Origin of the sequence: Pseudomonas muyukensis, assembly GCF_019139535.1 — a bacterium.
Taxonomy (GTDB): Bacteria; Pseudomonadota; Gammaproteobacteria; order Pseudomonadales; family Pseudomonadaceae; genus Aquipseudomonas; species Aquipseudomonas muyukensis.
On record NZ_CP077073.1, the window covers coordinates 4,287,017 to 4,400,851 of the forward strand.

Consider the following 113,835-nt stretch of genomic DNA (forward strand, 5'->3'; position numbering starts at 1 on the left):
GATGAACTGCGCATCGCCGTGGCCGAGACCTACGATGTGCTGGTCGCCGTCGGTGACCTGCCCGCCTACACCCTGTTCGCCCAGAGCATGGACCGCACCGGCTACGCCCGCGGTACCCTGGCCCGCGCGGCCGGCTTGCAGGCCCCGGTCCCCGCGCTCGACCCACGCCCGGTGCTGAGCATGGACGACATGGGCCACGGCGGCATGGCCCAGATGGACCCGGCCGGCATGGACCACAGCAAAATGGCCGGCATGGACCACTCGGCCATGGCTGGCATGCAGGCGCACCCCGCCAGCGAGACCGACAACCCGCTGGTAGACATGCAGACCATGGCCCCGCGCGCCAACCTGGCCGATCCAGGCCTGGGCCTGCGCGGCAATGGCCGCCGGGTGCTGACCTACGCCGACCTGCGCAGCCCCTACCCCGACCCGGACGGCCGCGAACCGTCGCGGGACATCGAGCTGCACCTGACCGGGCACATGGAGCGTTTCGCCTGGTCGTTCGATGGCATCCAGTTCAGCGACGCCGAGCCACTGCGCCTGAAGTACGGCGAGCGGGTGCGCATCACCCTGGTCAACGACACCATGATGACCCATCCCATCCACCTGCACGGCATGTGGAGCGACCTGGAAGACGAGCAAGGCCGCTTCCTGGTGCGCAAGCACACCCTCGACATACCACCCGGCAGCCGGCGCAGCTACCGCGTCAGTGCCGACGCCCTGGGCCGCTGGGCCTACCACTGCCACCTGCTCTACCACATGGAGACCGGCATGTTCCGCGAGGTACGGGTCGATGAATGAGATCATCAACCGGCGCATCGTCACCGGCGTCGCCCTGGTCGCCTTGCTGGCCAGCGAGCGCGCCCTGGCCGCCAGCATGACGGGCATGGACCACAGCCAGATGAACCATGGCGCCATGCCGATGATGGATCACCGCCAGATGAACCACGCCACGCCCACCAGCGCGCAACCGCGCACGCCCCTGGCGAACATCACCGATGCCGACCGGCGCGCCGCGTTCCCGCCGCTGCCAGGGCACCAGGTGCATGACCGCGCGATCAACTGGGCGGTGATCGTCGACCAGCTGGAATACCAGCACTTCGAAAGCAGCGGCGCGCTGAATTGGAACGCCACCGCGTGGGTCGGCGGCGATGTCGACCGGCTGTGGCTGCGCAGCGAGGGCGAGCGCGAGCAGGGCAAGACCCACAAGGCCGAGTTGCAGGCGCTGTGGGGCCATGCCATCAGCCCCTGGTGGGAACTGGTCGGTGGCGTGCGCCAGGACTTCAAGCCCGCCAGCGGGCAGACCTGGGCCGCCTTTGGCATCCAGGGCACGCCGCTGTACGGCCTGGAGCTGGAGGCCACCGCCTACGCCGGCGAGCGCCAGCAGACCGCGCTGCGCCTGGAGGCCGGTTACGCTATGCTGCTGACCAACCGCTGGATCCTCGAGCCCACTGTTGAAATGAACCTCTTCGGGCGCAACGACGCCGGCCGCGAACAGGGCTCGGGGCTGGCTGAAAGCGAAGTGGGGCTGCGCCTGCGCTACGAGATCAGCCGTGGTTTCGCGCCCTATGTCGGGGTCAGCTTCAACCGCCTGCACGGCAACCGCGCCGACCAGGCCCGGGAAGATGGCGAGGACATCGGCCAGACCCGGCTGGTGGCCGGGGTCCGCCTGCGTTTCTGACGCTTGCTGCCGGCCCTGCAGCAGCTGCCCTCCCACAGGGTCAAGCTAAATCAATAAGTTACGGTTTGTTCCATGAGAGCCGGCGCTGATCAACCCGATGTGTTTAGTTTCACAGGAGCTTCACCATGCTGCGCAAACACCTGCTCACCCTCGGCCTGCTGGCCATCACCGGCCTGGCCCAGGCGGCCGAGACCATCGACGTCTACCGCGATCCCAACTGCGGCTGCTGCAAGGCATGGATCAAGCACCTGAGCGACAACGGCTTCACCGTCAACGACCATGTCGAGCCGAACATGAGCGCAGTCAAGCAGCGCCTGGGCGTGGCGCCGCGCCTGGCCTCGTGCCACACCGCAGTGATCGCCGGCAAGTTCGTCGAAGGCCATGTGCCGGCCGAGCAGGTGCGCCTGCTGGCCAAGCGCGACGACCTCAAGGGCCTTGCCGTGCCCGGCATGCCCATGGGCTCGCCGGGCATGGAAATGGGTGACCACAAGGACGCCTACCAGGTCATCGGCGTAACCCGGGATGGCCAGGACACCGTGGTCGCCAACTACTGATGCTCAGCCTCGGGGCGCTGTTCTTAAGCGCCTTTGGCGCCGCCACCCTGCTCCCCCTGCAGTCCGAGGCCGTGCTGGTCGGCCTGCTGCTGCGCGAGCCCCAGGCCTGGGCGCTGCTGTTGCTGGTGGCGACCCTGGGCAATGTGCTGGGTTCGCTGGTCAACTGGCTGTTGGGCCGGGCCATCGAGCAACTGCGCGACAAGCGCTGGTTCCCGTTCAGCGCCAGCCAGCTGCAACGCGCCCAGCAGCGCTACCAGCGCTGGGGGCAATGGTCGCTGCTGCTGAGCTGGATGCCGCTGATCGGTGATCCACTGACGCTGATCGCCGGCATCATGCGCGAGCCCTTCTGGCGCTTCCTGCTGCTGGTCACCCTGGCCAAGGGCGGGCGCTACATCGTGGTGGCGCTGGTTACCCTGGGCTGGTTTCACAGCGGGTAACACCTTTGCTGCTCGGCCAGGGTCAGTGGCTGCTACAGTCGCCTTTCCCTACCTGGCCCTATTCGGAGTGCTCCCATGCTGCGCGCCACCGCCCTCGCCCTCGCCTGCCTCACCTCGGCTGGCGCCATCGCTGCCGCCCCCTCCACCTATGGCCAGCAGCTCGAAGGCTTCACCTACCCGTACCCGCTGCGCCACTTCGACTTCCAGTCCCAGGGCCAGGCGCTGCAAATGGGCTATATGGACGTACCCGCAAAGGGCAAGGCCAACGGCCACAGCGTGGTGCTGATGCATGGCAAGAACTTCTGCGCCGGCACCTGGGAAACCACCCTCGATGCCCTGAGCCAGGCCGGCTACCGGGTGATCGCGCCGGACCAGGTCGGTTTCTGCACCTCGAGCAAGCCGGCGCACTACCAGTACAGCTTCCAGCAGCTGGCCGACAACACCCACGCCCTGCTGGCGCAACTGGGCGTGGACCGGGCCATCATCCTCGGCCACTCCACCGGCGGCATGCTCGCCACCCGCTACGCGCTGATGTATCCCCAGCAGGTGGAGCGCCTGGCCATGGTCAACCCCATCGGCCTGGAAGACTGGAAAGCCCTGGGCGTGCCGTATCGCACCGTCGACCAGTGGTACGCCCGGGAACTCAAGCTCGATGCCGAAGGCGTGCGCAACTACGAACGCAACACCTACTACGCCGGGCGCTGGAAACCCGAGTACGAGCGCTGGGTGCAGATGCTGGTGGGGCTGAACCAGGGGCCCGGGCACAGGCTGGTGGCATGGAACTCGGCGCTGATCTACGACATGATCTTCACCCAGCCGGTGGTCCATGAGTTCAAGGACCTGAAAATGCCGACCCTGCTGCTGATCGGCGACCAGGACAGCACGGCGATCGGCAGCGATATCGCCCCGCCCGAGATCAAGGCCCGGCTAGGCCAGTACAAGGTGCTCGGGCCGCAGGTGGCGAAGCTGATTCCCCAAGGCGAGCTGGTCAGCTTCGAAGGCCTGGGGCATGCGCCGCAAATCGAGGAGCCGGGCAAGTTCCACCAGGCATTGCTTGGCTGGTTGCAGCGCTGAGGGTGCTTGGGCTGCCGGCGAACCGGCGGCTTGCACTCAGGTCCAGATCATCGCCTCGGTCCAGCCCAGCTCGGCGAAGTCCACCGCGCGCAAATGCGCTTCCTCCTCGCAGAAGAACTCATCCAGCTGCGGCGGCTGCACCTGGGTGTCACTGAGCATCGCATGCACCTGGCCACGGTGGTGGATCTGGTGTTCGAACAGGTGCGACAACAGGCGCAGGCGCTGTTCGCGCTGCACCCGGTCGGGCCGCACGATGCTCACGTAGCGCCGCAGTTGCTCATCGCGCAAGCCCCGGCAATAGGCGATCAGCCGCTGGTCGGCCTGGGCCTGCTGGGCCTGCAGGTCGGTGCAGGTGCAAAACGGTTGCTCGGGCTGGAAGAAGCGCTCGCCGTCCGGGTCGGGGGCAGCGCCGCGCTGCTCGCACTCCAGGGCGTCAAGGTAGAACCAGTCCACCGTCAGCAGGTGGTTGAGGGTGGCCTTGATCGACGGGAAGAAGCTGCAACGCGGGGCGACGAACTCGTCCTGGGTCAGTTGCAGGCAAGCCTTGTACAAGCGGTGGTTGGCCCAGCCATTGTTGTAGGCCTGGGTCAGCAGGTGATGCGACAGCGGCTCCATGGTCGGCTCCTTCAGGCGAAGCGTTGCAGTTGCATCTCCCGTAGCCGGCTGAGGGTGCGCTGGTACGGGAACGCCAGATACCCTTGAGTGTAGAGCGCTTCCAGGGGCACCTCGGCTTCCAGGTACAAGGCCACGCGCCGGTCGTAGCATTCATCGACCAGGGCGATGAAGCGGCGCACGCTGTCGTCCCTGGGCGCCAGGGTCGGCAGCTCGCGGTCGCCGGCCAGCACCCGCGCGGCGCCGTCCTCGGTGCCGCGGGCGATGCGACCGGCCCGTTGCTCGCCGCCCAGTTGCGGGATACCGCCCAGCAGGATCGCCGGGAAGCGGTCGCACAGGGCCATGAAGTCCATGGCCGCCAGCGGTTGCTCGCACAGGTCGCGGTACCGGCACCAGAGCGCCTGGCTACTGTGGCGCACCACGCGCACTTGCCGGGACCCGAGTTGCAGGGGTTGCTCGCTGCCTGGGTCAGTGGGGCTCAGTTGCTGGAACACACCGGCCAGTGCATCGGGCTGCGCGACCCAGTAACGCTGCTGCGCGGCCCCCGGGTGCAGCCGGTGATCCTGTTCGCCGGCCACCGCCTGCACGCCCATGTGCCGCTCGATGGCGGCGATGGCCGGCAGAAAACGCTCGCGGTTGAAGCCGTCGCGATACAGCTGGTTGGGGGGCTGGTTGGAGGTGGCAACCACCACCACCCCCTGGTCGAACAGTTCCTGGAACAGGCGCCCGAGGATGATCGCATCGCCAATGTCGCTGACGAACAACTCGTCGAAGCACAGCACGCGGATCTCGCCGGCAAGTGCTCGGGCCAGGGCCTGGAGCGGGTCGGCGGTGCCACCCAGCTGGAACAGGCGGCGGTGAACCCAGGCCATGAAATGGTGGAAGTGCTGGCGCCGGGACGGCACGGGCAGGCAACGGTGGAACAGGTCCATCAGCCAGGTCTTGCCACGCCCCACCGGGCCCCAAAGGTACAGGCCCTGGGTTGGCTTACCCTGGCACAGGGCATCGAAACAGGCTTGCAACGCAGCGACGGCCGCCGCCTGGGCGGGGTCGGTGACGAAGCCACGCTCGCCGAGGGCCTGATGGTAGAGAGATTCGGGAGTCATGCCGTGCATGGTACGCCATCCCGGCCTCAAGCCGCGCCCCCGCGCACTGCAGGCGCCAGCCTTGCTGGCGAACCCGGCAACCCCGGCGCCTCGGGTTACGCCCCCATCAACCCTGTTTCAAGCCGACCTTCAACAACATCCCATCCTTGTCATCGGTCAGCACATACAGGTAGCCGTCCGGCCCCACCCGCACATCGCGGATCCGCGCTTTCAGCTCACCCAGCAGGCGCTCTTCATGCACCACCTTGTCGCCTTCGAGCTGCAGGCGGATCAGCTCCTGGGTGGCCAGGGCGCCGATGAACAAGTTGTGGTCCCAGGCCTTGAAGGTCGGGCTGTCGTAGAACGCCATGCCACTGATGCCCGGCGATTTTTCCCACACATGGTGCGGGTCGACCATACCCGGGACATGCTTGCCCTTGGCCTCGGGGATCGGCAGCAACGAGTAGTTGATGCCATGGGTGGCGATCGGCCAACCGTAGTTCTTGCCCGGTGCCGGGATGTTGATCTCGTCGCCGCCACGCGGGCCGTGCTCATGGGTCCACAGCTTGCCGGTCCAGGGGTTGAGCGCCGCGCCCTGCTGGTTGCGATGACCGAACGACCAGATCTCGGGGCGCACCTGGTCGCGGCCGACGAAGGGATTGTCCTTGGGCACTTCGCCATCGGGCAGGATCCGCACGATCTTGCCCTGCAGCTTGTCCAGGTCCTGGGCGGTGGCGCGCTGATTGTTCTCGCCCAGGGCGATGAACAGGTAACCCTCGCGGTCGAACACCAGGCGCGAGCCGAAATGGTTACCCTCGGAAAGCTTGGGCAACTGGCGGAAGATCACCGTGAAGTTCTCCAGCCGTGCCTGGTCCTGGGACAGTTGCCCCCGGCCCACGGCAGTGCCGGCCTTGCCATCCTCGCCCGCCTCGGCGAACGACAGGTACACCGTGCGGTCCTGGGCGAACGCCGGCGACAGCACCACATCGAGCAGGCCGCCCTGCCCTTGGGCCCAGACCTTGGGCACGCCGGACAGCGGCGGGCCGACCTTGCCCTCGGCGCTGACGATGCGCAGGTTGCCTGGGCGCTCGGTCACCAGGATGGAATTGCCATCCGGCAGGAACGCCAGGGCCCAAGGGTTGCGCAGGCCATTGGCGAGGGTGCTGACACTCAGCTGGCCCTCCTCGCTGGGCAAGGTCTGCTCGGGGGCGGCCTGGGCCAGCAGTGGCAAGAGGCTGGCGGCGGCCAGGGTGATCAACCAAGTGCGTGGCGTCATGCTCGGGTCCTTCGCAGGGGCTCACGGCACGCGTTGCGAGTCGCGCGGTGGCCGGGTGGGTTCCAGGTTCGGGGGCTGTTGCTCGCGGCGCAGGTTATCGCCGTTGCCGATACCGCGGTTGTCCAGGGTCGGTGGCCGCGGGTTGGGCTGGGTGGACGGGCCGCGCACGGGCGGTGCAGCCGGCACGCTGCCCTGGCGGCTGTTGGGGTTGGCCCGCATGATCGGGCTGTTGTAGGGGTTGTTGCTGTCGTTGGCGGCCAATGGCGGCAACGGCAACGGCGCAGCCTGGAGCGGCAGGGCCAGCAACAGGCCGAGGGCCAGGGTTGCCAATGTGGGGTTCATGCTTCACCTCCGGTACGAAAAGGCGCGCTCCAAGGTTGGATAGCCTAAGGCGCGCAGGGTTCGACGCAAAAGTGGCAATCCGCGTGGAGATGATTCCTGATGTTTCAGTATGGCCCCTCGGAGTGCTTGTGGGCGCAGGTTTGCCCCGCGATGCCCCAGGCCCAACCGGGCCTTGTCGCGGGGCAAGCCTACGTCTCAGCCTTGCGCCAGGTGCTTGTCGACCTTGTGCCGGGCGGCATACAGGCACAGCATCTCCATCGCCAAGGTCGCCCCGGCCAGCGCGGTGATATCGGCATGGTCGTAGGCCGGCGCCACCTCCACCAGGTCCATGCCCACCAGGTTGATCCCACGCAGGCCGCCGAGGATCTCCAGCGCCTGCAGCGTGCTCAGCCCGCCGCACACCGGCGTGCCGGTGCCTGGAGCGAAGGCCGGGTCGAGGCAGTCGATATCGAAGGTCAGGTACACCGGCCTGTCCCCCACCCGCGCGCGGATCGCCGCGACGATCGCCTCGGTGCCCTGGCGGTGCACCTGGCGCGCATCGAGGATGGCGAAGCCCTGGCTGTCGTCGTTGGTGGTGCGCAGGCCGATCTGCACCGAGCGCGCCGGGTCCACCAAGCCTTCGCGCGCGGCATGCCAGAACATGGTGCCGTGGTCGATGCGCTGGCCCTCCTCGTCCGGCCAAGTATCGCTGTGGGCGTCGAAGTGGATCAGCGCCAGCGGGCCATGGCGCCGGGCGTGGGCCTTGAGCAGCGGGTAGCTGATGAAGTGGTCGCCACCGAGGGTGAGCATGGCGCAGCCGGCCTCGAGGATGCGCTCGGCATGGGCCTCGATGCTGGCCGGGACCGACGCCGGGGTGCCGCTGTCGAAGGCGCAGTCACCGTAATCGATCACCGCCAGCTGGTCGAATGGGTCGAATGCCCACGGCCAGTGGCGGGCCCAGGCCTGTTGCACCGAGGCGGCGCGGATCGCCCGAGGCCCGAAGCGCGCGCCCGGGCGGTTGCTGGTGGCGGTGTCGAACGGCACGCCGCTGACCACCACGTCGACAGCGCGCAGGTCGCGGCTGTAGCGGCGCCGGGAAAAACTGGTGATGCCGGCATAGGTACTCTCGGCGGCGGTGCCGTAGAGGCTGTCACGGGTGATGGCCTGGTCGTTGTTTTGGGCGAGGTCCACGGTTGCGCTCCTGGGGTGGTCATTGGCGGCTGCGGAAGGTGGTCCACAGGCGGTTGCGCTGGCGCAGGTCGGCCAGCGCCATGCTGCGGTCGGCGAACAGGCGCTGGCGCACCGTGGCCGGGGGGTAGATGTCCGGGTCGTTGCGGATGGCCTCGTCCACCAGCGGCGTGGCCGCCTGGTTGGCATTGGCGAAGAACAGCGTGTTGGTCAGTGCCGCCACCGATTCGGGGCGCAGCATGAAGGCGATGAAGGCCCGGGCAGCCTCGGGGTGCGGGGCGTCCTTGGGGATCACCAGGTTGTCCTGCCAGACCAGGGTGCCTTCGCGGGGAATGCGGTAGATCAGCGCGAACGGCTTGCCGGCGCGCCGCGCCTGGTCGGCGGCCATGGCGGCGTCGCCGTTGTAGGTCAACGCCAGGCACACGCTGCCATTGGCCAGGTCGTTGATCTGCCGGCCGTTGGCCACGTAGCTGATCGACGGTTGCAGTTGCAGCAGCAGTTGCTGCGCCGCATCCAGGTCGGCCTTGCTCTGGCTGTACGGGTCCTTGCCCAGGTAGTTCAGGGCCACGCCGATCACCTCCTGGGGCGAGTCGGGCATGGCGATGCCGCAGTCCTTCAGACGCCCGGCGTATTCGGGCTTGAACAACAGGTCGAGGCTGTCCAGCGGCACCTCGCCCAGGCGCTGGCGCACCGCCTCGACGTTCACCCCCAGGCCCAGGGTGCCCCAGGTGTAGGGCACGGCATGGCGATTGCCCGGGTCGGCCTCGGCCAGCTTGGCCAGCAGGTCGGGGTCGAGGTTGGCATAGCCTGCCATCGCCTGCGCCTGCAGCGGCTGCAAGGCGCCGGCCTTGAGCGCGCGGGCCAGCACCGTGGCCGAGGGCACCACCACGTCGTAGCCGCTGCCGCCGGTCAGCAGCTTGGTTTCCAGCACCTCGGTGGTGTCGAAGGTGTCGTAGCGGACCTTGTAGCCGGTTTCCTGCTCGAAGCGCTCGAGGGTCTGCGGGGCGACATAGTCGGCCCAGCTGTACAGGTTGACGACTTTGTCCTCGGCCTGCAGCGGCAGGGCGATCAGCAGTGACAGCAGGCACAACGTTCGACGCATGGCGGGCACCTCGGCTTGGGGGGTGGATGCCGCCAGCATGCCGGCCGGGTTACATTGCAAAAATGGCAACTTTGCAAAGCTGACATTCATCGGGAGCAATGTGATGCTGGGACAACTGCACGACCTCGACCTGCACCTGCTGCGGCTGTTCGTCACTGTAGTCGAGGCCGGCGGCTTCAGCGCCGCCCAAGGCGTGCTGGGGCTCAGCCAGCCGAGCATCAGCCAGCAGATGGCCAAGCTGGAGACGCGCCTGGGCTATCGCCTGTGCAGCCGCGGCAAAGGTGGCTTTCGCCTGACCGAAAAGGGCGCGCAGTTATTGCAGGCGAGCCGTGGCCTGCTGCTGCAGATCGAGCAGTTCCGTCAGCTGGCCAACGGCGTGGCCGGGCGCCTGCTGGGCACGCTGCGCATCGGCCTGGCGGAGAACCAGGACGGGCCTGTGACCCTGTGCATTGCCCAGGCCATCGCTCGGTTTCGCCAGCGCGAGGAGTCGGTGCAGCTGGAGCTGACCTGCGCCCCGCCCGCCGAGCTGGAGCGGCTGTTGCTGGAGCAGCGCCTGGATTGCGCCATCAGCTACTTTTCCGGCAACCAGGCGGCGTTCGACTACCGGCCGTTGTTCGAGGAGCGCCAGCGCCTGTACTGCGGCAAGGGCCACACGCTGTTCCAGGCCGCCGAGGTGAGCCGCGCGCAGTTGCTCGATGCCGACCAGGTGCGCCATCCCTACCGTTTTCTCAAACACGGCGAGCCCTTCCAGAGCCGGCGCAGCATGGCCTTGGCCGAGCAGATCGACAGCGCCTTGACCTTCATCCTCTCAGGCCGGCACATCGGTTACCTGCCTTGCCATTGCGCCGCGCCATGGGAGGCCCAGGGCTGGTTGCGGGCGCTGGACCCCGCGCTGGATTTCAGCGTGCCGTTCACCCTGGCCCGCCACCGCGGCCAGGCGCCCGGGGAAGCCCTGCTGGCGTTCATCGAGGACCTGGGCGCAGCATTTGCCGAGCGTGGGCGTTAGCTTGGGGCAAGCCCGCCGATCAACCCGCGGCCATGCTCAATAGACGAGGTTCCAGGTCAAGGTGTAGGTCCGCCCACGGCCCTGGTAGTCGTACAGGTAGGCCGGCCCATAGGTCGGCGCGTAGAACAGCGTCGCCCGCTGGCCCCACACCGTGCTGTACTGCTTGTCGAACAGGTTCTGCACACCGGCGCTGAAGGTGCCCACGCCGGTCTCCTGGCTGCCCAGCAAGTCGAAGGTGGTGTAGCCGTCGATCTGGTGATCGGCATCGTCGCGCAGGGTGAAGGCGTGGTTGGCCTGCAACCGCGCCGTGCGGCCATCGCCCTTCCAGCCGACGAAGGCGGTGGCCTTGGACAGCGAGGCATAGCGCGCGTCGCGCTTGATCCAGTCGCCGTCGGCGTCCTGCTCCTGCGAGCGCACCAGGTGCAAGGTGCCGCCGGTCTCCCAGCCGTTGTACAAATAGCGGCTCAACGCCCCTTCGAAACCGAAGTCACGGCGTTTCTGCTCCTCGACATCGATGGTCAGGGTGGCGGAATCGACATTGATGACCTTGTCCGACCAGATGTAGTACAGCGCCGCCTGGGCGTTCCAGTCCAGGTCGGCATAGCGCCAGCCCACCTCCACCTGGCGGCTCTTGATCCCGGCCAGCGGGTTGTCGCCCACCGACAGGCCCGGCTTGCCGTAGTACTTGGCCGGGTCGGGCAATTCGAAGCCCTCGCCGTAGTTGCTCCATACCTGGTGACCGTTCTTGAAGTCGTAGATGGCGCCGAGGTTGTACAGGTTCACCTGGTAGTCGTTGCTGCCGCCGGGCACGCTCTTGAAGTCGCTGACCTGGACATCCATCTGCTGGCGGCGGGCGCCGCCGGACAGGGTCAGGTGGTCGGTGGCGTGCCAGTCGAGCTGGCTGTAGAACGACACGCCATCGACCCGGTAGCTGGGGTAGCGCGGCGCCTTGCTGGCCTTGTCCAGGTCCAGGCCGCCGCTCTGGGACGAGACCCGTGCATCGAAGGTGGTCTGCTCGGCGTTGAAGCGCTCGCGGTCGAGGTCGACGCCGTAGGTCAGCTTGAGGGTGTCCCACTGCTTGGCGAACAGTGCCTTGAGGTTGGAAACCTCGAAGTTCTGCTGCGACGCGGCGAAGTACACGCCGCGCGAACCGGTGGGCTTGCCGGTGTTGTAGTAGGGAAACGGGTAGAAGTTGTCGTTTTCCTTGCGGTACGAGGCCTGCAGGTAGAAGTCCTGGCCGAGCAGGTCGCGGTGGTGGTAATTGGCGTTGAGCAGCAAGCGCCGGGTACGCGGCTGCAAGTCGGATGAATAACCACCGCGCAGCTCGGCGTCTTCAAGGTCGGAGGGCGCGTTGTGACGCAGGTTGGGGAAATAGATGCCGGTGCTGCCATGGTTGCCGGAGTCGTAGTACTGGGCCAGCAGGTCCAGGCGCTGTTCATCGCTCAGGGTCAGGCCCAGGGTCCCGAGCAGGTCGAGGCTGCGGTTGTACTGCAGGTCGGTCTGGGTGTTGTCGATGAAGACCTGCTCGCCGGCACCGTCGTAGAACGCCTCGTTCTGCTCGCCGGAAATCCCCAGGCGGGCATTGACCCGCTCGTTGCCGCCGCTGATCGACTGGGCGATACGGGTCGACAGGTCGTCGCTGTTGTTGAAACCGCTGCTGGCGCCCAGCTGGGTTTCGAAGCGCAGCGGGCCCGGCTCGCCCTTCTTGGTGACGATGTTGATGATCCCGCCGGTGGCGCCACCCCCGTAGATGGCGCTGGCGCCGGACAGCACCTCGACCCGCTCGACGTTGAACGGGGAAATGCTGTCGAACTGCCGCGACAGGCCGCGGGAGCTGTTCTGGCTGACGCCGTCGATCATCACCAGCACGTCGCGACCGCGCATGTTCTGGCCGTAGTTGGTCCGCCCCTCCGGCGCCAGGTCCAGGCCTGGCACCAGCTTGCCGATGGCCTCCTTGAGGCTGACGCCGCTGTCGATCTGCTCGCGCAGCTGCTGCTGGTCGACCACCCAGACCGTACCGGGGATCTCGCTGATCGCGGTGCTGGTGCGCGATGCCACGCTGACCTCGATGGGCTTGAGGTTGACACTCTGCGGCGGCGCGGCGCGGCGCAGGGTGACCGTGCGCGCGTCGTTGAACTGGTAGCTGACGCCGCTGCCAGCCAGCAAGGATTGCAACGCCTGCTCCAGGCTGTAGCTGCCGCTGAGCGGCGGCGCCTGCAGGTCGGCCACGTCCGAGGTGGTGTACAGCAGGTGCAGCCCGGCCTGGTCGGCGAATGCGGTGAGGGCCTGGTCCAGCGGCTGAACCGCCAGCTCGAGCCTGACCTGGCGGGCCTGGGCGCTGCCAGCGGGGGCGTCGGTGCCAGCCTCGACCAGCAGCGGCCCGGCCAGGGAGGCCAGGGCAGTGCAGGACAGCAAGGCATGTTTGAAGCGGTGCGGGAGCGTAGCCTTCACGAAAGAGCTTCCAGACAGTCGGAGAAAAAGGGGGTTGGCTGATCAGTGCCCCTACGACGATCTGGCTGCGATGAACTTGCAGTGGTAAATGAAAAAAATTTCGATTGCCGATTCGCTGGGCTCAGTACACCACCGCCAGGAACGGCAGGTAGGTGACTTTCAGCCCATAGCGTTGCTCGAGGGTGCGCAACAGCGCATGGGGGTCGTCGAGGTCGAACACGCCGCTGACTTCCAGGGCCGCGAGCTGATGGTCGGGAATGACGATACGGCCATGCTGGTAACGCTCAAGCTCCGCCAGCACCTGGCCCAGCGGCTTGCCGTTGAAGATCAGCTTGCCGCGTTGCCAGGCCGTGCGGGTAGCGGCATCCGGCGCGGGTTGCAAGGCTTGGCCGGCCACTTGCGCCTGGCCTTCGGCCAACAGTACCTGGTCGCCGCCGGGCTGGCGGCGCACGCTGAACACTGCCGCGTTGCCGGTCACCGGCGCGCCTGCGGCCTGCACCACGAACGGGCGTGGGTCGGCGACCGTCTCGAACAGCGCCTCGCCCGCCTCCAGCGTGACCTTGCGCTCATGCTCGCTGAAGACCACCGACAAGGCACTGGCACTGTTGAGCGTGACCCGCGAGCCGTCGGCCAGGGTCAGGCTCTGGCGCTGGCCGACAGCCGTATGGTAATCCGCCTGCCAGAACGGCACCTGCTGCCAGCCCGCATAGCCGGCCATGCACAGCACCAGCGACGCGGCGATCGCCGACAGCCGCCGCCGCAGGCGCGGTGGTGCCGGGCGAGCCTGGGCGCTCGGCGTGTGGCCCAGGTCTCGCCACAGCGCCTCGGCCTCAGCCGCCGCCTCGGCATGCGCCGGGCTCAACTGGCACCAGCGCTGGTAGCGCGCGCGATCGGCGGCCGTGGCATTGCCCGCGTGCAGCAACACCTGCCAGTCGAGGGCATCGTCGGACAGCACACTGGGGGGTTGGCAGCTGGGCATGGCGTGGGCTTCAGTCATGGTTGTGCTTGAGCCAGTCACGGCAATGGCGCAGGGCCTGGCCGATGTATTTTGCCACCATGCTCTCGGAAACGCCCAGCCGTCGTGCGATCTGCGCCTGGGTCAGGCCTTCGACACGGTTGAGCAACAGCGCCTGGCGCGCATTGCTGGACAGCTGCAACAACGCCTCGTCGAGGATCTGCAGGCGCTCGCGGGCCAGCAAGGCGGCCTCTGGCGGTGGCGCCGGGCAGGCCAGCGCGGTGGCGCCATCGCTGTCCTCGTGGCTGGCCGCCAGGCGCTTTTCGCGGCGCAGGGCATCGATGGCCAGGTTGCCGGCCACGCGGAAGATGAAGCTGCGCGCATGCAGCACCTGCACCGCCTGGCCGTCGACCTTGACCAGCTTGAGGTAGGTTTCCTGGGCGACATCGGCGGCGCGCTGACGGTCGCTCATGCGCCGGGTCAGGAACTGCAACAGGTCGTCGTAGTGCTCCTGGAAACTGGCCAGCAGCCCGGACACGGGAGAGGTCGCCATGGATAGAGGTCGGGAAGCGTTATCGGACGTTAATGAGAAACAGTATCTTTCATATCGACCCACACTTTCAACGCCGCCGGGTATTTGCCACACTGCCGGCTCGCCCGTGAGCCGAGAGCGTCATCGCCATGTTCGTCCGCTGCTGCCTGATCCTGCTGTTGTGCCTGGGCTTGAACGCCTGTGCGCTGTTTCACAACCGCGATCCGCTGACGATCAGCGTGATCGGCATCGACCCCCTGCCCGGCCAGGACCTGGAACTGCGCATGGCGGTGAAGATCCGCGTGCAGAACCCCAACGAGGCGCCCGTGGAGTTCAACGGCATCGCCTTGAACCTGGAGGTCAACGACCAGCCCCTGGCCGCCGGCGTGAGTGACCAGCGCGGGCACATCGGCCGTTACGACGAGGCGGTGATCGTGGTGCCGGTGAGCATCACCGCCTTCGCCTTCCTGCGCCAGGCCTATGGCCTGAGCCGGGTCGAGTCGCTGCAGGGCCTGCCCTATGTGCTGCGCGGCAAGCTGGCCGGTGGCCCGCTGGGCACCGTGCGCTTCACCGACAAGGGCAAGCTCGACCTGCCCAGCCCGGCACAGGCCGGCTGGTAGCGGTCAGTCGGCGACGAAACGCACCCCCGGGCGGGCGCGCTCGTCCACGCACAGCTCGAACACATCGGGCCGCGCATAGTGGCCGACCACGTCGAAATCGTAGCGGGCCTGCACCAGTTGCGCGGTATCGACCTCGGCGGTCAACAGCCCGCGCGTGGCCACCAGGGGCCCGGCCAAGACCTCGCCCAGCGGGCCGACGATCACGCTGCCACCATTGATCAGCGGCCGCTCGGCGGGCCAATTGGGCACCTCCAGGCCCAGGGCCGCCGGCGAGTCCTGCACCTGGCAGGCACTGATGACGAAACAGCGCCCTTCGGCGGCGATGTGGCGCATGCTCACCTGCCACAGCTCCCGCTCGTCCACGGTCGGCGCACACCACACCTGCACACCCTTGGCGTACATCGCGGTACGCAGCAGCGGCATGTAGTTCTCCCAGCACACCGCGGCGCCGAGACGCCCGGCGCGGCTGTCCACCACCGCCAGCGTCGAGCCGTCGCCCTTGCCCCAGATCAGCCGTTCGGTGCCGGTGGGCATCAGCTTGCGGTGCTTGGCCAGCAGGCCTGCCTCCGGCTCGAAGAACAGCACGGTGCAATACAGGGTGTTGCCACTGCGCTCGATGACCCCGACTACCAGGCTGGCGCCGGTGCGTGCCGACAGCTGCGCCAGTGCCTCGGTTTCGGCGCCTGGTACGTCGATGGCGTTGGCGAAGTAGCGGGCAAAGGCCTCCCGACCCTCGGGCAGGCGATAGCCCAGTTGCGTGCCGAAGCCCTCGCCTTTCGGGTAGCCCCCCAGCAACGCTTCGGGCATTACCACCAGGCTGGCGCCGCTGTCGCGAATGGCCTGCTCATAACCGATGATCTGTTCCAGGGTGGCGGCCTTGCCTTCAGGCAACGAGCCGATCTGCAGCGCGGCGACAATGGACTTGGGCATTTTTCGAGACTCCGGTCAGGGTAAAGGTCTGGTAGATTCTCCGGCGCGCTGCACTCATGAATAAAGCCCACTTCACTACTGAATGATATTGACCTGATGAATATCATCGACATCGACCTGAACCTGCTGAAAGTCTTCGAAGCGCTGCACGACGAAGGGGGCGCAAGCCGCGCCGCCTTGCGCCTGGGCCTGACCCAGTCGGCGGTCAGTGCCGCCCTGCGCCGCCTGCGCCAGGTGTATGACGACCCGCTGTTCGTGCGCACCGGCCGCGGCCTGAGCCCGACCCTGCGCGCCAACCAGCTCAAGCCGCTGATCAGCGAGGCCTTGGGCAAGTGCAGGCAAAGCCTGGCGTTGCTCGACCCCGAGGCCAACCACTTCGAGGGCCGGTCGCTGAGCCTGGGGTTATCGGACGACTTCGAGATCGCCTACGGCCAGGCCCTGATCGCCGCGGTACGCCGGCAGGCCCCAGGGCTGCGCCTGATCTTTCGCCAGACCCACAGCCAGATCGTCGCCCAGGGCTTGCTGGAGCGCAGCCTGGACCTGGCGCTGACCTCGGGCGGCTTTGCCCAGCGCCTGCTCAGCCGGGTGGTGCTCGGCGACGGTGACTACCAGTGCCTGGTCGATCCGGCGAGCCTGGCGCCCGGTCAGGCACAGCTGAGCCTCGACGCCTTCGTCGAGCGGGAACAGATCCTGGTGTCGTCAGGTGGTTTCGTGGGGATTGTCGACGAGGCCCTGGCCGCCATGGGCAAGCATCGCACGATCTGCGCGGCCACCAGCCATTTTGCCGCGCTGGGGCATTTGCTCAAGGGCACCCGCTACCTGGCCACCCTGCCCGGCCATGCGGCCAGGGCGATTGCCAGCAATACCGGGCTGCAGGTACTGCCCTGCCCACTGGCGCTGCCACGCTACCCGATCGAGCTGGGCTGGCGCAGCAGCGGGCCGCTGGACCCGCTGGTGGAGCGGGTGCGTGCGGCGGTGCTGGAGGTGTTCGCCTGAATCAGCGGTTGTTGCTGGCGGCGGCCATCATCTTGTTGACCTCGCTGCGCACCAGGTTGGTGAACTCAGGTGGCGACATGCCCTCGAGTTCGGCGCGCACCCACTCCGCCCACTTGCCCTTGCGCCGCGGCTTCTCGGCAATCAAGCGCGCCGCCTCGCCCTTGGCCTTGCCCAGGTTGCTCTGCCAGAACTCGAACAAACGGGATTTCTCGGCCTCGATCTGCGCCCGTTCCTGGAAGCTCAAATTGGCCAGATTGAAACTCATGGGGGTAATACCTGCCGCTGAAAATGGCCGCTATCTTACACTGTAGGGCCAGGCCACCGGAACGCCGCTGCAACTTTCCCGGCGCCGTGGCATCCACTGATCAACTCCCTACCCTTCACGAGGATGTGTACATGGCCAGGAAAACCGCCGCGCAAGCCGACAGCGACCAGATCAAGGACCAGGTGTTCAGCGAACTGCAGGCATTGATCGAGGAATCCGAACGGCTGCTCAGCGACAGCGCTTCATTGGTTGGCGAGGATGCCGATACCCTGCGCGCGCAACTGGGCCTGAAGCTGCGCCAGGCCCGCGACGCCACCAGTCGCCTGGGGCAGAAGGCCCAGCCTGTGGTCGAGGCGACCCAGCAATACATCGGCGGACACCCCTGGCAGACCGTGGCAGTATCCGCCGGTTTCGGCCTGGTGGTGGGCCTGCTGCTGGGGCGTCGCCAGTAACCGGCTAGGCGGCCAGGGCCTGCGGGATACCGCTGTGGAAACGCAGTTCCTGGTCGGGCGAGCTGATCAGCTCGGCCTCCGCTTCACGTACCCACTCGACGACCCGGGCGATATCCGCGGCATCACCGTACTGGTGGGCCAGCTTCAGGTAGCCCTGGTAATGCCGCGCCTCGCTCTTGAGCAGGCCGTGGTAGAAGGTGCCGAGCTCTTCGTCCAAATGCGGTACCAGCGCGGCGAAGCGCTCGCAGCTGCGCGCCTCGATGAAGGCGCCGACCACCAGGGTGTCCACCAGCTTGACCGGCTCATGGGCCCGCACCAGGCGCCGCAGGCCTGAGGCATAGCGCCCGGCCGACACCGGCCGCAGCGGCACGCCACGGCGCTTCATCAGGCGCAGCACCTGCTCATGGTGCACCAGCTCTTCACGGGCCAGGCGCGACATCATGTTGATCAGGTCGAGGTGGGTGTTGTACTTGGCGATCAGGCTCAGCGCCGTGCTGGCGGCCTTGAACTCGCAATTCTTGTGATCGATCAGCAGGGTTTCCTGGTCGGCCAGTGCGGCCTCGATCCAGGCATCGGGGGTACGGCAACCCAGGAAGGCGTCGATTTCAGGAATCAGGGACATGACACTCGCAACCACACAGGACATCGGCAGGGTTGGCGATTATACCGGCGACGGCGCCCTGTGCCAGTGGCTATGCTTGATACATATCAAGCGGCGGGCGGAGCAGCGCCGTCTATAGTCAGGCATTGGCCGCCATCCTGAAGGGAGTTCATGCCCATGCAAGCCGTTCGCAGCATTCTTGTCGTACTCGACCCCGAGCACGCCCACAGCCGCGCCCTGACCCGGGCCAAGCTGATTGCCGGGGTGACCGGCGCGCGCCTGCACCTGCTGATGTGCGACAAGAAGCAGGACCATGATGCGCTGCTCAGCTTGCTCAGCAGCCAGTTGCACGACGATGGCTACGACAACGTCACCCACGAGCAGCATTGGAAGGACAACCTGCACAAGTCGATCATCCATGTGCAGCAGGCCGAGGGTTGTGAGCTGGTGATCAAGGAGCATCGCCCCGACAACCCGCTGCGCAAGGCATTGTTGACGCCCAGTGACTGGAAACTGTTGCGCGAATGCCCCTGCGCAGTGCTGATGGTCAAGAGCGAACGGCCCTGGACGGGAGGCAAGATCCTCGCGGCCGTGGATGTGGGCAACCAGGATGAAGCCCATCGCCGCCTGCATGCCAGCATCATCGATCATGGTTATGACATCGCCGCCCTGGCCAAGGGTGAGCTGCATGTGATCAGTGCCCACCCCTCGCCCATGTTGTCAGCGGCCGATCCTGTGTACCAGCTCACCGAAACCATCGAGAAACGCTACCGGGAAGCCTGCCTGGCGTTCCAGGCCGAGTTCGATATCAGTGACGAGCGCCTGCATATCGCGGAAGGCCCGGCTGATGTACTCATTCCGTATACCGAGAAACAGTGCGATGCCGTGGTGACGATTATCGGCACCGTGGCCCGCACCGGGATTTCCGGGGCGTTGATCGGCAATACCGCCGAGGTGGTGCTGGATGCGCTCGAGGGTGATGTGCTGGTGCTCAAGAGCGAAGAAGCGACGGCACATCTGGCGGAACTGGCGCGGGGTTGAGCACTTCGCTTTAACGTGCGCTGCGCAAACCCTGCCACGCACCCTGTAGGCGCGGCCTTGTGTCGCGAAAGGGCTGCGCAGCGGCCGTAATTCAGGCGACGCGATTGTCCTGGAGGACCGAGGCTGCAGGATGGCACCGGCTGCGCCGGTGTTCGCCGGCAAGGCCGGCTCCTACAGCGATCGCCGCCCGCCTGCGGCCTGTAGGAGCCAGCCTTGCTGGCGAACCAAGCGGCGCGGTCTGCCTGCAATGGCGCTTGTAGGAGCGGCCTTGTGTCGCGATCGGGCGCGCAGCGGCCGTAATCCAGGCGACGCGATTGTCCTGGAGGACCGAGGCTGCAGGTTTTGCGGCCGCTGCGCGCCCGATCGCGACACAAGGCCGCTCCTACAAGGGCCGCACCTGCCGGGGTTTTCTGCACCACAAAGACAAAACCCCTACCTGCTCGCGCAGATAGGGGTTTTGCGAAATGAATCTTGACGATGACCTACTCTCACATGGGGAAGCCCCACACTACCATCGGCGATGCATCGTTTCACTACTGAGTTCGGGATGGGATCAGGTGGTTCCAATGCTCTATGGTCGTCAAGAAATTCGGTTGCCGTGAATGCCTTGCAGCACTCTCAGCCAATTCGGATATGTGAATTTGTGGCCCTACGAATCTTCGGGTCTTTCGTCTTCACCACCACAATCTGCGTAAGCAAATTGCTTGGGTGTTATATGGTCAAGCCTCACGGGCAATTAGTATTGGTTAGCTCAACGCCTCACAGCGCTTACACACCCAACCTATCAACGTCGTAGTCTTCGACGGCCCTTTAGGGGATTCAAGATCCCAGTGAGATCTCATCTTGAGGCAAGTTTCCCGCTTAGATGCTTTCAGCGGTTATCTCTTCCGAACATAGCTACCCGGCAATGCCACTGGCGTGACAACCGGAACACCAGAGGTTCGTCCACTCCGGTCCTCTCGTACTAGGAGCAGCCCCTCTCAAATCTCAAACGTCCACGGCAGATAGGGACCGAACTGTCTCACGACGTTCTAAACCCAGCTCGCGTACCACTTTAAATGGCGAACAGCCATACCCTTGGGACCGGCTTCAGCCCCAGGATGTGATGAGCCGACATCGAGGTGCCAAACACCGCCGTCGATATGAACTCTTGGGCGGTATCAGCCTGTTATCCCCGGAGTACCTTTTATCCGTTGAGCGATGGCCCTTCCATACAGAACCACCGGATCACTAAGACCTACTTTCGTACCTGCTCGACGTGTTTGTCTCGCAGTCAAGCGCGCTTTTGCCTTTATACTCTACGACCGATTTCCGACCGGTCTGAGCGCACCTTCGTACTCCTCCGTTACTCTTTGGGAGGAGACCGCCCCAGTCAAACTACCCACCATACACTGTCCTCGATCCGGATAACGGACCTGAGTTAGAACCTCAAGGTTGCCAGGGTGGTATTTCAAGGATGGCTCCATGAGAACTGGCGTCCCCACTTCAAAGCCTCCCACCTATCCTACACAAGCAAGCTCAAAGTCCAGTGCAAAGCTATAGTAAAGGTTCACGGGGTCTTTCCGTCTAGCCGCGGATACACTGCATCTTCACAGCGATTTCAATTTCACTGAGTCTCGGGTGGAGACAGCGCCGCCATCGTTACGCCATTCGTGCAGGTCGGAACTTACCCGACAAGGAATTTCGCTACCTTAGGACCGTTATAGTTACGGCCGCCGTTTACCGGGGCTTCGATCAAGAGCTTCGCTTGCGCTAACCCCATCAATTAACCTTCCGGCACCGGGCAGGCGTCACACCCTATACGTCCACTTTCGTGTTTGCAGAGTGCTGTGTTTTTAATAAACAGTCGCAGCGGCCTGGTATCTTCGACCGGCGTGGGCTTACGCAGCAAGTGCTTCACCCTCACCGGCGCACCTTCTCCCGAAGTTACGGTGCCATTTTGCCTAGTTCCTTCACCCGAGTTCTCTCAAGCGCCTTGGTATTCTCTACCTAACCACCTGTGTCGGTTTGGGGTACGGTTCCCAGTTATCTGAAGCTTAGGAGCTTTTCTTGGAAGCATGGCATCAACCACTTCGCGCTCTAATGAGCACTCGTCATCAGCTCTCGGCCTTAAGATCCCGGATTTGCCTAAGATCTCAGCCTACCACCTTAAACTTGGACAACCAACGCCAAGCTGGCCTAGCCTTCTCCGTCCCTCCATCGCAATAACTGGAAGTACAGGAATATTAACCTGTTTTCCATCGACTACGCTTTTCAGCCTCGCCTTAGGGACCGACTAACCCTGCGTCGATTAACGTTGCGCAGGAAACCTTGGTCTTTCGGCGTGCGAGTTTTTCACTCGCATTGTCGTTACTCATGTCAGCATTCGCACTTCTGATACCTCCAGCAAGCTTCTCAACTCACCTTCACAGGCTTACAGAACGCTCCTCTACCGCGTCATCAAAGATGACACCCGTAGCTTCGGTGCATGGTTTGAGCCCCGTTACATCTTCCGCGCAGGCCGACTCGACTAGTGAGCTATTACGCTTTCTTTAAAGGATGGCTGCTTCTAAGCCAACCTCCTAGCTGTCTAAGCCTTCCCACATCGTTTCCCACTTAACCATGACTTTGGGACCTTAGCTGACGGTCTGGGTTGTTTCCCTTTTCACGACGGACGTTAGCACCCGCCGTGTGTCTCCCATGCTCGGCACTTGTAGGTATTCGGAGTTTGCATCGGTTTGGTAAGTCGGGATGACCCCCTAGCCGAAACAGTGCTCTACCCCCTACAGTGATACATGAGGCGCTACCTAAATAGCTTTCGAGGAGAACCAGCTATCTCCGAGCTTGATTAGCCTTTCACTCCGATCCACAGGTCATCCGCTAACTTTTCAACGGTAGTCGGTTCGGTCCTCCAGTCAGTGTTACCTAACCTTCAACCTGCCCATGGATAGATCGCCCGGTTTCGGGTCTATACCCAGCGACTAAAGCGCCCTATTAAGACTCGCTTTCGCTACGCCTCCCCTATTCGGTTAAGCTCGCCACTGAATATAAGTCGCTGACCCATTATACAAAAGGTACGCAGTCACCTAACAAAGTAGGCTCCCACTGCTTGTACGCATACGGTTTCAGGTTCTATTTCACTCCCCTCTCCGGGGTTCTTTTCGCCTTTCCCTCACGGTACTGGTTCACTATCGGTCAGTCAGTAGTATTTAGCCTTGGAGGATGGTCCCCCCATGTTCAGACAAAGTTTCTCGTGCTCCGTCCTACTCGATTTCACTGGCAAGAGATTTTCGTGTACGGGGCTATCACCCACTATGGCCGCACTTTCCAGAGCGTTCCACTAATCTCAAACCAGCTTAAGGGCTGGTCCCCGTTCGCTCGCCACTACTAAGGGAATCTCGGTTGATTTCTTTTCCTCAGGGTACTTAGATGTTTCAGTTCCCCTGGTTCGCCTCTTGCACCTATGTATTCAGTACAAGATACTCAGCTTATGCTGAGTGGGTTCCCCCATTCAGAGATCTCTGGATCACAGTCTGTTTGCCGACTCCCCAAAGCTTATCGCAGGCTACCACGTCTTTCATCGCCTCTGACTGCCAAGGCATCCACCGTATGCGCTTCTTCACTTGACCATATAACCCCAAGCAATCTGGTTATACTGTGAAGACGACATTCGCCGAAAATTCGTACGTTGCTCTTTCGAGCAGAACTCACAAATTTTACCTTAGCCTGAATAACCAGCAGTGAAACTGGCATTCAGTCTATTTCTATCACATATCCGAATTTTTAAAGAACGATCTGACAAAAGTCAGAAATCAACATTCATCAACGAATGTTCATTTCTAAGTTCTGATCAAGTAGACACAACAGAAAGTGGTGGAGCCAAGCGGGATCGAACCGCTGACCTCCTGCGTGCAAGGCAGGCGCTCTCCCAGCTGAGCTATGGCCCCGCATATTGGTAGGTCTGGGCAGATTTGAACTGCCGACCTCACCCTTATCAGGGGTGCGCTCTAACCAACTGAGCTACAGACCTATATAGGGTCTTGATCGTCTTCACATATGAATCAAGCAATTCGTGTGGGAGCTCATCAGCAGGCTGATGTCTTCGATTAAGGAGGTGATCCAGCCGCAGGTTCCCCTACGGCTACCTTGTTACGACTTCACCCCAGTCATGAATCACACCGTGGTAACCGTCCTCCCGAAGGTTAGACTAGCTACTTCTGGTGCAACCCACTCCCATGGTGTGACGGGCGGTGTGTACAAGGCCCGGGAACGTATTCACCGCGACATTCTGATTCGCGATTACTAGCGATTCCGACTTCACGCAGTCGAGTTGCAGACTGCGATCCGGACTACGATCGGTTTTGTGAGATTAGCTCCACCTCGCGGCTTGGCAACCCTCTGTACCGACCATTGTAGCACGTGTGTAGCCCAGGCCGTAAGGGCCATGATGACTTGACGTCATCCCCACCTTCCTCCGGTTTGTCACCGGCAGTCTCCTTAGAGTGCCCACCATAACGTGCTGGTAACTAAGGACAAGGGTTGCGCTCGTTACGGGACTTAACCCAACATCTCACGACACGAGCTGACGACAGCCATGCAGCACCTGTGTCAGAGTTCCCGAAGGCACCAATCCATCTCTGGAAAGTTCTCTGCATGTCAAGGCCTGGTAAGGTTCTTCGCGTTGCTTCGAATTAAACCACATGCTCCACCGCTTGTGCGGGCCCCCGTCAATTCATTTGAGTTTTAACCTTGCGGCCGTACTCCCCAGGCGGTCAACTTAATGCGTTAGCTGCGCCACTAAAATCTCAAGGATTCCAACGGCTAGTTGACATCGTTTACGGCGTGGACTACCAGGGTATCTAATCCTGTTTGCTCCCCACGCTTTCGCACCTCAGTGTCAGTATCAGTCCAGGTGGTCGCCTTCGCCACTGGTGTTCCTTCCTATATCTACGCATTTCACCGCTACACAGGAAATTCCACCACCCTCTACCATACTCTAGCTCGCCAGTTTTGGATGCAGTTCCCAGGTTGAGCCCGGGGCTTTCACATCCAACTTAACGAACCACCTACGCGCGCTTTACGCCCAGTAATTCCGATTAACGCTTGCACCCTCTGTATTACCGCGGCTGCTGGCACAGAGTTAGCCGGTGCTTATTCTGTCGGTAACGTCAAAACAGCAAGGTATTAACTTACTGCCCTTCCTCCCAACTTAAAGTGCTTTACAATCCGAAGACCTTCTTCACACACGCGGCATGGCTGGATCAGGCTTTCGCCCATTGTCCAATATTCCCCACTGCTGCCTCCCGTAGGAGTCTGGACCGTGTCTCAGTTCCAGTGTGACTGATCATCCTCTCAGACCAGTTACGGATCGTCGCCTTGGTGAGCCATTACCTCACCAACTAGCTAATCCGACCTAGGCTCATCTGATAGCGCAAGGCCCGAAGGTCCCCTGCTTTCTCCCGTAGGACGTATGCGGTATTAGCGTTCCTTTCGAAACGTTGTCCCCCACTACCAGGCAGATTCCTAGGCATTACTCACCCGTCCGCCGCTGAATCAAGGAGCAAGCTCCCGTCATCCGCTCGACTTGCATGTGTTAGGCCTGCCGCCAGCGTTCAATCTGAGCCATGATCAAACTCTTCAGTTCAATACTGCTTGGGTTTTTAAGAAACCCTAAACTTGGCTCAGCAATCTCAAATGACTATGTGATTTCTCGCATGGCCACTTGTGATGCTGATAATCTTGGCGACTATCAGTCCGTACTCACAAGCACCCACACGAATTGCTTGATTCAATTTGTTAAAGAGCGGTTGGCTTTCAGCGTTTCGCTTCAGCCGAGGCGCGCATTCTACGCTAACCTCATTTCGTGTCAAGCGTTTATTTTGAAGTTTTTCGTTTCACTTCAAACACTTGACTCGCTGCGATCTCTCGTAGCGGGAGGCGAATCATACAGCGTTACAACCTGCTGTCAACCACCTTTTTCACCGCTTTCGATGTGAAACCGAAGCCCTTGCACCGCCTTCGAACTCGCTTAACTCGTTGAATCTCAAGGAGTTTCGCGTTCCGTTGTCGCTGGAAGTGGGGCGCATTATAAGGGGATCTGGAACTGCGTCAACCTTTAATTTCAAGAAATTGAAATATTTAAGGGAAGACCGCATCAGGGGCGCCAGGGGCCCGCCATAAGCCTTGCAGCGCCTAGCAGATCGAGCGCCGCGCGGGCGGCGCTCGATCACCCAGGCGCTGAATGCCCAACGGCGGACACCTCTCAACGCAAACACAAACTCCAGCCAGAAATCTCTCAACACCCCCTCTCCAGACAGACACCTCCAAACACCACCCCCCTCACCACTATCTATATAGCCACAGCCATTGCATCCCCCACCCGCAATTGCGCACTATATTGCGCACCTTGCCCGCACAACCACGGACTTCCCCAAGCATGAACACCCCCCAACGCAGCCTGGCCGCCACGCTATTCCCCATCGGCCTGCTGCTGATCGCCATGGCCTCCATCCAATCCGGCGCATCGCTGGCCAAAAGCATGTTCCCCATCGTCGGCGCACAAGGCACCACCACCCTGCGCCTGATCTTCGCCAGCATCATCATGGTGCTGTTGCTGCGCCCCTGGCGCGCACGGCTGGATGCCAACACCCTGCGCAGCGTAATCATCTACGGCATGGCCCTGGGCGGGATGAACTTCCTCTTCTATATGTCCTTGCGCAGCGTCCCACTCGGCATCGCCGTCGCCTTGGAATTCACCGGCCCACTCACCGTGGCGCTGCTGGCCTCGCGGCGAGCATTGGACTTCGTCTGGATCGCCCTGGCCGTCATCGGCCTGCTGCTGCTGATACCCGTCGGCCAGACCGGCGGCGGCATCGACCCACTTGGCGCCGGCTACGCGCTGGGGGCCGGCGTATGCTGGGCGCTGTACATTCTATATGGGCAACGCGCCGGAGCCGAAAACGGTATCCAGACCGCCGCCCTGGGTGTGGTGATCGCCGCGCTGTTCGTCGCCCCCATCGGCATCGTCCATGCCGGCAGCGCCCTGCTGACACCCGCCCTGCTCCCGGTGGCCCTGGCCGTGGCGGTACTCTCCACTGCCCTGCCCTACAGCCTGGAAATGGTCGCCCTGACCCGCATGCCTGCCCGCACCTTCGGCACCCTGATGAGCATCGAGCCGGCCTTCGGCGCGCTGTCCGGGCTGCTGTTCCTCGGCGAACAGCTCACCCTCTGGCAGTGGCTGGCCATTCTTGCGATTATCACCGCGTCGGTAGGGGCGACGCTGTCGATGAAGCGCGAGAGCAACCCGCCGGTGGCCGCCGACTGAATTGAGAAATATTTTCATTTGAATGGTTATTCATCCTTGTACCGCTCAGCTTCGCTGATTAAGCTGTCATAAAATCATAATCATGACGCTATCTACTGGGCGGCAAAGGGAAGCCAGGGAACATCAGGGAAGACACGAAGCGCTGACGACAGGCCCGTAAAGTAGTCGGGCCGCATAAGGACAGGAATGAAACGTATTTTGCTCATCCTGGCCATTCTGGCCATGGCCGGATGCGCCGCAACCGCCAACACCGAGGTGAAGCGGGGGAAAAAAGGCCTGCATATCAACTGCTCGGGGCTCTCCTCGTCGTGGGAGAAGTGCTACAACAAGGCCGCTAGCTCCTGCAGCAGCAAAGGCTACAAGGTTATCGCCCGCTCAGGCGACACAGACGAAGAGCCTGGCGACTATGTCTTTGGCATCAACCCCGCAGGCTATACCAGCCGCAGCATGATCGTGATCTGCAAATAACGAAAAGGGCAGCCAAGGGCTGCCCTTTCAATTTCAGCTGGGCCGGTTTCAGATCGGCGCGGTACGTCGCTCCAACCATGCCAACGCGTCCCCGCTCAGCAATGGGGCCAGGCGTTCGCGCACCGTCTGGTGATAGCGATTCAACCAGGCGATGTCCTCGCTGCCGAGCGCCTCGACCAACAGGCAGCGCGTATCGATCGGGCACAGGGTCAGCGTTTCGAACTCGAGGAAATCACCAAACTCGCTGCTACCGGCCTCGCGATTGACCACCAGGTTCTCGATGCGCACGCCCCACTCCCCCGGCCGGTAGGTACCCGGCTCGATCGAGCTGATCATCCCCGGCTGCATCGCCGTCTGCGGCGCCGGGGCGGCCTGGTAGGCAATCACCTGCGGCCCTTCGTGCACATTCATGAAGTAGCCGACACCATGGCCGGTGCCGTGTCCATAGTCGACCCGGTCGGCCCAGATCGGCGCCCGGGCAATGGCATCGAGCAGTGGCGAAAGGATGCCCCGGGGGAAACGCGCCCGCGACAAGGCGATCATGCCCTTGAGTACCCTCGAGCAGTCGGCCTTTTGCGCCTGGCTCGGCTCGCCGATCGGCACCATGCGGGTAATGTCGGTCGTACCACCGAGATATTGGCCACCTGAATCGATCAGCAACAGGCCATCGCCCTCGATCACGGCGTGGGATGCTTCGGTGGCGCGGTAATGCGGCATCGCGCCATTAGCGTTGTAGGCGGCAATCGTCGAGAAGCTCAGCGACACGTAGCCAGGGCGGCGCGCCCGCGCCGCGCTCAGTTGCTCGTCGATGGTCAGCTCGGTGATCCGCGCCTGCCCTTGATGCGCTTCGAACCAGGCGAAGAACTCGCACAGCGCCGCACCGTCCTGCTCCATGGCCTGGCGGATATGGGCGAGATCCCCTTCACCCTTGCGCGACTTGCTCAAGGTCGTCGGATTGATGCTCTCGACCAGCCGCACCTGCTCATGCAGGTGATCCAGCAGCCCACGGGTGACCCGCGCCGGATCCACCAGCAGGCTGGCCGTGGCCGGAATCGCCGACAGCGCGTCGCCGACCGCTACGTAGTCACGGACCTCGATACCATCGGCCGCCAATACCTGACGCAAGTGCCCATCGACCTTTTCGCGCCCGACGAACAGATACGCCTTGTCCTGGCTGACCAACGCGAAAGAGACGAACACGGGGTTGTAGGAAACGTCGCTGCCACGCAAATTGAACAGCCAGGCGATATCGTCGAGCGTGGCAATGAAATGCCAGTCGGCGCCTTTTTCCTGCAGGGTGCCCCGCAGATCGGCAAGCTTTTGCGCACGATTGACGGTCGCATGCGGTGGCAGGTGCTGGTACACCGGATTGCCCGGCAACGATGGCCGGCCGCTCCAGGCCTCGGTCAGCAGATCGATATCCGTACGCAGCTTTGCGCCCCGCGCCTGCAGACGCTCGCTTAACTGGCGGGCAGCGGCCACTGCCATGACCGCACCATCCACCGCCACGGTACCGTCGACCTTTGCACCCAACCACTCCAACGCGCCTGGCTGACCGGGCCGCAGCTTCATGAGCTCGATGCCACTGCCGGCCAGCTCCTTGTTCGCTTGTTCCCAATAGCGACTGTCAGCCCAGAGTCCAGCGAAATCCGCCGTGACCACCAGCGTGCCCACCGACCCCTCGAAACCGGACAACCATTGCCGCCCCTGCCAATAGCCAGGCAGGTACTCGGACAGATGCGGGTCGGCCGAGGGCACCAGCAGGGCAGCAACGCCCTCCCGGGCCATGGCCTCGCGCACGCGGGCAAGCCGCGCCGGTACGGATTCGTGAAGCGGGGACTGACTGTTCATGCGCACTCCTGCGGATAGGTATCGACGGGTCCAGGCCGTCGATAATGAAACAGCTGGCGGGCGCCCGCAATCACCACGACCGTAACAAGGCATGCATTGCCCCAAGTGCCCTGCCGACCGTCGATCCCTCTTCCTGAACTAAACAGCCCGCGAGACTTCACACCCCTTACACACCCTGCGAACGCGAGGCTGGCCATGCCCCACTCCCGCGAACCGAAAAGCGCCGTCGTACTGCTCGACACCCTCGAATACACACCCGAACACGAGCGGGCGACCCAACTGAGGATCGCCGAGTACCTGGCACGTCTGTTGGGCATCGAGTGCGTCGCGCCAACGCTTCTGCCCGACGCCGAAGCATGCTGTTACTACGTACCGAGCGAAACCCTGGTCGATCCGGCGCGTCAGGCGATGCTCGGCATCCAGGACGAGAACGACCTTTTTGGCGGAGCCGTCAGTCATCCGCACCTCGCTACCAAGGCCATCTCCCACCCAGTGCCTGCCGACGCCAGCTTCCCGCCCGGCTGGACCGATGCGTTTGCACAGCAAGCCTGCGATGCCCTGCTCCGTGGCTATACGGTGTTTTCCAAAGGTGACGCCCGCCGGGCGACCGAGCTGCTGCTGCGCGAGGGACCGGTACGCATCAAGCCGGTGCTGGCCTGCGCCGGTCGGGGCCAGCAGGTCATCACCGACGCCCAGGCCCTGGAGCCGTTGCTGGAGGGCATGGACGAACAGACGCTGGCACTGTGGGGCCTGGTCCTGGAGGAAGACCTCGCCGACGTCGAGACCTTCAGCGTCGGTCAGGTCCGCGTCGCAGGGCTGACCCTCAGCTACCACGGCATCCAGCACCTGACCCGCGACCACGCGGGCACCGAAGTGTACGGCGGCTCCGATCTGGTGCTCGTGCGCGGCGACTACCAGAAATTGCTGCAATTACCGCTTGCGGATCACCTACGCCTGGCCATCACCCAGGCGACGGCCTACGAACAGGCCGCCGAACGTTACTTCCCCGGATTTATCGCTTCACGTCGTAACTATGACATCGCCCGCGGTCGTGACAGCCACGGCCATCTGCGCAGTGGCGTGCTCGAACAATCCTGGCGCCTGGGTGGCGCCAGTCCGGCCGAGGTCCTGGCATTGACGGCCTTTGCCGAGGATCCGGCGCTGCAGCGGCTATGCGCATCGACCCACGAGGTGTTCGGCCGGGCGCGACTGCCCGCCGACGCCACGCTGTTCTACCAGGGGCATGACAGTGAACTCGGACAACTCAGCAAATATGCACGGATACGCGACCATGACCATCGAGAGTGAAAACATCGAACTGCAGGTCGAAGGCGAAACCATCGCCGGCACCCTGGTCAGCCCCGGCAGCCGCATGCCGGGCATCCTTTTCGTGCATGGCTGGGGCGGCAGCCAGCAACGCGACCTTGCCCGCGCCCGGCAGATCACCGGGCTGGGCTGTGTGTGCATGACCTTCGACCTGCGCGGTCACGAAAAAACCGAAAGCCAGCGCCTGACCGTCACCCGCGAACAGAACCTCGACGACTTGCTGGCCGCCTACGACCGCCTGGCCGGCCACCCCTCGGTAGACCCCAGCGCCATCGCCGTGATCGGCAGCAGCTACGGCGGTTACCTGGCGACACTGCTGAGCACCCGTCGGGCCGTGAAGTGGCTGGCGCTGCGGGTGCCGGCGCTGTACTGGGACGATGAGTGGAACACGCCCAAGCAGGGCCTCGACCGCCAACGCCTGAGCGCCTATCGCCTGCGCAGCCTGGGCCCGGCCGACAACCGCGCCCTGGCGGCCTGCGCCGAATTCGGCGGCGACGTGCTGCTGGTGGAGTCGGAGCAGGACGACTACGTGCCGCACAGTACACTGATGAGCTACCGCTCGGCCTTCGTCAGCGCCCATTCGATGACCCATCGCCTGGTCGATGGCGCCGACCATGCGCTGTCCAGCGAACAGAGCCAGAAGGCCTACAGCGCGATCCTCGCTGCCTGGATCGGCGAGATGGTCATCGGTGCCCGCCTCGACCGCTACCCGCACTACGCGCCCTGGTACGCCTGAGCCGCGCCAACCTGGCAATGCAAGCCGCCATCGGCGCCGCGCACCAGGCTGCGCAGTGTCTGGTAGGCGGCGAAGTTCACCCCGCGGGCCTGGTGCTGGCACAACAGGTCGAGGAACGGCTCCTCGACGAAATAGCCCGCCGCCGCCGCCCAGGCCTGGCGTGACTGCCACTGCAGGTGCTGCAGCACCCGCTGGCCGTCGTCACTGACCTGGATACTGACATTCAGCAGCCCGGCGCAGCGCTGCGCCAACTGCTCGCTACGGCTGACCAGGGCCTCGGCCAGCGCCTCCTGGCGCAGCGCGGGCACGTTGTACTCGATCATCTGGGTGAACCACAGGGAATGGGTGTTGGCCGCCATCGCGGATCTCCTCGTTTCGGACACTTGCAGCAGATGGTCGAGGAGGGTAAAACCTCCAGTTAACTCAAGGTCAAGGATTTTCTTGCCGATGAAATCGCCCTCCTCCCAGGACCGCCTGCTCAGCGTCGGTCAACTGGCGGCCCGCAGCGGCGTGGCGGTGACCGCCCTGCATTTTTATGAAACCAAGGGGCTGATCCACAGTACCCGCAATGCCGGCAACCAGCGCCGCTACCCGCGGGCGGTGTTGCGCCGGGTGGCGGTGATCAAGATGGCCCAGCGCCTGGGTATTCCCCTGGGCGACATCGCCAGGGCCTTGGATACCCTGCCCTGCGACCACACCCCCACCGCCGGGGACTGGCAGCGCCTGTCGGCGCAATGGCGCGAGGACCTGACCCGGCGCATCGACGAAATGCTCATGCTGCGTGACCAGCTCGACGGCTGTATTGGCTGTGGCTGCATGTCGCTCAAAGAGTGCCCGCTGCGCAATCATCATGACCGGCTGGCCGACGAAGGCCCAGGGCCGCATCCGCCCAGCCAGGCCTGAGGCTCAGCCGCAGACCACCGCGAACCGTCGCCGGTAGTCGCTGGGGGTCATCCCGGTCAGGCGCTGGAACACCTTGCGAAAGGCGCCAGGGTCCTGGTAGCCGACGCCCCAGGCGATCTGCTCGACGTTGCGCCGGGTGAACTCCAGCAAGCGACAAGCGCGACCCACCCGGACCTGCTGGGCATATTCGGTGGGACGCAGGCCGGTGGCGGCGCGAAAACGGCGCAGGAAGGTGCGTGGCTCCAGGCCCGCGCAACGCGCCATGTCCGCCAGGCTGGCTGCGCGAGCTTCTTCGCCTTGCAGCCAATGCTGAACCTTCAGCACCGCCTCATCGCCATGCTCCAGCCGGGGCTGGAACAGCGCCCCCGGCAACGGCGCGGGCGCGGGTTCGACCGACAGGTAGCGCGCGGTTTCGCGGGCCAGGCCATGGCCGACGAAACGCTCGATAAGGTGCAGCCCCAGATCGGTCCAGGCCATCAGCCCCGCCGAGGTGACGATATCGCCATCATCGAGCAGTGGCTGACTCCCCTGCACCCGCACCTGGGGAAAGCGCTCGCTCAAGGCCTGGGCGTAGTTCCAGTGGGTGCATGCCGGGCGTCCATCGAGCAGGCCGCTGCCGGCGATGAGGAACACGCCGATGCACACCGAAGCCAGCACCACGCCCTGGGCATGCAGCGCACACAGCGCCACGCGATGGGCCTGCAGCAACTCGGCCGATGGCGTGGCCGCCAGGCTCGGCGGGATCATCAGCGCGCGCAGGGCATGCCCGGGGCCAGGGTGCGTATCCGCGATCACCTGCAACTGCCCACTGGCCTCGAGCTGCCAATGGCTGACCCGAAGCGCCGGCAGGTCGTGATCGCCCAGCTGCCCGGCCACCCGATTGGCCACCGCGAACAGGTCGGTCATGCCGTGCACGGCCGCACTTTGCGCGCCGGGGTAGCACAGCACGCCGATTTCCAGGCTGTCAGTTTTTGCCGTCATTGTGTCGCTCGCGCCAATCCTCAAACAGGTCGGCCCAGCCTATAACTATCGGCAGTTCATCACTACTGCCGCAGGAGGCACCATGAGCAAGCAGGCCCTGATCATCATCGATATCCAGAACGACTACTTCCCCGGCGGCAAATGGACCCTGGACGGTGCCGACGCCGCCGCCGACAACGCAGCGCGCCTGCTGGCCAAAGCGCGTGAACGGGGTGATCTGGTGGTGCATGTGCGCCATGAGTTCGCCAACAGCGATGCGCCGTTCTTCGCCCCGGGCTCGACGGGGGCGCAGATCCACCCCAAGGTGGCACCGGCGGCGGGTGAGCCGGTGGTGCTCAAGCAGCAGGTGAACGCCTTTCGCGACACCGAGCTCAAGGCGCTGCTCGATCAGTACGGCATTACCACCCTGAGCATCGTTGGCAGCATGAGCCATATGTGTATCGATGCGGCCGTACGCGCCGCGGCGGACTTCGGTTACGCCGTCAAGGTGGCCCACGATGCCTGCGCCACCCTGGCCCTGGACTTCGCTGGCAAGCAGGTGCCGGCGGCGCAGATACAGGCCACGTCGATGGCGGCGCTGGCCTTTGCCTATGCCGAAGTGGTGAGCACCGACGAGCTGCTGCACGCCTGAAAGCCGACCCTGACACCGCTGCCATCCAGCTCGGCCCCAGGTTCGCCAGCAAGGCTGGCGCCCACAGATGGCAGTTGGCGATGCGCTCAGATCACCACGTTGCGGACAAAACGCACGCTTACCTCGCCGTCATTGCGGTAGGCGTAGCGGCAATCGCTGGGGAAGACAAAGAACTCGCCCTGCGCCAACTGCCGCTCGCCGCCTTCTATGATCAGGGTCAGGCAGCCTTCGGCCACGTAGATCTGCTCGCTCCAGCCGGCCGCGTCGGCTTCGCTGGCGTAGCATTCGCCAGGCGCCAGGGTCCACTCCCACAGCTCCACCTCACGCCGTGCCGGGCTGCTGCCCAGCAATACCGCTCGGCTGGCGGGGTGCTCGCCAGCCCAGGCCAGCTCGTCGATACGGCTGGGGTCTCGGCGCTCCGGCGCCTGGATCAACGTACTGAAGGCCACCCCCAGCGCTTCGGCGATCAGGTCGAGGGTGGTCAGGCTGACATTCTTCTCGCCCGCCTCGATGGCCACCAGCATTCGCCGGCTGACCCCGGAACGCTCGGCCAGGGCGCTCTGGCTCAGGCCAGCATCGCCACGCAGGCGGCGAACGTTCTGGCTGACATGCTGCAACACCGAAGCCCGGTGCTCGGAATCTTTGTGCACTATATTGCTCACTGGGAGGGGCTGCGCAGTATACTGCCCACTTTGCGGCGAATTGTGCGCCGCCCCTTCCGAGCACGCAAGACCATGAGCCAGAGCGCCCCCCACACCGCCGCCGTCACCTTCCGCCTGAGCAAGGCCGAACTGGTGCTGGTGTTCATCACCATGCTCTGGGGCGGCACCTTCCTCATCGTGCACAACGTCATGACCGTCAGCGGGCCGATGTTCTTCGTCGGCCTGCGCTTCGCCGCCGCCGCCCTGTTCGTCGGGCTGGTTTCGGCACGCTCGTTGGCGGGGTTGACCTTCACCGAGCTCAAGGCCGGTTTGCTCATCGGCGTGTCGATCATGCTCGGCTACGGCCTGCAGACCATGGGTCTGCAAACCATCAGCAGCAGCCAGTCGGCCTTCATCACCGCGCTGTACGTGCCATTCGTGCCGCTGCTGCAATGGCTGGTGCTGGGGCGTCGCCCGGGGCTGATGCCAAGCATCGGCATCGGCCTGGCGTTCGTCGGCCTGATGCTGCTGGCCGGCCCCGAGGGCGGCTCGCTGCATTTCAGCGAGGGCGAACTGGTGACCCTGGTCAGCGCCGTGGCGATCGCCGGCGAGATCATCCTGATCAGCCGCTACGCCGGCAAGGTGGACGTGCGTCGGGTCACCGTGGTGCAACTGGCCACCGCCTCGGCGCTGGCGTTCCTGATGATCGTGCCGACCCAGGAGCGCATTGCCGATTTCTCCTGGCTGCTGGTAGCCAGCGCCGTGGGCCTGGGGGCGATGAGCGCGGTGATCCAGGTGGCGATGAACTGGGCGCAGAAGTCGGTTTCGCCGACCCGCGCCACGCTGATCTATGCCGGCGAGCCGGTATGGGCCGGGATTGTCGGGCGTATTGCCGGCGAGCGCCTGCCAGGCGTGGCCCTGATCGGCGGCCTGCTGATCGTGCTGGCCGTGGTGGTGAGTGAGTTGAAGATTCGCCGTCAGGATCCAGCCGACGCCTTGCAGGACGATGAGCCGCGTCAGCGCGAGGCGGGACTGTAGACCCACGAGCACCCCAGCAGCCTCATGCCTTGAACCAGACCTGTGGCAGCCGGCTTGCCGGCGATGGGCTGCAAAGCAGCCCCACGGGCGCGCGCTCAGCCGCTATGCTTTGTAAAAAACTGTTATAAAAAAACAGCGTGTCACAGCACATTTGTAGGATCCTGCAACCGCTTGCGTGTTGGTGATCAACCAACCGGCACGTATGATCCTTGGCAAACTTCTCCAGAACAGAACGCTATGTCATTGATTGTGCTATTGCTTCTGCCCTTCGTGGGCAGTTGCCTGGCGGCTGTCCTGCCGCACAACGCACGTAACGCCGAGTCCATTCTCGCCGGGCTCGTGGCCCTGGTCGGCACCGTCCAGGTAGCGTTGCTGTACCCGCAAGTCGCCCACGGCGGGGTCATTCGCGAGGAGCTGCTATGGCTGCCCAGCCTGGGCATGAACCTGGTGCTGCGCATGGATGGCTTCGCCTGGCTGTTCAGCCTGCTGGTGCTGGGCATCGGCACCCTGGTGTCGTTGTACGCCCGCTACTACATGTCGCCACAAGACCCGGTGCCGCGGTTCTTCGCGTTCTTCCTGGCGTTCATGGGCGCCATGCTCGGCCTGGTGATCTCCGGCAACCTGATCCAGCTGGTGTTCTTCTGGGAGTTGACCAGCCTGTTCTCGTTCCTGCTGATCGGCTACTGGCACCACCGCGCCGACGCCCGCCGCGGTGCCTACATGGCCTTGATGGTCACGGGGGCCGGCGGCTTGTGCCTGCTGGTCGGGGCCCTGCTGCTCGGCCATGTGGTCGGCAGCTATGACCTGGACAAGGTCCTGGCTGCCGGCGACACCATCCGCCAGCATGCGCTGTACCCGGTGCTGCTGCCCCTGATCCTGCTCGGCGCGTTGAGTAAAAGCGCGCAATTTCCCTTCCAGTTCTGGCTGCCCCATGCCATGGCGGCGCCCACCCCCGTCTCGGCTTACCTGCACTCGGCGACCATGGTCAAGGCCGGGGTGTTCCTGCTCGCGCGCCTGTGGCCGGTGCTCTCGGGCAGCGAGGAATGGTTCTGGATCGTCGGCGGCGCCGGCGCCGCCACCTTGCTGCTCGGCGCCTTCGCCGCGATGTTCCAGAACGACCTCAAGGGCCTGCTGGCCTACTCGACCATCAGCCACCTGGGCCTGATCACCCTGCTGCTGGGCCTGAACAGTCCGCTGGCCGCCGTGGCCGCGGTGTTCCACATCCTCAACCACGCCACCTTCAAGGCCTCGCTGTTCATGGCCGCGGGGATCATCGACCACGAAAGCGGCACCCGCGACATCCGCCGCCTCAGCGGCCTGTTCCGACTGGTGCCGTTCACCGCCACCCTGGCCATGGTCGCCAGTGCCTCGATGGCCGGCGTGCCATTGATGAACGGCTTCCTGTCCAAGGAGATGTTCTTCGCCGAGACCGTGTTCATCAGCTCCACCGCCTGGGTCGAGGCCGCGCTGCCGGTGATCGCCACCCTGGCCGGGACCTTCAGCGTGGCCTACGCGCTGCGCTTCACGGTCGATGTGTTCTTCGGCCCGCCGGCCCAGGACTTGCCGCACACCCCCCACGAACCGCCGCGCTGGATGCGCGCACCGGTCGAGCTGCTGGTGCTCACCTGCCTGGTGGTCGGCATCTTCCCGGCACAATCGGTCGGCCCGCTACTGGCCGCCGCCGCCCTGCCGGTGGTGGGCGGCACCCTGCCCGAGTACAGCCTGGCCATCTGGCACGGCTGGAACGCCCCGCTGATCATGAGCCTGATCGCCATGTGCGGCGGCATCGTCCTCTACCTGCTGCTGCGCAAGCAGCTGCAACGCGGCCGCTTCCCCTACCCGCCGCTGATCGAGCGGTTCAACGGCAAGCGCCTGTTCGAACACGGCCTGGTCCGCCTGATGCTGCTGGCCCGTCACCTCGAACGGCTGCTGACCACCCGCCGCCTGCAGACCCAGCTGTTCATGCTGGTGCTGGCGGCCTTCATCGCCGGCCTGGTGCCGCTGCTGTACAGCGGCCTGAGCTGGGGCGACCGGCCGAAGATTCCTGGATCCGGCGTGTTCGTCGCGCTGTGGCTGATCGCCATTGCCTGCGCCATTGGCGCCGCCTACCAGGCCAAGTACCACCGCCTGGCGGCGCTGATCATGGTCGGCGTCTGCGGCCTGATGACCTGCATCACCTTCGTCTGGTTCTCCGCCCCCGACCTGGCCCTGACCCAGCTGGCGGTCGAGGTAGTGACCACCGTGCTGATCCTGCTCGGCCTGCGCTGGCTGCCACGGCGTATCGAAGGCGTCTCGCCGCTGCCCGGCAGCCAGGACCGCGCGCGCCTGCGGCGCCTGCGCGACCTGGTGCTGGCGGTGCTGGTGGGAGGCGGCATGGCGCTGTTGTCGTACGCCATGCTCACCCGCCCAACGCCGAACGACATCTCCTCGTTCTATCTCAGCCGCGCCCTGCCGCAAGGTGGCGGCACCAATGTGGTCAACGTGATGCTGGTGGACTTCCGCGGCTTCGACACCCTCGGCGAGATCACCGTGCTGGTGGCCGTGGCCCTGACCGTGTTCGCCCTGCTGCGCCGCTTCCGCCCACCCAAGGAGAGCATGCAGTTGCCAGCCCAGCAGCGGCAGCTGGCACCGGACGTGGTCACCGACCTGGTCAACCCGCGCCACGCAACCGACACCGCGCTGGGCTTCATGATGGTGCCGGCCGCGTTGGTGCGCCTGCTGCTGCCGATCGCCCTGCTGGTATCGATGTACCTGTTCATGCGCGGCCACAACCAGCCGGGCGGCGGCTTCGTCGCCGGCCTGGTGATGTCGGTGGCGTTCATCCTCCAGTACATGGTCGCCGGCACCCAGTGGGTCGAGGCACAGATGAGCCTGCGCCCACTGCGCTGGATGGGTACGGGCCTGCTCTGCGCCACCCTCACCGGCGCCGGGGCGATGCTGCTCGGCTACCCGTTCCTGACCACCCACACCGCCCACCTGCACCTGCCGCTGCTAGGTGACGTGCACGTGGCCAGCGCGCTGTTCTTCGACATCGGCGTGTACACCGTGGTGGTCGGCTCGACCCTGCTGATCCTCACCGCCCTGGCGCACCAGTCGGTACGCGCCTACCGCCCGGGCAATCCCGGCAAATCCAGCCAAGCAGGAGCCGCCTGATGGAAGAAGTCATTGCAGTCGCCATCGGCGTGCTGGCCGCCTCCGGGGTCTGGCTGGTGCTGCGCCCACGAACCTACCAGGTGATCATGGGCCTGTGCCTGCTGTCCTATGGCGTCAACCTGTTCATCTTCAGCATGGGCAGCCTGTTCATCGGCCGCGAGCCGATCATCAAGGACGGCGTGCCGCAGGATTTGCTGCACTACACCGACCCGCTGCCCCAGGCGCTGGTGCTTACCGCCATCGTCATCAGCTTTGCCATGACCGCACTGTTCCTGGTGGTGCTGCTGGCGTCACGCGGGCTGACCGGCACCGACCACGTCGACGGTCGGGAGCGTGAAGAATGAGCGGGATGAGTCAACTGATCATTGCCCCGATCCTGCTGCCGCTGATCACCGCGGCGCTGATGCTGCTGATCGGCGAGAAGCACCGCTGGCTCAAGGCGCGGCTGAACCTGCTGTCCACCTTCGCCGGGCTCGGCATCGCCATCACCCTGCTGACCTGGGTGCGTACCCAGGGCCAGGCCGAGTCCATCGGTGTCTACCTGCCGGGCAACTGGCCGGCGCCGTTCGGCATCGTGCTGGTGGTCGACCACCTTTCAGCGCTGCTGCTGGTGCTGACCGGCATCGTCGGCAGCAGCGCGCTGCTGTTCGCCCGCGCCCGCTGGGATGGTGCCGGGGCCAGCTTCCACGCGCTGTTCCAGATCCAGCTCATGGGCCTGTATGGTGCGTTCCTCACCGCCGACCTGTTCAACCTGTTCGTGTTCTTCGAAGTGCTGCTGGCAGCCTCCTACGGCTTGCTGCTGCACGGATCGGGGCGCGCGCGGGTCAAGGCCGGCCTGCACTACATCGCCATCAACCTGTTCGCCTCGTCGCTGTTCCTGGTGGGCGCGGCCATGCTCTATGGCGTGACCGGCACCCTGAACATGGCCGACCTGGCACTGAAGGTGCCACTGGTCCCCGAGGCCGACCGCGGCCTGCTGCACGCCGGCGCGGCGATCCTGGCCATCGCCTTCCTGGCCAAGGCCGGGATCTGGCCGCTGAACTTCTGGCTGGTGCCGGCCTACTCCTCGGCCAGCGCACCAGTGGCCGCGCTGTTCGCGATCATGACCAAGGTCGGCCTGTACGCCGTGCTGCGCCTGTGGAGCTTGCTGTTCTCCGGCCAAGCCGGGGCCTCGGCGCAGTTCGGCGGCGAATGGCTGGTGTACGGCGGCCTGGCGACCCTTGCCGTGGCCGCGGCCTCGATCCTCGCCGCCCAGCGCCTGGAGCGCCTGGCGGCCCTGAGCATCCTGGTCTCGGCCGGCACCCTGATGGCCGCCATCGGCTTCGGCCAAGCGGTGCTGACCGGCGCCGCGCTGTTCTACCTGGCCAGCTCGACCCTGGCACTGTGCGCGCTGTTCCTGCTGGCCGAGCTGGTCGAACGTTCGCGCTCGGCCAACGAGGCGCCGCTGGATGACGAAGAAGATGTCATGCCCTCACCGCTCGAGTCGCTGCACCCACCCAAGGGCATCAACCTCGACGACGAGCAGAAGGCGGTGATCGGCCAGATCATTCCCTGGACCATGGCCTTCCTCGGCCTGAGCTTCATTGCCTGCGCCCTGTTGATCATCGGCATGCCGCCGTTGTCGGGCTTCATCGGCAAGCTCAACCTGATCAGCGCGCTGTTCAATCCCAACGGCCTGGGCATCGCCCCCGAGCAACCGTTGGGCGCGGCGGGCTGGGCCTTGGTCGGCCTGCTGATTCTCTCGGGCATGGCTTCGCTGATCGCCTTCGGCCGCGTCGGCATCCAACGCTTCTGGAAGCCCGAAGAGCGGCCTTCGCCGGTGCTGCGCCGCTATGAGTGCCTGCCCATCGTCATGCTCCTGGGCCTGTGCATCTTCTTCAGCCTCAAGGCCGAGCCGCTGCTGCGCTATACCCAGGACACCGCCGCCAACCTGCAGGCACCTGACCGCTACATCGAAGCGGTGATGGCGACCCGGCCGCAGCCCGGCCCGACCACCGCCAGCGTCGAGGTGACGCCATGAACCGCCTGTTCCCCGCGCCGCTGCTGTCGCTGGCGCTATTCGCCCTGTGGCTGCTGCTGAACCTGTCGATGAGCCCGGGCAACCTGCTGCTGGCTGCCGCGCTAGGGGTGCTGGCGCCAATCCTGATGGCGCCGCTGCGCCCGCAGCATGCCCACGTCCGCCGCCCCCTGACGATCGCCCGGCTGATCTGCCGGGTCGGTGCCGATGTGATCCTCTCCAACCTGCAGGTGGCCCGTGGCGTGCTGCGCGCCGGCAGTACGCCGCCGCGCTCGGCGTTCGTGCACATCCCGCTGGCGCTGCGCGATGCCCACGGGCTGGCAGCCTTGTCGATGATCACCACAGTGGTGCCAGGCACGGTCTGGTCGGAGCTGGCACTGGACCGCAGCGTACTGCTCCTGCATGTATTCGACCTGGAAGACGAGGCGGCTTTCATCGCGCACTTCAAGCACACCTACGAACGCCCGCTGATGGAGATCTTCGAATGAGCGGCCTGCTTGCCAATGCCGTCCTCGCCAGCCTGTTCATCTTCGCCCTGGCCATGGGCCTGGCGCTGATCCGGCTGTTCCGCGGGCCATCCGCCCAGGACCGGGTGCTGGCGCTGGACTACCTGTACATCCTGGGCATGTTGATGATGCTGGTGCTGGGCATTCGCTACGCCAGTGATACCTACTTCGAGGGCGCGCTGCTGATCGCCCTGTTCGGCTTTGTCGGCTCGTTCGCCCTGGCCAAGTTCCTGCTGCGTGGCGAGGTGATCGAATGACTGAAACCGTCGAACTGCCGTTCTGGCTGGAATTGCTGGTCTCTGCCCTGTTGTTGCTGGGCAGCCTGTTCGCCCTGGTCGGTGCCATCGGCATGCTGCGCCTGAAGGACTTCTTCCAGCGCATGCACCCGCCCGCGCTGGCCTCGACCATCGGCGCCTGGTGCGTGGCCCTGGCCTCGATCCTGTACTTTTCGCTGCTCAAGCAAAGCCCGGTGCTGCACGCCTGGCTGATTCCGATCCTGCTGTCGATCACCGTGCCGGTCACCACGCTGTTGCTGGCGCGGGCGGCGCTGTTTCGCAAGCGCACCTCGGGCGAAGCGGTACCCGAAGAAGTCAGCAGCGGACGCGACCGCGGCAACTGAAGTGATAACCCTGAATGGTAGCCATGAGCGGTACGCGCAAACTGGAATTTCAGGGCTGATCAGGCCTGGCTCAAACGCTGCAGCTCACGCCGCACCATCGCCGCATAGGGCGCGGGCTTGAGCCGATACAGCTCACCCGCCACCCAGTCGAGCCAGGCGCCCTGCAATGCATCACGCCGCGCCAGCAGCCGCTCGGCCTCCTGGATCGCCTGGGCCTGATACTGCCGGTGAAAGTCCGCTCGGGACTCGCTCACTCGCTGGCCTTGAAGGTGGTCAGCTCGCCTTTGCGCCACTTGGCGACCTTGCCGGTCACCGCCTTGAGCAACTTGCCCAAGCCTTCCTGCACCTGTTGCTGCGCGGCGAATACCAGCATCACGCCGTGGCCATCGCGAAACACGATCCCGTCGCCCTCGGGCACCGAGACAAAGGCGTAATCGCCCTGGCCGTAGACGTTCAACTTGATCTCGCGAAAACGCAGTTCCAGCTTGCCGCCTTCGCGGCTGGGCAGCACGGCGGCGCGAAAGTGGTCACCCACCTTCAGCTCCAGGCGTTGCTTGTCATCGACCACCATCGCCTCATCGGTGTCGATCTCGGCCATGTAGAGGCCTTCCGGGTTCTGCTCGGTGACATAGATGAAACGCCCATGGAACAGCTTGACCAACTTGGCGCGCAAGTCGCCCAAGGCGAACAGGGCATGGGTATCCAGAGTACTGACTGCCAATGAAAGGCTCCTCACATCGATTGCAACCGGCCACGCCACATACGCCTGTCGCGTCAGGTGGCTGCCACTTATAAGTCAGGCCCGCAGGGCCGTGAAACCAGGCAACGAAGCATCCGCGCGGCAAACCTTGCGCGCAACCGGGAAAGGGTTCACCCAGCCACTGCAAGGCGGCGCGAAGTAAGCTTCGGCATGATTCCGTAATAGGAAACGTAATGTCTGACAGTAAAAAGGCCAGAAAGGATGCGACAAACAGTGTCACCGCTTTCGCCAGAAAGGGCCGCTGAGCTTCAGTCGCGCATTACAGGGGAACGAATATGCACGAAAACACTGAAATCCGTCGAGAGGCACGCAACAATTCGTGTCTGGGAACACCCCGTTACATCGTCATTCCCGCCGGTATTGCCTTCTATCATATCGCCGAACGCGACACCGGTCGGGTGCGAGGGTTTCGCCAGCGCCACGAGGATGCCTGCGAGCTGGCTCGCCACTTCGAACGCTGAATCTCAGGCCGCGTGGCACCTGGCCAGTTGCGCCTGCCAGGCCGCCTGGCACTCCAGCGCCTCGTCGCGGCTGGCGAATGCCGTGCCGCGGCGTTCGCCATCGACCAGCACCACCCAGCACAGCCGTCTGCCCAGCGCCTGGAACGACTGCGGTACACCACTACCGATCATCACCGCCACATCGACTCGGCTATTCATCATCCCCTCCGGAATTTAATTAGCAACCTAACGATGTGCGCATGATACGGCCTGCCGGGAGCAAATAAAAGCGCCTGCCAGTACAGCTGTATTGCAGCCAGGGCAACAAAGGGAGGTCAATCCAGCCCCGGTTCCGGACGATAACCCAGGCGCAGCCCACCCCAGTGCCGCCCCAGGACAAAGATCGGCACCGACAGGTCATGCATCAGTTCACCCGTATCGCGGGTATAGGTTTGCAACAACACCCGTTGCTGGTGGTTGCCGCAGCGGCTGCCGGTACGATCGTCGAACGTGCGCTTGCTGCGGTTGTGCGCGGTGTCGTGCTGCGCATCACCGGTCAACGGCTGGTTGAAGGCGTTATTGTGGGTGGGCACATAGCCCTGCTGGGTACAGGCGATGGCATAGACCAACCCGTCATGCTGCAACAGCGGCTCCTGGATCTGCGGCAGCACCGTGTCGGTGTACTGATCGAAACGCGTGCTGAAGCGCGGCGGCTGCATGCCGGGGATCGGCCGATAGTGCCGATCGAACAGGTCGTCAAGGCAGATCCGCCCCTGCTCGATATCGGCCTCGAAGCGCTCGCCGATTTGCCGCGCGCCCTCCTGGGCCAGCTCGAAGACCCGCTGGTGATAGGCATCCAGCCCGACTTCGGCGAGGCGCTCGCTGAGGTTCTCGACCTGCCCCTCCATTTGCACCGCAGCCTTGGCCAGGCGCCGGGTCTGCTGGTCGCTGACTTCAAGGTCGCTGCGCACCTGGGCCACGGCCTGGAACAAGGTATCGAGCTGCACCTGGTTGGTCTGCGTACCTTCGGCGATCTCACCCACCTGCCCTTCGACGCTGGCAGCCAGCTCGGCGATATGCGCCAATTGCCCGCCAGTGTGCTCGACTTGCTCGACGCCCTGGCCAAGGTCATCGGCCAGCCCGCGAATCTGCGCCACGACCTGGGCGGTGCGCGCCTGGATGTCCGCCACCATCTGCCCCACCTCCTCGGTGGCACTGGCGGTGCGCCCAGCCAGGCCACGGACTTCGTCGGCGACCACCGCGAAGCCACGGCCGTGCTCACCGGCCCGCGCGGCCTCGATGGCAGCGTTGAGGGCCAGCAGGTTGGTCTGGCTGGCGATGGCCTGGATCACCAGGGTGACCCGGGCGATGTCTTCGCTGCGCTGGTGCAGCGCCTCGATCAGTTCGCGGCTGGCACTGGCCCGTGCACTCAGGTCACGCATGCGCTGGATCGACTCGGCAAGCACCACGCTGCCCGCCACACTGCTGCCATGGGCCGAGCGGGCGGCCTCCAGGGCTTGCTGGCTGAGCTGGGCGGTGACCTGTTCGGTACTGATCATGATCTCGGCGCTGCCGACGATCTCCTGGGCGGCGCCCAGTTGCGACTGCACCCGAGCCGCCAATTGCTGCACCGAGTGGGCCACCGCCGCCGCCGACAGGGCGTTGTGGCTGGTACCGCGCGCCAGCTCCTGCAGCAGCTCGCCGCTCTGCCCTTGCGCCGGTGCCGCCTGTACCGGCCGCGGGCGTCGCCCATGGGGTAGCCACAGCACCAGCAACGCCAAGGGTATGGCCAGGTACAAGGCCAGCCCAGCGTAGGCCATGGCTGTCAGCAGCGCGCACACCGCCAGCCCCTGCACCAGGGCGATACCGCTCAGGGCTCGCGCAGGCACGGGTTCTACCGTCGACAGAGATCCTTCTCGCATCATCTTCGTGGTCCATCCGCATGTCGTTATTGTGACGTCATTAAACGCCACTATAACGCCATTATCCAAGCGCCCTCAGGCACAAGGCGACCACGCTTGATGCAAGACAAGAAAACACGAAGGCCCCAGGGATCGCTCCGTGGGGCCTTGGGCAAGGCGTTGGATCAGATCTGCCGCTGGTGGCGGTCGAGCTGTTCGTGACGCTCCTGGGCTTCGATGCAGTACTTGGTGGTCGGGCTGATCAGCAGGCGCTTCAAGCCAATCGGCTCGCCGCTGTCGTCACACCAGCCAAAGCTTTCATCGCTGATGCGGTCCAGGGCCATCTCCAGCTGCGGCAGCAGACGCTGGTCGCGGTCGATGGCGTTAACCAGCCAGGTGCGCTCCTCTTCCACCGACGCCACGTCGGCAGGGTCCGACGGGCTGTCCAGGCTTTCGATGGAAGTGCGGCTCAGTTCGATGCGCTCGTGGGTTTCGACTTTCATCGCCTGCAGCAGCGCGGTGAAGAACGCGAGCTGTTCGGCGTTCATGTAGTCATCGGCCGACATGGCCAGCAACTGTTCCTTGGTCATCGATTTCTCTATGAAAAAATGTGCATATGGGCGATTCGGGTGCCACCGACGCGGCGGCGTCAGCGGCGGAATTCTTCAAGCGCCAAGTGGCACTCTTTTACAGGGGGCGGAAGTCTAAGGCGCCAAGCGGCAGTGGGCAACAGAAATGACGGCCGATTTGACCGAAATCAGCAGGAATCCGCCCGCTGGTGTCGTATTTGCCCAGTGCTGCGCGCCTGGTAGGCGCGGCCAGGCAATATGCCGCAACAAATGTCGCCTTGTCTGGCCAGCGGTGGGCGCCGTGGCGAGAGGGTGGTAGTTGGCTAGCGCACGCCAGCCGGCACAACCGGGTGTGATGGGGCTCCGTCCCCCACAGGCCACTGCCATGAACGACAACCTGCAACAACGCCTGGCCCAGTTCAGCCGCCTCGACTGCAAGGTCGCCAAACGTTTCAACGATCGCCCGACCTTGCTGGACACCGCCGCATACCTGCTCTTCGACCAGTGGCAACGACACCACCTGAGCCGTCAGTACGACCCGCTGAACCTGTTCCTGAAAACGCGCCACGCGCAAACCGACCACATCTATACCCGGCCGCTGGCGCAAGTACTGGTCGAGCGTTACTGCCGGCGCAGCACCCTGAACCTGACAGTGGGCGCCGACGTCCTGATTGCCCGCCCGGACGACGATACCCCCGTGGCCATCGACCTGCATGAGGTCGAGTTGCTCATCAACCAGGCAGGACCTTTGCTGCTCACCGTTTACCAAGAGCAACTGACCGGATACTGGAGCCTGTTCGACAGCAGCGGCGAAACCCCATGGCAGTGGTACGCCAACCATCTGCGCGCCCAACTGCAAAACGCCATCGACACGCACCACGCAGCCGGCAGCTTGCCTGGACTCGCCCTGGCGACCGCGAAGTTGCTGCATGCCTATCCCGAAGCGGCCCAACGCAATGCCTGGCCAAATGCCAAGGGCCTCGTTGTTTCTGGCCTGCGGGTCGATTATGCGAACAACAGCAACCTCGACGTGGACCTGGCCAGCGCTGTGCTCATCGAGCACGCCGATGGCGAGCCGGCGCGTGACCTGACGCTGCTCTACACCCTCAGCGGCAAGCTGTTGCGCTTCGCTTCACGCCAGGACTTGCTGCAGACCATCGCCCGCTACCACGCCAGCACTACCCCGCAGACCCCACTGCGCATTGACCTCACACCCGTCGCATCCTCGGTGTTCGAGGACCAGGCGCTGGGCTTGCTGAACCAGCAGTTATGCGTCATCGAAACCCTCGCCGGGCGCTATCACAGCGCACTCGATGCGATCACCCTGAGCCTGGACATAGACCGTTTCACCTCCATGGTCGACTTGTGCAGCGATATCGAGGAGGCCCAGCGCCGCTCCCTCTCGGCGCACCTGCCCGACTGGTTGCGCAATGCGCCCAGCCGCCCCCTGATGCACTACAGCACCCTGCTGATCGATGTCGCGCAACGCTATCAGGAGGCCAAGGGACGCTTCTGGCTGGACGGTGTGCCTACCGCCGAGGCATACGCCAACCAGCAACTGGCCCGGCGCCTGGCGGCCGACCATCCCGATGCTGCCTGCAACCCCGAGCAGGTCCGTGTCACCAACTACCAGGTCACCGCGGCCGCCGCACCGGTGCAAGGCTCGCTGGTGACCAGTGGCGAGGTAACGCCAGTGGCGTTCAGCCTGGCGCAGCTGGCCATTGGCAACCTTGGGCTGCTCAAGCCAGGACGGGTAACGCTCACCTCCACCACTGCCGATCCCTTGCCCGCGTGGATGACCGAGGGCTACCTGCGCACGCTCATCAGCGAACTGGACATCGCCACCACTTACCCAGCCTTGCTGCGGCACGAGCTGCTCGATGACATGGCCCAACGGCAGCAGCGCCAGCAACTGCTCAAGGCACAGCTTGGGGCACAACTACCGGCGCTGGCCATGGCGCTGCACCTGCAAGGCAAGATCCCCGACAGGCAAATCGTCGACCATGTCAGCCAGGTGTTCTCGTCCACGCCTTCGATGACGGATTCCAATTGGGTCATGCGCCCGCTGGGCTTGGTCAAATACCCGGGGGCGGCGGCGGATTATCCTCGCAATACCTGGCTCATCGAGGCCCAGGCACCCAACGGCGAGGCTTGCCTGCTGTATCGGCCCCTGCATGAGGCGTCGCTGCTGTATTTCAGCGACCGCCTGGCGCTGTTCGTCGCCCTCAGCACAGAGGGGGAGTTGCAGGACGACCTGCTGCAGCGTCTGCCGGCCGAGGATCGGCGCTTCTATGCCCACGGCGGGTTCCTCGAACCGCACCTGTTCGCGCCGCTGGACGACACCAGCGCCGTGCCGTTTGGCACACCCGCGCCAGTGAGCCTTGCGCTGGCGCCTGCCGAGGAGGATGTGGGCCAGGCGCTCTACCTGGCCTGCGTGAACGAGTCCATCGAGCGCTTCGAGGCGCAGGCCGTCAGTACCTCGCAAACCCGCTGGAACAGCTGGAAGGCGCTCGGCTGGTTGTTGTTCAACACCTTGTTGCCGCTGGCCGGCAGCACCCTGGGCAAGGTTGCCTGGCTGGCACAGATGGAAATTGCCCTGGCCCGCTTCATCACATCCGACAGCCAGCGTGCCCCCAGCGAACACCGGCTGGCCATGGTCGACCTGCTGGTGAACATCGCCATGCTGCTGTTTTCCCATTCGCTCTTCCGGCTACGCCTGGAGCAGGCGCGCGCAGGTTCACCCCTTGCGCCGCCTCAGCTGCCCAGGGTGTCCGAAGTTGCCAGCCCCGAGGTGACCACTGCTCACGCGACGCTCATCGATTTCAGCTGGTCGCGCCCCAACCGCACGCTCAGCCCGGCACAGCGCCAAGCGCTAGAGCAGCTACAAGCTAAGATCCGCGCCGCAGACCTCGGTTCGCCAATACCGGCTGGCGAGCTCCAGGGGCTCTACCTGCACGGCGCCGCGCTATACACGGTGTTCGAGGGCAAGGTCTATGAAGTCGAGCAGAACCAAGCGCGCCAGAGCCTGCGCATTGTCGGCGCGGACCAGACCCCCGGCCCTTGGTTGCACGTCAATGAAGTAGGGGCCTGGCAGCTCGACCTCAGGCTTGGTTTGAAGGGTGGCATGCCACTGTCGGAGCAGCTTCGCAGGCTCCAACTGGAGAAGCAGGACGCCCTGCGTGCCGCCAACGACGTGATCAGGGCCGACAAAGCGCTCATCCCGGCCAAGCTCCGGGAAATGACCACCCTCGAGGGGCTCACCAGCGCCACGACCGATGACAGCGTGCTGGGCACATGCCAGGAGCGCATCAGCGCGGTTTCCAGCTTCTGGGAACATCACCTCGAACACCTCAAGACCCGTAATGCGCTGCAGGTGGTCAAGGACTTCAGAAAAGTCCATGCCTATGCCGTGTATAACGTCAGTTTCTGCCAACGCGTGCTGCACAAGATCCTGTACCAGCGCTATCAGCCCAACCGTGCCCAGTTGCTGCAGATTGCCCGGCAGCAACAGCAAGGCCAGCCACTTGGCACGGCCGACGTGCGCAGCGTCACCCAGCGCCTGGACAACCTGGCCCCCCTGCTCGAGCGCATGACCGACAACAACAGGCTCCTGCGCCAATGCCAGGACGAACTGGGCAAGCTGGCGGGCCCACGCTTTCCTGAGATAAGCCAATGGCGAGACCTGGCCGCGACGGTGACAGCCAATGCCGAGCGGGCGCTGGTCCTGCGTTTTCTGCGCCTGGAGGGGCTGCTCAATCGCATGACCCTGGTCCACCGCCTGCAAGGCGATGCACCCTACTGGCGCGACCGGTTCTGGGACAACATAGAGCTGGGGATCGCCCAGCGCGCCAAACTGTTCAAGTTGGCGCAACCGGACCCCGAAGTCAGCACGCGCCTGCTGCACAGTATCAAGGGGCACTTCGAGGTCGCCAACCGCCAACTGGGCAACCTGATCGAGCTGACCGAAGGCGATGCCGCGCGGCAAACCGCCCAGCAGTTGCAAAGCGAGCTGGATGAAATCCTCGCCGACGTCACACGAGACCTGAAGGAGCTGCCGGACTACCCACCCGTGCGTACCTTGGCGCAACTGCGCAGCAAGGTGCCTGGGTTGATCGAAACTGCCGAACACGGGGTGCTGCTGGCAGAACCTCGCGCGGAAGATGCCAATACCGTCGACCTGCCAGGCCCGGACAGCAAGACCCCGACGCGAACCTATCACCTCAAGCAGGGCAATTGGGTGGAGCTCAAGCCCGCCAAGGTCACGCAACCCTACAGCGAGCGCAGCCTCAAACGCCTGTTGAAAGACAGCTCAGGGTTGATGAGCACGGCGCGCAAGGAGCTGGCGAACGTCCAGCAAGCGGGCAACCGCTACCTGCCGGTGGAGATCGAAGAGTCCATCCTCCATCAACAGGCGCGTTTGCTCGAACAGGTCGACGCCATCGAAGCACGCCTGACCCAGGACAATGCCACCGACGAAGGCGTCAAGGGGCTGGACGCCGAGGGCACCGCCAAAGCCTTGCGTGCCTTGGCCGAGGAACTGCAAGGCAAGGCCGGCCAGCTACGGATGCAAGCAGCCCTGACACAGCGGCCGCGCATGAGCGAGGTGCAATTGTTGATCGAGCAAGGCCAGGTGCAACTGGCGCAGGTCGGGCCCCGGGTACGCCTGGCCAGGGTCAAGGGGCGCCCTGCCGACTTCCTTGACGAATACAGCATCAGCCATGATGGCAAGGCGCTGTGGTATGCCCACTTCCACTACCCGACCCTGGAGGCTGCCAAGCTCGACTTCACTGCCGGGCACCTGAAGACCCTGGCTCAACGCCATGTCGCCGGCCAGCAGGTGACCGAGGCCAACGGCACGACCACCGAGGTCTACCGCGCGCCGATTACCGCGGCAGCCGCCAGCGCTTACTTCTTCAACCTGTGATACCCAAGGGGCGCTGGCCTGCCAGCGCCCCGCCGGGCTCAACGGTCCTTGAACTGCGCCTCGCGCTTGGCGATGAACGCCGCCATGCCTTCCTTCTGGTCTTCGGTGGCGAACGCGGCGTGGAACACCCGCCGCTCGAAGCGCACGCCTTCGCTCAAGGTCACTTCGAAGGCGCGGTTGACGCTTTCCTTGACCATCATGCTCACCGGAATCGACTTGCCGGCGATGGTCGCGGCCACCTTCAACGCCTCTTCCAGCAGCTCGGCCTGCGGCACGATACGCGCCACCAAACCTGCCCGCTCGGCCTCCTCGGCGCCCATCAGGCGACCGCTCAGGCACAGTTCCATGGCCTTGGCCTTGCCCACCGCGCGGGTCAGGCGCTGGGTGCCGCCCATGCCCGGCAGCACGCCCAGGTTGATTTCCGGCTGGCCGAACTTGGCATTGTCGGCGGCGAGGATGAAATCGCACATCATCGCCAGCTCGCAACCACCGCCCAGGGCGAAGCCGGACACCGCGGCGATGATTGGCTTGCGCCGGTTGGCGATGCGGTCGGCGTCGCTGAACAGGTCGTCGACGTAGATCTGCGGGTACTGCAGCTCGGCCATTTCCTTGATGTCGGCACCGGCGGCGAAGGCCTTGGCGGAACCGGTCAGCACCACGCAGCCAATGTTCGGATCACGCTCGAGCTGGTCCAGGGCCTGGTTGATCTCGCCGACGATCTGCGCGTTCAGGGCGTTCAGCGCCTGGGGACGGTTGAGGGTGATCAGCCCGACCTTGCCGTGGATGTCCAACAGGATGGTTTCGAATGCCATGCAGACTGCTCCTTCAAAGATTGCGCGCAATGACCATGCGCTGAATGTCGCTGGTGCCTTCGTAGATCTGGCAGACCCGCACATCGCGGTAGATCCGCTCCAGCGGGAAGTCGCTCAGATAGCCATAACCGCCCAGGGTCTGCAAGGCATCCGAGCAGACCTTTTCGGCCATTTCCGAGGCAAAAAGCTTGGCCATCGAGGCTTCCACCAGCGCTGGGCGCCCGGCATCGCGCAATGCCGCTGCGTGCAGCACCATCTGCCGGGCCACGGCAATCTTGGTTGCCATGTCGGCCAGGCGGAAGGCCACGGCCTGGTGCTCGATCAAGGGTTTGCCAAAGGTCTGCCGCTCGTTGGCGTAGTCGCGGGCCACCTCGAACGCGGCGCGGGCCATGCCCACCGACTGCGAGGCAATGCCGATGCGCCCGCCTTCGAGGTTGGCCAAGGCAATCTTGTAGCCCTGCCCTTCCTCGCCCAGGCGATTGGCCAGCGGCACCCGTACATTGTCGAAGACGATCTGGCAGGTATCGGAGGCGTGCTGGCCGAGCTTGTCCTCGACCCGTGCCACTTGGTAGCCCGGTGAGTCGGTGGGCACGATGAACGCACTGATACCACGCTTGCCGGCGTCGGGGTCGGTGACGGCGAAGACGATCACCACCCCGGCATTCTGCCCCGAGGTGATGAACTGCTTGCTGCCGTTGAGCACGTAGTGCTCGCCGTCACGCCGGGCGCGGGTCTTCAGGCTGCTGGCATCGGAGCCGGCCTGGGGTTCGGTGAGGGCAAAGGCGCCGAGCATCGCGCCGCTGGCCAGCGGCGCGAGAAACTGCTGTTTCTGCGCCTCTGTGCCGAACTTGAGGATCGGCACGCAGCCCACCGAGTTGTGCACGCTCATGATCGTCGAACAAGCGCCGTCACCGGCGGCGATCTCCTCCAGGGCCATGGCATAGGCTATGTAACCCGTGTCGCTGCCGCCGTACTGCTCCGGCACCAGCATGCCGAACAGACCGAGGGCGGCCATCTCTTCGATGGCCTCCTTCGGAAAGCGGTGCGCCTTGTCCCATTGCTCGGCGAACGGCTTCAGCCGCTCCTGGGCAAAGTCGCGCACGGCATCGGCGATCTGTTGTTGCTCTTCAGTTACCAGCATGGTTCACCTCAGTACAGGCACTCGACGGCCATGGCAGTCGCTTCGCCACCGCCGATACAGATAGCCGCCACGCCACGGCGCAGGTTGTTCTGGCGCAGGGCCGACAGCAGGGTCACCAGAATGCGTGCGCCCGAGGCGCCGATCGGGTGGCCCAGGGCGCAGGCGCCACCGTGGATGTTGACCTTGTCATGGGGCAGGTCGAGGTGCTTCATGGCCGCCAGGGTGACCACGGCGAAGGCCTCGTTGATCTCGAACAGGTCCACCTCGGCCAGGCTCCAGCCGGTGCGCTTGAGCAGCTTGTCGATGGCGCCGATCGGCGCGGTGGGGAACAGCGCCGGGGTATCGGCGAAAGCCGCGTGGCCATGGATCAGCGCCAACGGCTTGAGGCCGCGTTTCTCGGCCTCGGAGCGACGCATCAGCACCAGCGCAGCCGCACCGTCGGAGATGGAACTGGAGTTGGCCGCGGTGACGGTGCCACCTTCGCGGAAGGCCGGCTTGAGCTGCGGGATCTTGTCCAGGCGCGCCTTGGGCGGCTGCTCGTCATCCTTGATGACGCGCGTCACCTTGCCCTCGGTGACTTCCACCGGGACGATCTCGGCGGCGAAACGGCCGCTTTTGATCGCCGCCTGGGCGCGGGTCAGCGAAGCGATGGCGAAGTTGTCCTGGGCTTGGCGACTGAAAGCGCCGCTCTGCGCGCAGTCCTCGGCGAAGGTGCCCATCAGCCGGCCCTTGTCGTAGGCATCTTCCAGGCCATCCATGAACATGTGGTCGATGATCTTGCCATGGCCCATGCGGTAGCCACCGCGGGCCTTGTCCAGCAGGTAGGGCGCGTTGGTCATGCTCTCCATGCCGCCGGCGACGATGACGGCGGCGCTGCCGGCCAGCAGCTGGTCATGGGCCAGGATCGCCGCCTGCATGCCCGAGCCGCACATCTTGTTCAGCGTGGTGCAGGTGGTGTGCTTGCCCAGCCCGGCCCCCAGGGCCGCCTGGCGCGCCGGTGCCTGGCCCTGCCCGGCGGGCAGCACGCAGCCGAACAGCACTTCTTCGACGCTGGCGGCATCGATGCCGGCGCGCTCGACGGCGGCGCGGATCGCCGCGCTGCCCAGCTGCGCCGCGGTCAGGCTCTTGAGGTCGCCCTGCAGGCCGCCCATGGGCGTGCGCACGGCACTGACGATGACGATCGGATCATTGGCGAGGGTCATGTGCATCTCTCCTTATTTGGCAGCCATGCGCAGCGCGCCGTCGAGGCGGATCACCTCGCCGTTGAGCATGCTGTTCTCGATGATATGGCAGGCCAGCGCCGCGTATTCCTGCGGCCGGCCCAGGCGTGGCGGGAACGGCACCCCGGCGGCCAGCGAAGCGCGTACCTCGTCGGTCATGCCAGCCATCATCGGGGTTTCGAAAATCCCCGGGGCGATGGTCATCACGCGGATGCCGAAGCGCGCCAGCTCGCGGGCAGCCGGCAGGGTCAGGCTGGCGATGGCGCCCTTGGATGCCGCGTAGGCGGCCTGGCCGATCTGGCCGTCATAGGCGGCGATGGACGCGGTATTGATGATTACCCCGCGCTCGCCCTGCGCGTCCGCCGGCCCTTCGGCCATGGCCGCGGCAGCCAGGCGCAGCAGGTTGAAGCTGCCGATCAGGTTGACGTTGATCACCTTGGCGAAGCTGCCCAGGGCGTGCGGGCCGTGCTTGCCCAACACCTTTTCGGCACCGACGATACCGGCGCAGTTGACCAGCCCGTGCAGGCTGCCGAAGGCGCCGACGGCAGCCTCGACCGCCGCCTTGGCGGCCTGTTCGTCGCTGATGTCGGCTACCGTGAAGCGGGCATGGGCGCCCAGTTCGGCGGCCTTGGCCTCGACGGCGGCGGCGTTGAGGTCGACCAGCATGACCTTGGCGCCGGCCTCGATCAGCATGTGCGCGGTGGCGGCGCCCAGGCCCGAGGCCGCGCCGCTGACGATGAAGTGTTTGTTTTGGATATGCATGGTGTGCTTCCTTCAGGCGCCCGCAGCGATCGGCTGCGCGGCTTGTTGTCGGGCGATTTCCTGGTTGCGCAGGATGAAGCGTTGCAGCTTGCCGCTCGGGGTCTTGGGCAGCTCGCCGACGAATTCGAATTCACGCGGGTAGGCGTGGGCATAGAGGCGCTGGCGTACGTGCTGGCGCAGGGTTTCTGCCAACTCGGCGCTGGCCGGGAAGCCCCCGGCCAGCACCACGAAGGCCTTGATCAGTTCGGTGCGCTCCGGGTCGGGCTTGCCTATCACTGCCGCCTCGACCACTGCCGGATGCTCGATCAAGGCACTCTCGACGTCGAACGGCCCGACCCGGTAGCCGGAGGTGGTGATCACATCGTCGCTGCGGCCGACGAAACTGATGCTGCCATCCGGGTTCAGCTCGACGGTGTCGCCGCTTAAGTAGTACTTGCCGGCGAAAGCCTTGGTCGCCAGGCCGTGGTAGCCGCCGAACCAGCACAGCGGCGACTGCTCGCGGTCGACCGCGAGGATGCCCGGCTGGCCCGCGGGCAGCTCGACGCCCTGCTCGTCCACCACCACGATGCGATGGCCAGGGATGGCGAAGCCGGCCGAACCGAGCTGCACCGGATGTTCCAGGGCATGGTGGTTGCACAGCACCATGCCCAGTTCGGTCTGGCCATAGTGGTCGTGGATGGTCACCCCCAGTTCATCGGCGAACCAGCGGATCACCTCGGGATTGAGCGGTTCACCGGCGCTGCTGACCACCCGCAGGCAACCCTTGATCGGGGCCGAGAAGGCTTCGCCAGCGGCGATCAGCAGGCGGAAGGCCGTGGGCGAACCGGCCAGGTTGGTGATACCCAGCTTGGCGATGACCCGCGCGCAGCTTTCGGCACTGAACGGCCCATCGTAGAACGTGGTGGCGTGGCCCAGGGACAGCGGCCCGGTGACGGCGTAGTACAGTCCATAGGCCCAGCCTGGGTCAGCCAGGTTCCAGAAGTTGTCCTGCGCACGCAGGCCAACTGCATCGCGCATGTAGCCCTGGAAGGCGACGATGGCGCGCAGCGGCACTTCCAGCGGTTTGGCAGGGCCGGTGGTGCCGGAGGTGAACATCAGCAGGAAGGGGTCGTCGCCACGGCGCATGACCGGCGCGCAGACGCTGTCCGCCTTCTCCAGCGCCTGGTGGAAGTCCAGCTCACCAGCAGCCGCGCCGACCGTAACCAGGATCGGGCAGCCCTGCACCTCGTCCAGCTTGGGGCGATTGTGCCGGTCGCTGACCACCACCTTGGCCTGGGACTGCGCCAGGCGATGCTCGATCGCCTTGGGCCCGAAGGCGGTGAACAGCGGCTGGTACACCGCGCCCAGGCGCCAGGTGGCCAGGATGGTGACCAACAGTTCGGGGGTACGTGGCATCAGCCCGGCAACCCGATCACCTGCCCGCACCCCGTGGTTTTTGAGAACATTGGCAAAGCGCGCGGCCAGGGCCTGCAGTTGTTCGAAGGTATAGTGCCCGCCGTTGCCATCACGGTCTTCCCAGACCAGGGCAGGCTGGTCGCGGCCCATGTGTCGGTCGCAGCACTCGACACAGGCGTTGAGGGCTTCAAGGTTGCCGTGCAGCGCCGCGCGGGCGGCCTGGGCAGGGTCGAACGCACGAGCGGCCTCGGCGTAATCACGCATCGTCGGACTCCTGATTTGTTGTTTTTGGAGTGGAACCATCGGTGCGACGATGTTCGCGCCGCGTCTGCGCCGCGGCAATGGCCAAAGCTGTCAATCTGGATGACCGGTTTGGCCGCTAGTGTGGTGTTCTGCAAATACGCCCCATAATTCGCACGTGTTTTTGTGCTCAAGCGAGGAGCGACAACGCCGCATGAGTGCAAAAAGCACCGCGAATCAGGGTCGTTATTTGCGAAGCACCACACTAGCGCCCCACAGCACGCTCCTCATCGCTCTGGATCCGCGCCATGCGTTGCATGAACTCCAAGGTCAGGCGCTCGCGCAACGGCTGTTGATCGGCTGTCGGCGCGAGCGCGGCGAACGCCGCCGCGTCGTAGCGCTCGAGGAACCGTTGCCAGAACAGCTGCCGGCACAGGCTTGCCGCCACCACTTCCGGCACGGCCGCCGCCTGCACTGCATCACGGGCGGCGCTCACCTGTGCCTCGCTCACGCTGGGCACCCCGATGCTGTAGAAACGGTTAGGCTGGAATGGCAAGTTCAACGCCCGTCGCAGCTTGACCCGATAGCACAGGGCAAGTGCCCTGCGACTGCTTTCGCCGAGCCCCGCGCGCGCCTGGATATCAGCCTGAACATGCGCGTGCAGGCGCTCCAGGCGAAACAGCCCCTTGCCCAAGCCCAGCAATTGCGCACCCGACATGCCCCCAGCCGAATCTGCGGCCCGGGCTTGGGCATGCAGTTGCAGCAACTGGCTGAAACAGCCGAGCAGCCGATTGCCATCGCCCAGCCCAAGGTCCGCCTCGCGCCTGGCGGCCGTCGCGAATTCAGGGTCGGCGCGCATCCGCGCAAGGATGGCCCACACCTGCCGCTCGAGCATCGCGCGCGGCCAGCTGTATTCGGCGACCTGCTCCAGCCCCTCCAGTAACGTGAACACCCCGGCATTGTGCTTCTCGGCCGATAATTCGTCCCACAGCGATCCGCGCTCGGCCTGCGAGCTGGCCTCGCCCACCCACCAGGCGCGCCCACTCTCATACTCAGGCTGCTCCAGGATCGGGTCCAGCGCCAGCAAGTTGGCAAGCTCGGTCATGCTCAGACGGTTGCCATCCACCAGGAACACCTCACGAAACACCTGCGGCATGCGCAGTATCGCTTCAGGCACGCCGCGCAAGGCGTTGTTGCGCAGGTCAACCAGCTTGAGCCCGCTGCATACCTCGATACCCGCAGGCCACGCGCGCAGCCCGCACCGACGCAGGCGCAGTTCGATCAACTGTGGCAAGTGATGGAAAGGCAGGTCGCCAGCAGCGGCCAAGGGATTGTCGCTCAGGTCGAGATGGCTCAGCAGCGGCAGGCGGCTCAACGATTCCAACGCTTGTGCGTCCAGGCGGATCTGGTTGTTCGCCAGCTGCAGGCGCCGCAGGTTGATCAAGTAGCCCAGGCCATCCGGGCATCGCAACAGATGATTGTCGCGCAGGTCCAGGCGCTGCAGATCGGTGAAGGCACGCAGGAACCCCGCATGCACATGGCTGATGGGCGTATCGGTGATCTGCAACGCTTTCACATGGAAGAAATCCACCTGCAACGGCAGCTCCGGCAAGGTCGCCACTGGCAGGTCGGTGAACGCCAGGTGCAGCCCCAGGCGTTGCCCCGCCACGTCGTTCATGTGCGACTCACCCAAGCCCCGCCAGGCTCGCAACAAACGCTCGGCGAACAGCTGGCGAGTTCGCCGCGAGGCATCGTCCAGGGCATAGCCAACCCATTGGTTGACTGATCGCGTCAATTGCTCGAGATCATCCTCGAGCGCCCACAACACCGCTTGTACGCGTACCCCCTGGCGCCATCTGATCTGCAATTCCAGTTCCAGCTGGGCATCGTTGAGCCCAGGAAAGTACTGGCGCAGCCCGTCACGCAGGATCGCGCGCTGCGAGACCCGCCCGGGGCCTCGCCCGCTGAGCAGGTAGCCCACCCGCCCATCGGCCAGCCGTTGGCCAGGGTTGAACCAGACGTGCTGGCCAGGCCAGCCCAGCAAGCGGGCGATACCCTGCTGGGTACCGGGCAATTGCGCCAGCAGTTTGTCGCGAAGCTGAGCGCCTGCCTGCTCGCCCTCCAGTTGCAGGCTGGCCGACAGGTTGCGCGCGGCCAGTACGTTGGCGAGGGCAGCGAAGAGGTCATCAGTCGCTGGCAGCTCGACGGCGTTGCCGGCATCGTCATACACCTTGAACTCGCCTTGGTCGCGCACCAGCACCCAATGGGCAATGTTTTCGTCCTCGGCGCCTGCCGTGGCCAGCACGTCTGCCTGGGCGATATCCCGGCTCAGGCTCAAGCGCAGGCCGTTGGGCTGCAACTTGTCGAGCAAGGTCAGCGCCAATACGCCCGTGTCATCGGCGTAGGCACTGCGCAGGTACAGGCCCGCCAGCATGCGATTGAGCCGGGCCATGCGCGACAGCGCCACCGCCCGGGCGTGCAATTCGCCAGGCAGGCGATCCTGCGCCAGCGCCTGCTCAGCTTGCGCCACGCCCACCTCCTCGGCCAGTGCCCGGGCATAGGCCTCAGGCAGCGAGGGGACGGCCTTGCACAACAGGGCGGCGAGTTCATTGTCGGTGGCCGGCAAGGCCAGCAGGTGGTCGAACAGCGCGCTACGCAACTCGGCCTGAAGGCCAGGGATATCGGCCGCTGTCGTGACCTGGGGCTGTGCCAGGCACCAGTGGAGCAACGGCTGCTCGGCAACTTCGCCGGACGCCGGATCCAGCGCGTGAAAGAATGCCTCGACCCGGGCATCCGCCGCGAAGCGCTCGAAGGTGTCGCGCAGGTTGATCGGTGTACGCCGGTTTTCGACCAGCAAGCCGCGCAACGCCTCTTCGTCGACCAGCGCCGCCTGCATGATCTGCCGCGCCTGGCTCGCCGTGCGGGGCTGCGCCGCTGGCCACAGGGTATCGAGCATGCGCGCGGCATCCGCCTCGCGCTGCACGCGCTGATACAACAATTGCCAACAGCGCTCGCCATTGTGCAACACGACCGGGGCATAGGCGTCCGCCCGCGAGGGGTGACGCAGCCGATAGGACCCGCCGGGCTCTGGTTGGTGCACCTCATAAAAGCGTTCACCTTGACGCAGCCAATGACGTTGGCCATCGCTGAACCGTCCGTCAGCCTGCAAGCTCAGGCCGGTCGGCGAGCTGGCATAGGGTTCCAGGTCGCTCGACCACAGGCGCAGCGTTTGGCCATCGCTGCTGCTCCACTCCAGTGCCTGCAGGTAGGCGCTACGCACGAACGACACCGCCGCCACGGTGGCTGCGGTTGCCGCCAAGGTGGCGGCCACGCCGAGCATATGCTCCAGCGCCTCGTGTTGATGCCCCTGGGACCATTGCGACACGCCTTCGAACACCTCGCCGACCGTCTGCGCCACCACGCCGGCCAGCAACAACGCGCCGACCACCGGGATGAACAAACCGGCAAGGTTGACCAGGCTCAGGCCCGCTGACTTCCAGGCAGCGTGGCGAGCCTGGACAGCCGCCGCATCGGCATCGGCGGTGGGCACCAGCAGCAGCCGCGCATCGTCCTTGAGCCGTTGCACCTGCTGGCGCGCCAGGGCCAGAAAGACATTGCCCGCCTGCACACGACCTTCCACGGCAAGATCGGGAAGCGAGTCTTGCAAGCGTGCCGCCAAGGTGCCGACAAACGCCGCCCGGTGTTCCAGGCTGACCAGCTGGGTGAAATGGTCGTGGTAGTCCGTATCCTTGAGCTCAGCGGCCAACGCCTGGTTCATCGCGGCGCTGGAGGCGTAACGGCGCAAGGCCTGGCGTGGATCGCAGGGCAGGTAGGCGATCACGCCGCGCTCCACCCCGGCGTGATCGCGCAGGTGGATCAACAGGCCATCGGCGACCGGTTGCCCCAGCACCTGCAACAGGCCTGGATAGCCTTTGAGTTCGGCCCGGGCATGCACCTGGCCGACATCGAGCACCTCGCGCAAAGCCAGCTGCTCTGCGCCACTGATCAGGCCCTTGAGCGCAGCCATCTCTGTTGCCAGGCGCAGGCCGGACAGCTTGTCATCGGCCAGCAACTGTTCGGTGGCCGGGTTGTAGATGCGCGCAAGTTCATCCTGGTACAGGCGACCGACATCCAGCGCTCGACAAACCTTGACCACCTCCTGCGCAGGCTTGGACAGCAGCTTGTCAGTACCGGCCATCACCAGCCCGGAACCCTCATAGAAACGGGTCCCCTGGGCAAAATTACCCATCAGCCGCAGCAGGCCGCTGGTTCGCGTTTCACGCTCGCCATAACTGGGCAGCGGCTGAGCGGTAATTTCAGGCGACACCGTCAACCACTGCAACTGCTCGAATGACACGCCATCGGGCAGCGGCGATACCAGCAGGCTGGCGAAATGGCGCTCGGCGAAACGCTGCAACGGTTGCAACTCGAGGGTGCGGGCGCGCAGCCGGGCCTGGCTTGCCTGATGCGCGTTCAACGCCTCGCGCAAGCGTTTGAGCTGGCCGCTTGAGGCCTGTTTCAGCCAGTGCGGCAGTTTCGCGCCGATGAACGCATCGAGGGCGTTGTCCTGCTCGGTGTCTACGGATTGAAGTTCATGGGGGGCCAGAGTTGGCATGGCGAGATCCTTTGCCGGTTGCGAAACCGCCATGCTCGACCACCCGGGCAGCGTTTATCAGCGGGAAACAGGGCGACTGCAAAGCTTCGCGGTGTTCAGCGCTCGCCGTCGCGGGTCAGGCTGAAGGCCCGGTAATGCCCTGGGTTGCAACCGAACCATTTGCGAAACGCCTTGTAGAACGAACTGCTGTCGGCAAACCCCAGCCGTTCGGCGATCTCCCCCATGGCCAGTTCATCCTGGCTCAGCCAGGCAATCGCCAGCTCCCGGCGCACGCTGTCCTTGAGGCCCTGGTACGTCTGCCCTTCCTCGGCCAGGCGGCGGCGCAAGGTCGAGGGCGACAGGCACAGTTGCCGCGCCAGGCCATCGCCGTCGGGCCATCGGCCCGGGTCCAGGCGCAGCAGGTCGGTGCGAATACGCCGCCCCAGGCTGGCCGGATCACGGTACTTGACCAGGATGTTGCCCGGCGCCTCGGCGAGAAAGCGCTGCAGCTCTTCGTCGCTGCGCCGTAGCGGCACGTCCAGGGCGTCGGTGGCGATGATCATCCGCGTGCGCGGGCGCTCGAACTGCAGGTTTTCCGAGAACATCACCCGATAATCGTCGCAAAACGGCGGCTCGGCGCAGCGCAGGTCGATGGCCAGGATCGGGATGCGCCGCCCCGCCAGCCAGCAGGCCACGCCATGCACGATCATCCAGAAGGTGAAATAGGTGAAGGCGCGACGCGGTTCATCACGTGGCTCATTGATGACGATCTCGGCCAGGCCTTCCTGGCGCACCAGGCCCGGTTGCAGGTCGTCGAGCATCAGCGACAGGAACGCCAACGCCGTTTCCAGCCCCGCGCCCAAGGTTGGCTGGGCCATGCTCGCCCGACACAGGAACGCCAGGCTGCCACTGCGCAGGCCGCGCGGATCCATGGCGAAGAACTCGTCGTTGCAGCGCCGCGCCAGCAAGCGCCAGAGCCGGGCATAGGACTCGGCGCTGACCCGCGCCGCGGGCAGGTGCAACTGCTCGACGGCAATGCCGGCGCGGGCCAGCAGGCCGGCATCGGGCTCGCCGTGCGGGCAGGTCTGCAGCAGGGCTTCACGCACCAGTTGCATGGAAATGGTGTCTTTCTCGCTCATCGACGGTCCTGTCGTTGCAGTGCCGGCCATCTTAGGCCGGGCCGTTGTAAACAGCCATCACAGGCCTGCGGCCAAACCCAGGAAGGCCTGGATCAGGCGCAGTTCCCGACGCCGCTCCAGGCAACCGACCAGGTGCTGGTTGACCAGCCCGGCCCCGCCCAGGGCGCGCGCTACCACCCGCGGGTCATGGGCCACCTCGGTGGACGACACCACGCCGATGCCCAACTGCGCCGCCACCGCCTCGGTGACCGCCTCGCGGCTGTCCAGCTCCAGCAGCACCCGCGGCTGCACGCGGGCATCGGCGCAGGCCTTGTCGAAGGTGCGGCGGGTGGTGGAACTGGGCTCGCGCAACACCATGATCTGCTTGTCCAGGCTGATCAGCGGCAAGTCGCCAGTGGCGCTGGCCCAGGGGTGCCCCACCGGCAGCAAGGCACACAGGCGTGACTCGCAGAGGTTTTGCAAATGCAGGCCCTTGCGCGGCTCGATCTCGGTCAGCACCGCCACGTCAGCATGTTCCGACAGCAAGGCGGCCAGGGTTTCCTGGGCGTTGCCCAAACGCAGGTTGACGGTGATACCGGGGTAACGCTCGCGCAGCTGCGCCAGCATCGGCATGACCCGGTGCGGCCCGTCGGCGGCGACTTCCAGGCGCCCGGTGAGCAACTGCCGGTTGGCCTCGAGCATCGCCTGGGCTTCCTCGGCCAGGCTGAACATGGCCCGGGTGATGGCCGCCAGGCGCGTGCCCTCCTCGGTCAGCTCGACCCGCCGGGCGGTGCGGCGCAGCAGGGTGATCTGGTAGTGCTCCTCCAGTGCCTTGACGTGCCCGGTGACCGCCGGCTGGCTGATGAACAGGCGCTCGGCGGCGCGGGTGAAGCTGCCCTCGCGGGCAACGGCGTCGAAGGCACGGAGCTGGAACAGGTTCATATCTATCGGCCTGACTTATGGCTGGCATATCTACAAACAATTTGATTGATGAGTCGGCGAATTGCAACCTAGCCCCCATAGTTTTCCAGCCCACCGCCTGTGAGGAACCACGGAATGAGCAACGCCCCGATCCTGCTGACCCCCGGCCCCCTGACCACTTCGCTGCGCACCCGCCAGGCCATGCTCGTGGACTGGGGCTCCTGGGACCGCGACTTCAACCAGCTGACCGCCAGCCTGTGCGAGCAGTTGCTGACGATCATCGACGGCGCCACCAGCCACCACTGCGTGCCCCTGCAAGGCAGCGGCACCTTCGCCGTGGAAGCGGCCATCGGCACCCTGGTACCCCGCAACGGCAAGGTGCTGGTGCTGATCAACGGTGCCTACGGCCAGCGCCTGGCGAAGATCTGCAAGGTACTGGGCCGCGCCTACAGCACTTTCGAGACCGCCGAGGACCAGCCGACCACCGCCGCCGACGTCGACCGCCTGCTGGCCGCCGACCCATCCGTGAGCCACGTGGCATTGATTCACTGCGAGACCAGCACCGGCATCCTCAACCCGCTGCCCGAAATTGCCCAGGTGATCCAGCGCCACGGCAAGCGCCTGATCATCGACGCCATGAGCTCGTTCGGGGCACTGCCCATCGATGCCCGGCAGATCCCCTTCGAAGCGCTGATCGCCGCGTCCGGCAAATGCCTGGAAGGCGTGCCGGGCATGGGCTTCGTCTTCGCCGAGAAAACCGCCCTGGCCGCTGCCGAGGGCAACGCCCACTCGCTGGCCATGGACCTGCACGACCAGCACGCCTACCTGGCCAAGACCGGCCAATGGCGCTTCACCCCGCCCACCCACGTGGTCGCCGCCCTGCACGAAGCGCTGCAGCAATACGCTGAAGAAGGCGGCCTGCCGGCCCGCCACCAACGTTACGCCGACAACTGCAAGACTCTGCTCGAGGGCATGGCCAAGCTCGGCCTGCGCAGCTTCCTGCCCGCCGAGATCCAGGCGCCGATCATCGTCACCTTCCACGCGCCGAACGATCCGCGCTACCAGTTCAAGGACTTCTACGAACGGGTCAAGGCCAAGGGCTTCATCCTCTACCCAGGCAAGCTGACCCAGGTCGAGACCTTCCGCGTCGGCTGCATCGGCGTGGTCGGCGCGGCCGGCATGCAAGCCGCCGTGGATGCCGTGGCCGACGTACTGCGGGAAATGGAAGTGCTGGATATCTGACCCCTGCCTACCCAATTCAAGGAAATTGCGCACATGAACTACAGCAACCCCACCCAGCTGCAAGCCGCCATCCTCGACTGGGCCGGCACCGTGGTCGACTTCGGCTCATTCGCCCCCACGCAGATCTTCGTCGAGGCCTTCGCCGAGTTCGACGTCCAGGTGTCCATCGAGGAAGCCCGCGGCCCCATGGGCATGGGCAAGTGGGACCACATCCGCACCCTGTGCGACGTGCCGGCAATCGCCGAGCGTTACCGCCAGGTGTTCGGTCGCACGCCGACCGACGACGACGTCACCGCCATCTACGAGCGCTTCATGCCGTTGCAGATCGAGAAGATCGCCCTGCACTCGGCGCTGATCCCCGGCGCCCTGGACACCCTGACCGGGCTGCGCCAGGACGGCCTGAAGATCGGTTCCTGCTCGGGCTACCCCAAGGTGGTGATGGACAAGGTGGTCGAGTTGGCCGCGCAGAACGGCTACGTGGCCGACCACGTGGTGGCCACCGACGAGACGCCGAACGGCCGCCCGTGGCCGGCCCAGGCGCTGGCCAACGTGATTGCCCTGGGCATCGATGACGTCGCCGCCTGCGTGAAGGTCGACGACACCGTGCCGGGGATTCTCGAAGGCCGCCGCGCCGGGATGTGGACCGTGGCGCTGGTGTGCTCGGGCAATGCCCTGGGGCTGACCTGGGAAGGCTACCGCGCCTTGAGTGCGGAAAAACTGGAGAGCGAGCGCAAGCGTATTCACGCGATGTTTGCAGGGTCGCGCCCGCACTACCTGATCGACACCATCAACGAGCTGCCCGAGGTGATCGCCGATATCAACCGGCGGTTGGCCAAGGGGGAGATGCCGCAGGGCGCCTGATCTTGATGTCGAGCATCATCGCGGGGCAAGCCCGCTCCCACGCCAGCCTGTCTGTGCTGGCGTGGGAGCGGGCTTGCCCCGCGATGCCTTGCGGCTCAGACCGCCCGGTTCAACTTCACCCACGAGGCAAACCTGTCGATAAAGCCCTGCAGGAACGGCCGGGTCTTGTCATTGAGCTTGCCGCTGTCATCGAACAAGCTCGCCGCGCCGCCGATATAGGCCTCGGGCATCTGCATGCAGGGCATGTCGAGAAAAACCAGCGACTGGCGCAGCGCATGGTTGGCGCCAAAACCGCCGATCGCCCCCGGCGACACGCTGGCCACCGCCGCTGGCTTGCCGCCCCACACACTCTGCCCATAGGGCCGCGATCCCACGTCGATGGCATTCTTCAACCCGCCCGGCACCGAACGGTTGTATTCCGGGGTGACGAACAGCACCGCGTCGCTGCGGCGGATCTCGTCGCGAAAACGCTTCCACGCCTCGGGCGCGCCTTCGGCCTCGACGTCTTCGTTGTACAGCGGCAGGTCGCCGATCTCGACGATCCTCAGGGCGAGGCTGGACGGCGCCAGCTCGGCCAGCGCGCGGGCCACCTTGCGGTTATAGGAATCCTTGCGCAGGCTGCCGACGACAACCGCTACCGAATAGACCTGGCTCATGGCGTTTTGCAACCTCTACTTGGGGATTGGGACCTAGTAGTTATAGATGACCGCTCCTCGGCCCCCGGTTTTTTTTCCACCTTGCAGAAAACTTCCCAGGCGTTTCGCTGGTCTATGGGTACAGACATTTCCTACACGTTTCAGAGGTTTCCACCTAAATGGCAGCAGTAATGGTCGGCCAGTTCCACGCCCGCGACGCCGAAGGCCGTATCTACCCCGTCCATGAATTCCAGGAGTCGACCCTGCAGGCCGACGGCAGCACCCTGGGCGCGCCGATCACCAGCTACCGGCTGGCCATCGGCGACCGCGTCAACCACCTGGGTGAAGATCGCTTCGAACTGGCCCAGACCGGCGTCGAGATCATCCGCATTCCTTGACGCAGTCCACCGTGTACAACTGCCCCTCGCGCTGCAGGCCGTGCACGTCGGCGAGAAAGCCCGGAAAGCCTTGATCGAAGGCGCGGGCGCAGGCCAGGTAGTCGAGGATCGCCCGGGTCGTCTCGGTAAAGCGTTCGCCCGGCATGATCAATGCGATGCCCGGCGGATACGGCACCAGCATCACCGCCGACACGCGGCCAAGCAGGTTCTCGATCGGCACTGCCTCAACTTCCCCGCGAACCATCTGGTCATAGGCGCTTGCCGGGGTCATCGCTACCTCGGGCAACACCGTGAACACCCGCTTGAGTTGTCGCGCGCTGGCATTGCCCTGGTAAAAGCCATGCAACTGCGCGCACAACTCGCGCAAACCCAGGCCCTGGTAACGTGACGGCTGCTCCGCCAGCACACTGGGAAGGCATTCGCCCAGCGGCGTGTTGCCGTCGTAGTGGCGCTTGAACTCCAGCAACTCGGTCAGCAAGGTGCTCCACTTACCCTTGGTGATGCCCATCGAAAACAGCACCAGAAAGCTGTAGAAGCCCGTTTTTTCCACCACCAGCCCACGCTCCCAGAGAAACTTGCTGACCACCGTCGCCGGAATGCCGTGCTCATCACTCGCCGGCATCACCAACGTGACCTTGAGCGGATCGAGCAGCACATAGTCGTCCCCAACCTCGGAGAAGCCGTGCCAGGGCGCGGCGCTGCGCAGTAGCCAGTCCGACGCTTGCAGGCCCTGACTGCCCTCCAGCACCGGCGGCTGCCAGATGCTGAACCACCAGTCATCGGCGGCGATATGCTCGCGCAGATTGGCCAGGGCGCGGCGAAAGCTCAGGGCCTCGTCGAACATCTCCTGCAACAGCGAACGCCCTGCCGGGCCCTCCATCATCGCCGAGGCCACGTCCAGCGAGGCGAGGATGCTGTACTGCGGCGAAGTGGAGATATGCATCATGAAGGCTTCGTTGAAACGGTCCCGGTCCAACTGGCGTTGCGCGCCGTCCTGCACGTGGATCATCGAGGCCTGGCTGAAGGCAGCCAGCAGCTTGTGGGTCGAATGGGTGCTGAACAGCAGCGGGTCGGTGGCAGCGCGCGGCGTGCCCATGGCATAGCGACCGGCGAAGAACTCATGAAACGCCGCGTAGGCGAACCAGGCCTCGTCGAAATGCAGTACCTCGACACTGGCACCAAGCAGTTGCTTGATCAGCCCGGCGTGATAGCACAACCCGTCGTAGGTAGAGTTGGTGACCACCGCCAGGCGGATCTTCGCCGGGCGGCCTTTGGCCAGCGGATGAGCCTGGACCTTGGCCTGGATCGACGCCGGGCTGAACTCGCTGAGCGGGATCGGCCCGATGATGCCCAGCTCGTTGCGCTCCGGGCGCAGGTAGATGGGGATGGCGCCGGTCATGATGATCGCGTGGACCACCGACTTGTGGCAGTTGCGGTCCACCAGCACCAGGTCGTCACGGCCCACCATGGCATGCCAGACGATCTTGTTGGCGGTAGAGGTGCCATTGATGACGAAGAAGCTATGGTCGGCGCCGAAGTTGCGCGCCGCCCGGGCTTCAGCGGCGGCCAAGGGGCCGGTGTGGTCGAGCAGCGAGCCCAGCTCGGGCACCGAGACCGACAGGTCCGAGCGCAGGGTGTTCTCGCCGAAGAACTGATGGAAGGCCTGCCCCACCGGGCTCTTGCGATAGGCCACGCCACCGCCGTGGCCCGGGGTGTGCCAGGAGTAGTTGGACTGCGCGGTGTGCTGCACCAGGGCCTTGAAGAACGGCGGCAGCAGGCCGTCGAGGTAGTTGTGCGCGGCCCGCGCCACCTGGCGGGCGAGAAACGGCACGGTGTCTTCGAACAGGTAGAGGATGCCGCGCAGCTGGTTGAGCTCGCCCATGGCCTCGGCCGGGGCGTTCTCCAGGGTCACCTGTTCGCCCAGGGCGAAGATCGGCAGGTTGGGCGCGCGCAGGCGGGCCAGGCCAATCAGCTCGGCCATGTTCTGCAGCAGCCGGCTGTTGTCGCCGGCCCCCTCGGCGGCGATCAGCATGCAGGCCAGGCCGTGGTGGGTGGCGGCCACCAGGCGCGCCTCGGCCTGGTCGGTGGCGGCGAGGATGGCGAAGCCGTCCTGGGCCAGCTCATCGGCGATGCCACGCACCCGCTCGCCGGCGACGCTGTCGGCCTTGATCGCCCGGTGGACGATGAGGATCGGGAACTTGAGGTCCTTGTACATCGGGCGACTACCTCTGCGGGTACTTTCCCTCAGGGTAGTTGATGCAATCGCTGCGACTTGTGCCCTGCGCTAGGCCGGAACTGTCAGTGGGTCAGCTAGCGGCGGGCTCGGTCAGCGCCTGCCACATCGCCGGCCCGCCGGCCGACTTGGCGATGGCGGCCAAGCGCTCGGCATGGGCTGCGAGCTCTTCCTCGCTGGCCATGATCACCCGCCCCGGCGCACGCCCGCTGATGCGACGGATCTCGCTGCCGGCACTGCCCTGGCCATCCTCGCCGCCGGCCCCCTCGCCGGCCAGCGACAGGCTGGTCTGGCCGCCGGTCATCGCCAGGTAGACGTCGGCCAGCAGCTCGGAGTCGAGCAGTGCGCCGTGCAGTTCACGGCCGGAGTTGTCGATGCCGTAGCGTTTGCACAACGCGTCAAGGCTGTTGCGCTGCCCCGGGTGGCGCGAGCGCGCCATCATCAGGGTGTCGAGAATGGTGCAGTGCTGGGTGATGTCGGCCCGGTCGTGCTGGCCCTGCAGGGCGAACTCGTTGTTGATGAAGCCGACGTCGAACGCCGCGTTATGGATGACCAGGGTGGCGCCCTGGATGAATTCGAAGAACTCGTCGGCCACGTCGCCGAAACGCGGCTTGCCGACCAGGAAGGCGTCGGTGATACCGTGAACGCCGATGGCGCCCTCGTCACTCTCGCGGTCCGGTTGCAGGTAGACGTGGAAATGCCGCCCGGTCAGGCGCCGGCCCATGACCTCGACGCAGCCGATCTCGACGATGCGGTGGCCTTCGCCCACCGGCATGCCGGTGGTTTCGGTATCGAGGATGACCAGGCGCTGGTCTTGCTGCTGTTCCACGCGGGGGACTCCAACTGGCGGTGCTTGAATTCGAAGCGGGAGTATACCGGAATCGGGGCCGCTTTGCGGCCCATCGCGGCTGAAGCCGCGCCTACAGAAAGCGCGCGGATCGGGGTAGGAGCGGCTTCAGCCGCGATGGGCTGCACAGCAGCCCCAATCGGATCAACGCTGAGCCCGAACCTCATCAACCCCACGATTGGCCAGCTGGTCGGCGCGCTCGTTGCCCGGATGGCCGATATGCCCACGCACCCACTTCCAGGTCACCTTGTGCCGGTTGACCTGCTCATCGAGCTGCACCCACAGGTCGGCGTTTTTCACCGGCTCCTTGGCCGCGGTCTTCCAACCGCGCTTCTTCCAGTTGGCCATCCATTCGTTGATGCCCTTCATGACGTACTGCGAGTCGGTGGTCAAGATCACCTCGCACTCGCGCTTGAGCGCCTTCAGGCCCTCGATCGCCGCCATCAGTTCCATGCGGTTGTTGGTGGTCTCGCGCTCGCCGCCCCACAGCTCCTTCTCGACGCCCTTGAAAACCATCAGCACGCCCCAGCCGCCCGGGCCAGGGTTGCCCTTGCAGGCACCATCGGTGTAGATCTCGACGCTATCGCTCATGTACCACTCGTGTTCAGTGCTTTTCGGAATCGGGATGGGCGGCGCTGCGGTTGACCTTGGCCAGCGGCAGCGGCAACAGCTTGCCCATTGGCTCGCGGCGCTCCAGGCGCAGCGGGCGCAGGCCCACCACCATCTTGCGTGCCACCAGCAGGTAGACCCCGCCGCCGGCACTTTGCCAGCCCCCGGCCACCCGCTCCCAGCCCGCCAGGCGTTGCTGCCAGGCCGGCGAGGCAAGCGGCGGACGATAGCACCCGAAGCGGCGTTTCTCCAGCGCAAAGCCCAGCAGGTTGAGCCAGTCGCCGACCCGCGACGGCGAGATGCAGCGGGCCTTGCGCAACGCGCCATGGCTGAAGAAATGGCGCAGGCCCCAGCTGCTCCAGGGGTTGATGCCGACGATCAGCAGGTGCCCGCCGGGGCGCACCGCGCTGGCTGCTTCGCGCAGCAAGCCATGGGGCGACAGGCTGAAATCCAGGCCGTGCTGCAGCACCACCACGTCGGCGGCATGCTCCGACAGCGGCCAGGCCTGTTCCTCGCAGACGATTTCCACCCCCGGCAACGGCGCGCCCAGGCGCACGTTGCGCTGCACCTGCGGGGCGCTGGGCGGAGGTTCGGCGCAGGGCCCGTAGTGCACCAGGTAACCGCCGAAGAAGCGTCGCAGCTCTTCTTCGAGCAACTGTTCCTCTTCCTTGAGCATCAACTGCCCAAGAGGCCCCTCGAACCAGTCGCGGGCCAGGCGGATCAGTTCGACCCAGTCGGGGTCGGCCTGGGCGAAGGCTTGGTCGGTCATTGCGTTCTCCCTCGAAGGTTCTCCGCGCGCGCCATCGCGGCTAAGATGCCGTCAATGTCCAGGCTTGGCGATACGGATCCGCACATGATACAGATCGATGCCCTACCCGCTTTCTCCGACAACTACATCTGGTTGTTACAGGATACTGCCAATCGCCGCTGCGCGGTGGTCGATCCCGGCGATGCCGGGCCGGTGCTGGCCTGGCTCGGCCAGCGTCGCGACTGGGTGCTGGAGGCGATCCTGGTCACCCATCACCACCATGACCACGTCGGCGGCGTCGAAGCCTTGAAGCAGGCCACCGGGGCCACCGTCTACGGCCCGGCCAGCGAGCGCATCCCGGCCCGCGACGTGGCCCTTGAGGACGGCGCGCAGGCCACGGCCCTGGGCCTGACCTTCGAGGTCATGGCCATGCCCGGCCACACCCTGGGACACATCGCCTATTACACTGCGCAATCGTCCACGCCGCTACTGTTCAGTGGCGACACCCTGTTCGCCGCCGGCTGCGGCCGCCTGTTCGAAGGCACGCCCGAGCAGATGCACCAGTCGCTGCAACGCCTGGCCGCGCTGCCCGCCGCCACCGAAGTGTACTGCGCCCACGAATACACCCTGAGCAACCTGCGTTTCGCCCGCGCCGTGGAACCCGACAGCGCGCACGTTCGCCAACGGTTCGAGGACGTTACCCGGTTGCGCGCCGACAATCGCATCAGCTTGCCCTCAACCATCGGCCTGGAACGCCTGACCAACCCCTTCCTGCGCACTGCTGAAACATCCGTTAAACAAAAAGCAGACGAATGGAAGGGACATTCCAACCCAAGCCAAGCCACTGTTTTTGCTGCCTTGAGGTCTTGGAAGGACGTGTTCTGATAACCCCACGATATATCGCAATGTGAGCCAAAAGGTTGACCCAGCCGGGGCCGGTTTCTAGAATCGCCGAACTTTTTTGCCCGGATAACCGTCCCCGCCGATGTCTTCCCGTAGCCGCAGAACCGCTCATTCGGTCGCCTTGACGCGACTGGCACAGATCAGTGCACTGGCGCTGGCCGCCACCCTGGTCGGCTGCCAGAGCACCCGTCAGCTCGACGAATCCGACAGCGTTCGCGCGCACAGTTACCAGGCGCGGATCAAGCACAAGCCCGCCCCGCTGGTGGTCAAGGCCAAAGAGCAGGCACCGCCGCAGGACGTCTGGGAGCGCATGCGCCAGGGCTTCGCCCTGCAGGACGGCATGGACGTCAACCCGCGTATCGAGCAACAGCGCCTGTGGTTCGCCAGCAACCCGTCGTTCCTCGAGAACGCCGGCGAGCGCGGCAGCCTCTACCTGCACTACATCGTCGAGCGCCTCGAAGAGCGCGACATGCCGCTGGAGCTGGCCCTGCTGCCGGCCATCGAAAGCGCCTACAACCCGATGGCCTATTCCCGCGCGCATGCCGCTGGCATGTGGCAGTTCATCCCGTCCACCGGGCGCCACTTCAACCTGCGCCAGACCAACTTCTACGACGGGCGCCGCGACGTCACCGCCTCGACCAACGCCGCGCTGGACTACCTGAACCGCCTGCACGACATGTTCAACGGCGACTGGCTGCTGGCCCTGGCGGCCTACAACGCCGGCGAAGGCACCGTCAGCCGCGCCATCGAGCGCAACGAGCGCCTGGGCCTGCCGACCGACTACTGGAACCTGCCGCTGCCGCAGGAAACCCGCGACTACGTGCCCAAGCTGCTGGCCCTGTCGCAGGTGGTCAACACCCCCGAGGCCTATGGCGTCAACCTCAACCCGATCGCCAACGAGCCGTACTTCGAAGCCGTGGCCATCAACGACCGCCTCGACCTGTCCCGCGTGGCAGCCTTCGCCGACATCGACGAAGACGAGCTGATCCAGCTCAACCCGGCCTTCAAGAAGCGCATGACCGTGGATGGCCCGCAGCAACTGCTGGTGCCCACCGCCAAGGCGCAACTGCTGAGCGACCGCATGTCCAACCTCAAGCCCGAGGAACTGGTCAGCCTGCAACCGAACAAGGCAGTGTTCCAGGCCGCACTGGCCGAGGCCAAGGCGCCGGCGGCGCGCAGCTACCGGGTCAAGCGCGGCGACAACCTGGGCAGCATCGCCAAGGCCAACCGGGTGTCGGTCAAGCAGTTGCAAAGCTGGAACCGCATCCGCGGCAACAACCTCAAGGTCGGCCAGGTGCTGGCCCTGCGTGGCGGCAGCGCGCCCAGCGCGGCGGCCAACCGCGTGGCTGCTGCCAAGCAGCGCTCTACCCAGTACAAGGTGCGCAAGGGCGACTCGTACTACCTGGTGGCCAAGCGCTTCAACGTCGAGATGAAACACCTCAAGCGCTGGAACCCACGCACCGGGCATGCGCTCAAGCCAGGCCAGACGCTGACCGTCTACCTGTCGCGTTGATGTGAATTTCGGGGGGCGCTTCGCGCCCCCATTGCAGCCACCCCCACCCGCCCTGCCCCAGCCCTTTTTCCATTCCAGACAAGCTGTTACTGTACCCCGAACCCAGCCCAACGCCTTCTGGATCGGATGCCGACTTGATACGTCCCCTCCTGCTGTCAACCAGCCTGGCCTTGAGCTTCCCCGCCGTCGCGATGGTGAGCGAAAGCCACGGATACGCGCAGTTCGGCACGCTCAAGTACCCGGCCAGCTTCACCCACTTCGACTGGGTCAACCCGCAAGCCCCTAAAGGCGGCACCTTGCGGGCCATGGCCTTCGGCACCTTCGACACGCTCAACCCCTACACCTTCAAGGGCTCGAGCCCGGTCACCACGCCCAACTTCCTACAGTACGGCATCAACGAGCTCAACGAGCCGCTGATGGTCGGCACCGGCATGTACGACCCCTCCGGTGACGAGCCCACCTCCAGCTACGGCCTGATCGCCCGTTCGGTCGAGTACAGCGAGGACCGCAGCTGGGTGGTGTTCAACCTGCGCCCCGAGGCGCGCTTCCACGACGGCGTGCCGATCACCGCCGCCGACGTCGCCTTCAGCTACCGCACCCTGCTCAAGGACGGCCACCCGATCTACCGCACCAACCTGCAGGAAGTGGCCCGGGTCGACATCCTCGGCCCCCTGCGCATTCGCTTCGTATTCAAGCGCGCCGGTAACCCGCTGCTGATTCTGCGTTTGGGCGAGATGCCGGTGCTGCCCAAGCACTACTGGACCAAGCGCGATTTCAAGGCCACCACCTTCGAGCCGCCGCTGGGCAGCGGCCCCTACCGCATCGCCGAGGTGCAGCCGGGTCGGCGCCTGGTGTTCGAGCGGGTGAAGCACTACTGGGGCAAGGACCTGGCCGTGAACCGCGGCAAGTACAACTTCAAGCGCGTCGAGTACGAGTTCTACCGCGACGCCACCGTGGCCTTCGAAGCGTTCAAGGCCGGTGAGTTCGACATCTACATCGAGCACCAGGCAAAGAACTGGGCCAACGGCTACAACTTCCCCGCCGTGCGCCGCGGCGAGGTGATCAAGGCGCAGATCCCGCACCAGATCCCCACGCAGACCCAGGGCCTGTTCATGAACAGCCGCCGCGCCGCGTTCAGCGACCCCCGTGTGCGCCAGGCCCTGGGCCTGATGCTCGACTTCGAGTGGACCAACCGCGCCCTGTTCAACGGCGCCTATCGGCGCGCCACCAGCTACTACCCCAACAGCGAGTTCACCGCCAGCGGCCTGCCAACCGGCAAGGAGTGGCTGCTGCTCAAGCCGTTCCGCGACCAGTTGCCGGACAAACTGTTCACCCAGCCCTACCAGGTCAGCCACACCGACGGCAGCGGCATCAGCCGCCCGGCCCTGCGCCAGGCCCTGGCGTTGTTCGCCCAGGCCGGCTGGAAGCTCAGCGGCCAGCGCCTGGTGGACAGCAAGGGCCAGCCGTTCCAGATGGAACTGCTGCTGGTGAACCCCAACCTCGAACGCATCCTGCAACCTTATGTCGAAAATCTGGCTAGCATCGGCATCGATGCACGCTTGCGCACCGTGGACCGGGCCCAGTACAAACAACGGCTCGACCAGTTCGATTTCGACATGATCCTGATGACCCTCAACCAGACCCTGAGCCCGGGCCTCGAGCAGTGGCTGTATTTCCACTCCAGCCAAGCCGCCACCAAGGGCAGCAAGAACTATGCTGGCGTGAAGGACCCGGTGGTCGACCACCTGCTCGACACCCTGCTCGCCGCCCGCAGCCGCGATGACCAGGTGGCCGCCGCCCGCGCCCTGGACCGCGTGCTCTCATGGCAGTACTACATGATCCCCAACTGGTACCTCGACAATCACCGCCTGGCCTACCGCAACCGGTTCGCCTTCGTCGCCACCCCGCCCTACACGCTGGGGCTGAACAGCTGGTGGATCAAGCCGACCTCGGAGAAAGCCAAATGACGCCCACTCTGCGCCACCTGGCCGCCAGCCTGCTGCTGGCCTGCCTCACGCTCCCGGCCGTGGCCGCCCCGCAGCACGCCCTGACCCTGTACGACGAGCCACCGAAGTACCCGGCCAACTTCAAGCACTTCGAATATGTGAACCCCGACGCGCCCAAGGGCGGCACGTTCCGCCAGTCCAGCTTCGGCGGCTTCGACAGCCTCAACCCGTTCATCAACAAGGGCGTGCCCGCGGAAAACATCGGCAGCATCTACGACACCCTGATGCGCCAGAGCCTGGACGAGCCGTTCACCGAGTACGGCCTGGTCGCCGGCAAGATCGAAAAGGCCCCGGACAACAGCTGGGTGCGCTTCTACCTGCGCCCCGAGGCCCGCTTCCACGATGGCCACCCCATGCGCGCCGAAGACGTGGTGTTCACCTTCAACGCCCTGATCAAGGACGGCGCGCCGCTGTACCGCCAGTACTACGGCGATGTCGCCGAAGTGGTCGCCGAAGACCCGCTCAGGGTGCTGTTCAAGTTCAAGCACGGCAACAACCGCGAACTGCCGCTGATCCTCGGCCAACTGCCGGTGCTGCCCAAGCACTGGTACGAGGGCCGCGACTTCAACCGCGGCAACCTGGAAATCCCCCTGGGCAGCGGCCCCTACCAGGTCAGCGAAGTGAAGGCCGGTCGCTCGATCCGCTATGAGCGGGTCAAGGACTACTGGGCCAAGGACCTGCCGATCAACCGCGGCCTGTTCAACTTCGACGTGATGACCTTCGATTCGTACCGCGACAACACCGTCGCCCTCGAAGCGCTCAAGGCCGGGCAGTTCGACTACGCCCTGGAGGTGAGCGCGAAGAACTGGGCCACCGCCTACGACGTGCCTGCCGTGCGCGACGGCCGCCTGATCAAGGAAGAGATCCCCAATGGCAACCCGGTGGGCATGCAGGGTTTCATCTTCAACCTGCGCAAGCCGCTGTTCCAGGACGTGCGTGTGCGCCACGCCATCAGCCTGCTGATGGACTTCGAATGGACCAACAAGCAGCTGTTCAACGGCGCCTACACCCGCACCGACAGCTACTTCGAGAACTCCGAGATGGCCGCCAGCGGCCTGCCCACCCCGGCCGAGCTGAAGATCCTCGAGCCCCTGCGCGGCAAGGTGCCCGACGAGGTGTTCAACGGCGCCTTCCATAACCCGGTCACCGACGGCAGCGGCATGATCCGCGAGCAGCAGCGCCAGGCCTACAAGCTGCTGCAGGAGGCCGGCTGGAAGATCGTCGACGACAAGATGGTCGACCAGAACGGCAAGCCGGTCACCATCGAGTTCCTGCTTGCCCAGACCCAGTTCGAGCGCGTGCTGCTGCCGTTCAAGCGCAACCTCGCCGACCTGGGGATCAACTTCGAGCTGCGCCGGGTGGACGTGTCGCAGTACATCACCCGCCTGCGCTCGCGCGACTACGACATGATCGTCGGCGGCTTCGCCCAGTCCAACTCCCCCGGCAACGAGCAACGCGAGTTCTGGTCCAGCGCCGCCGCCGACAACCCCGGCAGCCGCAACTTCATCGGCCTGCGCGATCCGGCCATCGACCAGCTGGTGGAGCAGTTGATCAACGCCGACTCGCGCCAGAGCCTGATCGACCACTGCCGCGCCCTGGACCGCGTACTGCTGTGGGGCTACTACGTGATCCCCAACTGGCACATCAAGACCTCCCGCGTGGCCTACTGGAACCACATCGGCCATCCGGCCAAGTCGCCCAAGTACGACGTTGGTATCGACACCTGGTGGATCAAGCCCGACGTCTCCCCCGCGGTAAGCGAAGCGCCTGTCGCAGAAGAGGCCAACTGACATGCTGGCCTATATCCTGCGGCGCCTGCTGCTGATCATCCCCACCCTGTTCGGCATCCTGATCATCAACTTCATCATCGTCCAGGCCGCCCCAGGCGGCCCGGTGGAGCAGATGATCGCCAAGCTCGAAGGCTTCGACGGCGCCACCAGCCGCATCGCCGGCGGCGGCGCCGAGGTGTCGGTGGCCGGCTCCAACTACCGTGGCGCGCAAGGGCTGGACCCGGCGCTGATCGCCGAGATCGAGCGCATGTACGGCTTCGACAAGTCGGCGCCCGAGCGGCTGTGGATCATGGTCAAGAACTACGCCCAGCTGGACTTTGGCAACAGCTTCTTCCGCGACGCCAAGGTCATCGACCTGATCGCCGAGAAGATGCCCGTGTCCATCTCGCTGGGGCTGTGGAGCACGCTGATCATGTACCTGGTGTCGATCCCCCTGGGGATCGCCAAGGCCGTGCGCCACGGCAGCCATTTCGACGTGTGGACCAGCTCGGCGATCATCGTCGGCTACGCCATCCCCGCGTTCCTGTTCGCCATCCTGCTGATCGTGCTGTTCGCCGGTGGCAGCTACTTCGACTGGTTCCCGTTGCGCGGGCTGACCTCCAACAACTTCGACGAGCTCAGCACCACCGGCAAGGTGCTCGACTACTTCTGGCACCTGGTGCTGCCGATCACCGCGCTGGTGATTGGCAACTTCGCCACCATGACCCTGCTGACCAAGAACAGCTTCCTCGACGAGATCAACAAGCAGTACGTGGTCACCGCCAAGGCCAAGGGCCTGAGCCGCACCCGCGTGCTCTATGGCCACGTGTTCCGCAACGCCATGCTGCTGGTGATCGCCGGCTTCCCCTCGGCGTTCATTGGCATCTTCTTCACAGGCTCCCTGCTGATCGAGGTGATCTTCAGCCTCGACGGCCTGGGCCTGATGAGTTTCGAAGCGGCGATCAACCGCGACTACCCGGTGGTGTTCGGCACCTTGTTCATCTTCACCCTGCTGGGGTTGGTGGTGAAGCTGATCGGCGACCTCACCTACACCCTGGTCGATCCGCGCATCGACTTCGCCAGCCGGGAGCACTGACATGGCCCTGTCCCCTCTCAATCGCCGGCGCTTCGAGCGTTTCAAGGCCAACCGCCGTGGCTGGTGGTCGCTGTGGTTGTTCCTGGTGCTGTTCACCCTGAGCCTGGGCGCCGAGTTCATCGCCAACGACAAGCCGATTGCCGTGCGCTATGACGGCCAGTGGTACTTCCCCGCGTTCAAGCGCTACCCCGAGACCACTTTCGGCGGCGAATTCCCGCTGGAGGCCAACTACAAGAGCCCGTACATCCGCGAATTGCTGGCCAAGAAAGACGCCTTCGTGCTGTGGGCGCCGATCCCCTACAGCTACCAGAGCATCAACTACGACCTGAAGGTGCCCGCCCCCGCGCCGCCCTCCACCGACAACCTGCTGGGCACCGACGACCAGGGCCGCGATGTGCTGGCCCGGGTGATCTACGGCTTCCGCATCTCGGTACTGTTCGCCCTGACGCTGACCATCGCCAGCTCGATCATCGGCGTGATCGCCGGCGCCTTGCAGGGCTTCTATGGCGGCTGGGTCGACCTGGCCGGCCAGCGCTTCCTGGAGATCTGGTCCGGCCTGCCGGTGCTGTACCTGCTGATCATCCTCGCCAGTTTCGTGCAGCCCAACTTCTGGTGGTTGCTGGGCATCATGCTGCTGTTCTCGTGGATGAGCCTGGTGGACGTGGTGCGCGCCGAGTTCCTCCGCGGGCGCAACCTTGAGTACGTGCGCGCCGCCCGCGCGCTGGGCATGCGCAACGGCCCGATCATGTTCCGGCATATCCTGCCAAACGCGATGATCTCGACCATGACCTTCATGCCGTTCATCCTCACCGGCGCCATCGGCACCCTCACCGCCCTGGACTTCCTCGGCTTCGGCCTGCCCGCAGGCTCCCCCTCGCTGGGCGAGCTGGTGGCCCAAGGCAAGTCCAACCTGCAAGCCCCGTGGCTGGGCATCAGCGCCTTCGCCGTGCTGGCGGTGATGTTGAGCCTGCTGGTATTCATCGGCGAATCCGCCCGCGACGCCTTCGACCCGAGGAAATGACATGAGCCAAGACACCCTGATCGAAGTCCGCGACCTGGCGGTGGAGTTCGTCACTGGCGAGCAGGTCAACCGCGTAGTCGACGGCATCAGCTTCGACATCCGCAAGGGCGAGACCCTGGCCCTGGTTGGCGAAAGCGGCTCGGGCAAGTCGGTGACCGCCCACTCGATCCTGCGCTTGCTGCCCTACCCGCTGGCGCGGCATCCCAGCGGCAGCATCCAGTACGGCGGCAAGGACCTGCTGCACTTGGGCGAAAAGCCCATGCAGCGCATTCGCGGCAACCGCATCGCGATGATCTTCCAGGAACCGATGACCTCGCTGAACCCGCTGCACAGCATCGAGAAGCAGATCAACGAGATCCTCTTGCTGCACAAGGGCCTCACCGGCAAGGCCGCCACGGCGCGCACCCTGGAGCTGCTGGAACTGGTCGGCATTCCCGAGCCGCACAAGCGCCTGAAAGCCCTGCCCCACGAGCTGTCCGGTGGCCAGCGCCAGCGGGTGATGATCGCCATGGCCCTGGCCAACGAACCCGAACTGCTGATCGCCGACGAACCCACCACGGCGCTCGACGTGACCGTGCAGTTGAAGATCCTCGACCTGCTCAAGTCGTTGCAGGCGCGCCTCGGCATGGCCTTGCTGCTGATCAGCCACGACCTCAACCTGGTACGCCGCATCGCCCACCGCGTGTGCGTGATGCAGTGCGGCAAGATCGTCGAGCAGGCCGATTGCGCCACGCTGTTCAGCAAACCGCAGCATCCGTACACGCAGATGTTGATCAATGCCGAGCCCAGCGGGGCACCGGCTGCGAACGCCGAAGGCGCGCCGTTGCTGGAGGTGAAGGACTTAAAGGTGTGGTTCCCAATCAAGAAGGGGCTACTGCGCCGCACCGTGGACCATGTGAAGGCAGTGGACGGGGTGAACTTCAGCCTGCCCCAGGGGCAGACGCTGGGCATCGTTGGCGAGAGTGGCTCGGGCAAGTCCACCTTGGGGCTGGCCATCTTGCGGTTGATATCCAGCCAGGGCGGGATTCGCTTCCATGGGCAGAATCTTGAGGGGCTGAACCAGAAGGAAGTGCGGCCGCTGCGGCGGGAGATGCAGGTGGTGTTCCAGGACCCCTTTGGCAGCCTGAGCCCGCGCATGTGCGTGGCGGATATCGTTGGCGAGGGGTTACGGATTCACAAGATCGGCACGCCGGCTGAGCAGGAAGCGGCGATTATTGCGGCGTTGGAGGAAGTGGGGCTGGATCCGCGGACGCGGCATCGGTATCCCCATGAGTTTTCTGGCGGGCAGCGGCAGCGGATTGCGATTGCTCGGGCGTTGGTGTTGAAGCCGGCGCTGATTTTGCTGGATGAGCCGACCTCGGCGCTGGATCGGACGGTGCAGCGGCAGGTGGTCGAGCTTTTGCGGAATTTGCAGGTTAAGTACAACCTCACCTACCTGTTCATTAGTCATGACCTGGCAGTGGTCAAGGCGTTGAGTCATCAATTGATGGTGATCAAGCATGGGCAGGTGGTGGAACAGGGGGATGCGGGGGCTATATTTCATGAGCCGAAGCATGGGTATACGAGGCAGTTGTTGGAGGCGGCGTTTTTAGAAGCGACAACAACTGCTTGAGACCAAAAAAACCCTCGAAATTAGCGTCAAGCACTCAATGCTAGGAGAGCACAATGACTGCAAGACAGCATCACTTTCTTTCACAATGCTACCTTCGAGGGTTCACAAATAATGGCAGCAAAAACTCTAAGCTGACAGTTATAGACCTCTCCCAGAAAAAGCATTTTGAAACTACACCTAGAAATGTTGGCGGAGTACGTGACTTCAACCGAATTGACATTGAGGGCGTGGATCAGAACATTATTGAAAACTCCCTGGCAGACTTTGAAAGCGATGCAGCAATATCATTAAAATCTGTCATCGAAGGAGCAAACTTTACTGGAAAAGAAAAAGACACCATTCTTACGCTCATTGGCTTGCTAGCTATACGATCCCCACAGATGCGTGAAAATATGCGTCAGTTCCAAGCTGAAATAGCTGAACGCTTTATGAGCATATCTTTGGCAACCAGAGAGAACTGGGAGTCTCAAATTGAGCAAGTGCGGAAAAGTGGGGGCGCACTGTCTGATAATGTAACATATGAAGACATGGTGCGATTTCACAACGAAAAACCTTACACCATCGAAGTAACTAGAGAACACCATATCCGAGTAGAGATGGAAATGTTGCAACCCGTCGTCTCTTTGCTTATGAAGCGTGACTGGTCTTTAATTAGAGCAGACTCCGACTCAGGAGCGATAATCACCACCGACCGACCAGTCCTCCTTGACTACTATGAGCCGGACAAAGTACCACCCTTCTTCCGAAACTCTCCAGGTTTCGGCCTAAAGAACACATTCATATACTTTCCGATCGCCAAAAACGTTTCGCTTCTTGGTAAGTTTTCCGACGAGTCAAAAAGTCTTCAAGCTGACCGAAAACTTATTGCCACTCTAAATGCAAGAATGGTGTATTCAGCGAACAAGCAAATTTATGCTCCAAACCTCGACTTCCCGCTGATCGGGCGCGAAGGTAAAATCGTATCCGGAAAAGTCTTACTATGACCTATCCTCTACGAGAAAACTCAGATTTAGCCTATTCCTTGTAGTCCATTTCCCAAATACACTCCTGCCGCTTTTTTTCCGTTGCGGTCGCCCTGGTGGGGCTCTAGTCTCGGCCTATCGTTGCACATCAACGATACAGCTTTGACAGGCTGTGACGGCAAATTGCACGCAGCTCAACCTTTATGGCAGCTGTACGTGCGGGCACGCTTGCGTGCGCCGGAACTTTGCAATTTCCGCCGGTCTGTCAACCCACGTACAGCTGCCACCCTACTGTTTGACAGCAGGCAGGTGGCGGCACCGCCAAAGGGAAATTGTTATGTTAAAGATCGTCCCCGATCCACCCCACAACCACCACTCCCTCGAAGACACCATCATCCAAGCCACCGAGTACGCCCTGTGCGCGCAGACCGTGGCGCATCAGGCTGTTCTGCTGCATCCCAAGTCGCCCGTGTCGATCCTGGTCATGGCCGCGATGCATGAAATGGAGGCGCTGCGGGTGCTGCTCGAGTCGGCGTTGATTCAGGTGCAGATGCCGCAGGTGGAGCCTCGGACGTTGCATTAAGCCGGTATGTCGTGAGTTGCCTGGGCGGGCCCTGTTCGCCGGCAAGGCCGGCTCCTACCTGGGGCGCGACTCGCCTGTAGGAGCCGGCGTTGCCGGCGAATGGGCCCGGCCAGGCATCGAGGATTTCAGGGAGATTGAGCCATGAGCACAGACGACACCACGCCCCACACCACGGTGGGCAAGACCAAGTTCTACCAGGGTGAAGGGCATACCGACCCGCTGTTCTGCATCGAACCCGGCATCCCTTGCCAGCACGCACGGGAACAGGCGTCAGAGTTGATGGGCTGCGTGTGCGACCTGACTATCACCGGGATCATGGAGGAAAAGCCTCAGCTGATCTGGGCGTCGTATTACCTGAGCGCGCTGGCCAAGGCGCTGATGGATGATGCAGAGTTGGGGATGAAGCACTGACTTCACAGGTAAACGCGGGCCCTGTGGGAGCGGCCTTGTGTCGCGAAAGGGGTGCGTAGCAGCCCCGGCAATCTTCGCAACACATCAGAAACCAGGGGCCGCTTTGCGGCCCTTTCGCGACACAAGGCCGCTCCCACAAGGGTTATGTGGTAGCGCTATCAATTCGGGATACGTCCATGGAATGTCATGTCCGCCGCCCCAAACGCGAAGACGCGGAAGCCATCAGCCGCCTCGTGATCGCGGCACTGCGCGAATCCAACTCGCAGGATTACCCGGCCGAGGTGATCGCCCGGGTAGAACAGAGCTTCGCACCTGCGGCGGTCAGTGCATTGCTCGATAGCCGAGTGGTTTTCGTGGCGGTCAAGCAGAACGATCTGCTGGGGACGGCAAGCCTCGATGGCGACGTTGTCAGGACAGTGTTTGTCGCGCCCACCCACCATGGGACAGGTATTGGCAGACTACTGATGGAAACCATCCATACAGCGGCGCTCAGGGCGGGGATCACTGCGTTGCGCGTACCTTCGTCCATTACTGCCGAAGGGTTCTACGCACGCTTGGGTTATCAGAAGCTGCGTGACGAATTCCATGGTGGGGAGCGCACCATCATCATGGAAAAATCCGGTCTATCCCAGCAGGGCGCACCCACTTAGCAAGCACCCAACCCGTGGCGCCGCTGCCGCCCAAATCGCCCGCTTCGAGGCTGATCATCGCCCCAAGGCCGTCAACCACAACACAAGCATCCCGTCACCAACGGCTGGTCCGGATCATTATCGACAAAAGTAACCACCACCCCCATACCCACTTGCAATTGCGGGGTGGCGCACTGCCAATTGGCCGCCACCGGCAGCCAGCAACTGCTCTTGTCATCGAACCAGCCATCGGGGTCCCAGGGCAGCTGCACCTTGACCCTTGCCAGGCCCCTCTCCCCCCCGGCCACCTCATCCTCCAGCGCCAGGACCACGGCCGTCTGGCTACCCGCCACCTGGGGCTTGCGGTGCACCACTGGCGGACGGTAAAGCACGCCCCACGGCAGTACCGCCTGGCCATCGGCCAACACCAGCACATGGCCCTGGGCACTGTGCTGGAAATAAAAGCGAATGCCCTCTTCCTCGCACAAGCGCTGCACGAAGTGCAGGTCCGTTTCGTCGTACTGGGTGCAATAGTCGCGCTTGGGGTAGCTCGCGCTCAGCTCGAAGCGATAGGCGCCTCCCACTATGCCGTGCTCTTCCAGAATCAAGGCGACGATCTGCGGCACCGAAAACTGTTGGTAGATCCGCTGGTTGATGCGGTGGCGCAAGTAGGACAAGTGCGGCACCAAAATCATCCGATAGCGTGTCGAGCGCGGCCCCTGTTGCGCGATGTGGTAGACCCGACCATGGATACCCTTGCCGCTGGTATCGAAGGTCACGTACGCCTCAAGGTCAAAGAAGGGCTCCAGGTCCAGGTCCGGTCGCGAGCTGGCAAGCTCCACATTGAAGAAGTAAGGTCGGTTGACCCGCTCTTCCCCGGTGTAGCCGAGTACATGAAAGTCGTGCGCCGCACCGTCGATGGTCAAACGCATGGATGTCTTATGGGCTGGGCTGAACATCCGCTGTTCTCCTCCTGCATAAGATTGGAATGAGGCACGCGAAACCCTCGCCCCACCCGCTCAACAGCGCGGCGCCATAGGGCGATGCTTCACGGGGCGCTTCGGCCGGTGTGACGAAGGGCGCCTTGAGCCAAGGTGCTGCCCGAGCCTCACCGGCCTCGAGCAGCTGGCGACACCTCGGCTCAGCTCAAACGCCGCTCTTCACCTTGGTCCAGACCCGTGTGCGGATCCGTTCCAGCTTCAACGGCAGTGGCTCGAGCGGAATCAGCGTGGCAACCGTCTTCTTGTCGGGGTAGATCCACGGGTTGTCCCGCAGCGCCTGTTCGACGAACTGGGTGGCGTCCTTGTTGGCGTTGGGGTACAGCGTGTGGTTGGAGGTCTTGGCGATCACTTCCGGGCGCATCATGTAGTTGATGAACGCCATGCCTTCCTTGGGATGGGGCGCATCCTTGAGCAGCACCAGGTTTTCCGACCACACCAGCGCGCCTTCGCGCGGCAGGCTGTAGCTGATCCTGCGCCCGGTGTTGTTCTTGTCGTTGAGCGCCTGCGCGGCCAGGGCGCCGTTGGCCCAGCCCACCACCGCGCAGATATTGCCGTCGGCCATGTCGGCGTCGATGCGCGATGAGTCGAAATACAGCACGTAGGGGCGGATTTTCAGCAGCAGCGCTTGGGCCTTCTGGTAATCCGCCGGGTTAGTGCTGTTGCTGGGCAGGCCGAGGTAGTTCAGGGCAATCGAGATGATCTCGCTGGGCGAGTCGAGCATGGCCACGCCGCACGACTTCAGCTTGCTGATGTTCTCTTCCTTGAAGATCAGGTCCCAGCTGTCCACCGGCGCCTGGTCGCCCAGGGCCGCCTTGACCTTGTCGACGTCGTAGCCGATGCCCGTGGTGCCCCACAGGTAAGGCACCGCGTAGCGGTTGCCGGGGTCGTTGACCGCCAGCTGGGCGAGGATATCGGGGTCGATATGCGCGAGGTTGCCCAGTTGCTCGCGGTCCAGCGGTTGCAGCACGCCGGCCTGGATCAGGCTGGGCAGCACATTGGAGGTGGCCACCACCACGTCATAGCCGGTGCGCCCGGCCATCACCTTGCTCTGCATGATGTCGGCACTGTCGAAGGCATCCATGTGCACGCGGGTGCCGGTTTCCTGCTCGAAGGCCTTGGGGGTCTCTGGCGCGAGCAGCCCGAACCAGTTGTACAGGTGCATCCCCGGCTGTGCCGCGGCGGCCGTGGTGCTGATGGCCGCACCGAGCAGCGAAGCGGCAAAAAGGGTTCGCAAACGTGATCTTCTCATGCAACATCCTTATCCAAACCATGTATCTTCTGGCCCTTCCTGAGCCCAGACAGCGACTATACCGGGCATGCCCGCAGAGTAAATACCCAAGAATACTTAGCCTTGACCTGCGATTCCCTAACCCAAAAGGGGTAGAAAATGCCGTTCGACCTACATGGACTGGCCTGGCACCGATCGATCGGCAAACTCATCCTGCAACTGGACCGCCCCGCATTCTGGAGTTCGCTGGTGCGGGTGTTGAACGAGTACGTGCAGATCGACAACTGGGTGGTGCTGATCTTCAGCCACCAGCAAGTGGAGGTGGTGAGCTTTCCCGAAGTGGCGGATGCGCAAGAGGTCGACGCGCTGATTCATCGCTATGTGAAGGGGCTGTACCTGCTCGACCCGTTCTACATCGCCAACCGCGAGCACCCGCAGAGCGGCTTTTTCCACCTGCTGGATATCGCCCCGGAATACTTTCTCGACACCGAGTACTACCACCAGTACTTCGCCCAATATATTTCCACCGACGAAGCGCAGTACAACGTCCAGCTCGACGCCGACAGGACGTTGTGCATTTCCATTGGCAGCAAGACGCGCTTCAGCCAGGAGCAGATCACCGTGCTCGACCTGATCAAGCCCTGGGTCACCGCGCTCATGCGCCAGCGCATGAACTTTGAAGTCGATGGCGAGAAAAACCTCGGTGAACCGCCGCCCTGGCAAGCAACGCTCGCCCAGCTCGGCACCCAGATCACCACCCGCGAAAGCGATGTGCTGCGCTTGTTGCTCAGTGGTTTTTCCAACAAGGAAATTGCCGGCAAGCTGTCACTGTCCACGGAAACCATCAAGGTCCACCGGCGCAACCTCTACGCGAAGTTGAACATCAAGTCGCAATCCGAGCTGTTTGCCCGCTTCTTCATGGCCAGGCAGGACACGCACCCGGCCAGTTGACCTCAGCGCTTGCCCAGCAGGGCCTGGCGCTCGCGCCAGATCTCCTGCACGAACGGATCGGTGACACCGTACAGGCCATGCCCGCGGCGGATGATCAGGTTGGCGGCCAGCAAGTCATTGGCCACCGGCTGCACCTCCTCCACGCGCACCTCGCGCCCGACGTATGTCGAATACTCCCCCGCCGCCTCGCTGGAGAACACCCCGCGGGTCTCGCCGTCTACCGAGGCGATGCGGGCGAAGATGGCCTGGGCCAGCACCCCCAGCTCCTCGACCTTCATCAGCTCCAGGTCCGCCGCCGCCGACCGCAGGGTGGCCGCGATCACCGGCAGCACCAGGTCCGCGCCGGCGCTCAGGCTTGGCGAATGGACCAACTGGCGCAGGGCACGGATGAATTCCTCGGGCCGGCTGCCCAGGGTGGCGAACGCCTCGCTGGCCACTGCCAGCGACGGCAGGTTATCCAGGCCGTCGGCCGCAAGCCGATCGAGCCAGAACGCGACATAGTCCTCGCCCAGCACCGGGTAGGCCACGTTGGTCGCGCCGGCGAACGCCTGGTTACGCCGGGCGGTCAGTTCGTTGACCATCGCCCGGTGCGAGCCGGTGCCGATGAACAGGAAATGCCCCGCCGGGGCTGGCCGTGGGTTGATGGCGTCGCGCGCGGCCTTGAGCGCCAGCATCATCTGCTGGCCGTCCTCGGTGGTGATGGCGTGCTGCACTTCGTCGACGATCAGCACCACATTGGCCTTGGCCTGGTCCACCACCTCGCCCAACGCCTGGGCCAGCGTCACGCCGCCCGCCTCGCCCAGGGTGTCGAGGTTGAAACCGAACTTGAAGCCAGCCAGCTCCACCTCGGCGCCACGCAGCGCCCGCAGCCGCTGCATGAACGACGAGGCCGGTGTCTGCAGCTCGTGCAGGGCCTTGCGCACGGCGGCGAGCACCAGCCGCACCGGGCTGGCCTGGGTGTCGCTCCACAGATCGACGTAGATCACCAGCGCGCCCTTGGCTTCCAACGCAGGGATCAGGTCGTTCTTGAGGAAGGTGGTCTTGCCCGTACGCCGCAGGCCAGACAGAAACAACCCTGAGCGCAGGCCGATATCCAGCGCCGACGGCTCAAGCAGCTGCCGGGCCATGTCAGCGGCCAGTTCAGGGCGCAGGAAGATGTCGACCATTGGATTATCCTGAATTATTAACCAGCCATAATTATTGGCCTGTAATAATTCCCTGTAAAGTTGCGACTGCCACATCACCGCGCTGAGCGCTCAGGCTCCTGTACACACTTGCACGATGATCCACCCCGCCAACCCGAGCAGACACAGAACGCCCACGCCATAACTCAGGGTACGCCACGGTTGCAGTTGCGCCAGGTAGGTCACTGTGTGCAACACCCTGGCCAGGGTAAACAGCCCGCCTACCCCTGCCATCAACGCGGCAGGCGCCTCGAGCGCAACCGCGAGCCCACCCAATGTCATGAACAAGGGAATGTTCTCCAGGTCGTTACGCCACGCCTGCATGGCCCGCAGCACTTCTGGCCGCTCTTGTTGCTGCGCAGGGCGCTTGAACACCGCTGCATCCTCCGGGTTCATGAACGCCAGGTGGCGCAGCCGGTAATAACCTTGGTAGCAGGAGATCGCCAGCATCTTCAGGCACAGCACCACCGCCAGGCTGGCATAGACCGCCAAGACCGCGCTCATGCTGCAGGCCTCGACATGCTGCCCTTGATCACGATGTACAACAGTGGCCCTATCGACACGAACACCAGCGTGAGCAGCAAATACGGCAGCACGCCACGCAACCGTCCCCCGCGCGCGCGATGGTCATTCAGCATCCAGAGGCATGCCAGCGCCGCCATGATGTACAGGTCGATAACGACCTGCGCCGTGTCGGGTCGGGCCAACAGCTCCACCCCGAAGGCGATGAGCGACTGTTCTGCGCTTGCCAGGGTCCAGCCGGTGTACAGCGCGAAAACGACCAGCACCAACAACACCGGCCATCTGCCAGACAAGGGGCGTGGCGGCAGTTGCTGCGTCGGCCAGGGTGCAGGACGCGTGTTGCTGCTTGCAGGGTCGTGCGGGCCATTGCTCATCGTGCGCTCCTTGGCTGATTCGTCCCACACGGTAGTGATAGAGTCTTCCCCGCCTCAATGACCTCACAGGTCATGACGCCTCGGTCGAAGCACGACAGCCCGAAGCACAACCCGTCTCCCTTTCCATCTTACCGCCCACTGCTGGCGGTATCCCCGGCGCAGGTACGCGCCCGGAGTGACGACAATGAAGTTCAAGCAAGCCAACAACCTACCGACCGCCTTCCTGTCAGACAGCGAGGCAAGGCACTACATCGAGGCCCGTTCCCAGTATCAGTACCCAAAGGCTTACCTTGAAAAAGCCAGTGCGCAGCAACATGACATCGCGCTGTCCGGTACGCTGTTCGGTCGATTCGTCGTATGCCCCGCGTCGAACACGGACCTGTCATTGGATGACTACCATCACCAACTGCTGAACGCTAATGACCCAGCAGACCGCTTGCTCGGGCTTGCCTCCGTCATTTACTGGGGCTACTTCACCTTTGGTGATGCGTATGCGCGTAATAGAGTCGACTGGTTCATCAATGGCCATCAGGCTCAACCGCCCACCACCGCGTCTTTGGCCCATGCCCACACCACCCGCGCCTTGCATCATCTCACGACGCTGAACATGGCTCAGGCGCTGCATGCCCTGAACGGACTCAGTCAACTGAGCAGAACACCCTTTGCCTCGAAGGTGATCGCATTCATGGCACCATCAGTGGCCGGGATCTACGACAACCGCATCGCCACAGGGCTTGCCTCAGCGTCTTGGGCAAGCGGCCTGTCGAGCGGCATCGGCCAGATCCATTCATCGCGGGTGCAGCACTGTTATCAGTCCTGGTGTCTGTACCTCAGCCAGGTGGCATCGCACCTGAACCTGGGCATTGGGCTGGGCAAACCTTGGCAGTGGTCCTGTGGCAAAGACCAGGGTCAAGCGTGGCGAGCGCTGGATGTAGAGCGCGCATTCTTCGCACTCTATGGCATGGGTGATCGGCGAAACCCTGAAAACCCGCACTCTGCGCTGGAGCGTCCGGAGTAAGTGCGCCAGCGACCGATACTGAATGGACAGCCCAAGCCCATCGGCGCTATGGTTGCCGCGCCACTATCCCCCTCAATGCCAATCGCAACGTACAGGGAGCAGCACGCATGTGGGTACTCGGCAAAGGACAAAAACCGTTCCTTGAGCTTCTGCGCAACTTGTCCATCCAGTTCATCATCGCCGGTTTCATTGCCCTGCTGTCACACAAGGCCGGACAGGCCTTCGACACGCACAGAGGTGGCGATGGATGGGCGCTGGTATTTGTCCTGTTGGTGTTGAGCGCAATCCTCGTATTGGCCGTCATTGCCAACCTGAAGCCGTTCTTCACCGCGTTCATTCACGATGAAGCCGCCGGCTTTCACGCATACAAGACAAACTTGCCGGACCTGCCGCGCAGCGCACGGTACGGACGTTGCGCCCTGTTCCTCGTCAGGCATTGCAAGCTTGCCCTTTTCGAATCCGTGTTACTCGTGCTGGGGATCTATCTTGCGTCACTCGTCGGACTTTTCGTAGCCATCAACAGTGCCGCGAACGCCTTGGGCAAGTGAACATCAGCCGGTGTCAAAACATGACCCCTCTACCCTGCCCGTCCACCGCCAGCGCCGGTGATCATCTGCGCCGTTTGCGGCGCCAGGCCGGGCTCAGCCAGCTCGATCTGGGGCTGCTGGCCGGGGTGTCGCAACGCCATTTGAGCTGCGTGGAAACCGGCCGCGCCAAGGCCAGCCCGAGCACCCTGCACGCGCTGCTCAGCGCCCTGGATGTGCCGCTTGAGCACTGCAACAGCGTGTTCCTCGCCGCCGGCTATGCGCCGCGCTACGGCGCCAGCGCAGCGGATGCCCCAGCGCTGAAGATGGTGCATGACGCGCTCGGCCACCTGCTGCAGGCGAACAACCCGGCGCCGGCCATCGTGATCGACAGCCAATGGGACATCACCGCCGCCAATACCAGCGCCGGATTGCTGTTCGCCATGGCCGACGTGCCGCTGGACAACGCGCAGGGCCTCAACCTGCTGGACACCCTGCTGCGGCCCGACGGGCTGGGCAGCCACCTGATCAACGCCGCCGAGATACGCGCCATCGCCTGGCAACGGGCGGCCCGAGAAGCGCTGGACAACCCCGCCCTGGCGCAACGCCTGGAAAAACTGCCAGCCCCGCCCGCCCTGGAGCCAGGCGCGCCGCACTCACCGCTGGTGCTGACCCAGGTACGCACAGCCGCAGGCGAGTTGCGCTTCCTGTCCACCTTCACCACTTTCGGCATGCCGCAAGACATCACCGTGGCCTCGCTGCGCATCGAGCACCTGATCCCGGCGGACAGTGCAACCTGGCGGGCCATGACCAGCGCATACGAAGCCTGGATGACCAGCGATTCCACGCAAGTGAACCCGCGCCTTTCGCGGTAGAATCCGCCCTTTGCAACGCACCAGGGATGCCTCCGTTGACGCTCAAGCTTTCGACCCCGCTGTTCTTCTGCCTCACCCTCTGCGGCACGCTGCAGGCAGCCCCCAACGCAGAGGCCGAAGCGGCTTTCCAGCGCGCAGTGCTGGCGGCCGAGGCCAACGCCCAATGGGCAGAGCGCCTGATCGACCAGGAGCAGAAAGGCCAGCTCGACAAACAGACCACCACTGAGGCGCTGCGGGACATCGGGCAAAAGCACGATGCCGTCGAACAGGACTTACGCCAGGCCAGCGACGGCGGGCATGCCGTGGCCAGCTACTTGCTGGCGAACCTGCAGGAACGCAGCAAGCTCTGGCTGGCCGGGCAGTACACCGCCCGCCACGAGCAGGCCTGCAGCCTGTACCAACGTGCCGCCGAGCAGGGATTGCTGGCCGCCGCCGTGGCCGTGCTGCGAGACTGCGATAAGGCATCGCAGCGCTTCCAGTTCGATGACCCAACCCTGCAGCGCCAGCGCGAGCAACTGCGAACCACCCTCGAACACACCGACCCCTATGCCGAGCACTATCCGTTGCCTGCGCTGAAGTCCTTGTGCTTCAAGGAGATGAAAATGGTCGCGGCCGACCCTGGGCGGCCCCTGACCACCCTCGCCCAGGCCTTCGAGCCGGTACAGCTGGATCTGCGACAGTACCGCGCCGACGGCTATTACCTGCTCGCCGCCAAGGGCGACCCTAAGCAACCGGAGATTGGCCGCGGGCATTTCACGCAACTGCGCGCACTGGCCCCGGATTGCCTGGACCCCATTGGGTTGGCGTACATGTATGACGCCCAGAGGCAGAAGGCGCACTGACGCCAGAGCGTGCCAACCCCAAAATCGCAGGGGCCTGCTTTGCTGACAAAGCAGGCGCTACACGTGCCTCAAAAATCGATGGTGCCCGAGAACTTCACCAACCGCGGATCCCCCTGGGTCATGTAGCCACCATTGGCCGAGGCCCAATAGTTCTTGTCGGTGAGGTTCTCCACATTCACCCGCAGGGTCAGGTCCTTTTCGGCCACCTTCAGCTTGTAGCGGGCCCCGGCGTCGAAGCGATTCCAAGTCGGAAGGCTGAGGTTGTTGGCCGCGTCGACGAACTGCCCACCGGTGCGCAACATGCGCGCATTGAGCGCCAGGCCCGGCACGCCCGGGACATCCCAGTCCACGCTGGCGTTGAGCTGGAAGGTCGGCACGCCGATGGCGTGGTTGCCATCGTTGGCACCATTCAAGGTTTTCTTCTGCTCCGAGCTCATGCGGGTGCCACCGGCCATCAGGCGCAGGCCCTCGATGGGCTCGCCGAACACGCTCAGCTCGATGCCCTTGTTGACTTGCTCGCCGTCGCGGATGAACAGGTTGCCCAGGGTGTAGCCATCGGACGGTTTCTCGATGCGGAACACCGCCAGGTTGGCGCCGTAGCTCTGCTTGTCGAGCTTGATGCCGGCCTCGAGCTGCTTGGTGCGCCCTGGTGGGAACAGGGTGCCGGCATTCAAGGTGTTGGCCGGGGCGCTCGGGCCCTGGGCCAGGCCTTCGATACGGTTGGCGTACAGCGAAACGCTGTCGGTGGCCTTGAACACGATGCCGTAGACCGGCGTGGTTACCCCCTTGTCATAGGCCGGGCCATTGCGGCTGCCATCCTTGGAAGGGTTGCTGAGGCTTCTGGGGGTGGTGCCGTCGTAGAAATAGTTCTCCACGCGCAGCTGCTGGCGACGCACGCCATAGGTCAGCAACAAACGGTCGTCGAACAGGCCCAGCGTGTCGGAAATGGCGATGCTGCGATTGCGGGTCTTGCCGGTCACCCCGGGGTCGCCCATGTCACCGCCGGTCATGCTGACGTCGGTGGGCCGGGGTAGCTTGCCGGTGTTGTAGATGTTGGAGTTGCCAGCGGTCGAGCGATAGAAGACGTAGGCATTTTCTGCCTGGGTCCACAGGGTGTTGGCGCCCAGCGCGATCTGATGGCTGACAGGACCGGTCTGCAGCCGGCCGTTGAGCCCGGCGCTGAAGCTGGTGTTGTCCTCGCCATGGGCGATATCCGAACCACCGAGGGTGGCCTGGCCGCTGTTGCCCACCAGCACCGGCGTGCCGTAGGTGCCGTGCTCGCGGGTATGCCGGGCGCCGCCGGCCAGGTAGGCGGTCCAACTATCGCTCAGGTCCCATTCGCCACGGACCATGCCAAAAGTGTCTTCCGACTCGCTGTAGGTCCAGGCCTGGCCATAGTTGTGGCTGGCGTCCGGGGCGGTGGGCACCCGTGTGGCGCTGCCCGGGCGCACCGAGTTGCGCAGGTGGTTGATGCGCTGTTTCTGGTAGCCGAAGTCGGTGGATACGCGCACCCCGTCACCCCGGTAGTCCAGCCCGGCGACGAACAGCTTGGTGCGTTGGTCCTGGTCGTCGACGGCGGTTTCGCCCTCGCGCTGGCTGAGGTTCAGGCGCGCGCCGAAGCGGTTGTCCTCGCCGAAGCGCTGGCCGAGATCCAGGTGCTCGCCGATGCGCCCATCGCTGCTGATGTCCTGGGTGTAGCGGCGGGTCGGAGTATCGCCGGCGCGCTTGGGTTGCAGGTTGACGTTGCCGCCCAGGCCGCTACCGGTGGGACTGACGCCATTGAGAAAGGCATTGGGGCCCTTGAACACTTCGACCCGCTCCACCCCGTCGGTGGACATGATCTGCCGGGGCAGGATGCCGTACAGGCCGTTGAAGGCAATGTCATCGCCACTGAGCGGCAGGCCACGGATCACGAAGACCTTGGACTGGTTGCCGAAACCGAACGACTCACGCACCGACGGGTCGTTGGCCAGCACGTCGCCGATGTCCTCGGCCTGCTGGTCCTCGATCAGCTTGGAGGTGTAGCTGGTCATGGTGAACGGCACGTCCATGTAGTCCTGGTTGCCCAGCACGCCCATCTGGCCGCCGCGGGCGACCTGGCCACCGGCAAAGGCTTCGGGCACCGCGCTCGGCGTCGGCTTGATCGCGTCGGCGTTGACGTCGGTGGCCTCGAGCTGGATCGGTTCGGCGGCCTGGGCCATCAAGGTGACGGAACAGCAAAGCGCCAACAGGGCTGGGCGAGATGGGAAGCGGGGCGGCATGGCGGTGTCCTGGCGTTTTAGTAATTAAGAGGCAAGTAGCTAATGCTAATGCTTCTCAAATACTAATATCAATCCACGACACATCACTGTGCCAGCTTGGGGATGAACGGTGGGCCGGCCTGGCCGCAGGTGCGGGGCAGCTTGCGCCCTCAGCGCAGGGTCGCCAGGGCGGTTTCCATCGCCCGCGCCTGCTCGCGCAACGCCTGGCAGAACGGCTCGACCACCACCGACGCTGGGCGGTGCTCGGGCCGGATCAGCATCACCCGGTACGGCACCGACAGGCTCAGGCGGCGCATGGCCAAGCCGCCCTGCTGCGCCTCGAGCCCACTGAGCGGGTTGATGATCGCCACCCCCAGCCCCTGGCGAACCATGGCGCATACCGATGCCGCGCTGGTGGTCTCGATCACCGTGCGGCGGTTCACCCCGGCGGCGCGAAAGTGCTGGTCGAGCTGTTGTCGGTAGGTGTCGAGGCTGGCCAGGTTGATGAAGTCGACCTCGTGGAAGTCGTCCAGCGCGAGCACCGGCTTGGCCTGCAGCGGGTGCCCCTGGGGCAGCACGCAGACCATGTCGGCGCTGAACAGCAACTCGCCCATCGCCCCACGGGGCACCTGCTCGACTTCGGTCAGGCCCAGGTCATGCTGCTGGGCCACCAGCGATTCCTCCAACAACGGCGACTCCTGCGCGGTGATGCTCACGCTGACACCACGGTGCTGCTGGTGGAAGCGCTGGCAGGCCTTGGGCAGCAGGGTTTGCGAAAACAGCGGCAGGCCAGTGATGGCCAGCCGGCCCTGCTCGAAGTTGCGGATGGCCTGGGCGAAACGGTCGATGCGCTCGAGGCCGACGAAGGCACGTTCGACCTCCTCGATCAGCAGCAGGGCCTGGGCGGTGGGGACCAGGCGCCCGCCTTCGCGCTCGAACAGGGTCAGCCCGGTGACCTGCTCCATGCGCGCCAGCTCGCGGCTGACGGTGGGCTGGGAGGTGAACAGCAGGCGTGCGGCGCCAGTGACACTGCCGGCGGTGAGGATGGCGCGGAACACTTCGATGTGGCGAATGGACAGTTTCACGGTTGGCTCTGGGTTGTGGTGGCTAGGTCGGCGCTATAACGACTGGGCCTGCATATCAAATATGAATAGCAAGGCCAAGAATAGATATTTTTCTGGATTGCCTGCTTGCCTCACCATCGGTGCATCGCAAACAAGGAACAGCACCATGCCCACCCCTGCCCCGCTCCTGGCCCATGCCGTCCGCCAACACGGCTCGCCACTCTGGGTCTACGACGCACAGACCATCGGCCAACGCATCGATCAGCTCAAGCAGCACTTCGACACCGTGCGCTTCGCGCAGAAGGCCAACCCCAACCTGCACGTGCTGCGCCTGATCCGCGAACGTGGCCTGGTGCTCGACGCGGTATCCCTGGGAGAAATGGAGCGGGCCTTCGCCGCCGGGGCTTCGGTGGGCGGTGAGCCGGCAGGCGTGGTGCTGACCTGCGATGTGCTGGACCAGCCGACCCTGGCGCGGGTGGTCGAAAGCGGCATCGAAGTCAACGCCGGCTCCATCGACATGCTCCGCCAGTTGGGCGAGCGTTCGCCCGGCCATCGGGTGTGGCTGCGCATCAACCCCGGCTTCGGCCATGGCCACAGCCGCAAGACCAACACCGGTGGCGCAAACAGCAAGCACGGTATCTGGCACGCGCAACTGCCCGAGGCGCTGGCCTGCGTGCGCCAGTACGGCCTGCACCTGGTGGGCGTGCACATGCATATCGGCTCAGGGGTGGACTACCAGCACCTGGAGCAGGTCGCCAGCGCCATGGTCGAACTGATTGGCCAACTGGGCATGGACATCGAGGCGTTCTCCATCGGTGGAGGCTTGTCCACGCCGTACCGCGATGGCGACCAGCCGGTGGACCTGCAGCGCTATGCCCGCACCTGGGCGCTGGCGCGCACGGAAATCGAGGCGATGCTGGGTCACCCCGTGCGCATGGAGATCGAGCCGGGGCGCTACCTGGTGGCGGAATCAGGCTACCTGGTGGCCGAGGTGCGGGCGGTCAAGCAGATGGGCGACAAGCACTACGTGCTGGTCGACGCCGGCTTCAACGATCTGATGCGCCCGGCGATGTACGGCGCCTATCACCGCATGAGCCTGTGCGCCGCCGACGGCCAGGCGCTGGCAGGCCCGCTGCAAGCCACGGTGGTGGCCGGACCACTGTGCGAGTCGGGTGATGTGTTTACCCAGAACGACCAGGAGCTGACCCCGCAGCAACTGCCCCAGGCCAAGGTGGGTGACCTGCTGGTGATTCACGACGCCGGGGCCTATGGCGCCTCGATGTCGTCGAACTACAACAGCCGGCCGCTGCTGCCGGAGTTTCTGATCGAGCAGGACAAGCTGCGGATGATCCGCCGCCGCCAGAGCGTGCAGGAGCTGCTGGCCCTGGAGCTGGATATCTGACCCACAAACACACCGTTCCCCCTGTAGGAGCGGCCTTGCGTCGCGAAAGGGCCGCGCAGCGGCCCCGGCGATCTACGCGGCGCAGCTCAAACCTGGGGCCGCTACGCCCCCCATCGCGACGCAAGGCCGCGCCTACAGGAGGCGCGGCGCCCTGGCGCTCTCAGGCCGGCGTCACCAGGCGATACCCTACCCCCGCCTCGGTGATGATGAACCGTGGCGCCGTGGGGTCATCGCCCAGCTTCTGTCGCAGGTGCCCCACCACGATCCGCAGGTAATGGGTGTCGTCGACATGGGTCGGCCCCCAGATGTCCTTGAGCAGTTGCTGCTGGGTGATCACCCGCCCAGGGTGCCCGGCCAACTGCGCCAGCAGTGCGTACTCCTTGCGCGTGAGCGCCACCTCGACGCCGTCCAGGGTCACCTTGCGAAAGGCCAGGTCCACCACCAGCGGCCCGAAGCTCGCCACCGCGGCCGCCCCGCTGGCCTGAGGTACCTGGCGCAACAACGCCCGCACCCGCGCCAGAAACTCCTGGATGCCGAACGGCTTGGTCACGTAGTCGTTGGCCCCGCCATCCAGCGCATCGACCTTCTGCACTTCGCTGGCCCGCACCGACAGCACCATCACCGGCACCGCGCTCCATTCCCGCAGCTCGCGCAGCACCTGCTGGCCGTCCATGTCCGGCAGGCCGAGGTCAAGCACCACCAGGTCGGGCTTGCCCAGCGCAGCCTGGGCCAGGCCCTCGCCGCCGCTGGCGGCCTCGAGCACCTTGTAGCCCTGGGATGCCAGGCTGATGCGCAGGAACTTGCGGATCTGCGGCTCGTCGTCGATGACCAGCAAGGTGGCGGCTTGGCTCATGGCGCTTCACTTTCAGTATCGGGTTGGGTTGGCAGCGGCAAGCATAGAGTGATGCAGGTGCCCTGGCCATCGATGCCGTCGCCCACCAGGATGTGCCCGCCATGGGCACCGATCATGCCCCGGCAGATGGCCAGGCCCAGGCCGGTGCCCTGCCCGCCGCGATCGCCGCGGGCGGCGGTGTAGAACATGTCGAAGATCTGCTCGCGCTCATCCACTGGAATGCCCGGGCCCTGGTCGCTGACGGCGAAGCACAGCTGCTCGTCGCGCACCTGCACCTGCAACGCCAGGCGCCCTTGGGCGGGGGAGAAACGCGCGGCGTTTTCCAGCACATTGACCAGCGCCTGCTCGATCAGCGCGGCATGCACGAACAGCAGCGGCAGCTCGCCCGGAACCTCGGTGTGCAGCCGCAGCGGCGCCAGCACCACGCGCAGGCGGTTCAGCGCGCTGCCGACGATATCGCCGGGCGCCACCCAGTCACGGGCGAGCTTGAGCCCCCCATGGCCCAGGCGGGTCATGTCCAGCAGGTTCTGGATGTAGCGGTCCAGGCGCTCGGCCTCGTCACGGGTGCCTTCGAGCAGTTCGCGGCGGTCGTCCGCGGGGATCGCCTCGCCCAGCGCCAGCAGGCTGTCGATGCTGCCGCGCATTGCCGTCAGCGGCGTGCGCAGGTCGTGGGACACCGAGGCGAGCAAGGCACTGCGCAGTTGCTCGGTTTCACCGTGCAGGCGCGCGGCCTCCAGTTGCTCGCCGAGGCGGGCGCGGGCCAGGGCCTGGGCCAGGGGCTGCGCCAGGGCCATCAACAGGCGCCGGCGCTGGGCAGTCAACGGCTCGCCGCTGCGCGGGCGCACGCCGAGCAATGCCAGGGGCTGCTCCTCCACCGCCAACGGCCACCACCACCAGCGGCCATGGGGCAAGGTATCGCTGCCAAAGCCGGCAGCCTGGCCGTGCTGCCAGGCCCATTCGGCGGCGGCGCGTTCGTTGTCGGTGAAAGCCGGGGCGCCGCCGCTGGCCACTTGCAGCAGGCCATCGGCGCTGCGTTCGAGCAGGCATGCCTGCACGTCCTGCCAGCCGTCCAGGTGCTGGCCGGCGGCGCTGAATACCGCCTGGCGGTCGGTGGCCACGGTCAGCCGGCGCGACAGGTCGAGCAGCTGGTTGGTCTGCGCCTGGGTTTCGCGCAATGCCTGCAACTGGCGGCGCTGGCGCGCGGCCAGGTTGCCGGTGAGCGCGGCCATCAACAGGAAGAACACCAAGGTCAGCACGTCTTCTTCGCGCTGGATGCTGAACGAGAAGTTCGGCGGGATGAACAGGAAATCGTAGGTCAGGAACGACAGCGCCGCGCAAGCCAGCGCCGGGCCCAGGCTGCTGCGCACCGCCACCAGCAGCACGGCGGCGAGGAACACCAACGAGATATTGGGCAATGCCAGCACGCTGGACACCGCCCACGACAAACCAGCGGCCAGCACCGTGGCCAGCAGCGCCAGCAGGTAATGACGCCACACCCACACGCGCTTGACCGCCGTGCGCGCCGGTTGCGGCTGGGCGTCGCGGTCGAGCACGTTGATTTCCAGGCCATGGCTTTCGCGCAACAAGCGGGTTGCCACCCCCGCACCGAACACGCGTCGACGCAGCAGATCGCGGGACTGGCCCACCAGCACCAGGCTGGCACGGCGCTCGGTGGCATGCTGGATCAGCGTGCGCGCCACCTCTCCGGCACGCAGCAGCACCACCTCGCCCCCCAGGCGCTCGGCCAGTTGCTGGGCGGCCTGCAGGCGATGGCGGGCGGTTTCGTCGCGCAGCCGGCCGTTGTCCACGTGCACCACGCTCCACGGCAAATGGCGACGCTGGGCAACCCGGCTGGCGTGGCGCACCAGGCGTTCGGCCTGCTCGTCGCCGTCGATGCCGACCAGCAGCCGACCACGCAAGGCCGGCGCTTCCTGGCCGCGCTGGCGATAACCGCTGGCAAGGTCGGCGTCCACCTGGGCGGCAGCGGTCTGCATGGCCAGCTCGCGCAGGGCGGTGAGGTTGGTCTGGGAGAAGTAAGCCTCGATGGCCGCCCTCGCCTGCTCGGGCACATAGACCTTGCCCTCGCGCAGGCGCTCGAGCAGCTCGCGCGGCGGCAGGTCGATCAGCACCAGCTCGAAGGCTTCCTGCAACACCCAGTCCGGCAGGGTTTCGCGCACCTGCACGCCGGTGATGTCGCGGACCTTGTCGTTGAGGCTTTCCAGGTGCTGGACGTTGACCGTGGTGTACACGTCGATGCCGGCGGCGAGCAGCTCCTGCACATCCTGCCAGCGCTTGGCGTGGCGGCTGCCGGGGGCGTTGCTGTGGGCCAGCTCGTCCACCAGCACCAGCGGCGGCGCGGCCTTGAGCAGGCCGTCGAGGTCCATTTCCTCGAGGGTCACGCCGCGGTATTCGCAGCGCAGCAACGGTTGCTGGAGCAGGCCGCCGAGCAGGGCCTCGGTTTCGCTGCGGCCGTGGGTTTCGACCACCCCGGCCACCACCTGCACGCCCTGGCGCTGCTGGGCGTGGGCGGCCTGGAGCATGGCGAAGGTCTTGCCGACCCCGGGCGCGGCGCCGAGGAACACCTTGAGCCGACCCCGGCCTTCGCGGGGCAGGCCGGCCAGCAGCGCGTCGGCGCGGGTAGGGTTGCTCATGTTCGATCCTTAGTTCTCGGCAATATCACGATCCCTTTAGGAGCGGCCTTGTGTCGCGAAAGGGCTGCGAAGCAGCCCCGGCAATTTAAGCGACACCGCTCAGATCCTGGGGCCGCTGCGCGACCCTTTCGCGACGCAAGGCCGCTCCTACAGGTCAGTTCACGGCGAGCGGCGCCAGGCGCTGCAACGCCTGGTTCAGCGCCAGTACATTGACCACCGGCGGCCCGATCAATGGCCGCAGGGTGGCGTCATTCACCAGCACTTGCAAGCGCTCGACCGGCACCTGCCGCGCCGCCGCCACCCGTGGCAGCTGATAGGCGATGGCGTCCGGCGGCAGGTGCGGGTCCAGCCCGCTGCCCGAGGTGGTCAGCAGCGCCAGCGGCACTGGCCCCTGCTGCGCCTGGTATTGCGCGGCGGCATCGCCCTTGACACGCTCGGCCAGCGCCGGATTGCTCGGCGACAGGTTGCTCGCACCACTGGCCACGGTGGCGTAGGCGCCCGCCGAAGGCCGCGCCTGGAACCAGCCATCGCCCTTGAATGCCTGGGCGATCAGTGCCGACCCCCGCACCTGGCCGCGGTCATCGCGCACCAGGCTGCCGTTGGCCTGCTCGGGGAAGGCGACCTGGGCAATGCCGGTCACCGCCAGGGGGTACAGCGCGCCGGTGACCACGGTCATCAGCAGGATCAGGCTCAGGGCCGGGCGTACATAAGCAGTCATGTCAGTCTCTCCTCAGACCAGGTGCAGCGCATTGAGCAGCAGGTCGATCAGCTTGATCCCGGCGAACGGCACGAGAATCCCGCCCAGGCCGTAGATCAGCAGGTTGCGCCGCAGCAGGTGGGCGGCGCTGGCGGCTTGTACCCGGACCCCGCGCAGCGCCAGGGGGATCAGCACGATGATGATCAGCGCGTTGAACACGATGGCCGAGAGGATCGCGCTCTGCGGGCTGGCCAGGCGCATCAGGTTGAGCACGCCCAACTGCGGGTAGATAGCGGCGAACAGCGCCGGCAGGATGGCGAAGTACTTGGCCACGTCGTTGGCGATGGAGAAGGTGGTCAGCGCGCCGCGGGTCACCAGCAGTTCCTTGCCCACCTGCACCACGTCCAGCAACTTGGTCGGGTCGCTGTCCAGGTCGACCATGTTGGCGGCCTCGCGGGCGGCCTGGGTGCCGTCGTTCATGGCCATGCCGACATCGGCCTGGGCCAGGGCGGGGGCGTCGTTGGCACCGTCGCCGCACATGGCCACCAGGCGCCCGTCGTTCTGCTCCTGGCGGATGCGCGCCAGCTTCTTCTCCGGAGTGGCTTCGGCGAGCACGTCGTCGACCCCGGCCTCGGCAGCGATGGCGGCAGCGGTCAGCGGGTTGTCGCCGGTGACCATCACGGTACGAATGCCCAGCTTGCGCAGCTCGGCGAAACGCTCGCGGATGCCGGGCTTGACCACGTCCTTGAGGTGGATCACGCCGAGCAGGCGCTGGTCGACACACACCAGCAACGGCGTGCCGCCGCTCTGGGCGATGCGCTCCACTTCACGGGCCAGGGCGGCAGGCAACTCCAGGCGTTGCAGGCCGCAGAAGGCCAGCACCGCATCGACGGCGCCCTTGCGGTAGCGGCGCTGCTGGAAGTCGATGCCCGACAGCCGCGTTTCGGCGCTGAAGGCGATGGCTTGGTACTGGCTGGCCGCGGGCTCGTCGAAGTCATGCAGTTGGCGCAGGTATTCGACGATCGACTTGCCCTCGGCAGTGTCGTCGGCCAGCGAGGCAAGCAAGGCGCCCGCCCCCAGCTCCTTGGCGGTCACGCCCGAGGCTGCGTGCAGGGCGCTGCAACGGCGGTTGCCGAAGGTGATGGTGCCGGTCTTGTCGAGCATCAGCGTGTGCACATCGCCGGCCGCCTCCACCGCGCGGCCGGAACGGGCGATCACGTTGAGGCGCACCAGGCGGTCCATGCCGGCGATGCCGATGGCCGACAGCAGGCCGCCGATGGTGGTGGGAATCAGCGTCACCAGCAACGCGGCGAGGAAAATCAGCGGCAGCTCACCGCCGGCGAAGCGGGCGAACGGTTGCAGGGTCACCACCACGATCAGGAAGATCAGGGTCAGGCCGATCAGCAGGATGTCCAGGGCGATCTCGTTGGGGGTCTTCTGCCGCTTGGCGCCCTCGACCAGGGCGATCATGCGGTCCAGGGTCGACTCGCCCGGGTTGCTGGTGATGCGGATCAGCAACCAGTCGGAAACCAGCCGGGTGTTGCCGGTGACAGCCGAGCGGTCGCCGCCGGACTCGCGGATCACCGGGGCGGACTCACCGGTGATGGCTGCCTCGTTGACCGCGGCGATGCCCTCGAGCACCTCGCCATCGCCGGGGATCATTTCGCCAGCCACCACCCGCACCACATCGTCCTTGCGCAATTGCGTGGCGGCCACGCGCTCGAAACTGCCATCGGCCTTGCGCCGCTGGGCGCTGAGGCCCTGGCTGCCGGCCTTGAGGCTGTCGGCGCGGGCCTTGCCACGGCCTTCGGCCAGGGCTTCGGCGAAGTTGGCGAACAGCACGGTGAACCACAGCCAGACAGCGATCTGTACCGCCACGGCGGTGCTCACGCCGCTGCCAGGGGCGAAGCACAGCACGGTGGTCAGCACGGCGGTGAGGGCCACCACCAGCATCACCGGCGAGCGCTTGAGCTGGCGCGGGTCGAGCTTGACGAAAGCCTGCACCAGCGCCGGGCGCCACAGGGCGGCGAAGCGGGTCTGGTCCTTGGCGCTATGACGCGCCTTCACTTCGGGGATGGGCATGTTCATGGTGTATTCCTCAGAAACCCAGGCTCAGGTGTTCGGCGATCGGCCCAAGGGCCAGGGTCGGCAGGAAGGTCAGGCCACCGACCAGCAGGATGGTCACCAGCAGCAGCGTGGTGAACAGCGGGCCGTGGGTGGGGAAGCTGTTGAGGCCTTGCGGCGCGCTCTTTTTCGCCGCCAGGCTGCCAGCCAGGGCCAGCACCGGCAGGATGTAGCCGAAGCGGCCGATAAGCATGGCCAGGCCGATCATCACGTTGTGGAACGTGGTGTTGGCGCCGAAGCCGGCGAAGGCCGAGCCGTTGTTGGCGGTGCCGGAGGTGTAGGCATACAGCAGTTGGCTGAAGCCGTGGGCACCGGGGTTGGTCACCGCGCCGGCAGGCCCGGGCAGGCTGGAAGCGATGGCGCCGAGCACCAGCACACCCACCGGCATCACCAGCAGGGTGGCCACCAGCAACTGCACTTCGCGGGCCTGGAGCTTCTTGCCCAGGTATTCCGGGGTGCGGCCGATCATCAGGCCGGCCAGGAACACGGCAATCAGCACGAACAGCAGCATGCCGTAGAGGCCAGCACCGACCCCGCCGAAAATCACCTCGCCGAGCATCATGTTGACCATCGCCACCATGCCGGTGAGCGGGTTGAGGCTGTCGTGCATGGCATTCACCGAGCCGTTGGAGGCGGCGGTGGTGGTCACCGTCCACAGCACCGAGCCGGAGGTGCCGAAGCGGCTTTCCTTGCCTTCCAGGGGCGCGGCCTGCTGTACCTGGGCGCTTTCCAGCGCCGGGTTGGGCTGGTGCTCCGACCACAGCGCGGTACTGCCGCCGATCAGGAACAGCGCCAGCATGCAGGCGATGATCGCGCGGCTCTGGCGCAGGTCCTTGACGTAATGGCCAAAGGTGAACACCAGCGCCACCGGGATCAGGATGATCGAGGCCACCTCGAACAGGTTGCTCCAGGCCGTGGGGTTCTCGAACGGGTGCGCCGAGTTGACGCCGAAGAAGCCACCGCCGTTGGTGCCCAGTTGCTTGATGGCGATCTGGCTGGCGGCCGGGCCCAGCGGGATGGTCTGCTCGGCGCCCTGCAGGGTGATCGCGTGGGCATAGTCGGCGAAGGTCTGCGGCACGCCCTGCCACACCAGCATCAGCGCCAGCACCAGGCACAGCGGCAGCAAGCCGTAGAGGGTGGCGCGGGTCAGGTCGACCCAGAAGTTGCCCAGGGTGCCGGCCGAACGACGGGCGATACCCCGGCTCAGGGCGACCAGCACGGCCAGGCCGGTGGCAGCGCTGACGAAGTTCTGCACGGTCAGGCCGAGCATCTGGGTCAGGTAGCTGACCGACGCCTCGCCGCTGTAGGACTGCCAGTTGGTGTTGGTCATGAAGCTGACCGCGGTATTGAATGCCTGCGACCATTCCTGGCCCGGCAGGTGCTGCGGGTTGAGCGGCAGCGAGCCTTGCAGCAGCAGCACGGCGAACAGCAGCAGGAAGCCGGCCAGGTTGAAGGCCAGCAGGGCCAGGGTGTACTGCTTCCAGTTCTGCTCCTGGTCGGCGTTCACGCCAGACAGGCGATAGCAGCCCCGCTCCAGCGGCCCGAGCAGCGGCGACAGCCAGGTACGCTGGCCTTCCATCACCTTGTAGTAGAAGCGCCCGAGCCAGGGCGCCGGCAGCAGCACGATGGCGAAGAACGCCAGCAGCAGCAGGTAATCGTAACTGTGCATGGTCGCCCCTTAGCCGCGATCGGCGCGCAGCAGCGCCACCAGCAGGTAAACCGCCAACGCCACCGCCAAGAGCAGTGACAGCCCGTCGAGCATGTACATGTGCAATCTCCCCTAGTTGCGGCGTGAGGGCCGCTTTGCGGAAATTGTCCGAGGGAGGGGCGTAAAGGGGCGAGATCGGCGGTGGGGCCGGGGCATAAAGAATGCGTAAAGATCAGGTATTGCGGTGCCTGTACCGGCCTGTTCGCCGGCAAGCCGGCTCCTACGGAGTGATCACTGTAGGAGCCGGCTTGCCGGCGAACCGGACTTCAATGCTGCGGCGATTGCTGCCCGGAATTACGGCTCCAGTCCAGCAGCAGGCTGTACCCCACCGCCAGCAAGGTCGGCCCGATGAACAAGCCGATGAAGCCGAACGCGAGCAGCCCGCCGAACACCCCGAGCAGCACGATCACCAGCGGCAGGTTGCCGCCCCGGCTGATCAGGTAGGGCTTGAGCACGTTGTCCACGCCACTGATGATGAAGGTGCCCCACACCCCGAGGAACACCGCCATGCCGTAGTCGCCTTGCCACACCAGCCAGGCGGTGGCGGGGATCCAGGCCAGCGGCGGGCCCATGGGGATCAGGCTGAGCATGAAGGTCACCAGGCCCAGCACGATGGCCCCGGGCACCCCGGCGATCAGGAAGCCGATCAGCGCCAGCAGGCCCTGGGCTGCGGCAGTGCCGATCACGCCGTTGACCACCCGTTGCACGGTACCGGCCACCAGCTCGATGTAGTACTCGGCACGCTCGCCCACCAGCCGCTCCAGCAAGCGCTGGACGAAAGCCGCCAGGCGCGGTCCGTCGCGGTAGAAGAAGAACACGAACACCAGGCTCAGGGTCAGCTCCAGCACCCCGCTGCCGATCTGCGCGCTGCGCGCCAGCAACCAGTTGCCGACCTGGCCGAGGTACGGCTTGGCCGAAGCCAGCAGGGCCGCGCCTTGCTGGTCAAGGGACTGCCACCCGTTGATCAGGCGCTCGCCGAAGAACGGTATCCCGGCCACCCAGGCCGGTGCCTCGGGCAGGCCGTCGACCTGGATATCACGCACGAAGGCGGTGGCATCACGGATATGATCGGCCAGGTTGAAGCCCAGCCACACCAGCGGCAGCGCCACCAGCAAGATCCACACCGTGGTCAGCAGGCTCGCCGCCAGGGTTTCGCGCCCGCCCAGCAGGCGGGTCAGCAGGCGCATCAGCGGCCAGCTGGCGAAGGCCAGGATGGCGCCCCACAGCAAGGCCGAGATGAACGGCGCCATCACCCACAGCGCGGCGCCCAGCAGCGTCAGCAGCAGGATCTGGATCAACAGGCGGTCATTGTTGGCCATGGGCGCGCTCACTCAACGGATCAGTTCCAGGTGCAAGCCTTCGGTGGGCGCACTGCCGACCTCCAGCCGCGCGCTGCGCACGCCGGCCTTGACCAACTGCTCGCGCCAGGCCTCGGCGCCGCTGCCACTGAGGCTGGCGCGCAGGGTGCTGTCGAGGTTCAGGCTGCGCGCCAGCAGCGCCGCCCAGGTGGCCTGGGGCTGGGCCAGGTCGGGGTAGTCGAGCTTGCCGGTGTCGCGCAGCTCGCGCAGCACCGTGGCCGCGGTCGGCAGCAGCTCGCCCAGCGGGCTGCCGGCGACGAACTCCTCGACATGCAGGTAGGCGCGGCGGTTGCCCCGGGTGACGCTGTACAAGGCCACCAGGGTGTCGGCCTGCTCGGCCGAACGGCGCAGCAGGATGAACGCCTGCTGTTCGTCGCCGCCGTTCAAGCGAGCATTGGCGAACACGTCGTTGGCCCACAGGCTGGCTTCGCCGCAATCGCGGCCCTGGCACCAGAACAGCGGGTAGCCACCATCGCGCTGCAAGGCCTCGCGGGCGCTGGTGAAAGCTTCGCGGGCACTGCGCTCGACCGGCAGTTCATAGGTGACCGAGCTGACCTGGCCGCGGCTCTCGACCTTGTCCTCGACCCGCAGGCGGCCGCTGATCTTGCGCAGCGGGCCCATGGGGTAGACGCGCTCCTGCGCCACGGCGGGGCGCTGGTCGACGACCTTGGCATCGACCGGCACCGGCAGGCTGCCGGCCCACAGCCATGGGCTGGCGATCGCCAGGCAAGCGGCGACGGCGCCGCGAACGAACACAGGTGCGCTCATCGGCCGCCCTCGCAAAGGGCGGGGCGTGGCGCGTGGATGTCTGGCATGTACATGGTTGTCTCCCTTTCAACCCGCCAAGCCTCGACACTTGTCCGGTGCAAGTCAAGGAATGCCAAAAAAGCGATTGAAACAGTCTGCGACAAGGGTCGCGCCCTCGGCGTCGTTCAGGTGCAGGTGATGCCCCCCCGGCAGGGTCACCTGCTCGAAGGGTAGCTGCTCCAGCAACGCCGTGTGGCGCGCGAGCATGCCGTCGGCGGCCACCACCAGGCAGGTCGGGCAGGCGATGCGCTTGATGAAGGCCATGGCCTGGTCCGGGTGCAGGCGGCTTGGCGAGGGCAAGGTCAGGCGGCTGTCGCTGCGCCAGCTGTAGCCGCCGGGTACCGGCATCAGGCCGCGCTGGGCCAGCAGCTCGGCCGCTTCGCGGCTGACCGCGACCATGCCTTTCATGCGCGCCTCGACGCCCTGCTCCAGGGTCGGGTACACCGACTTGCGCTTGCCCTCCAGGCGCAGTTGCGCCTGCAACGCCAGCCCCAGGCGCTCGGCGGCGTCCTGTTCGCCGAGCGTGGGCGGCACCACCCCGTCGATCAGCGCCAGGTGGCTGATGCGCTCGGGCAAGGCGCCGGCCAGTTGCACGGCGATGATCGCCCCCAGCGAATGGCCAAGCAGGCCGAAGCGCTGCCAGCCCAGTTGCTCGGCCACCCGCAGCACATCATGGGCGTAGTCGGCCAAGGCGTAGCCGGCCCCCAGCGGGCGGTGCGCCGAATAGCCATGCCCGGCCAGGTCCAGGGCGACGATGCGCAGCCCCCGCAACTGCGGCGCCAGGCGGGCGAAGCTGTTGGCGTTGTCGAGCCAGCCGTGCAGGGCGATCAGCGGCAGGCCGTCGGCCGGGCCGAACAGGTGCGCGGCCAGCTCGATATGGCCCAGGGTCAGGCGGATCTCCTCGACCTGGGCGCTCATGCCTGGCTCCAGCGTGCGCACAGGTCGCGGATCAAGGTAGCGGTCTCGCCTGGCCGCTCCAGCGGGAACATGTGCCCGCCCGGCAGGCTGTGGTACTCGCCCCTGGGCATGCCGCGCACGGCCAGGGCATGGTGCTTGCGGATCACCCGGCTGTGGGCGCCGCGGACCATGGCCAGCGGCACCTGCAACTGACGCGGCCGCGCCGGGCTGACATGGGGGATGCTGCGAAAGATGCTGATCTCGGTGGCCGGGTCGAAACGCAGGCGCAGGCCGTCGCCAACCGCTTCCAGGCCATGCTCGAGGTAGGCCTCCAGGCAGTCCGGATCGAAGTGACGGAACAGGGTCTTGCCGGCGAAGTAGCGGCGCGCGCTGTCGCGGTCGGGGAAGGCCTCGCGGCGGCCCAGGGTGCGCCCGGCCGGGGTGATGCGGTCGATCAAGCCCAGGCGCTTGGCGGCCTGGATCAGCCATTCGTCGGCGCGGGTCAGCACCGGGGAGTCGAGCATCACCACGCCCCGGTAGAGCTCCGGGCGGCGCAAGGCGGCGTGCAGGTGCAGCACGCCGCCCAGGGAATGGCCGACACCCCATACCGGCGCGTCCTGCTGTTCAAGGTGATGCAGCAACTCGTCCACCAGGCCTTGCCAGTTGTCGTTCACCGGAAAGCGCGGGTCATGGCCGTGCTGTGCCAGGTGCTGCACCTGGTAGTCCGGCGCCAGCGCGGCGAACAGCTTGCCGTAGGTGGCCGAAGGGAAGCCATTGGCATGGGCGAAGAAGATCTGCTGCGACATGGCCGCCTGCTCTGCACGGGGGATGGATGGCCCATTGTCGACAAGGGTCGTGGGGGTGGCAACGTTCGGAAAGGTCATCGCCAAGGGCGATCAGGTCAAGCGTTGGCGGATCTGAACCTGCAGAAACCGGCGGCGAACAGCGGCGCGCCGGTGCCATACAGCGCGGCGCCTGCAACGCCCGCAAGGCTGGCCTACAGGGATCGGGCAGGCTTCAGCCTGCATGATGCAGGCCACGCAGGGTCATCAACCCGGCCAGTGGCCAGTCGCCTTCCAGCTCGGCCAGGCTGGCGGTGCTCAGCGGCGCTGGCTGCTGGCCGTGGCCATGCTCGAGCATCCCTACCAGGGTGCCCACCAGCGGCTGGTGGCTGACCAGCAACACCTGCTCCAGGCCCAGCCGTTCGATTTCGCCGATCACCTGTTGCACATCGCTTTCCGGGGTCAGCCAGGGCACCGTGCGCACCGGCTCGGCGAAGCCCAGGGCGCCGTGCACCAGGGCGGCGGTCTGCTGGGCGCGCACGTAGGGGCTGGCCAGGATCGCCTGCAACGGCTGGCCCAGCAGCCGCGCGGCGCTGTGCAGCACCTGCTCGCGACCATGGGCGGTCAGGCGCCGCTCGGCGTCGGTATTGGCCCGCGGCTCGGCCTCGCCGTGGCGCAGCACCCACAGCTTCACAGCTTGGGCTCCTGGTCACGCACCGGGTGCGCCGCCGCAGCCACGGCGTGGGGCGTTTCGCCCTCAGGGGCGCGGGGTGCCGGCCAGTCGGCGAATGGCCAGGGTTTCTGGTCAGTGTGGAAGGTGCCGAAACGGCCGATCTGCGCCAGGTACTGGCTGAGGCTGTCGCCGAAGTTCATCAGGCTGGCGCTGGGTGCGCCGTACACCAGGCGGTAGATCAGCTGCACCAGCACCAGGCCGCCGAGCAGGATCTCGGCCAGTTGCCAGGCAATCAGGAACACCAGCATCCACAGCACGCGCAGGATGATCGACTCGCGCTGGGCGCGCTCGGGGGTATCGTTCATGGGGATGCTCCTTCAGTTGAAACCGCTGGTGGAAATGAAATCGACGTCGGTCTTGGGCTCGGCGCGCATCAGGTGCTCGATCACCTGGTTCAAGGTGCGGCCCTCGAACAGGATGGCGTGCAAGCCCGCCACCAGCGGCATGTATACCCCGACTTCCTGGGCCTTGGCCTTGAGCACCTTGAGCGTGTTGACGCCCTCGGCCACCTCGCCCAGGCGGCTGACCGCCTCGTCCAGGCTCAGGCCCTGGCCCAGGGCGTGGCCAACCTGGTAGTTGCGACTCTTGGGCGAGGAACAGGTGACGATCAGGTCGCCGACCCCGGCCAGGCCGAGGAAGGTCATGGGGTTGGCGCCCTGGCTCACGGCAAAGCGGGTCATCTCGGCCAGGGCACGGGTGATCAGCATGCTCTTGGTGTTCTCGCCCATCCCCAAGGCCACCGCCATGCCGGCGATGATCGCGTAGACGTTCTTCAAGGCGCCGCCGAGCTCGACGCCGAAACGGTCGTTGCTGGCATACACGCGGAAGGTGCGGCCATGCAGCACGGCCTGCACCTGCTGGCACAGCGCTTCATGTTCGCTGGCGACCACGGTGGCGGTCAGCGCGTGCTCGGCGATCTCGCGGGCCAGGTTGGGCCCGGACAGCACGCCGATATGGGCCTGCGGGGCGATCTCTTCGAGAATCTGGCTCATCAGCTTGAAGCTCTGCGCCTCGATGCCCTTGGTCAGGCTGACCAGGCCCTTGCCGCGCAACAGCTCGGCATGCGGCGCCAGCACGCTGCGCAGGGCGCTGGACGGCAGGGCGACGAAGACCAGCGCGCTGCCCTGCAAGGTGGCGAGCAGGTCGTTGACCGGCTCGACGCGGTCGTGCAGGCGAATGCCCTTGAGGTACCGCGGGTTCTCGCGGTTGACGCGCATCGCCTCGGCTTGCGCCGGGTCGCGCATCCACTGGCGCACGGGGTGGCCGTTTTCCGCCAGCAGGTTCGCCACGGCGGTGCCGAAGCTGCCGCCGCCAAGAACTGCAACAGGTTGCTGTTCAGTCATATCCAATCCGTTAACCAATGAAGTAAATGGCGATCCAGGCATTATACGGGGCCGATGCGACAGAACCAGTAGGGCTGCATGGCCGGACGCAGTCGCGCGCATGGGCGCTGCGGCAATCTGCCGGGCGCGGATCACTGGCAAATGCCGCGCGGTCGGTTAACATGCCTGATTCATCTGTGAAACAAGGCCTCCCGTGTTCCCCGGCACGCCCCCCTACCCGCGCCTGCTGTTGCTGACTGCCCTGTTGGGCGGCCCGGCCGTGGCCGACGACCTGTTCATCGACAACCAGGACCTGCCCCAGGTTCTGACCGCCACACGCTTGAAACAATCCCCGGCGGCGGTGCCGGGCAGCATGACCGTGCTCGACAGCGAGCTGATTCGCGCCAGCGGCGCCCGCGACATTCCCGAGCTGCTGCGCCTGGTGCCAGGCATGATGGTCGGCTACGGCGCTGGCAACCAGCCGACGGTCAACTACCACGGCAGCAACGTCAACGATGCCCGGCGCATGCAGGTGCTGATCGATGGCCGTTCGGTGTACCGCGCAGGCCTGGCCACGGTGGATTGGAGCGACATCCCGGTGGCCCTCGAGGACATCGAGCGCATCGAGGTGTTCCGCGGCCCCAACACCGTCAGCTACGGCGCCAATGCGCTGATGGCGGTGGTCAACATCCTCACCCGCAACCCGGCCGACAGCCATGGCACGCGGCTGAAGCTGACCCGCGGCCAGGACGGCATCAATGACTACTACGCCAGCCAAGGCTTCGGCTGGGAGGGCGGCGACCTGCGCCTGTCGCTGTCGGGCCAGCAGGACGACGGCTTCGACCAGGACCAGTTCGGCCACGACTACCGCGACAGCCGCCGGGCCAACCGCATCAACCTAAATGCCGTGCACAGCCTGGCGCCCAACCAGACCCTGGAATGGCAACTGGCGGCCAAGGAAGGCAGCAACCAAAGGCCCTATACCTACCAGCCGGTGTTCGGCAACTACCGCGCCGGCAACGATGCCGACGTCAACGCCAAGGACTACGCCGGCTCCGTGCGCTGGAACATCGACATCAACCCCGAGCACAGCCTGTACATCCAGGGTTCGGCGCAGCACTTCGACCGCCAGCAGGTGTGGCAAGCCTGTGACGCGGCCATCGCCTTCAGCCCGGAGCTGACCCGCATGTGGCAGCTTGACCCGAACTTCACCGAGAAGGTCGCGCGCAACCTGTACACCGGCCATCTGCCCGCCACCAGCGACCCACAGCTCAGTGCGTTGATGGGCCAGGTGCAGGACCAATGGGCCAACGGTGGCCGCAACACCATCTGCGGCAACGTCGACCAGAGCACCCGCGAAACCCGCTACGACCTGGAGATCCAGGACACCCTGAGCCTGACCGACAGCCTGCGCCTGGTCAGCGGCGCCAACTTGCGCTACGACCGGGCCGACTCGCAGACCTACTTCAACGGCAGCATCGACGACCGTACCTGGCGCCTGTTCGGCCAGCTCGAATGGCGCGCCGACGAGCACTGGATCCTGCAGGGCGGCGCGATGTTCGAAGACACCCAGCTGTCCGGCAGCTCACTGACGCCGCGCCTGGCGCTGAACTACCTGATTACCCCGCGCCATGGCCTGCGCGCGGTGTATTCCGAGGCCATCCGCTCGCCGGACATGTTCGAGAACAACGTCAACTGGAGCTACACGGTCAAGAACCTCAGCCCCAACCGCTACGGCCTGCAAAACGGCGAATACTTCGTCAAGACCCGCGGCCCCGGCGACCTCGACCAGGAGCGCATGCGCTCCCGTGAACTGGGCTACAACGGCTATTTCAGCGACCTGGACCTGAACCTCGACGTGAAGCTGTTCTACGACGAGATCACCGGGATGATCAGCGAGCCGCTGAAGAACAACCAGTTCATCGCCAGCAACGCCAACAAGGCGCGCTTCAGCGGCAGCGAGGCCCAGTTCGACTGGCGACTGAGCGCCCGCGACCGCCTGCGCCTGACCTACGCCTACGTCGACGCCTGGGCCAGCAACCCCGCCGACCGCCGCCTGAGCGCGCGCAACAGTGGCTCGGCGGGCTGGCTGCGCGACTGGGGCCAGGGTTGGTCCAGCGCCCTCTTCTACTACGGCGACGACGCGCTCAACCAATACCGCTACGAGCGCATCGACCTGCGCCTGGCCAAGCGCTTCAAGATCCAGGGCAGCCAGCTGGAGCTGGCCGCGTTGTGGCAGCAACGCCTCGATGACGAGCCGGTGACCATCGCGCAGAACCGCTATGACAGCCGCCATCGCCTGAGCGTCAGCGCGGAGCTGGAGTTCTGATGCTGCGCCTGCTGCGGCTGTTGTTGCTGTGCTTCTGGCCACTGGGTTCGCTGGCGGCCAGCGAGATCCTGCTGGTGGGCGGCGAAGACCAGCCGGGCATCCGCAGCTTCGTCGCCGCCCTGGAAAAGCGCCGGCCCCACGACCAGGTGCGCTTCCAGACCGTGGAACAGTTGCCCAGCCCAGGCAAGCTCAAGGCCGACACCCGGCTGATCCTGCTCGATCCCCCGGCCCTGGAGTGGCGCCTGAGCGAGGCCGCCGGGCCCGTGGCACTGGCCCTGCGGGTCAGCCGGGTGCAGGCCGAGCAGCGCCTGGGAAAGTCGCGCCCCGGGTTCCTCAGCCTGTTGTGGAGCGACCCGCCACTGCAGCGCCAACTGCGCCTGGCCCGCTACCTGCTGCCAGAAGCGCGGCGCATTGGCGTGCTGTATGGCCCGCGCAGCCGCTTCCTGCTCGATGAGCTGCGCCAGGCCGCCCAGCCGCTGGGCCTGGAGATCGTCGCCCAGGACTGGCCCGACCTGCGCGACAGCCGCCCGCTGCAGCACCTGCTCAACAACAGCGACGTGCTGCTGGGCCTGGACGATCCCGACCTGTACAACTCCAAGTCGGCCAAGAACGTGCTGCTCAGCAGCTATGGCCGGCAAATGGCGCTGATCGGGCCGAATGTCGGCTTCGTCCGCGCCGGCGCCCTGGCCAGCACCTACAGCGACCAGGACGACTGGCTCGCGGTGCTCGACCAGTTGCTCGAACAAGCCCCGGCGCGCTGGCCACGCAGCCTCTACCCGGCGCATTTCGGTGTCAGCGGCAACCAGCAGGTGGCCCGTGCCCTGGGCCTGGACAGCATCGATGCGGGCGCCGCCGCCCTGGCCCTTGGCGAAGGAGCCACCCCATGAGCAAACGCCTGAGCTGGGACATTCATACCCGCACCCAGATCCTCAGCCTGGGCCCGGCCCTGCTGCTGACTCTGCTGTTGATCAGCTTCTTCACCTTCGTGCGCATCCAGGACTTGCGCCAGGAGCTCAATCACACCGGGCAACTGATCGCCAACCAGCTGGCACCGGCCTCCGAGTACGGGGTGATCTCGGGCAACAACGAAGTGCTCGACAGCCTGATGCGCGCGACCTTGAGCATTCCCCATGTGCGCTTCCTCGAGGTGCAGGACAGCCGCAACCATATCCTGGTGTATGTCGAGCAGCCGGACGAGAGCCTCAACCGCGCGCAGCGCGTGGAAGTGTTCCAGGCACCGATCCGCCTGCAGCAGATCCGCCTGGACAGCGACTTCCTGCAAGGCAAGGCACCGCGCCCGGCCATCGGCGACGACTACCTGGGGCGGGTGATCGTCGGCATGTCCGACGACGCCTTCAGCCAGCGCCAGCAGGAAATCGTGATCAAGGCGGCGATCCTGGCCCTGTTCGCCCTGCTGTTCACCTTCCTGCTGGCCCGCCGCCTGGCCATGAGCCTGTCCAAGCCGATCAGCGACATGGGCCACGCGGTGCGGGCGATCCAGCAAGGCGACTTCAACGCGCCGCTGCCGGTGGTCGACGACAGTGAGCTGGGCCACCTGGCGCGGCACATCAACAATCTGGCCAGCGCCCTGGACCAGGCGGCCCACGAACAGCAACAGGCCATGGGCCAGTTGATCCAGGCCCGCGAGGAGGCCGAGCAGGCCAACCGCGCCAAGTCGGACTTCCTGGCGATGATGAGCCACGAGCTGCGCACGCCCATGAACGGCGTGCTGGGCATGCTGCAGTTGCTGGAAACCACCGAGCTGACCCACGAACAGGCCGAGTACACGGTGCTGGCCAGCGAGTCCACCGGCCATCTGCTCAAGGTGATCAACGATATCCTCGACTTCTCGCGGATCGAGCGCACCACCCTGGAGCTGGAGCACATCGACTTCAACCTCGGCGAACTGCTCGGCAGCAGCGTGCTGTCGTTCCAGCACACCGCCCAGCAACGCGGCCTGGCCCTGCGCCTGGACCTGGCGCCAGGCCTGGAGCAGGTGCAAGTGGCTGGCGACCCGACACGGATCCGCCAGATCCTGCTCAACCTGGTGGGCAATGCGCTGAAATTCACCGAGCGCGGCGAAGTGGCGGTGCAGGCCCATTGCCAGGCCATCGACCGACAG

At 65.1% G+C, this 113,835-nt stretch carries 101 protein-coding genes, 2 tRNA genes, 3 rRNA genes and 1 pseudogene (2 of these 107 only partly in view); 48 read left to right on the forward strand and 59 right to left on the reverse strand.

From position 1 onward, the window contains the following. The 5 genes from KSS95_RS18820 to KSS95_RS18840 form a co-directional block, all read left to right on the forward strand. Positions 1-801, forward strand: the 3' portion of a protein-coding gene (locus KSS95_RS18820) for a copper resistance system multicopper oxidase (RefSeq protein WP_217848634.1). It extends 918 nt beyond the left edge of the window; 801 of the gene's 1,719 nt are visible here — the last part of the coding sequence; its start codon lies off the left edge, out of view; it ends in the stop codon at positions 799-801. After that, entirely contained in the window at positions 794-1,681 is an 888-nt protein-coding gene (locus tag KSS95_RS18825; RefSeq protein ID WP_217848636.1) for a copper resistance protein B, read from the forward strand. Before KSS95_RS18820 ends, KSS95_RS18825 begins: the two co-directional genes overlap by 8 nt. A 125-nt stretch (positions 1,682-1,806) precedes the next feature. Continuing rightward, the gene (locus tag KSS95_RS18830) at positions 1,807-2,235 is read left to right on the forward strand and encodes a DUF411 domain-containing protein (RefSeq protein WP_217848638.1); all 429 of its coding nucleotides are present in this window, start codon (positions 1,807-1,809) and stop codon (positions 2,233-2,235) included. Further along, positions 2,235-2,672 carry a YqaA family protein gene (locus KSS95_RS18835; RefSeq protein ID WP_217848640.1) on the forward strand — a complete coding sequence of 146 codons (438 nt, stop codon included), beginning with the start codon at positions 2,235-2,237 and terminating at the stop codon, positions 2,670-2,672. Before KSS95_RS18830 ends, KSS95_RS18835 begins: the two co-directional genes overlap by 1 nt. A gap of 75 nt (positions 2,673-2,747) precedes the next feature. Then, the gene (locus KSS95_RS18840; RefSeq protein ID WP_217848642.1) at positions 2,748-3,746 is read left to right on the forward strand and encodes an alpha/beta fold hydrolase; all 999 of its coding nucleotides are present in this window, start codon (positions 2,748-2,750) and stop codon (positions 3,744-3,746) included. Positions 3,747-3,782: 36 nt separating this feature from the next. Here KSS95_RS18840 and KSS95_RS18845 read toward each other — a convergent pair whose 3' ends face one another. From KSS95_RS18845 to KSS95_RS18870, 6 genes are all read right to left on the reverse strand, one after another. Next, on the reverse strand, positions 3,783-4,361 hold the full coding sequence (locus tag KSS95_RS18845) for a DinB family protein (RefSeq protein WP_217848643.1): 579 nt from the start codon (positions 4,359-4,361) through the stop codon (positions 3,783-3,785). A gap of 11 nt (positions 4,362-4,372) precedes the next feature. Beyond that, on the reverse strand, positions 4,373-5,464 hold the full coding sequence (gene zapE, locus KSS95_RS18850) for a cell division protein ZapE (protein ID WP_217848645.1): 1,092 nt from the start codon (positions 5,462-5,464) through the stop codon (positions 4,373-4,375). A gap of 106 nt (positions 5,465-5,570) precedes the next feature. Beyond that, positions 5,571-6,719 carry a PQQ-dependent sugar dehydrogenase gene (locus KSS95_RS18855; protein ID WP_217848647.1) on the reverse strand — a complete coding sequence of 383 codons (1,149 nt, stop codon included), beginning with the start codon at positions 6,717-6,719 and terminating at the stop codon, positions 5,571-5,573. A 21-nt stretch (positions 6,720-6,740) separates the two neighbouring features. Continuing rightward, positions 6,741-7,061 carry a hypothetical protein gene (locus KSS95_RS18860; RefSeq protein WP_217848649.1) on the reverse strand — a complete coding sequence of 107 codons (321 nt, stop codon included), beginning with the start codon at positions 7,059-7,061 and terminating at the stop codon, positions 6,741-6,743. Positions 7,062-7,256: 195 nt separating this feature from the next. Then, the gene (speB, locus tag KSS95_RS18865) at positions 7,257-8,231 is read right to left on the reverse strand and encodes an agmatinase (RefSeq protein ID WP_217848651.1); all 975 of its coding nucleotides are present in this window, start codon (positions 8,229-8,231) and stop codon (positions 7,257-7,259) included. Between the two features lie 19 nt (positions 8,232-8,250). After that, complete coding sequence (locus KSS95_RS18870) at positions 8,251-9,330, reverse strand: extracellular solute-binding protein (RefSeq protein ID WP_217848653.1); 1,080 nt, start codon at positions 9,328-9,330, stop codon at positions 8,251-8,253. A 103-nt stretch (positions 9,331-9,433) separates the two neighbouring features. On the opposite strand from KSS95_RS18870, the gene KSS95_RS18875 reads away from it, so the two are divergent. Then, complete coding sequence (locus KSS95_RS18875; RefSeq protein ID WP_217848655.1) at positions 9,434-10,336, forward strand: LysR family transcriptional regulator; 903 nt, start codon at positions 9,434-9,436, stop codon at positions 10,334-10,336. 36 nt (positions 10,337-10,372) lie between these two features. Here KSS95_RS18875 and KSS95_RS18880 read toward each other — a convergent pair whose 3' ends face one another. From KSS95_RS18880 to KSS95_RS18890, 3 genes and pseudogenes are all read right to left on the reverse strand, one after another. Then, positions 10,373-12,787: a TonB-dependent receptor gene (locus KSS95_RS18880; RefSeq protein ID WP_225935531.1), complete on the reverse strand. Its 2,415-nt coding sequence runs from the start codon at positions 12,785-12,787 to the stop codon at positions 10,373-10,375. Positions 12,788-12,908: 121 nt separating this feature from the next. After that, a complete protein-coding gene (locus KSS95_RS18885; RefSeq protein WP_225935532.1) occupies positions 12,909-13,784 on the reverse strand; it encodes a FecR family protein in 876 nt (291 codons plus the stop codon). 4 nt (positions 13,785-13,788) lie between these two features. After that, positions 13,789-14,295, reverse strand: a pseudogene (locus KSS95_RS18890) (RNA polymerase sigma factor); the annotation flags it as partial. Between the two features lie 128 nt (positions 14,296-14,423). On the opposite strand from KSS95_RS18890, the gene KSS95_RS18895 reads away from it, so the two are divergent. Next, the gene (locus KSS95_RS18895) at positions 14,424-14,894 is read left to right on the forward strand and encodes an LEA/WHy family protein (RefSeq protein WP_217848659.1); all 471 of its coding nucleotides are present in this window, start codon (positions 14,424-14,426) and stop codon (positions 14,892-14,894) included. 3 nt (positions 14,895-14,897) lie between these two features. Here KSS95_RS18895 and KSS95_RS18900 read toward each other — a convergent pair whose 3' ends face one another. After that, complete coding sequence (locus tag KSS95_RS18900) at positions 14,898-15,824, reverse strand: carbon-nitrogen hydrolase family protein (protein WP_217848661.1); 927 nt, start codon at positions 15,822-15,824, stop codon at positions 14,898-14,900. 87 nt (positions 15,825-15,911) lie between these two features. On the opposite strand from KSS95_RS18900, the gene KSS95_RS18905 reads away from it, so the two are divergent. Then, positions 15,912-16,820, forward strand: coding sequence for a LysR family transcriptional regulator (locus tag KSS95_RS18905; RefSeq protein ID WP_217854034.1), 909 nt, complete (start codon positions 15,912-15,914; stop codon positions 16,818-16,820). Position 16,821: 1 nt separating this feature from the next. Here the strand turns inward: KSS95_RS18905 and KSS95_RS18910 are convergent, their stop codons facing one another. Further along, positions 16,822-17,085 carry a hypothetical protein gene (locus KSS95_RS18910; RefSeq protein WP_134693215.1) on the reverse strand — a complete coding sequence of 88 codons (264 nt, stop codon included), beginning with the start codon at positions 17,083-17,085 and terminating at the stop codon, positions 16,822-16,824. A gap of 131 nt (positions 17,086-17,216) precedes the next feature. Between KSS95_RS18910 and KSS95_RS18915 the strand changes: the two genes are divergently transcribed. Beyond that, positions 17,217-17,537 (forward strand): ElaB/YgaM/YqjD family protein, encoded by a 321-nt coding sequence (locus KSS95_RS18915; protein WP_217848663.1) that lies wholly within the window; start codon positions 17,217-17,219, stop codon positions 17,535-17,537. A gap of 4 nt (positions 17,538-17,541) precedes the next feature. Here KSS95_RS18915 and KSS95_RS18920 read toward each other — a convergent pair whose 3' ends face one another. Beyond that, a complete protein-coding gene (locus KSS95_RS18920) occupies positions 17,542-18,159 on the reverse strand; it encodes a MiaE family protein (protein WP_217848665.1) in 618 nt (205 codons plus the stop codon). A gap of 156 nt (positions 18,160-18,315) precedes the next feature. Between KSS95_RS18920 and KSS95_RS18925 the strand changes: the two genes are divergently transcribed. Then, complete coding sequence (locus KSS95_RS18925; protein ID WP_217848668.1) at positions 18,316-19,179, forward strand: universal stress protein; 864 nt, start codon at positions 18,316-18,318, stop codon at positions 19,177-19,179. Positions 19,180-19,648: 469 nt separating this feature from the next. On the opposite strand, the gene rrf is transcribed toward KSS95_RS18925, so the two are convergent. The 5 genes from rrf to KSS95_RS18950 all read right to left on the reverse strand — a co-directional run bounded on the left by rrf (position 19,649) and on the right by KSS95_RS18950 (position 24,802). Continuing rightward, a 5S ribosomal RNA gene (gene rrf, locus KSS95_RS18930) occupies positions 19,649-19,764 on the reverse strand. Between the two features lie 130 nt (positions 19,765-19,894). Beyond that, a 23S ribosomal RNA gene (locus KSS95_RS18935) occupies positions 19,895-22,787 on the reverse strand. 242 nt (positions 22,788-23,029) lie between these two features. Continuing rightward, positions 23,030-23,105, reverse strand: a tRNA-Ala gene (locus KSS95_RS18940). Between the two features lie 6 nt (positions 23,106-23,111). Beyond that, positions 23,112-23,188: transfer RNA gene (locus KSS95_RS18945), tRNA-Ile, on the reverse strand. A gap of 77 nt (positions 23,189-23,265) precedes the next feature. Further along, positions 23,266-24,802 (reverse strand): 16S ribosomal RNA (locus KSS95_RS18950). Together the 16S, 23S and 5S rRNA genes with 2 tRNA genes alongside form the textbook arrangement of a ribosomal RNA operon. A 792-nt stretch (positions 24,803-25,594) precedes the next feature. Here KSS95_RS18950 and rhtA point away from each other — a divergent pair. Beyond that, positions 25,595-26,482 carry a threonine/homoserine exporter RhtA gene (gene rhtA / locus KSS95_RS18955; protein ID WP_217848670.1) on the forward strand — a complete coding sequence of 296 codons (888 nt, stop codon included), beginning with the start codon at positions 25,595-25,597 and terminating at the stop codon, positions 26,480-26,482. A gap of 186 nt (positions 26,483-26,668) precedes the next feature. After that, complete coding sequence (locus tag KSS95_RS18960; protein ID WP_134692638.1) at positions 26,669-26,950, forward strand: hypothetical protein; 282 nt, start codon at positions 26,669-26,671, stop codon at positions 26,948-26,950. 48 nt (positions 26,951-26,998) lie between these two features. Here the strand turns inward: KSS95_RS18960 and KSS95_RS18965 are convergent, their stop codons facing one another. Beyond that, positions 26,999-28,801 (reverse strand): aminopeptidase P family protein, encoded by a 1,803-nt coding sequence (locus tag KSS95_RS18965; RefSeq protein WP_217848672.1) that lies wholly within the window; start codon positions 28,799-28,801, stop codon positions 26,999-27,001. 195 nt (positions 28,802-28,996) lie between these two features. On the opposite strand from KSS95_RS18965, the gene KSS95_RS18970 reads away from it, so the two are divergent. Together KSS95_RS18970 and KSS95_RS18975 are read left to right on the forward strand one after the other, a co-directional pair. Then, on the forward strand, positions 28,997-30,109 hold the full coding sequence (locus tag KSS95_RS18970; RefSeq protein ID WP_437179559.1) for a DUF3182 family protein: 1,113 nt from the start codon (positions 28,997-28,999) through the stop codon (positions 30,107-30,109). Next, positions 30,093-30,863, forward strand: coding sequence for an alpha/beta hydrolase family protein (locus KSS95_RS18975; RefSeq protein WP_217848674.1), 771 nt, complete (start codon positions 30,093-30,095; stop codon positions 30,861-30,863). Before KSS95_RS18970 ends, KSS95_RS18975 begins: the two co-directional genes overlap by 17 nt. Here the strand turns inward: KSS95_RS18975 and KSS95_RS18980 are convergent. Continuing rightward, entirely contained in the window at positions 30,842-31,222 is a 381-nt protein-coding gene (locus KSS95_RS18980) for an antibiotic biosynthesis monooxygenase (RefSeq protein WP_217848675.1), read from the reverse strand. The two genes, KSS95_RS18975 and KSS95_RS18980, sit on opposite strands and share 22 nt — an antisense overlap. 88 nt (positions 31,223-31,310) lie before the next feature. On the opposite strand from KSS95_RS18980, the gene soxR reads away from it, so the two are divergent. After that, positions 31,311-31,766 (forward strand): redox-sensitive transcriptional activator SoxR, encoded by a 456-nt coding sequence (gene soxR, locus KSS95_RS18985; RefSeq protein WP_302467656.1) that lies wholly within the window; start codon positions 31,311-31,313, stop codon positions 31,764-31,766. Between the two features lie 3 nt (positions 31,767-31,769). On the opposite strand, the gene KSS95_RS18990 is transcribed toward soxR, so the two are convergent. Continuing rightward, positions 31,770-32,747, reverse strand: coding sequence for a GlxA family transcriptional regulator (locus tag KSS95_RS18990; RefSeq protein WP_217848676.1), 978 nt, complete (start codon positions 32,745-32,747; stop codon positions 31,770-31,772). Between the two features lie 82 nt (positions 32,748-32,829). Here KSS95_RS18990 and KSS95_RS18995 point away from each other — a divergent pair, with 82 nt between their 5' ends. After that, on the forward strand, positions 32,830-33,378 hold the full coding sequence (locus KSS95_RS18995) for a cysteine hydrolase family protein (RefSeq protein ID WP_217848677.1): 549 nt from the start codon (positions 32,830-32,832) through the stop codon (positions 33,376-33,378). 86 nt (positions 33,379-33,464) lie between these two features. Here KSS95_RS18995 and KSS95_RS19000 read toward each other — a convergent pair whose 3' ends face one another. Further along, the gene (locus KSS95_RS19000) at positions 33,465-34,028 is read right to left on the reverse strand and encodes a helix-turn-helix domain-containing protein (protein ID WP_217848678.1); all 564 of its coding nucleotides are present in this window, start codon (positions 34,026-34,028) and stop codon (positions 33,465-33,467) included. Positions 34,029-34,112: 84 nt separating this feature from the next. On the opposite strand from KSS95_RS19000, the gene KSS95_RS19005 reads away from it, so the two are divergent. The 7 genes from KSS95_RS19005 (at position 34,113) to KSS95_RS19035 (ending at position 41,352) form a co-directional block, all read left to right on the forward strand. Further along, on the forward strand, positions 34,113-35,057 hold the full coding sequence (locus tag KSS95_RS19005; protein ID WP_217848679.1) for a DMT family transporter: 945 nt from the start codon (positions 34,113-34,115) through the stop codon (positions 35,055-35,057). 237 nt (positions 35,058-35,294) lie between these two features. Continuing rightward, positions 35,295-38,210 carry a monovalent cation/H+ antiporter subunit A gene (locus tag KSS95_RS19010; RefSeq protein ID WP_217848680.1) on the forward strand — a complete coding sequence of 972 codons (2,916 nt, stop codon included), beginning with the start codon at positions 35,295-35,297 and terminating at the stop codon, positions 38,208-38,210. After that, on the forward strand, positions 38,210-38,554 hold the full coding sequence (locus tag KSS95_RS19015; RefSeq protein WP_134692628.1) for a Na+/H+ antiporter subunit C: 345 nt from the start codon (positions 38,210-38,212) through the stop codon (positions 38,552-38,554). The genes KSS95_RS19010 and KSS95_RS19015 overlap by 1 nt, the downstream gene beginning before the upstream one ends. Continuing rightward, positions 38,551-40,230 carry a monovalent cation/H+ antiporter subunit D gene (locus KSS95_RS19020; RefSeq protein ID WP_217848682.1) on the forward strand — a complete coding sequence of 560 codons (1,680 nt, stop codon included), beginning with the start codon at positions 38,551-38,553 and terminating at the stop codon, positions 40,228-40,230. Before KSS95_RS19015 ends, KSS95_RS19020 begins: the two co-directional genes overlap by 4 nt. Beyond that, positions 40,227-40,715 (forward strand): Na+/H+ antiporter subunit E, encoded by a 489-nt coding sequence (locus KSS95_RS19025; RefSeq protein ID WP_217848684.1) that lies wholly within the window; start codon positions 40,227-40,229, stop codon positions 40,713-40,715. Before KSS95_RS19020 ends, KSS95_RS19025 begins: the two co-directional genes overlap by 4 nt. Beyond that, positions 40,712-40,990 (forward strand): K+/H+ antiporter subunit F, encoded by a 279-nt coding sequence (locus KSS95_RS19030; protein WP_186660462.1) that lies wholly within the window; start codon positions 40,712-40,714, stop codon positions 40,988-40,990. The genes KSS95_RS19025 and KSS95_RS19030 overlap by 4 nt, the downstream gene beginning before the upstream one ends. Beyond that, positions 40,987-41,352, forward strand: coding sequence for a Na+/H+ antiporter subunit G (locus KSS95_RS19035; RefSeq protein WP_217848686.1), 366 nt, complete (start codon positions 40,987-40,989; stop codon positions 41,350-41,352). Before KSS95_RS19030 ends, KSS95_RS19035 begins: the two co-directional genes overlap by 4 nt. A gap of 59 nt (positions 41,353-41,411) precedes the next feature. Here the strand turns inward: KSS95_RS19035 and KSS95_RS19040 are convergent, their stop codons facing one another. Together KSS95_RS19040 and KSS95_RS19045 are read right to left on the reverse strand one after the other, a co-directional pair. Continuing rightward, positions 41,412-41,606 carry a hypothetical protein gene (locus KSS95_RS19040; RefSeq protein ID WP_217848688.1) on the reverse strand — a complete coding sequence of 65 codons (195 nt, stop codon included), beginning with the start codon at positions 41,604-41,606 and terminating at the stop codon, positions 41,412-41,414. Further along, entirely contained in the window at positions 41,603-42,073 is a 471-nt protein-coding gene (locus KSS95_RS19045) for a hypothetical protein (RefSeq protein ID WP_217848690.1), read from the reverse strand. Before KSS95_RS19045 ends, KSS95_RS19040 begins: the two co-directional genes overlap by 4 nt. Before the next feature lie 314 nt (positions 42,074-42,387). On the opposite strand from KSS95_RS19045, the gene KSS95_RS19050 reads away from it, so the two are divergent. Then, positions 42,388-42,573 (forward strand): hypothetical protein, encoded by a 186-nt coding sequence (locus KSS95_RS19050; protein WP_217848692.1) that lies wholly within the window; start codon positions 42,388-42,390, stop codon positions 42,571-42,573. 3 nt (positions 42,574-42,576) lie between these two features. On the opposite strand, the gene KSS95_RS19055 is transcribed toward KSS95_RS19050, so the two are convergent. The 3 genes from KSS95_RS19055 to KSS95_RS19065 all read right to left on the reverse strand — a co-directional run bounded on the left by KSS95_RS19055 (position 42,577) and on the right by KSS95_RS19065 (position 45,043). Next, complete coding sequence (locus KSS95_RS19055) at positions 42,577-42,771, reverse strand: hypothetical protein (RefSeq protein WP_217854036.1); 195 nt, start codon at positions 42,769-42,771, stop codon at positions 42,577-42,579. Between the two features lie 116 nt (positions 42,772-42,887). After that, positions 42,888-44,477 (reverse strand): methyl-accepting chemotaxis protein, encoded by a 1,590-nt coding sequence (locus tag KSS95_RS19060; protein ID WP_217848694.1) that lies wholly within the window; start codon positions 44,475-44,477, stop codon positions 42,888-42,890. Between the two features lie 161 nt (positions 44,478-44,638). Beyond that, the gene (locus tag KSS95_RS19065; RefSeq protein WP_134692618.1) at positions 44,639-45,043 is read right to left on the reverse strand and encodes a TraR/DksA family transcriptional regulator; all 405 of its coding nucleotides are present in this window, start codon (positions 45,041-45,043) and stop codon (positions 44,639-44,641) included. 364 nt (positions 45,044-45,407) lie between these two features. Between KSS95_RS19065 and KSS95_RS19070 the strand changes: the two genes are divergently transcribed. After that, positions 45,408-49,946 (forward strand): hypothetical protein, encoded by a 4,539-nt coding sequence (locus KSS95_RS19070; protein WP_217848696.1) that lies wholly within the window; start codon positions 45,408-45,410, stop codon positions 49,944-49,946. A 38-nt stretch (positions 49,947-49,984) separates the two neighbouring features. On the opposite strand, the gene KSS95_RS19075 is transcribed toward KSS95_RS19070, so the two are convergent. From KSS95_RS19075 to KSS95_RS19110, 8 genes are all read right to left on the reverse strand, one after another. Next, entirely contained in the window at positions 49,985-50,758 is a 774-nt protein-coding gene (locus KSS95_RS19075; RefSeq protein WP_217848698.1) for an enoyl-CoA hydratase, read from the reverse strand. A 13-nt stretch (positions 50,759-50,771) separates the two neighbouring features. Next, positions 50,772-51,899 (reverse strand): acyl-CoA dehydrogenase, encoded by a 1,128-nt coding sequence (locus KSS95_RS19080; protein ID WP_217848700.1) that lies wholly within the window; start codon positions 51,897-51,899, stop codon positions 50,772-50,774. Positions 51,900-51,907: 8 nt separating this feature from the next. After that, positions 51,908-53,101 (reverse strand): acetyl-CoA C-acyltransferase, encoded by a 1,194-nt coding sequence (locus KSS95_RS19085; RefSeq protein WP_217848702.1) that lies wholly within the window; start codon positions 53,099-53,101, stop codon positions 51,908-51,910. Positions 53,102-53,113: 12 nt separating this feature from the next. Then, complete coding sequence (locus KSS95_RS19090) at positions 53,114-53,881, reverse strand: SDR family NAD(P)-dependent oxidoreductase (RefSeq protein WP_217848703.1); 768 nt, start codon at positions 53,879-53,881, stop codon at positions 53,114-53,116. 12 nt (positions 53,882-53,893) lie between these two features. Further along, positions 53,894-55,540, reverse strand: a complete 1,647-nt coding sequence (locus tag KSS95_RS19095) for an AMP-binding protein (protein ID WP_217848705.1) — start codon at positions 55,538-55,540, stop codon at positions 53,894-53,896. 241 nt (positions 55,541-55,781) lie between these two features. Next, the gene (locus KSS95_RS19100) at positions 55,782-60,131 is read right to left on the reverse strand and encodes an NEL-type E3 ubiquitin ligase domain-containing protein (RefSeq protein ID WP_217848707.1); all 4,350 of its coding nucleotides are present in this window, start codon (positions 60,129-60,131) and stop codon (positions 55,782-55,784) included. Positions 60,132-60,226: 95 nt separating this feature from the next. Then, positions 60,227-61,249, reverse strand: a complete 1,023-nt coding sequence (locus KSS95_RS19105) for an AraC family transcriptional regulator (RefSeq protein ID WP_217848709.1) — start codon at positions 61,247-61,249, stop codon at positions 60,227-60,229. Between the two features lie 57 nt (positions 61,250-61,306). After that, positions 61,307-62,170 carry a LysR substrate-binding domain-containing protein gene (locus tag KSS95_RS19110; RefSeq protein ID WP_217848710.1) on the reverse strand — a complete coding sequence of 288 codons (864 nt, stop codon included), beginning with the start codon at positions 62,168-62,170 and terminating at the stop codon, positions 61,307-61,309. A gap of 114 nt (positions 62,171-62,284) precedes the next feature. Here KSS95_RS19110 and KSS95_RS19115 point away from each other — a divergent pair, with 114 nt between their 5' ends. Together KSS95_RS19115 and phnX are read left to right on the forward strand one after the other, a co-directional pair. Continuing rightward, the gene (locus KSS95_RS19115; protein ID WP_217848712.1) at positions 62,285-63,391 is read left to right on the forward strand and encodes a 2-aminoethylphosphonate--pyruvate transaminase; all 1,107 of its coding nucleotides are present in this window, start codon (positions 62,285-62,287) and stop codon (positions 63,389-63,391) included. Between the two features lie 33 nt (positions 63,392-63,424). Further along, a complete protein-coding gene (phnX, locus tag KSS95_RS19120) occupies positions 63,425-64,252 on the forward strand; it encodes a phosphonoacetaldehyde hydrolase (RefSeq protein WP_217848714.1) in 828 nt (275 codons plus the stop codon). Between the two features lie 95 nt (positions 64,253-64,347). Here phnX and KSS95_RS19125 read toward each other — a convergent pair whose 3' ends face one another. Then, positions 64,348-64,908, reverse strand: a complete 561-nt coding sequence (locus KSS95_RS19125; protein ID WP_217848716.1) for an NADPH-dependent FMN reductase — start codon at positions 64,906-64,908, stop codon at positions 64,348-64,350. Between the two features lie 158 nt (positions 64,909-65,066). Here KSS95_RS19125 and KSS95_RS19130 point away from each other — a divergent pair, with 158 nt between their 5' ends. Next, complete coding sequence (locus KSS95_RS19130) at positions 65,067-65,285, forward strand: hypothetical protein (protein WP_134692604.1); 219 nt, start codon at positions 65,067-65,069, stop codon at positions 65,283-65,285. On the opposite strand, the gene KSS95_RS19135 is transcribed toward KSS95_RS19130, so the two are convergent. The 4 genes from KSS95_RS19135 to KSS95_RS19150 form a co-directional block, all read right to left on the reverse strand. Next, on the reverse strand, positions 65,269-67,500 hold the full coding sequence (locus KSS95_RS19135; RefSeq protein WP_217848718.1) for an Orn/Lys/Arg family decarboxylase: 2,232 nt from the start codon (positions 67,498-67,500) through the stop codon (positions 65,269-65,271). The two genes, KSS95_RS19130 and KSS95_RS19135, sit on opposite strands and share 17 nt — an antisense overlap. 91 nt (positions 67,501-67,591) lie before the next feature. After that, positions 67,592-68,347, reverse strand: a complete 756-nt coding sequence (gene dnaQ / locus KSS95_RS19140) for a DNA polymerase III subunit epsilon (protein WP_217848720.1) — start codon at positions 68,345-68,347, stop codon at positions 67,592-67,594. A gap of 162 nt (positions 68,348-68,509) precedes the next feature. Then, on the reverse strand, positions 68,510-68,956 hold the full coding sequence (gene rnhA, locus KSS95_RS19145; RefSeq protein WP_217848722.1) for a ribonuclease HI: 447 nt from the start codon (positions 68,954-68,956) through the stop codon (positions 68,510-68,512). Positions 68,957-68,969: 13 nt separating this feature from the next. Beyond that, a complete protein-coding gene (locus KSS95_RS19150) occupies positions 68,970-69,743 on the reverse strand; it encodes a class I SAM-dependent methyltransferase (RefSeq protein WP_217848724.1) in 774 nt (257 codons plus the stop codon). An 84-nt stretch (positions 69,744-69,827) separates the two neighbouring features. On the opposite strand from KSS95_RS19150, the gene gloB reads away from it, so the two are divergent. From gloB to KSS95_RS19205, 11 genes are all read left to right on the forward strand, one after another. After that, on the forward strand, positions 69,828-70,607 hold the full coding sequence (gene gloB / locus KSS95_RS19155) for a hydroxyacylglutathione hydrolase (RefSeq protein WP_217848726.1): 780 nt from the start codon (positions 69,828-69,830) through the stop codon (positions 70,605-70,607). 100 nt (positions 70,608-70,707) lie between these two features. Next, the gene (locus tag KSS95_RS19160; RefSeq protein ID WP_217848728.1) at positions 70,708-72,138 is read left to right on the forward strand and encodes a lytic transglycosylase domain-containing protein; all 1,431 of its coding nucleotides are present in this window, start codon (positions 70,708-70,710) and stop codon (positions 72,136-72,138) included. A 191-nt stretch (positions 72,139-72,329) separates the two neighbouring features. After that, a complete protein-coding gene (locus KSS95_RS19165; RefSeq protein WP_217854037.1) occupies positions 72,330-74,105 on the forward strand; it encodes an extracellular solute-binding protein in 1,776 nt (591 codons plus the stop codon). Next, positions 74,102-75,934: an extracellular solute-binding protein gene (locus tag KSS95_RS19170; protein WP_217848730.1), complete on the forward strand. Its 1,833-nt coding sequence runs from the start codon at positions 74,102-74,104 to the stop codon at positions 75,932-75,934. Before KSS95_RS19165 ends, KSS95_RS19170 begins: the two co-directional genes overlap by 4 nt. 1 nt (position 75,935) lies before the next feature. After that, a complete protein-coding gene (locus KSS95_RS19175) occupies positions 75,936-77,009 on the forward strand; it encodes a microcin C ABC transporter permease YejB (protein ID WP_038706480.1) in 1,074 nt (357 codons plus the stop codon). 1 nt (position 77,010) lies between these two features. Further along, positions 77,011-78,030, forward strand: a complete 1,020-nt coding sequence (locus tag KSS95_RS19180) for an ABC transporter permease (protein ID WP_217848732.1) — start codon at positions 77,011-77,013, stop codon at positions 78,028-78,030. A 1-nt stretch (position 78,031) separates the two neighbouring features. Next, positions 78,032-79,642, forward strand: a complete 1,611-nt coding sequence (locus tag KSS95_RS19185; RefSeq protein ID WP_217848733.1) for an ABC transporter ATP-binding protein — start codon at positions 78,032-78,034, stop codon at positions 79,640-79,642. 53 nt (positions 79,643-79,695) lie between these two features. After that, a complete protein-coding gene (locus KSS95_RS19190; protein WP_217848735.1) occupies positions 79,696-80,625 on the forward strand; it encodes a DUF4238 domain-containing protein in 930 nt (309 codons plus the stop codon). 316 nt (positions 80,626-80,941) lie between these two features. Next, positions 80,942-81,187 carry a hypothetical protein gene (locus KSS95_RS19195; RefSeq protein ID WP_011534689.1) on the forward strand — a complete coding sequence of 82 codons (246 nt, stop codon included), beginning with the start codon at positions 80,942-80,944 and terminating at the stop codon, positions 81,185-81,187. Between the two features lie 141 nt (positions 81,188-81,328). Next, the gene (locus KSS95_RS19200) at positions 81,329-81,598 is read left to right on the forward strand and encodes a DUF3077 domain-containing protein (protein ID WP_062363628.1); all 270 of its coding nucleotides are present in this window, start codon (positions 81,329-81,331) and stop codon (positions 81,596-81,598) included. Between the two features lie 176 nt (positions 81,599-81,774). Beyond that, positions 81,775-82,248 (forward strand): GNAT family N-acetyltransferase, encoded by a 474-nt coding sequence (locus KSS95_RS19205; protein WP_217848737.1) that lies wholly within the window; start codon positions 81,775-81,777, stop codon positions 82,246-82,248. A 71-nt stretch (positions 82,249-82,319) separates the two neighbouring features. On the opposite strand, the gene KSS95_RS19210 is transcribed toward KSS95_RS19205, so the two are convergent. Continuing rightward, the gene (locus tag KSS95_RS19210; protein ID WP_217848739.1) at positions 82,320-83,186 is read right to left on the reverse strand and encodes a contractile injection system protein, VgrG/Pvc8 family; all 867 of its coding nucleotides are present in this window, start codon (positions 83,184-83,186) and stop codon (positions 82,320-82,322) included. Between the two features lie 187 nt (positions 83,187-83,373). Continuing rightward, positions 83,374-84,477 (reverse strand): polyamine ABC transporter substrate-binding protein, encoded by a 1,104-nt coding sequence (locus tag KSS95_RS19215; protein ID WP_217848740.1) that lies wholly within the window; start codon positions 84,475-84,477, stop codon positions 83,374-83,376. A 138-nt stretch (positions 84,478-84,615) separates the two neighbouring features. Between KSS95_RS19215 and KSS95_RS19220 the strand changes: the two genes are divergently transcribed. Next, the gene (locus KSS95_RS19220) at positions 84,616-85,407 is read left to right on the forward strand and encodes a helix-turn-helix domain-containing protein (protein WP_217848742.1); all 792 of its coding nucleotides are present in this window, start codon (positions 84,616-84,618) and stop codon (positions 85,405-85,407) included. A gap of 2 nt (positions 85,408-85,409) precedes the next feature. On the opposite strand, the gene KSS95_RS19225 is transcribed toward KSS95_RS19220, so the two are convergent. From KSS95_RS19225 to KSS95_RS19235, 3 genes are all read right to left on the reverse strand, one after another. Continuing rightward, the gene (locus tag KSS95_RS19225) at positions 85,410-86,573 is read right to left on the reverse strand and encodes an AAA family ATPase (RefSeq protein ID WP_217848744.1); all 1,164 of its coding nucleotides are present in this window, start codon (positions 86,571-86,573) and stop codon (positions 85,410-85,412) included. A 90-nt stretch (positions 86,574-86,663) separates the two neighbouring features. Next, positions 86,664-87,095 carry an MAPEG family protein gene (locus tag KSS95_RS19230; RefSeq protein ID WP_217848746.1) on the reverse strand — a complete coding sequence of 144 codons (432 nt, stop codon included), beginning with the start codon at positions 87,093-87,095 and terminating at the stop codon, positions 86,664-86,666. Continuing rightward, positions 87,092-87,487 (reverse strand): DUF2834 domain-containing protein, encoded by a 396-nt coding sequence (locus KSS95_RS19235; protein ID WP_437179560.1) that lies wholly within the window; start codon positions 87,485-87,487, stop codon positions 87,092-87,094. The genes KSS95_RS19230 and KSS95_RS19235 overlap by 4 nt, the downstream gene beginning before the upstream one ends. A 184-nt stretch (positions 87,488-87,671) precedes the next feature. Between KSS95_RS19235 and KSS95_RS19240 the strand changes: the two genes are divergently transcribed. From KSS95_RS19240 to KSS95_RS19255, 4 genes are all read left to right on the forward strand, one after another. Continuing rightward, entirely contained in the window at positions 87,672-88,505 is an 834-nt protein-coding gene (locus tag KSS95_RS19240) for a hypothetical protein (RefSeq protein ID WP_217848748.1), read from the forward strand. Between the two features lie 107 nt (positions 88,506-88,612). After that, on the forward strand, positions 88,613-89,053 hold the full coding sequence (locus tag KSS95_RS19245) for a hypothetical protein (protein ID WP_217848750.1): 441 nt from the start codon (positions 88,613-88,615) through the stop codon (positions 89,051-89,053). Between the two features lie 20 nt (positions 89,054-89,073). Further along, complete coding sequence (locus tag KSS95_RS19250; RefSeq protein WP_217848752.1) at positions 89,074-89,904, forward strand: helix-turn-helix domain-containing protein; 831 nt, start codon at positions 89,074-89,076, stop codon at positions 89,902-89,904. Positions 89,905-89,939: 35 nt separating this feature from the next. Next, the gene (locus tag KSS95_RS19255; RefSeq protein WP_217848754.1) at positions 89,940-90,746 is read left to right on the forward strand and encodes a hypothetical protein; all 807 of its coding nucleotides are present in this window, start codon (positions 89,940-89,942) and stop codon (positions 90,744-90,746) included. A gap of 68 nt (positions 90,747-90,814) precedes the next feature. On the opposite strand, the gene KSS95_RS19260 is transcribed toward KSS95_RS19255, so the two are convergent. Both KSS95_RS19260 and KSS95_RS19265 read right to left on the reverse strand, forming a co-directional pair. Beyond that, positions 90,815-93,007, reverse strand: a complete 2,193-nt coding sequence (locus tag KSS95_RS19260; RefSeq protein WP_217848757.1) for a TonB-dependent receptor — start codon at positions 93,005-93,007, stop codon at positions 90,815-90,817. A 149-nt stretch (positions 93,008-93,156) separates the two neighbouring features. Then, positions 93,157-94,071 (reverse strand): LysR family transcriptional regulator, encoded by a 915-nt coding sequence (locus tag KSS95_RS19265; protein ID WP_217848759.1) that lies wholly within the window; start codon positions 94,069-94,071, stop codon positions 93,157-93,159. A gap of 145 nt (positions 94,072-94,216) precedes the next feature. On the opposite strand from KSS95_RS19265, the gene lysA reads away from it, so the two are divergent. Then, on the forward strand, positions 94,217-95,452 hold the full coding sequence (gene lysA, locus KSS95_RS19270) for a diaminopimelate decarboxylase (protein ID WP_217848760.1): 1,236 nt from the start codon (positions 94,217-94,219) through the stop codon (positions 95,450-95,452). A 160-nt stretch (positions 95,453-95,612) separates the two neighbouring features. Here lysA and KSS95_RS19275 read toward each other — a convergent pair whose 3' ends face one another. The 13 genes from KSS95_RS19275 to KSS95_RS19335 all read right to left on the reverse strand — a co-directional run bounded on the left by KSS95_RS19275 (position 95,613) and on the right by KSS95_RS19335 (position 109,405). Next, positions 95,613-96,305, reverse strand: a complete 693-nt coding sequence (locus KSS95_RS19275) for a response regulator (protein ID WP_217848763.1) — start codon at positions 96,303-96,305, stop codon at positions 95,613-95,615. Continuing rightward, positions 96,302-98,956, reverse strand: a complete 2,655-nt coding sequence (locus KSS95_RS19280) for a DUF4118 domain-containing protein (protein ID WP_217848765.1) — start codon at positions 98,954-98,956, stop codon at positions 96,302-96,304. The genes KSS95_RS19275 and KSS95_RS19280 overlap by 4 nt, the downstream gene beginning before the upstream one ends. A gap of 154 nt (positions 98,957-99,110) precedes the next feature. After that, positions 99,111-99,674: a potassium-transporting ATPase subunit KdpC gene (kdpC, locus tag KSS95_RS19285; RefSeq protein WP_217848767.1), complete on the reverse strand. Its 564-nt coding sequence runs from the start codon at positions 99,672-99,674 to the stop codon at positions 99,111-99,113. Positions 99,675-99,686: 12 nt separating this feature from the next. Beyond that, entirely contained in the window at positions 99,687-101,741 is a 2,055-nt protein-coding gene (kdpB, locus tag KSS95_RS19290; protein ID WP_217848769.1) for a potassium-transporting ATPase subunit KdpB, read from the reverse strand. Between the two features lie 10 nt (positions 101,742-101,751). Then, entirely contained in the window at positions 101,752-103,446 is a 1,695-nt protein-coding gene (kdpA, locus tag KSS95_RS19295; RefSeq protein WP_217848771.1) for a potassium-transporting ATPase subunit KdpA, read from the reverse strand. 9 nt (positions 103,447-103,455) lie between these two features. Next, positions 103,456-103,545, reverse strand: a complete 90-nt coding sequence (kdpF, locus tag KSS95_RS19300) for a K(+)-transporting ATPase subunit F (protein ID WP_011534724.1) — start codon at positions 103,543-103,545, stop codon at positions 103,456-103,458. 206 nt (positions 103,546-103,751) lie between these two features. Next, positions 103,752-104,804, reverse strand: a complete 1,053-nt coding sequence (locus KSS95_RS19305; RefSeq protein ID WP_217848774.1) for an AI-2E family transporter — start codon at positions 104,802-104,804, stop codon at positions 103,752-103,754. Between the two features lie 12 nt (positions 104,805-104,816). Beyond that, entirely contained in the window at positions 104,817-105,611 is a 795-nt protein-coding gene (locus KSS95_RS19310; protein WP_217848776.1) for a DUF4892 domain-containing protein, read from the reverse strand. 102 nt (positions 105,612-105,713) lie between these two features. Next, on the reverse strand, positions 105,714-106,568 hold the full coding sequence (locus KSS95_RS19315; RefSeq protein WP_217848778.1) for an alpha/beta hydrolase: 855 nt from the start codon (positions 106,566-106,568) through the stop codon (positions 105,714-105,716). Further along, the gene (locus tag KSS95_RS19320; protein WP_217848780.1) at positions 106,565-107,353 is read right to left on the reverse strand and encodes an alpha/beta fold hydrolase; all 789 of its coding nucleotides are present in this window, start codon (positions 107,351-107,353) and stop codon (positions 106,565-106,567) included. Before KSS95_RS19320 ends, KSS95_RS19315 begins: the two co-directional genes overlap by 4 nt. A gap of 211 nt (positions 107,354-107,564) precedes the next feature. After that, entirely contained in the window at positions 107,565-108,023 is a 459-nt protein-coding gene (gene sixA / locus KSS95_RS19325) for a phosphohistidine phosphatase SixA (protein ID WP_217848782.1), read from the reverse strand. Beyond that, a complete protein-coding gene (locus KSS95_RS19330; RefSeq protein ID WP_217848783.1) occupies positions 108,020-108,367 on the reverse strand; it encodes a DUF4389 domain-containing protein in 348 nt (115 codons plus the stop codon). The genes sixA and KSS95_RS19330 overlap by 4 nt, the downstream gene beginning before the upstream one ends. A 12-nt stretch (positions 108,368-108,379) precedes the next feature. After that, entirely contained in the window at positions 108,380-109,405 is a 1,026-nt protein-coding gene (locus KSS95_RS19335; RefSeq protein WP_217848785.1) for an NAD(P)H-dependent glycerol-3-phosphate dehydrogenase, read from the reverse strand. A gap of 193 nt (positions 109,406-109,598) precedes the next feature. Here KSS95_RS19335 and KSS95_RS19340 point away from each other — a divergent pair, with 193 nt between their 5' ends. The 3 genes in view from KSS95_RS19340 to KSS95_RS19350 are tightly spaced (each overlapping or abutting the next) and all read left to right on the forward strand, a layout consistent with a single transcriptional unit that may run on beyond the window. Further along, entirely contained in the window at positions 109,599-111,713 is a 2,115-nt protein-coding gene (locus tag KSS95_RS19340; RefSeq protein ID WP_217848787.1) for a TonB-dependent receptor plug domain-containing protein, read from the forward strand. Continuing rightward, on the forward strand, positions 111,713-112,600 hold the full coding sequence (locus KSS95_RS19345; RefSeq protein ID WP_217848794.1) for an ABC transporter substrate-binding protein: 888 nt from the start codon (positions 111,713-111,715) through the stop codon (positions 112,598-112,600). The genes KSS95_RS19340 and KSS95_RS19345 overlap by 1 nt, the downstream gene beginning before the upstream one ends. Then, positions 112,597-113,835: the 5' portion of an ATP-binding protein gene (locus KSS95_RS19350; RefSeq protein ID WP_217848796.1), read on the forward strand. 681 nt of this gene lie beyond the right edge of the window; 1,239 of the gene's 1,920 nt are visible here — the first part of the coding sequence; it begins with the start codon at positions 112,597-112,599; its stop codon lies beyond the right edge, outside the window. Before KSS95_RS19345 ends, KSS95_RS19350 begins: the two co-directional genes overlap by 4 nt.

Bases quoted from the DNA above. Each gene is read 5' to 3' on its own strand.
- gloB (WP_217848726.1), top strand. From the start codon at position 69,828: ATGATACAGATCGATGCCCTACCCGCTTTCTCCGACAACTACATCTGG.
- KSS95_RS19175 (WP_038706480.1), top strand. From the start codon at position 75,936: ATGCTGGCCTATATCCTGCGGCGCCTGCTGCTGATCATCCCCACCCTG.
- KSS95_RS19310 (WP_217848776.1), bottom strand. From the start codon at position 105,611: ATGAGCGCACCTGTGTTCGTTCGCGGCGCCGTCGCCGCTTGCCTGGCG.
- KSS95_RS19125 (WP_217848716.1), bottom strand. From the start codon at position 64,908: ATGAGCCAGGTCTATTCGGTAGCGGTTGTCGTCGGCAGCCTGCGCAAG.
- KSS95_RS19195 (WP_011534689.1), top strand. From the start codon at position 80,942: ATGTTAAAGATCGTCCCCGATCCACCCCACAACCACCACTCCCTCGAA.
- KSS95_RS19320 (WP_217848780.1), bottom strand. From the start codon at position 107,353: ATGTCGCAGCAGATCTTCTTCGCCCATGCCAATGGCTTCCCTTCGGCC.
- KSS95_RS18920 (WP_217848665.1), bottom strand. From the start codon at position 18,159: ATGTCCCTGATTCCTGAAATCGACGCCTTCCTGGGTTGCCGTACCCCC.
- KSS95_RS19130 (WP_134692604.1), top strand. From the start codon at position 65,067: ATGGCAGCAGTAATGGTCGGCCAGTTCCACGCCCGCGACGCCGAAGGC.
- KSS95_RS19210 (WP_217848739.1), bottom strand. From the start codon at position 83,186: ATGTTCAGCCCAGCCCATAAGACATCCATGCGTTTGACCATCGACGGT.
- KSS95_RS19335 (WP_217848785.1), bottom strand. From the start codon at position 109,405: ATGACTGAACAGCAACCTGTTGCAGTTCTTGGCGGCGGCAGCTTCGGC.
- KSS95_RS18900 (WP_217848661.1), bottom strand. From the start codon at position 15,824: ATGCCCAAGTCCATTGTCGCCGCGCTGCAGATCGGCTCGTTGCCTGAA.
- rhtA (WP_217848670.1), top strand. From the start codon at position 25,595: ATGAACACCCCCCAACGCAGCCTGGCCGCCACGCTATTCCCCATCGGC.
- KSS95_RS19180 (WP_217848732.1), top strand. From the start codon at position 77,011: ATGGCCCTGTCCCCTCTCAATCGCCGGCGCTTCGAGCGTTTCAAGGCC.
- KSS95_RS19015 (WP_134692628.1), top strand. From the start codon at position 38,210: ATGGAAGAAGTCATTGCAGTCGCCATCGGCGTGCTGGCCGCCTCCGGG.
- KSS95_RS19305 (WP_217848774.1), bottom strand. From the start codon at position 104,804: ATGGCCAACAATGACCGCCTGTTGATCCAGATCCTGCTGCTGACGCTG.
- KSS95_RS19060 (WP_217848694.1), bottom strand. From the start codon at position 44,477: ATGATGCGAGAAGGATCTCTGTCGACGGTAGAACCCGTGCCTGCGCGA.
- KSS95_RS19330 (WP_217848783.1), bottom strand. From the start codon at position 108,367: ATGAACGATACCCCCGAGCGCGCCCAGCGCGAGTCGATCATCCTGCGC.
- KSS95_RS19035 (WP_217848686.1), top strand. From the start codon at position 40,987: ATGACTGAAACCGTCGAACTGCCGTTCTGGCTGGAATTGCTGGTCTCT.
- kdpF (WP_011534724.1), bottom strand. From the start codon at position 103,545: ATGTACATGCTCGACGGGCTGTCACTGCTCTTGGCGGTGGCGTTGGCG.
- KSS95_RS19260 (WP_217848757.1), bottom strand. From the start codon at position 93,007: ATGCCGCCCCGCTTCCCATCTCGCCCAGCCCTGTTGGCGCTTTGCTGT.
- zapE (WP_217848645.1), bottom strand. From the start codon at position 5,464: ATGACTCCCGAATCTCTCTACCATCAGGCCCTCGGCGAGCGTGGCTTC.
- KSS95_RS19110 (WP_217848710.1), bottom strand. From the start codon at position 62,170: ATGAACCTGTTCCAGCTCCGTGCCTTCGACGCCGTTGCCCGCGAGGGC.
- soxR (WP_302467656.1), top strand. From the start codon at position 31,311: ATGAAATCGCCCTCCTCCCAGGACCGCCTGCTCAGCGTCGGTCAACTG.
- KSS95_RS19050 (WP_217848692.1), top strand. From the start codon at position 42,388: ATGCACGAAAACACTGAAATCCGTCGAGAGGCACGCAACAATTCGTGT.
- KSS95_RS19160 (WP_217848728.1), top strand. From the start codon at position 70,708: ATGTCTTCCCGTAGCCGCAGAACCGCTCATTCGGTCGCCTTGACGCGA.
- KSS95_RS18980 (WP_217848675.1), bottom strand. From the start codon at position 31,222: ATGGCGGCCAACACCCATTCCCTGTGGTTCACCCAGATGATCGAGTAC.
- KSS95_RS18990 (WP_217848676.1), bottom strand. From the start codon at position 32,747: ATGACGGCAAAAACTGACAGCCTGGAAATCGGCGTGCTGTGCTACCCC.
- KSS95_RS18970 (WP_437179559.1), top strand. From the start codon at position 28,997: ATGCCCCACTCCCGCGAACCGAAAAGCGCCGTCGTACTGCTCGACACC.
- KSS95_RS19240 (WP_217848748.1), top strand. From the start codon at position 87,672: ATGAAGTTCAAGCAAGCCAACAACCTACCGACCGCCTTCCTGTCAGAC.
- rnhA (WP_217848722.1), bottom strand. From the start codon at position 68,956: ATGAGCGATAGCGTCGAGATCTACACCGATGGTGCCTGCAAGGGCAAC.
- kdpA (WP_217848771.1), bottom strand. From the start codon at position 103,446: ATGCACAGTTACGATTACCTGCTGCTGCTGGCGTTCTTCGCCATCGTG.
- kdpB (WP_217848769.1), bottom strand. From the start codon at position 101,741: ATGAACATGCCCATCCCCGAAGTGAAGGCGCGTCATAGCGCCAAGGAC.
- KSS95_RS19220 (WP_217848742.1), top strand. From the start codon at position 84,616: ATGCCGTTCGACCTACATGGACTGGCCTGGCACCGATCGATCGGCAAA.
- KSS95_RS19250 (WP_217848752.1), top strand. From the start codon at position 89,074: ATGACCCCTCTACCCTGCCCGTCCACCGCCAGCGCCGGTGATCATCTG.
- KSS95_RS19080 (WP_217848700.1), bottom strand. From the start codon at position 51,899: ATGCTGGTAACTGAAGAGCAACAACAGATCGCCGATGCCGTGCGCGAC.
- KSS95_RS19005 (WP_217848679.1), top strand. From the start codon at position 34,113: ATGAGCCAGAGCGCCCCCCACACCGCCGCCGTCACCTTCCGCCTGAGC.
- KSS95_RS18960 (WP_134692638.1), top strand. From the start codon at position 26,669: ATGAAACGTATTTTGCTCATCCTGGCCATTCTGGCCATGGCCGGATGC.
- KSS95_RS18860 (WP_217848649.1), bottom strand. From the start codon at position 7,061: ATGAACCCCACATTGGCAACCCTGGCCCTCGGCCTGTTGCTGGCCCTG.
- KSS95_RS19170 (WP_217848730.1), top strand. From the start codon at position 74,102: ATGACGCCCACTCTGCGCCACCTGGCCGCCAGCCTGCTGCTGGCCTGC.
- KSS95_RS19115 (WP_217848712.1), top strand. From the start codon at position 62,285: ATGAGCAACGCCCCGATCCTGCTGACCCCCGGCCCCCTGACCACTTCG.
- KSS95_RS19230 (WP_217848746.1), bottom strand. From the start codon at position 87,095: ATGAGCGCGGTCTTGGCGGTCTATGCCAGCCTGGCGGTGGTGCTGTGC.
- KSS95_RS18870 (WP_217848653.1), bottom strand. From the start codon at position 9,330: ATGCGTCGAACGTTGTGCCTGCTGTCACTGCTGATCGCCCTGCCGCTG.
- KSS95_RS19030 (WP_186660462.1), top strand. From the start codon at position 40,712: ATGAGCGGCCTGCTTGCCAATGCCGTCCTCGCCAGCCTGTTCATCTTC.
- KSS95_RS19190 (WP_217848735.1), top strand. From the start codon at position 79,696: ATGACTGCAAGACAGCATCACTTTCTTTCACAATGCTACCTTCGAGGG.
- KSS95_RS18830 (WP_217848638.1), top strand. From the start codon at position 1,807: ATGCTGCGCAAACACCTGCTCACCCTCGGCCTGCTGGCCATCACCGGC.
- KSS95_RS19095 (WP_217848705.1), bottom strand. From the start codon at position 55,540: ATGCGTGATTACGCCGAGGCCGCTCGTGCGTTCGACCCTGCCCAGGCC.
- KSS95_RS18965 (WP_217848672.1), bottom strand. From the start codon at position 28,801: ATGAACAGTCAGTCCCCGCTTCACGAATCCGTACCGGCGCGGCTTGCC.
- KSS95_RS19245 (WP_217848750.1), top strand. From the start codon at position 88,613: ATGTGGGTACTCGGCAAAGGACAAAAACCGTTCCTTGAGCTTCTGCGC.
- kdpC (WP_217848767.1), bottom strand. From the start codon at position 99,674: ATGACTGCTTATGTACGCCCGGCCCTGAGCCTGATCCTGCTGATGACC.
- lysA (WP_217848760.1), top strand. From the start codon at position 94,217: ATGCCCACCCCTGCCCCGCTCCTGGCCCATGCCGTCCGCCAACACGGC.
- KSS95_RS19070 (WP_217848696.1), top strand. From the start codon at position 45,408: ATGAACGACAACCTGCAACAACGCCTGGCCCAGTTCAGCCGCCTCGAC.
- KSS95_RS19065 (WP_134692618.1), bottom strand. From the start codon at position 45,043: ATGACCAAGGAACAGTTGCTGGCCATGTCGGCCGATGACTACATGAAC.
- KSS95_RS18915 (WP_217848663.1), top strand. From the start codon at position 17,217: ATGGCCAGGAAAACCGCCGCGCAAGCCGACAGCGACCAGATCAAGGAC.
- KSS95_RS18845 (WP_217848643.1), bottom strand. From the start codon at position 4,361: ATGGAGCCGCTGTCGCATCACCTGCTGACCCAGGCCTACAACAATGGC.
- KSS95_RS19280 (WP_217848765.1), bottom strand. From the start codon at position 98,956: ATGAGCAACCCTACCCGCGCCGACGCGCTGCTGGCCGGCCTGCCCCGC.
- KSS95_RS19085 (WP_217848702.1), bottom strand. From the start codon at position 53,101: ATGACCCTCGCCAATGATCCGATCGTCATCGTCAGTGCCGTGCGCACG.
- KSS95_RS18910 (WP_134693215.1), bottom strand. From the start codon at position 17,085: ATGAGTTTCAATCTGGCCAATTTGAGCTTCCAGGAACGGGCGCAGATC.
- KSS95_RS19105 (WP_217848709.1), bottom strand. From the start codon at position 61,249: ATGAGCGAGAAAGACACCATTTCCATGCAACTGGTGCGTGAAGCCCTG.
- KSS95_RS19090 (WP_217848703.1), bottom strand. From the start codon at position 53,881: ATGCATATCCAAAACAAACACTTCATCGTCAGCGGCGCGGCCTCGGGC.
- KSS95_RS18835 (WP_217848640.1), top strand. From the start codon at position 2,235: ATGCTCAGCCTCGGGGCGCTGTTCTTAAGCGCCTTTGGCGCCGCCACC.
- KSS95_RS19205 (WP_217848737.1), top strand. From the start codon at position 81,775: ATGGAATGTCATGTCCGCCGCCCCAAACGCGAAGACGCGGAAGCCATC.
- KSS95_RS18840 (WP_217848642.1), top strand. From the start codon at position 2,748: ATGCTGCGCGCCACCGCCCTCGCCCTCGCCTGCCTCACCTCGGCTGGC.
- KSS95_RS19100 (WP_217848707.1), bottom strand. From the start codon at position 60,131: ATGCCAACTCTGGCCCCCCATGAACTTCAATCCGTAGACACCGAGCAG.
- KSS95_RS18885 (WP_225935532.1), bottom strand. From the start codon at position 13,784: ATGACTGAAGCCCACGCCATGCCCAGCTGCCAACCCCCCAGTGTGCTG.
- KSS95_RS19345 (WP_217848794.1), top strand. From the start codon at position 111,713: ATGCTGCGCCTGCTGCGGCTGTTGTTGCTGTGCTTCTGGCCACTGGGT.
- KSS95_RS19315 (WP_217848778.1), bottom strand. From the start codon at position 106,568: ATGAGCGCCCAGGTCGAGGAGATCCGCCTGACCCTGGGCCATATCGAG.
- KSS95_RS19135 (WP_217848718.1), bottom strand. From the start codon at position 67,500: ATGTACAAGGACCTCAAGTTCCCGATCCTCATCGTCCACCGGGCGATC.
- KSS95_RS18975 (WP_217848674.1), top strand. From the start codon at position 30,093: ATGACCATCGAGAGTGAAAACATCGAACTGCAGGTCGAAGGCGAAACC.
- KSS95_RS18895 (WP_217848659.1), top strand. From the start codon at position 14,424: ATGTTCGTCCGCTGCTGCCTGATCCTGCTGTTGTGCCTGGGCTTGAAC.
- KSS95_RS19055 (WP_217854036.1), bottom strand. From the start codon at position 42,771: ATGAATAGCCGAGTCGATGTGGCGGTGATGATCGGTAGTGGTGTACCG.
- KSS95_RS19235 (WP_437179560.1), bottom strand. From the start codon at position 87,487: ATGAGCAATGGCCCGCACGACCCTGCAAGCAGCAACACGCGTCCTGCA.
- KSS95_RS18855 (WP_217848647.1), bottom strand. From the start codon at position 6,719: ATGACGCCACGCACTTGGTTGATCACCCTGGCCGCCGCCAGCCTCTTG.
- KSS95_RS18995 (WP_217848677.1), top strand. From the start codon at position 32,830: ATGAGCAAGCAGGCCCTGATCATCATCGATATCCAGAACGACTACTTC.
- KSS95_RS19275 (WP_217848763.1), bottom strand. From the start codon at position 96,305: ATGAGCCAAGCCGCCACCTTGCTGGTCATCGACGACGAGCCGCAGATC.
- KSS95_RS19215 (WP_217848740.1), bottom strand. From the start codon at position 84,477: ATGAGAAGATCACGTTTGCGAACCCTTTTTGCCGCTTCGCTGCTCGGT.
- KSS95_RS19150 (WP_217848724.1), bottom strand. From the start codon at position 69,743: ATGACCGACCAAGCCTTCGCCCAGGCCGACCCCGACTGGGTCGAACTG.
- phnX (WP_217848714.1), top strand. From the start codon at position 63,425: ATGAACTACAGCAACCCCACCCAGCTGCAAGCCGCCATCCTCGACTGG.
- KSS95_RS18825 (WP_217848636.1), top strand. From the start codon at position 794: ATGAATGAGATCATCAACCGGCGCATCGTCACCGGCGTCGCCCTGGTC.
- KSS95_RS19075 (WP_217848698.1), bottom strand. From the start codon at position 50,758: ATGGCATTCGAAACCATCCTGTTGGACATCCACGGCAAGGTCGGGCTG.
- KSS95_RS18925 (WP_217848668.1), top strand. From the start codon at position 18,316: ATGCAAGCCGTTCGCAGCATTCTTGTCGTACTCGACCCCGAGCACGCC.
- KSS95_RS19010 (WP_217848680.1), top strand. From the start codon at position 35,295: ATGTCATTGATTGTGCTATTGCTTCTGCCCTTCGTGGGCAGTTGCCTG.
- KSS95_RS19025 (WP_217848684.1), top strand. From the start codon at position 40,227: ATGAACCGCCTGTTCCCCGCGCCGCTGCTGTCGCTGGCGCTATTCGCC.
- KSS95_RS19020 (WP_217848682.1), top strand. From the start codon at position 38,551: ATGAGCGGGATGAGTCAACTGATCATTGCCCCGATCCTGCTGCCGCTG.
- KSS95_RS19200 (WP_062363628.1), top strand. From the start codon at position 81,329: ATGAGCACAGACGACACCACGCCCCACACCACGGTGGGCAAGACCAAG.
- KSS95_RS18875 (WP_217848655.1), top strand. From the start codon at position 9,434: ATGCTGGGACAACTGCACGACCTCGACCTGCACCTGCTGCGGCTGTTC.
- KSS95_RS19225 (WP_217848744.1), bottom strand. From the start codon at position 86,573: ATGGTCGACATCTTCCTGCGCCCTGAACTGGCCGCTGACATGGCCCGG.
- KSS95_RS19165 (WP_217854037.1), top strand. From the start codon at position 72,330: ATGGTGAGCGAAAGCCACGGATACGCGCAGTTCGGCACGCTCAAGTAC.
- KSS95_RS19185 (WP_217848733.1), top strand. From the start codon at position 78,032: ATGAGCCAAGACACCCTGATCGAAGTCCGCGACCTGGCGGTGGAGTTC.